Annotated in this window: 84 protein-coding genes and 3 pseudogenes; 66 read left to right on the top strand and 21 right to left on the bottom strand. The window is 38.0% G+C overall.

The genetic code is table 11. The features are described 5' to 3' along the window. Positions 1–401: 401 nt before the first annotated feature. Positions 402–1,556 carry an MFS transporter gene (locus N0M92_RS18930; RefSeq protein WP_260287304.1) on the top strand — a complete coding sequence of 385 codons (1,155 nt, stop codon included), beginning with the start codon at positions 402–404 and terminating at the stop codon, positions 1,554–1,556. 353 nt (positions 1,557–1,909) lie between these two features. After that, the gene (locus N0M92_RS18925) at positions 1,910–2,224 is read left to right on the top strand and encodes an MTH1187 family thiamine-binding protein (protein ID WP_260287303.1); all 315 of its coding nucleotides are present in this window, start codon (positions 1,910–1,912) and stop codon (positions 2,222–2,224) included. Positions 2,225–2,590: 366 nt separating this feature from the next. Here the strand turns inward: N0M92_RS18925 and N0M92_RS18920 are convergent, their stop codons facing one another. From N0M92_RS18920 to N0M92_RS18910, 3 genes are all read right to left on the bottom strand, one after another. Further along, positions 2,591–3,043: a hypothetical protein gene (locus N0M92_RS18920; protein WP_260287301.1), complete on the bottom strand. Its 453-nt coding sequence runs from the start codon at positions 3,041–3,043 to the stop codon at positions 2,591–2,593. 180 nt (positions 3,044–3,223) lie between these two features. Then, entirely contained in the window at positions 3,224–3,694 is a 471-nt protein-coding gene (locus tag N0M92_RS18915; protein ID WP_260287300.1) for a hypothetical protein, read from the bottom strand. 172 nt (positions 3,695–3,866) lie between these two features. Further along, positions 3,867–4,262: a winged helix-turn-helix transcriptional regulator gene (locus N0M92_RS18910; protein WP_260287299.1), complete on the bottom strand. Its 396-nt coding sequence runs from the start codon at positions 4,260–4,262 to the stop codon at positions 3,867–3,869. Between the two features lie 276 nt (positions 4,263–4,538). Between N0M92_RS18910 and N0M92_RS18905 the strand changes: the two genes are divergently transcribed. The 3 genes from N0M92_RS18905 to nhaC (N0M92_RS18895) all read left to right on the top strand — a co-directional run bounded on the left by N0M92_RS18905 (position 4,539) and on the right by nhaC (N0M92_RS18895) (position 7,968). After that, positions 4,539–5,414 (top strand): SDR family oxidoreductase, encoded by an 876-nt coding sequence (locus N0M92_RS18905; RefSeq protein ID WP_260287298.1) that lies wholly within the window; start codon positions 4,539–4,541, stop codon positions 5,412–5,414. A gap of 149 nt (positions 5,415–5,563) precedes the next feature. Then, positions 5,564–5,788, top strand: a complete 225-nt coding sequence (locus tag N0M92_RS18900) for a hypothetical protein (protein ID WP_260287296.1) — start codon at positions 5,564–5,566, stop codon at positions 5,786–5,788. 758 nt (positions 5,789–6,546) lie between these two features. After that, complete coding sequence (nhaC, locus tag N0M92_RS18895) at positions 6,547–7,968, top strand: Na+/H+ antiporter NhaC (RefSeq protein WP_260287295.1); 1,422 nt, start codon at positions 6,547–6,549, stop codon at positions 7,966–7,968. A 93-nt stretch (positions 7,969–8,061) separates the two neighbouring features. Here nhaC (N0M92_RS18895) and N0M92_RS18890 read toward each other — a convergent pair whose 3' ends face one another. Further along, positions 8,062–9,321, bottom strand: coding sequence for a TroA family protein (locus N0M92_RS18890; protein WP_260287294.1), 1,260 nt, complete (start codon positions 9,319–9,321; stop codon positions 8,062–8,064). A gap of 102 nt (positions 9,322–9,423) precedes the next feature. On the opposite strand from N0M92_RS18890, the gene N0M92_RS18885 reads away from it, so the two are divergent. Together N0M92_RS18885 and N0M92_RS18880 are read left to right on the top strand one after the other, a co-directional pair. Further along, positions 9,424–10,533, top strand: coding sequence for a mandelate racemase/muconate lactonizing enzyme family protein (locus N0M92_RS18885; RefSeq protein WP_260287293.1), 1,110 nt, complete (start codon positions 9,424–9,426; stop codon positions 10,531–10,533). Between the two features lie 14 nt (positions 10,534–10,547). Continuing rightward, the gene (locus tag N0M92_RS18880; RefSeq protein WP_260287292.1) at positions 10,548–11,276 is read left to right on the top strand and encodes a GNAT family N-acetyltransferase; all 729 of its coding nucleotides are present in this window, start codon (positions 10,548–10,550) and stop codon (positions 11,274–11,276) included. Between the two features lie 528 nt (positions 11,277–11,804). On the opposite strand, the gene N0M92_RS18875 is transcribed toward N0M92_RS18880, so the two are convergent. Beyond that, positions 11,805–13,139 (bottom strand): helix-turn-helix domain-containing protein, encoded by a 1,335-nt coding sequence (locus tag N0M92_RS18875; RefSeq protein WP_260287291.1) that lies wholly within the window; start codon positions 13,137–13,139, stop codon positions 11,805–11,807. A gap of 369 nt (positions 13,140–13,508) precedes the next feature. Between N0M92_RS18875 and N0M92_RS18870 the strand changes: the two genes are divergently transcribed. From N0M92_RS18870 to N0M92_RS18800, 15 genes are all read left to right on the top strand, one after another. Beyond that, positions 13,509–14,021, top strand: a complete 513-nt coding sequence (locus N0M92_RS18870) for a flavin reductase family protein (protein WP_260287290.1) — start codon at positions 13,509–13,511, stop codon at positions 14,019–14,021. Between the two features lie 81 nt (positions 14,022–14,102). Continuing rightward, positions 14,103–15,566, top strand: a complete 1,464-nt coding sequence (locus N0M92_RS18865; RefSeq protein WP_260287288.1) for a 4-hydroxyphenylacetate 3-hydroxylase family protein — start codon at positions 14,103–14,105, stop codon at positions 15,564–15,566. 28 nt (positions 15,567–15,594) lie between these two features. After that, positions 15,595–16,185, top strand: coding sequence for an FAD synthetase family protein (locus N0M92_RS18860; RefSeq protein WP_260287286.1), 591 nt, complete (start codon positions 15,595–15,597; stop codon positions 16,183–16,185). A gap of 30 nt (positions 16,186–16,215) precedes the next feature. Beyond that, positions 16,216–16,647 carry a RidA family protein gene (locus N0M92_RS18855; protein WP_260287285.1) on the top strand — a complete coding sequence of 144 codons (432 nt, stop codon included), beginning with the start codon at positions 16,216–16,218 and terminating at the stop codon, positions 16,645–16,647. 94 nt (positions 16,648–16,741) lie between these two features. Beyond that, a complete protein-coding gene (locus N0M92_RS18850) occupies positions 16,742–17,431 on the top strand; it encodes a DUF1028 domain-containing protein (RefSeq protein ID WP_260287284.1) in 690 nt (229 codons plus the stop codon). Between the two features lie 54 nt (positions 17,432–17,485). Then, entirely contained in the window at positions 17,486–18,727 is a 1,242-nt protein-coding gene (locus tag N0M92_RS18845; RefSeq protein WP_260287282.1) for a M20 family metallo-hydrolase, read from the top strand. Positions 18,728–19,135: 408 nt separating this feature from the next. Continuing rightward, positions 19,136–20,596 carry a Na+/H+ antiporter NhaC gene (gene nhaC, locus N0M92_RS18840; protein WP_260287280.1) on the top strand — a complete coding sequence of 487 codons (1,461 nt, stop codon included), beginning with the start codon at positions 19,136–19,138 and terminating at the stop codon, positions 20,594–20,596. A 171-nt stretch (positions 20,597–20,767) separates the two neighbouring features. Further along, on the top strand, positions 20,768–22,147 hold the full coding sequence (locus N0M92_RS18835) for an aminotransferase family protein (RefSeq protein WP_260287278.1): 1,380 nt from the start codon (positions 20,768–20,770) through the stop codon (positions 22,145–22,147). 88 nt (positions 22,148–22,235) lie between these two features. After that, positions 22,236–23,717 (top strand): aldehyde dehydrogenase family protein, encoded by a 1,482-nt coding sequence (locus N0M92_RS18830; RefSeq protein WP_260287277.1) that lies wholly within the window; start codon positions 22,236–22,238, stop codon positions 23,715–23,717. Positions 23,718–23,862: 145 nt separating this feature from the next. Next, entirely contained in the window at positions 23,863–25,542 is a 1,680-nt protein-coding gene (locus N0M92_RS18825; RefSeq protein ID WP_260287275.1) for an amidohydrolase, read from the top strand. Then, positions 25,535–26,908 (top strand): purine-cytosine permease family protein, encoded by a 1,374-nt coding sequence (locus tag N0M92_RS18820; protein WP_260287274.1) that lies wholly within the window; start codon positions 25,535–25,537, stop codon positions 26,906–26,908. The genes N0M92_RS18825 and N0M92_RS18820 overlap by 8 nt, the downstream gene beginning before the upstream one ends. A gap of 554 nt (positions 26,909–27,462) precedes the next feature. After that, on the top strand, positions 27,463–28,917 hold the full coding sequence (locus N0M92_RS18815) for an amino acid permease (protein WP_260287273.1): 1,455 nt from the start codon (positions 27,463–27,465) through the stop codon (positions 28,915–28,917). A 151-nt stretch (positions 28,918–29,068) separates the two neighbouring features. Next, positions 29,069–29,536, top strand: coding sequence for a Rid family hydrolase (locus N0M92_RS18810; RefSeq protein WP_260287272.1), 468 nt, complete (start codon positions 29,069–29,071; stop codon positions 29,534–29,536). Between the two features lie 533 nt (positions 29,537–30,069). Then, positions 30,070–31,476, top strand: coding sequence for a processed acidic surface protein (locus N0M92_RS18805; protein ID WP_260287271.1), 1,407 nt, complete (start codon positions 30,070–30,072; stop codon positions 31,474–31,476). A 1-nt stretch (position 31,477) separates the two neighbouring features. Continuing rightward, entirely contained in the window at positions 31,478–32,113 is a 636-nt protein-coding gene (locus N0M92_RS18800; RefSeq protein WP_260287270.1) for a class D sortase, read from the top strand. A gap of 109 nt (positions 32,114–32,222) precedes the next feature. Here N0M92_RS18800 and N0M92_RS18795 read toward each other — a convergent pair whose 3' ends face one another. The 5 genes and pseudogenes from N0M92_RS18795 to N0M92_RS18775 form a co-directional block, all read right to left on the bottom strand. Next, on the bottom strand, positions 32,223–32,630 hold the full coding sequence (locus tag N0M92_RS18795) for a DoxX family protein (RefSeq protein WP_260287269.1): 408 nt from the start codon (positions 32,628–32,630) through the stop codon (positions 32,223–32,225). A gap of 227 nt (positions 32,631–32,857) precedes the next feature. Further along, the gene (locus N0M92_RS18790; RefSeq protein ID WP_260287268.1) at positions 32,858–33,004 is read right to left on the bottom strand and encodes a hypothetical protein; all 147 of its coding nucleotides are present in this window, start codon (positions 33,002–33,004) and stop codon (positions 32,858–32,860) included. A 92-nt stretch (positions 33,005–33,096) separates the two neighbouring features. Then, complete coding sequence (locus N0M92_RS18785; protein ID WP_260287267.1) at positions 33,097–33,315, bottom strand: hypothetical protein; 219 nt, start codon at positions 33,313–33,315, stop codon at positions 33,097–33,099. Positions 33,316–33,557: 242 nt separating this feature from the next. Further along, positions 33,558–34,139: a YitT family protein gene (locus tag N0M92_RS18780; RefSeq protein ID WP_260287266.1), complete on the bottom strand. Its 582-nt coding sequence runs from the start codon at positions 34,137–34,139 to the stop codon at positions 33,558–33,560. 283 nt (positions 34,140–34,422) lie between these two features. Continuing rightward, positions 34,423–35,912: pseudogene (locus N0M92_RS18775) on the bottom strand (DHA2 family efflux MFS transporter permease subunit). 433 nt (positions 35,913–36,345) lie between these two features. Here N0M92_RS18775 and N0M92_RS29340 point away from each other — a divergent pair. Together N0M92_RS29340 and N0M92_RS18770 are read left to right on the top strand one after the other, a co-directional pair. Further along, on the top strand, positions 36,346–36,423 hold the full coding sequence (locus N0M92_RS29340) for a hypothetical protein (RefSeq protein ID WP_311202575.1): 78 nt from the start codon (positions 36,346–36,348) through the stop codon (positions 36,421–36,423). After that, positions 36,413–36,610, top strand: coding sequence for a hypothetical protein (locus tag N0M92_RS18770; RefSeq protein WP_260287265.1), 198 nt, complete (start codon positions 36,413–36,415; stop codon positions 36,608–36,610). Before N0M92_RS29340 ends, N0M92_RS18770 begins: the two co-directional genes overlap by 11 nt. A 313-nt stretch (positions 36,611–36,923) precedes the next feature. On the opposite strand, the gene N0M92_RS18765 is transcribed toward N0M92_RS18770, so the two are convergent. Further along, positions 36,924–37,088: a hypothetical protein gene (locus tag N0M92_RS18765; protein ID WP_260287264.1), complete on the bottom strand. Its 165-nt coding sequence runs from the start codon at positions 37,086–37,088 to the stop codon at positions 36,924–36,926. 42 nt (positions 37,089–37,130) lie between these two features. Beyond that, positions 37,131–37,637 (bottom strand): DinB family protein, encoded by a 507-nt coding sequence (locus N0M92_RS18760; protein WP_260287263.1) that lies wholly within the window; start codon positions 37,635–37,637, stop codon positions 37,131–37,133. A 241-nt stretch (positions 37,638–37,878) separates the two neighbouring features. On the opposite strand from N0M92_RS18760, the gene N0M92_RS18755 reads away from it, so the two are divergent. The 3 genes from N0M92_RS18755 to N0M92_RS18745 all read left to right on the top strand — a co-directional run bounded on the left by N0M92_RS18755 (position 37,879) and on the right by N0M92_RS18745 (position 41,219). Then, positions 37,879–38,085 carry a hypothetical protein gene (locus N0M92_RS18755; RefSeq protein WP_076368693.1) on the top strand — a complete coding sequence of 69 codons (207 nt, stop codon included), beginning with the start codon at positions 37,879–37,881 and terminating at the stop codon, positions 38,083–38,085. Between the two features lie 692 nt (positions 38,086–38,777). Then, positions 38,778–40,151, top strand: a complete 1,374-nt coding sequence (locus N0M92_RS18750; protein ID WP_260287262.1) for an aspartate aminotransferase family protein — start codon at positions 38,778–38,780, stop codon at positions 40,149–40,151. A 207-nt stretch (positions 40,152–40,358) separates the two neighbouring features. Further along, positions 40,359–41,219 (top strand): MurR/RpiR family transcriptional regulator, encoded by an 861-nt coding sequence (locus N0M92_RS18745; RefSeq protein ID WP_260287261.1) that lies wholly within the window; start codon positions 40,359–40,361, stop codon positions 41,217–41,219. A gap of 73 nt (positions 41,220–41,292) precedes the next feature. Here the strand turns inward: N0M92_RS18745 and N0M92_RS18740 are convergent, their stop codons facing one another. Continuing rightward, positions 41,293–42,696 (bottom strand): amino acid permease, encoded by a 1,404-nt coding sequence (locus tag N0M92_RS18740; RefSeq protein WP_260287260.1) that lies wholly within the window; start codon positions 42,694–42,696, stop codon positions 41,293–41,295. Positions 42,697–42,922: 226 nt separating this feature from the next. Between N0M92_RS18740 and N0M92_RS18735 the strand changes: the two genes are divergently transcribed. The 6 genes from N0M92_RS18735 (at position 42,923) to N0M92_RS18710 (ending at position 49,649) form a co-directional block, all read left to right on the top strand. After that, complete coding sequence (locus N0M92_RS18735) at positions 42,923–43,723, top strand: nitrilase-related carbon-nitrogen hydrolase (protein ID WP_397443878.1); 801 nt, start codon at positions 42,923–42,925, stop codon at positions 43,721–43,723. A 325-nt stretch (positions 43,724–44,048) separates the two neighbouring features. Next, entirely contained in the window at positions 44,049–44,645 is a 597-nt protein-coding gene (locus tag N0M92_RS18730) for a TetR/AcrR family transcriptional regulator (protein ID WP_260287258.1), read from the top strand. A 122-nt stretch (positions 44,646–44,767) separates the two neighbouring features. After that, positions 44,768–45,493 (top strand): aspartate/glutamate racemase family protein, encoded by a 726-nt coding sequence (locus N0M92_RS18725; protein ID WP_260287257.1) that lies wholly within the window; start codon positions 44,768–44,770, stop codon positions 45,491–45,493. A 136-nt stretch (positions 45,494–45,629) separates the two neighbouring features. Then, positions 45,630–46,949: a purine-cytosine permease family protein gene (locus N0M92_RS18720; protein WP_260287256.1), complete on the top strand. Its 1,320-nt coding sequence runs from the start codon at positions 45,630–45,632 to the stop codon at positions 46,947–46,949. A 25-nt stretch (positions 46,950–46,974) separates the two neighbouring features. Further along, positions 46,975–48,069: a DUF917 domain-containing protein gene (locus N0M92_RS18715; RefSeq protein ID WP_076368701.1), complete on the top strand. Its 1,095-nt coding sequence runs from the start codon at positions 46,975–46,977 to the stop codon at positions 48,067–48,069. After that, complete coding sequence (locus N0M92_RS18710; RefSeq protein WP_260287255.1) at positions 48,069–49,649, top strand: hydantoinase/oxoprolinase family protein; 1,581 nt, start codon at positions 48,069–48,071, stop codon at positions 49,647–49,649. Before N0M92_RS18715 ends, N0M92_RS18710 begins: the two co-directional genes overlap by 1 nt. A 382-nt stretch (positions 49,650–50,031) precedes the next feature. Here N0M92_RS18710 and N0M92_RS18705 read toward each other — a convergent pair whose 3' ends face one another. After that, the gene (locus N0M92_RS18705) at positions 50,032–50,499 is read right to left on the bottom strand and encodes a DUF2306 domain-containing protein (RefSeq protein ID WP_260287254.1); all 468 of its coding nucleotides are present in this window, start codon (positions 50,497–50,499) and stop codon (positions 50,032–50,034) included. A 326-nt stretch (positions 50,500–50,825) separates the two neighbouring features. On the opposite strand from N0M92_RS18705, the gene N0M92_RS18700 reads away from it, so the two are divergent. Further along, positions 50,826–51,176: a hypothetical protein gene (locus N0M92_RS18700; RefSeq protein ID WP_260287253.1), complete on the top strand. Its 351-nt coding sequence runs from the start codon at positions 50,826–50,828 to the stop codon at positions 51,174–51,176. 117 nt (positions 51,177–51,293) lie between these two features. On the opposite strand, the gene N0M92_RS18695 is transcribed toward N0M92_RS18700, so the two are convergent. Together N0M92_RS18695 and abc-f are read right to left on the bottom strand one after the other, a co-directional pair. Continuing rightward, positions 51,294–52,127 carry a DUF2935 domain-containing protein gene (locus N0M92_RS18695; RefSeq protein WP_260287252.1) on the bottom strand — a complete coding sequence of 278 codons (834 nt, stop codon included), beginning with the start codon at positions 52,125–52,127 and terminating at the stop codon, positions 51,294–51,296. Between the two features lie 416 nt (positions 52,128–52,543). Next, entirely contained in the window at positions 52,544–54,181 is a 1,638-nt protein-coding gene (abc-f, locus tag N0M92_RS18690) for a ribosomal protection-like ABC-F family protein (RefSeq protein WP_260287251.1), read from the bottom strand. A 453-nt stretch (positions 54,182–54,634) separates the two neighbouring features. On the opposite strand from abc-f, the gene N0M92_RS18685 reads away from it, so the two are divergent. Continuing rightward, positions 54,635–55,405, top strand: coding sequence for a GH25 family lysozyme (locus tag N0M92_RS18685; protein ID WP_260287250.1), 771 nt, complete (start codon positions 54,635–54,637; stop codon positions 55,403–55,405). Positions 55,406–55,453: 48 nt separating this feature from the next. On the opposite strand, the gene N0M92_RS18680 is transcribed toward N0M92_RS18685, so the two are convergent. Beyond that, entirely contained in the window at positions 55,454–55,633 is a 180-nt protein-coding gene (locus tag N0M92_RS18680) for an H-type small acid-soluble spore protein (protein WP_260287249.1), read from the bottom strand. A gap of 447 nt (positions 55,634–56,080) precedes the next feature. On the opposite strand from N0M92_RS18680, the gene N0M92_RS18675 reads away from it, so the two are divergent. Continuing rightward, positions 56,081–56,830, top strand: coding sequence for a TerC family protein (locus tag N0M92_RS18675; protein WP_260287248.1), 750 nt, complete (start codon positions 56,081–56,083; stop codon positions 56,828–56,830). 569 nt (positions 56,831–57,399) lie between these two features. Here N0M92_RS18675 and N0M92_RS18670 read toward each other — a convergent pair. Continuing rightward, positions 57,400–58,830 carry a sigma-54 interaction domain-containing protein gene (locus tag N0M92_RS18670; RefSeq protein ID WP_260287247.1) on the bottom strand — a complete coding sequence of 477 codons (1,431 nt, stop codon included), beginning with the start codon at positions 58,828–58,830 and terminating at the stop codon, positions 57,400–57,402. A gap of 299 nt (positions 58,831–59,129) precedes the next feature. On the opposite strand from N0M92_RS18670, the gene N0M92_RS18665 reads away from it, so the two are divergent. From N0M92_RS18665 to N0M92_RS18645, 5 genes are all read left to right on the top strand, one after another. After that, positions 59,130–60,164: an aromatic ring-hydroxylating oxygenase subunit alpha gene (locus N0M92_RS18665; protein ID WP_260287246.1), complete on the top strand. Its 1,035-nt coding sequence runs from the start codon at positions 59,130–59,132 to the stop codon at positions 60,162–60,164. Positions 60,165–60,309: 145 nt separating this feature from the next. Continuing rightward, positions 60,310–61,866 (top strand): BCCT family transporter, encoded by a 1,557-nt coding sequence (locus N0M92_RS18660; protein ID WP_260287245.1) that lies wholly within the window; start codon positions 60,310–60,312, stop codon positions 61,864–61,866. Between the two features lie 544 nt (positions 61,867–62,410). Beyond that, on the top strand, positions 62,411–63,514 hold the full coding sequence (locus N0M92_RS18655; protein WP_260287244.1) for a GerAB/ArcD/ProY family transporter: 1,104 nt from the start codon (positions 62,411–62,413) through the stop codon (positions 63,512–63,514). Next, complete coding sequence (locus N0M92_RS18650) at positions 63,486–64,991, top strand: spore germination protein (protein ID WP_260287243.1); 1,506 nt, start codon at positions 63,486–63,488, stop codon at positions 64,989–64,991. The genes N0M92_RS18655 and N0M92_RS18650 overlap by 29 nt, the downstream gene beginning before the upstream one ends. Then, the gene (locus tag N0M92_RS18645; RefSeq protein ID WP_260287242.1) at positions 64,991–66,130 is read left to right on the top strand and encodes a Ger(x)C family spore germination protein; all 1,140 of its coding nucleotides are present in this window, start codon (positions 64,991–64,993) and stop codon (positions 66,128–66,130) included. Before N0M92_RS18650 ends, N0M92_RS18645 begins: the two co-directional genes overlap by 1 nt. Positions 66,131–66,285: 155 nt before the next feature. On the opposite strand, the gene N0M92_RS18640 is transcribed toward N0M92_RS18645, so the two are convergent. Next, positions 66,286–67,425: a LuxR C-terminal-related transcriptional regulator gene (locus N0M92_RS18640; protein WP_260287241.1), complete on the bottom strand. Its 1,140-nt coding sequence runs from the start codon at positions 67,423–67,425 to the stop codon at positions 66,286–66,288. A 275-nt stretch (positions 67,426–67,700) separates the two neighbouring features. Here N0M92_RS18640 and N0M92_RS18635 point away from each other — a divergent pair, with 275 nt between their 5' ends. The 5 genes from N0M92_RS18635 (at position 67,701) to N0M92_RS18615 (ending at position 73,878) form a co-directional block, all read left to right on the top strand. Then, on the top strand, positions 67,701–68,453 hold the full coding sequence (locus N0M92_RS18635) for an SDR family NAD(P)-dependent oxidoreductase (RefSeq protein WP_260287240.1): 753 nt from the start codon (positions 67,701–67,703) through the stop codon (positions 68,451–68,453). A 49-nt stretch (positions 68,454–68,502) separates the two neighbouring features. Then, a complete protein-coding gene (locus N0M92_RS18630) occupies positions 68,503–69,246 on the top strand; it encodes an SDR family NAD(P)-dependent oxidoreductase (RefSeq protein WP_260287239.1) in 744 nt (247 codons plus the stop codon). A gap of 496 nt (positions 69,247–69,742) precedes the next feature. After that, positions 69,743–70,942 (top strand): C40 family peptidase, encoded by a 1,200-nt coding sequence (locus N0M92_RS18625; RefSeq protein WP_260287238.1) that lies wholly within the window; start codon positions 69,743–69,745, stop codon positions 70,940–70,942. A 755-nt stretch (positions 70,943–71,697) separates the two neighbouring features. After that, positions 71,698–71,820 carry a hypothetical protein gene (locus N0M92_RS18620; RefSeq protein ID WP_260287237.1) on the top strand — a complete coding sequence of 41 codons (123 nt, stop codon included), beginning with the start codon at positions 71,698–71,700 and terminating at the stop codon, positions 71,818–71,820. 1,173 nt (positions 71,821–72,993) lie between these two features. Next, complete coding sequence (locus tag N0M92_RS18615) at positions 72,994–73,878, top strand: DMT family transporter (RefSeq protein ID WP_260287236.1); 885 nt, start codon at positions 72,994–72,996, stop codon at positions 73,876–73,878. 91 nt (positions 73,879–73,969) lie between these two features. Here N0M92_RS18615 and N0M92_RS18610 read toward each other — a convergent pair whose 3' ends face one another. Continuing rightward, complete coding sequence (locus N0M92_RS18610; protein WP_260287235.1) at positions 73,970–74,656, bottom strand: ArsR/SmtB family transcription factor; 687 nt, start codon at positions 74,654–74,656, stop codon at positions 73,970–73,972. 572 nt (positions 74,657–75,228) lie between these two features. Here N0M92_RS18610 and N0M92_RS18605 point away from each other — a divergent pair. Beyond that, positions 75,229–75,993, top strand: coding sequence for a hypothetical protein (locus N0M92_RS18605; RefSeq protein ID WP_260287234.1), 765 nt, complete (start codon positions 75,229–75,231; stop codon positions 75,991–75,993). A gap of 580 nt (positions 75,994–76,573) precedes the next feature. Then, positions 76,574–77,986, top strand: a complete 1,413-nt coding sequence (locus N0M92_RS18600) for a DHA2 family efflux MFS transporter permease subunit (protein WP_260287233.1) — start codon at positions 76,574–76,576, stop codon at positions 77,984–77,986. A gap of 433 nt (positions 77,987–78,419) precedes the next feature. On the opposite strand, the gene N0M92_RS29480 is transcribed toward N0M92_RS18600, so the two are convergent. After that, positions 78,420–78,581, bottom strand: a complete 162-nt coding sequence (locus N0M92_RS29480) for a DUF3870 domain-containing protein (protein ID WP_397443879.1) — start codon at positions 78,579–78,581, stop codon at positions 78,420–78,422. A 259-nt stretch (positions 78,582–78,840) separates the two neighbouring features. Here N0M92_RS29480 and N0M92_RS18595 point away from each other — a divergent pair. The 18 genes and pseudogenes from N0M92_RS18595 to N0M92_RS18510 form a co-directional block, all read left to right on the top strand. Further along, a pseudogene (locus N0M92_RS18595) lies at positions 78,841–79,228 on the top strand (DDE-type integrase/transposase/recombinase); the annotation flags it as partial. A gap of 328 nt (positions 79,229–79,556) precedes the next feature. Further along, a complete protein-coding gene (locus tag N0M92_RS18590; RefSeq protein ID WP_260287232.1) occupies positions 79,557–80,384 on the top strand; it encodes a MerR family transcriptional regulator in 828 nt (275 codons plus the stop codon). Positions 80,385–80,512: 128 nt separating this feature from the next. Then, positions 80,513–82,000 (top strand): UbiD family decarboxylase, encoded by a 1,488-nt coding sequence (locus N0M92_RS18585; protein ID WP_260287231.1) that lies wholly within the window; start codon positions 80,513–80,515, stop codon positions 81,998–82,000. 55 nt (positions 82,001–82,055) lie between these two features. Further along, the gene (locus N0M92_RS18580) at positions 82,056–82,631 is read left to right on the top strand and encodes a non-oxidative hydroxyarylic acid decarboxylases subunit B (protein ID WP_260287230.1); all 576 of its coding nucleotides are present in this window, start codon (positions 82,056–82,058) and stop codon (positions 82,629–82,631) included. Between the two features lie 56 nt (positions 82,632–82,687). Then, positions 82,688–83,149, top strand: coding sequence for a pyridoxamine 5'-phosphate oxidase family protein (locus N0M92_RS18575; RefSeq protein ID WP_260287229.1), 462 nt, complete (start codon positions 82,688–82,690; stop codon positions 83,147–83,149). A gap of 278 nt (positions 83,150–83,427) precedes the next feature. Further along, positions 83,428–84,261 carry an alpha/beta fold hydrolase gene (locus N0M92_RS18570; protein ID WP_260287228.1) on the top strand — a complete coding sequence of 278 codons (834 nt, stop codon included), beginning with the start codon at positions 83,428–83,430 and terminating at the stop codon, positions 84,259–84,261. A gap of 240 nt (positions 84,262–84,501) precedes the next feature. Then, positions 84,502–85,188 (top strand): cyclase family protein, encoded by a 687-nt coding sequence (locus N0M92_RS18565; protein WP_260287227.1) that lies wholly within the window; start codon positions 84,502–84,504, stop codon positions 85,186–85,188. 14 nt (positions 85,189–85,202) lie between these two features. Continuing rightward, a complete protein-coding gene (locus N0M92_RS18560; protein WP_260287226.1) occupies positions 85,203–85,922 on the top strand; it encodes a carboxymuconolactone decarboxylase family protein in 720 nt (239 codons plus the stop codon). A gap of 21 nt (positions 85,923–85,943) precedes the next feature. After that, positions 85,944–86,633: a CoA transferase subunit A gene (locus N0M92_RS18555; RefSeq protein WP_260287225.1), complete on the top strand. Its 690-nt coding sequence runs from the start codon at positions 85,944–85,946 to the stop codon at positions 86,631–86,633. Further along, positions 86,626–87,258, top strand: a complete 633-nt coding sequence (locus N0M92_RS18550) for a 3-oxoacid CoA-transferase subunit B (protein WP_260287224.1) — start codon at positions 86,626–86,628, stop codon at positions 87,256–87,258. The genes N0M92_RS18555 and N0M92_RS18550 overlap by 8 nt, the downstream gene beginning before the upstream one ends. Positions 87,259–87,278: 20 nt before the next feature. Continuing rightward, positions 87,279–88,394, top strand: coding sequence for a muconate cycloisomerase family protein (locus N0M92_RS18545; RefSeq protein ID WP_260287223.1), 1,116 nt, complete (start codon positions 87,279–87,281; stop codon positions 88,392–88,394). A 78-nt stretch (positions 88,395–88,472) separates the two neighbouring features. Then, positions 88,473–88,811 carry a DUF3870 domain-containing protein gene (locus tag N0M92_RS18540; protein ID WP_260287222.1) on the top strand — a complete coding sequence of 113 codons (339 nt, stop codon included), beginning with the start codon at positions 88,473–88,475 and terminating at the stop codon, positions 88,809–88,811. 4 nt (positions 88,812–88,815) lie between these two features. Continuing rightward, positions 88,816–90,009 (top strand): thiolase family protein, encoded by a 1,194-nt coding sequence (locus N0M92_RS18535; RefSeq protein WP_260287221.1) that lies wholly within the window; start codon positions 88,816–88,818, stop codon positions 90,007–90,009. Between the two features lie 43 nt (positions 90,010–90,052). Further along, on the top strand, positions 90,053–90,865 hold the full coding sequence (locus N0M92_RS18530; RefSeq protein ID WP_260287220.1) for a dioxygenase family protein: 813 nt from the start codon (positions 90,053–90,055) through the stop codon (positions 90,863–90,865). 771 nt (positions 90,866–91,636) lie between these two features. After that, complete coding sequence (locus N0M92_RS18525) at positions 91,637–91,768, top strand: hypothetical protein (protein WP_260287219.1); 132 nt, start codon at positions 91,637–91,639, stop codon at positions 91,766–91,768. Between the two features lie 21 nt (positions 91,769–91,789). Further along, the gene (locus tag N0M92_RS18520; RefSeq protein ID WP_260287218.1) at positions 91,790–92,596 is read left to right on the top strand and encodes a sugar phosphate isomerase/epimerase family protein; all 807 of its coding nucleotides are present in this window, start codon (positions 91,790–91,792) and stop codon (positions 92,594–92,596) included. A gap of 335 nt (positions 92,597–92,931) precedes the next feature. Further along, positions 92,932–93,877: pseudogene (locus N0M92_RS18515) on the top strand (IS1595 family transposase). Positions 93,878–94,536: 659 nt separating this feature from the next. Beyond that, positions 94,537–95,754, top strand: coding sequence for an MFS transporter (locus N0M92_RS18510; protein ID WP_260287217.1), 1,218 nt, complete (start codon positions 94,537–94,539; stop codon positions 95,752–95,754). The last annotated feature ends 738 nt before the right edge of the window (positions 95,755–96,492 follow it).

Raw genomic sequence — 96,492 nt, 5'->3', positions numbered from 1 at the left:
TTTTATGTCCCTCTGTTCCTTCAAGATATCTCTGTACCGCTTGTATTTTTTGTTGTGCTGTAAATTTGGCCATAAAGAAACTGCACCTCCAATTGATAGATGTGTCTAACAATTGGGGTGCAGTTCAGTCGAGGATGTTTTTTTATTGGAATAAATACATATGACAAAAACTGTGATGTTTATTCCTGTAGAATGACAATAAAGTCATTTAATTTTAAATAAAGCTGTTAAAAAATTAGCTTGTTTATAAGGAGAGGTTCTGATATGATAGTTTGATAAATTTTTTAAGGGGTTTAGAGAGGGTGAGTCAATTGACTAAAAACCTTAGACAATTGAAAAATGTTTCGGTGTTCCAAACGCTTCTAACTTAGAAAAATAATTTAGAAGCGAGGAATAATTATATGAAAAATCAAAGAATCTTTAATAAATCATTTCTTTTTTTATTTATAAGCAACTTTTTAGTTTTTATTGGGTTTGAAATGTTACTGCCTATTTTGCCTGCCTATTTGTTAAGCATGAATGCATCTTCCATTCAGGTAGGTCTAGTCACATCATTATTTACGATAGGTGCTGTTTTAATCAGGCCTTTTGTAGGTTACTATTTAATTGATAACCAGAGGAAAAGTCTGGCCATTTGTGCAAGTGCAGCTTTAATGATCATTACAATGCTATATCCGTATCTTAATATTATATGGCTTCTTCTATTGTTACGGCTTTTCCATGGTGCTGCTTGGGGGGTATCAACCACAGCTAATAGTACAATAGTAGTGGATTTGATTCCTAAGACACGCTTAGGAGAAGGGATAGGGTATTTTTCTATATCCACAACGGTAGGGGCTATCATTGCACCAAGTATAGGTATCCTTATCTATGACTCTTTTTCCTTCGATATTTTAATTTGGTCATCAGTAGTACTGAGCTTATTGGCGGTAATTGCGCTTCAATTTGTAAATTCACCTGCTAATGTAAAGCGTAAGAAGAAACCATTTCGCTTTTTGGATATGATTTATGAAAAAGACGTATGGTTCCCAGCATTACTTACCGTTATTACAACACTAGGTTTTGGGGCTATCATTACATTCTTGGTTCTTTTTGGTAAACAAAAGGGAGTAGATCATATTTTTCTATTCTTCCTTATCAATGCAACTGTATCAACTTTACTACGTCCGTTTACAGGAAAATGGTATGACAAAAAAGGACCTTGGTCTATTATCATTATCTCAGCTTATTTAGGATTTTTGTCACTTTTTATCCTGTCTTATACGACAAATGATATTCAACTTATCATTGCGGCGATTTTATTTGGGGCAGGGTATGGAACTGTCATGCCATGTTTACAAACGTGGACAGTTCAAAAAGTAAGAGAAGAAAAAAGAGGTGCAGCCAACGCAACCTTTTTTTCCAGCTTTGACGTTGGTGTTGGAATTAGCGCATTTTTATTAGGCATTTTAGCTGAATGGATTAGTTTAGAGATGATCTTCAGGTTTGTTAGTCTAAGTTTTATTGTTGTTGCAGTTTTAGTCTATAAGGATTATATAAATAAAAGTAAGGCATAAATAAATCGATCTAAAACAAATCCACCTCTATTTTTATAGAGGTGGATTTGTTTGCTGGAATTATAATACCAATACGGCTAACTGGAATGCATCTAGTTCCACTCATAAGCATATAAGGATGTATTAAAAAGGCAGCTAATGACCTAGTCAGCAGGACAAGTGTTAAGAATCAACGATTCTACAGTAATTTTCTTACCAGCAGAAGTGCTTTGATTTACGAATCTAAAGCTTAAAAGCTCTTATCAAATTTCACAGGTGCGAAGTTTAAGTTATAATAGTTAAAAACATCCGTCTATATAAGATGGATGATGTAAGCTTATTGATTAATACATAAAAAGGATTGGTGAATAAGAATGGCAATAGTTGATGTAACGGTTATTCCTGTAGGTACACAAACTCCAAGTGTCAGCAGTTATGTGGCAGATATTCAAAGAGTATTAAAGCAATATGAAGAAAAGGGAGAAATCCGTTTTCAACTGACTCCCATGAATACAATCATTGAAGGCGACCTTCCTAAGTTGTTTGAAGTGATCCAAGCGATGCACGAAGTACCTTTTGAAAAAGGTCTTGCTAGAGTTTGTACGAATATCCGAATCGATGATCGTCGTGATAAAGAACGCAAGATGGAAGACAAAGTAAAGCGAGTGAAGGGTATACTTGAGGAATAGTGAAATGTATAAAATGGCATTAGGTCAAGAAAATAGTTCAATTATACAAACACCTCGATTTTCGTAGATATAGTGCCGTTTTCGGAGATATATCCTGAATTTCGCAGATATATTGTGTTTTTCGGAGATATATCTTGAATTTCGGAGATATAGTTCTGTTCTTCTAGATATTTCCCTAGTTTTGTGTGATTTTCAATTAATGTAAATTTATTAATGACTTTGAAGCCTTGGTATTACTGATTTCTCAGTTCCCAAGGCTTTTTTATTTGAAAGGGAGATTTCATACATTTGTATATTATATTTTGCATAGGTGATTAGGTAGTGATAAAAGGTTCCAAAAAAGATATAAACAGTTGTTTAGATAATTTATAAGCGTTCGCCATAAAGTTCCTTTTCTTCATTCGGATGAAAAAGAGTGAATCCTTTTGAACAAAAAACAAACCTTCTATCTATCTCGAATCCAGCCTTGTTCAAAATTTCAACAGTTCCATTCGCACCATTGCCAGCATATCCGCAACTGCAACCGGATAGGTGTAGCTCATTTCCTTTTTTGTCTATAAGGATGAGATCACTATCGAGCAAAAGATTGTCTTTATTAATTTCTTTAACAATTTTTGCAATTTTAAAACGGTCAAAATGATCTTTAACTGCTTCGTATAATGCAATACTTTTATAGGTAATACCGCGGTCTTCACCGTAATCTTTTATGACGAATACTTCCCGATTGTATGGTTTCTTATATAGATTGTACTTTTGGTAAGTGACGTCATTAATTTTATAAATTAGTGGACTATTACTTTCCAGTTTTTGATTAAACATTATACCCCTCCTAAATAGTTAGTTTATTAATTTTATTAGGAGAAAAAGAGATTAGTACCAAGAACGTGTTAAGAGGGCAAATTTTTTCATTTTTGATTCTCGTTTAATTAATATGGATGGAGCCGGTAGGAGGAAGTGAAATGGTGAAGTCAAATTAAAAAGCACCAAAATAGGTGCTTCCTAGTTATATATCTTCTTAAAGTAATGAACAAACATAATGTTCATGATAATTTCGACTATAGCATTAATGCTTACATCGATAATATTAGTTTCCTCAAGTGAATGATATGGGGCAAATAAGACAATATAAATAGAGCCAAGGATAGTTAAAAGTATGGTCCATAAGCTGTTACGTATAAATAGTGGAATCATTAAGCCAAAAAAGGGCAAGAAGAAATCTAATTCCTTCCTACTTCTCTTCTTATAAATACCGACTAAAAGATAGATTGCAATCACATTGATAATAATAAATAAAATTAGATCAATAACATCATATCCATTCCTAGATGAAGTGTTATAAACTCCAGGCAGTGAAAACACTGTAAAAGCAACCAGTACCCAAAAAGTTATACTGTATCTTTTCTTTTGTTTTCCAGTTATTGTTCCTTCCTGTAAAGCTATTACGAGTTTGTTAATATTCCAAATATACATGGTTGTCTCCTTTTGTAGATTATCAGACTAATTATAGAGCAGGGTCTACGTAAAAACCATTTTTATTAAAATCCCCTTTCCATACTCATTACATCTTTCGAAACATAAAAAAATCCGGATAATGGACACTTTTTTATGTGTGTCCATTATCCGGAGTATAATTCAATTTATACTATAGCTCTTCTTTATTAACATGGGTAGAGTAGTTTTGTTCACTTTGTTTTTTTTTCATATATTTTTTTCCCCACTCTCCCATAATGTCCAGTACTGGGATGATGCTTTTCCCTTGTGGTGTTAGCGAGTATTCTACTTTAGGAGGAACTTCTTTATACACTTCTCTGTGAACGATACCATCCTCTTCCAATTCTCTCAGCTGTCTTGTCAATATTCCTTTTGAAATGCCCGGTAACAACCTTTGGAGTTCGTTAAATCTTCTTGTTTGTCGACTTAGATACCATAAAATGATAATTTTCCATCTTCCGGCCAATACATTTTGAGTAAGTGTCAAAGAGCATACTTCTTCTTGTTCTTCAGGAGGGGGTTCTCCTTGAAAATTAAATCGAGCCATTGATTGTATTTTCCCTCTCTCTCTTAATGGTCCTATTTTTGTGACTATGTCATTAAAAAATGCCTACTTTTATTATTGTGACCGTGGATATAGTATATACCTGTACTTAATAATTCAACAAGTATACGGATAAGTGAAGGGAGGTATATCAATAAACTTAAAAAGTTATTTTACTATGTTTATCGATACACATTATTTAGGTTTTTGATTAATGAATTATTTAGATTGCTAGTATCGACTTTTCTAATACGGAAAAAATGAATTGGAGGGAAAAAGATGAAAATATTAGTTACTGGCGCAACTGGAAAATTAGGATCAAAAGTGATGGAAACTTTATTAAAAACTGTACCAGTGAGTCAATTAGCAGTTAGTGTTCGAAATCTAGAAAAAGCAGAAGGATTACGAGCTCGGGGAGTAGAAGTTCGATATGGAGATTTTGATCAACCAGAAACATTAGATGCTGCTTTTTCAGGAATTGATCGACTTTTAATTATATCCACTGTTGGGGATGATGAAACAGTAATAAGACAGCATGCTAATGCCGTGGCTGCTGCTCAGCGTAATCAAGTTAAATTCATTGCTTATACTAGTGTAACAAATGCAAGTGAAAGTAACTTATTCCTTGCCCCAGCTCATCGTGCAAGAGAAGAAGCTATTTTGAAAACAGGTATTCCATACTCATTTTTAAGAAACAATTGGTATTTGGAAAATGAAATGGGGAGTATACAAGGTGTGATGGCAGGAGCACCTTGGATTACATCTGCAGGAACAGGAAAGGTGGGCTGGGCACTTCAACAAGATTATGCGGAGGCAGCAGCAAATGTCTTAACCGGGAGCGGACATGAGAATACTGTATACGAGCTTTCCGGCAAGCTTATGACTCAAGAGGAATTAACATCTGCTCTTGGAACTGTATTAGGAAAAGAAGTACCTGTACAACAAGTCGATGATGCGACGTATACCGATATTATGAAAGGTGCAGAGGTGCCAGAAACCTACATTTCTATGCTCGTTAACATGCAAAAAGGCATTAGGGATGGTGAATTAGAAATACCGAGTAATGATTTAGAAATATTACTTGGTCGCCCTTCTACACCAATAAACGAGGCTTTGAGCCAAATTATTAGTCAGAGCATCCAAACAGGAAAGTAAGTTTAATCAAAAAGACCTCCTCATATTTAAGAAGCTTGTTATGCCCGATACTAATAGAAAGCAGTTTTATTAAAGTAAGTAAGACATGATCCAAAGAATATGACAACCCATCATTGTCATACCCTTTAGAAAAAGATAAGGGTGTGACAATGCTGAGTAGGAAGAAAAACAACCAAATCGTTATTTATGTAGTAAAAGGCTCAACAATTAAAAGGTTTTTAATCCTAGATCTAATTATTGGATCAGGAATTTTTTATGTGGTCAAATTCATTTCTTCAAGCTTATTAATAGCGAGTGCGAGCAGTTTTATTGGAACAGAAGGAATTAAAAAGGCACCGAAAGTTCTAAAAAATGCAATTGGATTAATAACCTAAAGACTAATTCATTCCACAATATGGAGTGTTGTTTAACAGGAAGTAAAAGGAGAATGCATATTATAAACGTCCGATATGTATTCTCTTTTTTTATTCATTGGTTGTAGGATTGTAGGGCCTTTTCAAACAATTGATTATGTGTATTATCCAAATGAAGACAATGATCAAAATGCATTTCCAGACAATAAAATACATATCAATTCGACAATCCAAAAACCGCTGGATATGGATATTCTAAGCCATTAATAAAATTAAAGTTAAGGTAGAATAACTTTGAATTTAATTTAAGGAAAAGAAAACGGCTGAAAAGACTTTTGTTACCCTGGTAGATAAAATCCTTCATTGGATATCCGTGAAATAAAAATGAGAAAAGTCGTTCCGGGATTTAGCCAAATAACGGTTTTGTGATTCAGAGAAAGACCCTTCCAAAAGAGTTATGGAGGGTTATTTGGCATGGCCAAAAAAGTACTGAAAAAGGAAATGCATCTTATTTAAGTTGGGCTGGGTGGTTGCCATTTGGTTTTTTTTCTTTTAGTCAAGAGAAGTCTTGGACTACAGTTGTTACTGTAGTTCTTTTAGTAACTGTAATGGATTTCTAATGCTTTGTTAAAGAGAGCTAATCTTCAAAATATTAATTGACGGTTATTCGTAGAAATATTATGATAATTCTATTAACGGCTATTTAGCGACAAGTCTTTCGTTTTTAAATAGTCATCAAATAATAGAGTCATGAAAATTAATCACAAAGGGGATGCTTTATGAAAAAAGAAATGTCATTCGGTGTTGCAATAATACCGCTCATCGTCATGATCGTAATGATGGCAATTACGGTGGTCTGGCTGGAACAGGGTCCGCATATTCCACTTATTTTAGGCACATCAGCTGCTGCTATTGTTGCTTGGAGTTCAGGTTATAAGTGGAACGAAATAGAAGAGTCTATGTACAAGGGAATACGTCTCGCCCTGCCAGCAGTCGTCATCATTATTCTAGTAGGGATGACAATCGGGGCTTGGATGGGCGGAGGAATTGTTGCCACCATGATATATTATGGTCTTAAAATCCTCACTCCTTCATTTTTTCTTGTTAGCATCTCCGTTATTTGTGCAGTGGTATCATTGGCAATCGGCAGTTCTTGGTCAACGATGGGGACAATCGGTGTTGCTGGTATGGGGATTGGTCTAAGTATGGGAATACCAGCACCAATGATTGCGGGGGCTATTATTTCAGGCTCATATTTTGGTGACAAAATGTCACCGCTTTCAGACACGACCAATCTTGCATCCGGACTTACAGGAACAGATTTATTCGTACACATTCGCCATATGCTTTACACGACGATTCCAGGATTTATAATTGCCTTGGTTATATACGCCATTCTTGGGAAGGATTTTGGTAAAGGAGATATGAATGCTGAGAATATTGAACAAACGATGCGTGTACTGCAGGATAGCTTTGTCATTTCTCCGTTTCTATTGATCATTCCGTTAATCGTCATTATTCTAGTTGCTAAAAAAGTTCCAGCCATTCCGGCATTGATTATTGGGGTGTTGCTCGGCTTCTTATCACAAATTTTCATTCAAGGAGGCAACATGGCTGATGCAATAGCAGCATTGCAAAGCGGCTTCGTGATTGATACGGGCAATAGTATGGTCGACAAGCTGTTTAACGGCGGCGGATTGGATTCAATGATGTACACCGTGTCCATGACGATCGTTGCAATGACATTTGGTGGAATCCTTGAAAACACAGGCATGCTTCAAGCGATCGTAAAGCAAATATTAAAATTCGCAAAAACATCGAGAAGCGTCGTTGCGTCAACAGTTTTATCATGTTTTGCGACGAATGTAACATGCTCAGAACAATATATTTCCATCGTCATTCCTTCACGTATGTATGTAAAAGCTTACCGAGATAAAGGACTTCACTCGAAGAACCTATCCCGTGCACTTGAGGATGGAGGAACATTGACTTCAGTATTTGTTCCTTGGAATACTTGCGGAGTATTTATCCTTGCAACACTTGGTGTGCATGCATTCGATTATGCACCATATGCGATTCTGAATTTTATCATCCCAGTTATTTCTATCATTTATGCGATGACTGGCTTTACCATTACGAAATTGACAGAAGCCGAAATTCAGAATATCAAGAAAGAAGAGGAAGCAACTTTACCTATATGAAAAACTTGCCAAATTTAAATATGACCTGCAATAAATCAAGAGACCTCGAGCGAAGAAAGGTTCCTTCAAAAGAACCTTTCTTTACATTTAAATCTAGTATACAGGCAAATTAAGTTCATAAACAGCTCTGGGGCGTCCCTTCGAATAGGTCATTTCTTCGCCGACGATGGTGACATGCCCATGATCGGATAGCTTTTTTAAAATTCTTTCTGTAGTACGACGGGTCACCTGTAAATAATCCTCTAGTTCAGCAGCCGTGAATTGGACGGATTGGCGGGAATGACTGAACTGGATGATTTTAGATATGTTTGCAGGACTCAATTTTGTCTGTTTGGCAACCTGAAGTAGTTCGGGATGATCGTTTTTCAAGCGTTGCTGTCTGGTTTGCTGTGGAAACGGTCCAAGCAAATCTTTGTCTTCCGTGAGAATGTATCCGCATTTGTACTCACTATGTTTTTCAGCAAATCCGAGGGCAATCTTTGCATGACGATCTGCATCCATAATGGTTGAACCATATCCGAAACCAACTTTACTCTTCTTCTTGAATTTGTCAAAAAAATAATTCAGGCCGTTTTTCTTTATCAACGATTCGATTTCACCACGAGTGCTGTACAGGATGAAGTGGAAGTCTTCAAGAAGCTGGACCGAGGCTTGTATTTCATGTGCTAAACCATCTACCAGTTCATGAGCGTTCGCTTCATCCGATATGACATAGCAAACGGCAATCTGTGAAGATCTGCTTTTAATTAGTTCTGTATTAGCTCTAATATCCTGCAGCGCTTTAAAGATGGAGCTTCGGGGATCAACCATGCGCATGGCAGGTACCCCAATAAGTTGCAGTTGATCAAATACAGAATGGATGCTTGTTAATGCAAGATCAATGAAACCCTCCTTCCAAAGTTCATGATGGTAAGAAGTGATCAGTGAAATATCAAATGAGTCATTCAGCATCTCCTGATAATCCATGATATAGCTCGGGTCCATCTCGATTTCGAGGTCAGTTAATACGTTCTTTACGATCAAGGCGTTGCTAACATCGACGGAAATTCGATGTGGAGAGATTTTTTTATGATAAAGCACGGATAGTAAGGAAGAAGTGACCGACATTTCATCTTGTGCTAAATAAAAAGAAGGAATCGGAAGGTGCTCATGATATTTTTTTGAAAAGTAGTACGGCAACGCCCCGGAGAACAACACAGCATCACACGGCTTGAGTTTCTTAACAAGCATACCGGCCTCAGTAGGTTTCTCATATACATAGGCGTCGAAATCAATTCCAGTAATTTCGGATGTGATGGATTCAATTCTTTCCATAAATTCAGTGGAACCAATGACAGCAATTCTTGTATTCATTGTTAACCTCCAAGTGAAACAGCTAATGGATTTAATAACGGTTTATTAACGACAACTATATCAAACTCGTACAATCTTGTGAATTGAAAGGGAGTATTAGAAATGAAAATTACAGCGATCCACCTATATGCAATCCATCTGCCTCTTAAAGAGCCCTTTGTGATTAGTTACCATACTTACGAATTTATGCCATCAATCATTGTCAAAATTGAGACGGATGAAGGGTTTGTTGGGTACGGGGAAGGTGTCGCAGACGAACATGTGACTGGTGAGATTCTGGAAGGGACCTACCAGGTGTTGAAAAATACGTTGGGACCCATACTGTTAGGCAAGAATCCATTTGAAATCGAAAGGCTTCATGATTTGATGGACAAAGCGATTTATGGAGCTCCTACAGCTAAGGCAGCCATTGACATTGCTTGCTTTGATATCATGGGAAAGAAGCTGGGGCAGCCAGTCTACCAGCTAATCGGGGGACGTTATCATGATGAGTTTCCAATTACCCATGTCTTAAGTATAGCTCCTCCTGAAAAAATGGCCGAAGAAGCGGCAGTTATGGTCGAGCAGGGCTATCAGTCATTTAAAATGAAGGTTGGCACCAATGTCAGTGAAGATGTGGCACGCATACAAGCTGTCCGCGACCGTGTAGGTGATAGTATCGCTATACGCGCAGATGTTAATCAAGGATGGCGGAACAGTGCGGTAACTCTTGTAGCGATTGATCAATTGCTTGAGTGCCAGCTTGATTGGCTTGAACAACCGGTAGCTGCCGATGACATCGATGGGATGGTTGAAATAAAATCGAAGTCTACGATTCCGCTGATGATTGATGAGGGATTAAAGGGCACACGGGAAATGCGCGAAATTATCCAGAAACGAGCAGCTGACAAATTGAATATTAAACTGATGAAATGCGGTGGTATATATCCGGCAATAAAGCTAGCCCACCAAGCAGAGCTTGCTGGGTTAGAATGTCAGATTGGCTCAATGGTAGAATCATCCATTGGTTCTGCAGCTGGCTTCCATGTTGCATTTTCAAAAAAGGTGATTACAAGCGTGGAACTCACTGGTCCATTGAAATTCTCCAAGGATGTAGGGAATCTTTATTATGATGTCCCATATATTAGGTTGAATGAAAAACCAGGATTAGGTGTAGCGATAAATGAAGAAACGCTAGTTGAATTAACAGTTTTTCAGGATGTCATCCAATAAAAGGGGGAGCAACTTTGGAATTGATTTGCGAAGGTACCATCAGTAAGGATAAAAATCATAAACGCTATGAGGTCAGAAAATTAGTGTTGGAGGATTTAACCGATATTTTACAAGTTCAAGAACAGGTCGTTCACCATTTGACCGATAAAGGTGTACTTCAACCGCTTACTAAGGAAGAGTTTCAATATATTCTAGAAGGAAATGGGCTCATGATTGGAGCATTCGTTGGTGAGGATCTCATTGCATTCCGGGCGTTGCTGGCTCCGCCTATTGATGAGGAACATCTAGGGAGAGATTTCGGAATGATGGAATACGAGCTGTCGGAAGTGATTTATCAGGAAATTTCTAACGTACTGCCTGCATACAGGGGAAACAAACTGCAACAAACACTTGCAACGTTGATCATGAAGGAGTTGAACAAGCAGGAGTCGCCTTACCGATATGTATGCTGTACAGTTGCGCCTTTTAACATTCCCAGTTTAAAAGATAAATTTGCCCAAGGAATGGAAATTGTGGCGTTAAAAGAGAAATATGGCGGGCAATTGCGTTATATATTTGTCAAGGAATTGTCTGAAGTGGACGCATCTCCATGGCAGGAAATCCAGATCATTGAGATGAATGATATAGCATCCCAGCAAGGAATTATCGCAAATGGTTGGCGTGGATTTAAAATGGAAGAACAGGAAGGAAAACAGTTAGTCTTTTATGGTAGTAGGCATAATAGGAAAGCTGCCAATAGCTAGCGAGTTATTATAATATCTTTGAGTCGGAAAGAGCAAATACATTGCTCTTTTTCTTATTTTGGCCAAACTTTGCGAACATGACATTATTTGGCTACCCTAAACTATCAACTTTAAAAGATAATCGGAATTAGATAGGTGGGGGGACTAAGTTGTTTTTACCTACCAAACCCAGTAGGTAATTTTAAACGCCCTAAATGGCTTTTAAAACCTTAGACTAAAGTGGGTCTATATAAAAGTTAAATCAATAATATTGATTGGATCGCCCGCGGAAAGCGAGTGCCTAGAGGCAACATTCAAATTGTACAAACCGTTAAAAAGCTGTAGACAAACTCGATTATCGAGTTCGCCTACAGGCTGAAACGCTCTAAATGGCGTTTTGTTAATGGAAGGGTTTATCTACAAGATTTCTTGAATCTTTAAAAATACAACACACAAAACTTCCGAATTACTATTTGAAAGGACATTTAGCTCCTAATCTAATTTGAAATGTAAGATGGGGGAATTCCACCCTTAGGAATATGGTGCCCTCTATTTTTCACCGGTATATTCCGTTGTAGTCTCCAATTCACTATTAACTCGATATATCTTTCTAGGTCTTCCTTTAGCAGTAGGTGCTTCTTCACCAATTATTTCGGCAATCTCCTGCTCAACTAAACCATTAAGAATTCGCCGTGCGTTCCGAGGGGTCATTTTTAACCATTCAGCAAGAATTGATGCTGTTATAGAGTGGTTCCCTGTTCTTTTTTGTACAGACAAAATCTTGTTAAGTGTTGTAATCGTGACGCCACACTGTTTAAGTTTTTCACTGATTTCCTTATTCTCCGTTCGATAGCCAAAAGAAATGCTTTCTTGTTCTTTAAGAGGACCTTCAATAATCCCTCTATCATCTACAAGGAATGCACAAAAAGAATCGTAATTTTGTGCATGATTTAAAGCAAGTCGTGCATTTTCCTCCGCAGCCAATGCAGTTTCCCCATAGCCGATCCCAACATTCGATGGTAATTCCGATATTAAAGCTAATTTTTCCAAAAGATCTCCAATTTGTTGCCCTGTTTCTTTTATGGAACCTCTCGTGGAGAAAATTACAAATGTTCCAACCCCAAGAGGTACAAAAGTGCCGAAAATCGATTCGGAAAAGTTTAATACGGCATCTTGTACTTTTAAGTTCAAGCGATGTAAATCGTAGGATATGGTGTGGTGATTCATGTTTGTATCCATATTCTCTACTTTGATAAATATAGCAGCAATTTGTGATTGTTTAAAATGAAGGGTTTCCCATTTTTGGATTGCTGTTTTTAGCGTTTCACGTATGTTGCTACGTGTAGGGGTAACTCGATAAACAGGAATTCCTTGTAACTTCAATTGTTCGTATACAAAGTATAGACAAGTAATGCAAATATCAACTTGTCCCTCTTTAAATAGTTTTTGATGAAATGCAAGAAGATCCTGGAGAGTAGTATCATGAAGATATTCATGAACATGAATATCTTCATATGAAATGCCCAGATCATGATATGTCTCATATACATCACTTTCTTTAAGCAAATCTATACTCATCCGATTGAGGCTTTTAGAATCTTTATAACCTACTTCCACCAACGTTTTTGTTAAGCTTGCTCCATCTAAGTTAAGATAAAAAAAAGGTTGTTTGGAACCGCTTTTTTCAACAAAAGGATAGAGGGCTGGACCCGCAAAAATCCAAAGGTCGACTAACTGTTGATTTTGTTTCACGATATTTGTCGCCTCTTCAGCATTTTGATATCCAAATGGAATCGGGTACAGTCTGTCGGAGTATTCTTTTGCAATATCGCATATTATCTGTACATAGTCACTTGGACCAACAATTCCGGCTTTTATTTTCATAGTCGAACACACCACCTAATAGAATAACTTGCAAATTTTTCAAAAACGTTATGTATTATATAGGGAAATATATTAATTAATCGATTAATTCCAGCATTTTGCTTACCTAATTTGTTAGGGTTTTCTTTAATTGATTATAACAATTATAGTAAACATTAGTATATATGTTGAATGAATTGCTCTATTGAATCAAGCAGCATTTCTGCCTTTAAAAGAAAAAGAAACGGACCTTTAATGGATGATCAAGAAAAATAAAATTATAAGAATTGTTAGAAAATTCAGTTGACATTTCGCTGGATTTTTTTTATGATTTATTTAAGGAACACATTGAGAATAATTCCTTAAATAAAAAAGGGGGATGCATTTCATATGAGTAATAACTCTTCTCGGGATAATCAATCGTTACAGTTAGTGAGTCCTGAATCGTTTAGAAATGTAATCAGTCATTTCACCAGCGGAGTATCGATAATTACAGTAAGGGAAAATGAAATAGATTATGGGATTACTGCCAGCGCAGTTAGTTCCGTGTCTCTTGAGCCTCCAATGCTACTTGTATGTGCCAATAAAAATACAGGTACATGCCATGCTATTTCGAAAGCGGGTTCATTTACTGTAAACATTCTTGCTGAAAACCAGGGGGAGCTTGCGATGCAGTTTGCCAGGTCGAACACTGAGAAGTTCAAAGGTGTGGAAATGTCCTATGGCGAACTGGGTAACCCCGTTTTAAATAACACACTTGCCCAGATTGAATGCCGGGTGGTGGAAGAAGTACCAGGAGGTACTCATTCCATCTTTCTGGCGGAGGTTCAAAAAGCCCATGCACTCATAGGGGACCCGCTCGTGTATTTCAAAGGAGAATTTGGTTCGTTCAAGAAAGCTTAAAACCCAAGGGAAACAAGCTGTTTGTCTAAGTCCTTTCCAAATGAAAATTGGATAACAAATCATCTAAAAGGAGGAAATAGTATGGCTTTAATGACTGGTAAGCAATATCGTGAATCATTGAATGACGGCAGGGAAGTATTCATCGATGGGGAAAGGGTCAAAAATGTAGCTGAACACCCATCATTTAAACCGATAGTTGATGTGAAAGCAAGAATGTATGACATGGCCTTTGAACCTGAAAATAAGGAGAAGTTAACAACTAGATTGGAAGATGGCGAAGTCGTTTCACGAGCGTATAAAGCTCCAAAGACTAAAGAGGATTTAACTGGAATCCGTAATCACGTGGAAACCGTGCTTGATGATCTTGGCGGAGTGGTATACCGTGTTGGGGATGAAACGATAGGTGAAATGTGGTCCTTATATGACGCGCAGGATAAATTAAATGAAATTAACCCTACTTATGCGAAAAATATTGCGAATCATATCGATCGAGTGGCAAGAGAAGATTTGTTCCATGTTTCCGCTAATACGGATCCAAAAGGTGACCGAAGCAAACTTTTTAGCGGAAAAGATGGCGGAACCCTGCTGCATGTTGTTGAAGAAAACGATAAAGGAATTGTTGTAAAAGGTGCGAAGTTTGAAACGGCTGCCGCCTATGCTCACCAGGCATTCGTTAAACCGACTATCTTGAATTGGGAAGCCGGAGAAGAAACTATGGCGCCATTCGCATGTGGATTCATCGCTGATATGGGAGCTCCCGGATTAAAGCACATTTGCCGTACGTCCCTCGGGACAGGAAAAAATGATACAGATTATCCGATCTCTACAAAATTTGAAGAAATTGATACATTGCTAATATTCGATAACGTACTAATTCCATGGGAAAATGTCTTGTTCCATCGTTCATTAGCCTCTGCTGCGTACATTCGTGCCACACTGCATAGGTATTCTGCCTTTAACTACGTCCTAAGAGTATTGCGCAGAGCAGATTTTTTGCTAGGAACAGCTTTATTGAACGTTGAACAAACAGGTTTGACAAAACTGCAGGCAGTAAGGGAGAAAATATCTCAGCTTATTAATTATCGTGAAGGAATTAATGCTCATTTAACAGCAGCTGTTGCAAATGCGGAAGTCAGCCCCGGCGGATTAATGATGCCAAACCAATCTCTTCTGTACACTGGCCGTGTATTTGCACTATCTAATTTCCCGGCGATGGCGCATTTAACAAGGGAACTCGTAGGAGGGCAACTAGCCGTTACACCAGATTCCGAAACGTTTGCTGATCCAGCGATTCAAGAATATGTTGATAAGTATTATTCCGTTGGTGAGTGGAGTGCGAAAGAAAGAGGAAAATTACTATACTTTGCGAGAGACCTCTTGAATTCCTCTTACGCCGGGCATAGAACTACCTTTGAATTGTTTGCTCAAAGTCCTCCATTTGCTCAACAGATGTCAGTTTTCAATAGCTTCGATATGGAAGCACAGCGCGAAATGGTTCGTAAAGCAGCGGATTTAAAAGCGGCTATTACTGTTACTAATCAGTAATCTTGAATATAGAAAGGGGAAGTTTTCATTGGAAATACATACACAAGGTTCCTTACAGCTTTCTGCATCAGTTCTATCGATTGGTGCACTCGACGGCATCCACAGGGGGCATCAAGCATTGCTATTAAAGGCAAAAGAACGGGCCATGAAGCTTGGAGTTCCTTTTGTTGTATATACTTTTGATCCTCCTCCAAAAGTCTATTTTAAAGGATGCCAACTGTTAATGTCAGTGGAAGAGAAGCTTCAGCGCCTCAAAATGCTAGGAGTTGACCATGTTATAGTCGGTCCATTTGATGAAGCGTTTACTCAAAAGGAAGTTCCGGTATTCATTGAAGAATTAAAAGAAATAAATCCCATTGAAATCTGGGAAGGCCCTAACTTCTTATTCGGGAAAAATAGAAAGGGCACCATCGAAGTATTACGCCGCTATTTTAAAGTAGAAGTGTTACAGCCCCTGACATGTGAACGAGGTGAAATGATCTCTTCTTCACGCATTCGCAAGCTTTTGCAACAAGGAAACTATCCTCAGGCAAAAAAACTGCTAGGGGCCGAGTGTTTTACGATGATTTCAATGTGTGAGAACCTATATGCCAGAAAAAATAGGTTGGAAATTCATTAATAAAATAAGATGCAAGGGAGAATTAAGAAAATGGAAATTAAAAGATACCGTAAATTTGAAACGAATAAATTTTATCCAGCTTATATGGGGGAGGAATCTCATCACGTAGCAAATGAGTTCTCTATGGTTGTTCGTGCTGGAAACCGTATTTTCATGAGAGGGCAAACTGCATTTGATCTGGAAGGTAATTTTCACGGGGAGAATGATGTTACTGAACAGACAGAGAATGCTTGTCGCTGCATCAAGCAGTTGCTTGAAGAAGCAGGGGGGAAAATGGAAGACGTTTGCAAACTCACAACTTATGTCACTGATCGTTCCTATCGAAAAGAAGCCTACGCTGTTATTGCTAAGCATTTTAAAGGCGTATATCCAGTTAGTACAGGACTTGTCGTCAATGGGCTGGCTCTTCCAGAAATGCTGGTGGAAATAGACGTCGAAGCAATTATTAGCGGTAAGGAATAAAGGGATATATCGAATATAAATTAAATGAATGGAGCAGCAACTATTGAAAAGAATCATGCTTGTTGCTCCTTATTTTCTCAAGGGAGGATTAAAAATGAACATAACAAGTACGTTTTCCGTGGCAGGACGTTGCTCTTCAACTGGGGCTTTAGGAGCTATTGTCACTTCCAGCAGCCCCGCTGTTGGGGCAAGATGTCCCTGGGTCAAATCAAATATAGGTGTCATCCTGACGCAAAATGTCACAGATCCCAGACTAGCAGACATAGGACTTTCAGCTTTGGAAAAAGGTTACGGAGCCCAGGCGTCAATACGGACAATGGTGGCTGCTTCGGACTTTCCTGATTTTAGACAGCTGGCTGTTGTCGATGCCAACGGGGAATCAAGCGTGTTTACAGGTGAAAAAGCGCTTGGAGTGCACGGGGACTATTATGCTGATAATGTTGCCAGCATAGGTAACCTGTTAAGCAATCCAGAAATCCCAAAAGCGATGGGCCAACATTTTCTTGAACGGAAGGACCTTTCTTTACCTGAGCGGTTAATTTCAGCTCTTGAACTCGGTTTTAACATGGGAGGGGAGCTTGATCAAGAACATTCTATTGCACTCTTGGTCTATCATCCGGATACTCCGTTTGCTTATGTAGATCTGCGTGTTGATTATAGTGATGATCCACTAAATGATTTGAAAAAACTATGGGAGATTTATAGTCCGCAAGCGGAAAATTATAAATCTAGGGCAATTGAGCCGGATCTCGCACCTTCATATGGGGTAAAAGGTGACGAATAAAAGATAACGTTAACCAGATTGGAGTTCCTAGGAGAAGGGTGGCAGTGAGCAGCTATGAAAATCGATATTGACCGATTATTGTCGGACATCAAGGAGTATGCTGAATACGGAAAAAATGATCAAGGAGGGGTGACAAGGCCCAGTTTTTCACAAGCCGATCATGAAGTGCGTGCACGGTTTATTAAGGAATTAGAGGATATGGATTTAAAGGTCACTATTGACGGGGCCGCCAATATTTGGGGAAGGCACAAGGGGAATGGAAAAAAACAAGGCAGTATTGTCATTGGATCACACCTTGATTCCGTTCCGAATGGAGGTAAGTATGATGGCCCGTTAGGTGTTCTTATGGCGAAAGAAATTATTAAAACATTAATTGAAAATAACGTGATTCTTGACCATGACTTGGAAATCGTTTCATTTACGGCAGAAGAATCGAATGATTTTAACTTATCAACGTTCGGAAGCCGTTCTTTCGTCGGCCGATTGAAAATCGAGATGCTGAAAGATGTCTTTGATTCAACAGGTGCCCGGCTTAGTGATGAACTGATTAAAGCTGGGGGAGGCCTTGATAAATTCCCAATGATGAAGGAAATGGGAAAGAACAAAAAGGGTTTTATTGAACTGCACATTGAGCAGGGACAGCGGTTGGAAAGTGAAAATATATCCATGGCGGTCATCAACAGGGTTGTCGGAACTTATCGAAGTAAAGTAAGGGTTATCGGGCAGTCTAACCACTCCGGTACGACAATGATGGAACATCGGAAGGATGCATTGACTGCTGTAGCTGAAATGATACTTGAAGTGGAACGTCATTGCCAAGAAAGCGGCAGCAGTATAGTTGGAACAGTCGGCAAATTGACTGTTTTTCCGAATGCGGCAAATATTATTCCAGGACAAGTTGATTTTATCTACGAAGTCAGAGGAGAAACAGAAGAGGGAATTCAACATAAAGTTAACGTAATACAGAGCGCTTGGGAAGAAATCGCCAGGAAAAGAAAGGTGGACATTCAGCACAGAGTTTTTCTTGATCAAAAACCAGTTGTTTTGGATGAGGACATTGTTCATATATTACAAAGCACAGCTCAGGAGATGGAAGAACCTTTTATGACGTTCTCCAGTATGGCGATACATGATGCAGCTCATATGGCAATGATTACAAAATCAGCCATGGTCTTCGTGAAAAGCATTGATGGGAAGAGTCATTGTCCAGAAGAATACAGTCTGCCTAAGGATATTGAAAAAGCCGGTAACTTAATTTTGCAGGGAATTATGAACATTGATCGGGAATTGACGTAAAATTCCTCAGTTTATGAGTTCAAGTTTTTAAATAATATAGTCAGCTTTACACGATGGCTCCGATTTTTCATGAAGGATATTTGCATTTTCAAACAAATAAGCTTCTTGCTGTTTTTTTCTATTAGAAATATTGCCCCGTTCGTTACTTTTTACAAAAAATGATAGAGTAATGCCCTCTATTATTAAATAAGTATGGCTTTAGAGATTAAATAGAGTTAAATTCTATTATGGTGGCTTTTTAACTACATGATGCCAATTTAAAAAAGTCAGGGGGATTGATTAATGGCATTTTTAACTGACAAACGCTCATTTTAACCGTTTAAGATTGTAAGCGCTATCAAATTTTTAAAAAAATATTAGATAGTAATCGAGACTTGGAGTTAAAAAGTAAACGGGGAGTGAAAATGAGTGAAACAGGAAAACAATGTGAATGTGGTGAAAACCCCTTCTAAATGGCTTGCTTTATTACCAATCGTGTTTATGGCATGTGCACTGGCAATTGGAATTGGTGTTTATGGTGCTGATCCACATGTACCCCTTTTAATAAGTACGGTAGTTGCCGTGATCGTCGCTTTAAAGCTCGGTCATAATTGGCATTCCATTGAAGAACACTTAGTAAAAACAATTAGTGTATCAATTAAAGCCTTACTGATACTAGTGATAATCGGAGCCTTCATTGGAGCTTGGATGGCATCTGGAATTGTGCCATCGATGGTTTATTATGGATTAGGGGTCGTATCTCCAACGTATTTTCTTGTTACAGCCTGCATCATTTCTGTTCTTGTCAGCATCGCTGGAAATGCCTGGTTTGCTGCTGGTACGATCGGGGTAGCGTTAATGGGAATTGGGCATGGCTTGGGTGTTCCATTACCGATGGTTGCTGGTGCAGTCGTATCGGGTGTTTATTTCGGTGATAAGATGAGCCCTTTATCGGATGTGACGAACTTCACCTCGGCGGTTGTGGGTGTAGACCTATTTGAACACATTAGGAACCTAATGAACACTACATTCCCAACACTCATTATTTCGCTAATGTTGTATGCATTTCTCGGATTTAAATTTCGTGGAGAAGGTGCAGATTTGTCACAGGCTGAAAAGATTCAAGGAATTCTTTCAGATCAATTCGTTATCTCACCGTTTTTATTAATTCCGTTACTCTTTATTGCGCTAATTTTCATTTTGAAGATACCGGCCATTCCTGGCTTGACTGTCGGGGTCCTTATTGGTGGGGCTTGTTCCCTATTTGTCCAAAAAACTTCGTTAGGTAATATGATTAACATCATGAATAATGGTTATACTGCCGAAACTGGTTACAAAGTTACGGATGAATTGTTAAACCAAGGTGGGATTCAAGATATGATGTATACGGTTTCTTTAATCCTTATCGCTCTATCATTTGGCGCTATTCTCGAAAAAGCGAAAATATTGGAAACTCTTCTTGGGTCGCTGCTTCGGAAAGTAAAACGGACAGGTAGCTTAATAACAGCGACTGCTGGTACGTGTATCGCTTCAAACATTGTAGGGTGTGACCAATTCATGTCCGTTATTATCCCTGGCCGCATGTATTTGAATGAATATAAAAAACGGGGACTGCATCCGAAATTGCTCGGACGTACATTGGAAGATTGCGGGACAGTGACCGCAAGTCTTATTCCATGGACCACCTGTGGTATTTTTATGTTTTCTGTTCTAGGTGTTTCTCCGATTGAATATGCGCCGTATGCATTCTTTTGCTATATCAGTACTTTTGTAGCTATCGCTTTTGGATATTTAAATATAAAAATCAACCGTTTAGAAGTAGAAGAACTAGCTGGAAAAAGAAGTGAGAATAAAGGTAAAGATCTAGAATCTTCTTTTCCAATGGAATAAAAATCATAAAAAAAACAACTGGATTGATTATTCAGATTATTGACAATAGTCTAATTATAATATATATTTTTATTTAAGGAAAAATTCCTTATTTGTTCTCAATATAAAGTTATAGCAAAAGTGTTTCATTTTAGGGATATTAAATAGTTATTACATTGGGAGGTATGGAACATGGTTGTTTCTAAAACCGAGTCGAAAATCGAAAAATTAATTGAATCAGACAAAAAACATTATCTTCATCCAACGACTGTACCTAAATTGTTTATTGAAAATGGCCCGAAAATAATTTTTCATGAAGGAAATGGGATCCGTGTAACAGACATTAAAGGTGATACATATATTGATGGCGCTTCCATGCTTTGGAATGTAAATTTAGGACATGGAAACAAGGAACTTGCGCAGGCTTCATATGATCAGATGTCTACTCTTGCTTACAGTTCTTCATTCTATGGCTACTCAAATGAAAAAGCTGTTCGCTTGGCCGAAAAAGTAGTTTCCGTTGCACCTGGTGATTTAAGTGCTATCTTTTTCACATCCGGTGGGTCGGAATCAAACGATACGGCTTTTAAACTAGCGCGTTTTTATTGGAATTTAAAAGGTCGTCCAACAAAGAAAAAAATCTTATCGATAAGCCGTAGCTACCATGGTGCAACGGTTTCTGCTGGAACAGCAACTGGCATAGATGCTTTCCATAGTTTTGCAGGTTCAAGAGATGCCGATATGGTGAGGGCAAAATCACATTTGACTAATTGTGAGCTTGGCGATAAAAATGATCCGAACTATGAAGGATGCATTCGTGATGTCATCGAAAAAGAAGGAGCGGAAACCATCGCTGCCCTAATCCTTGAACCAATTCAGGGTGCAGGAGGAGTTCACGTTTCTCCTGATGGTTATTTAAAAGCAGTTAAAGCCCTGTGTGAAGAAAATGATATTCTGATGATTTCTGACGAAGTCATTTGTGGATTTGGCCGTACCGGAAAAATGTTCGGTGTCGATAACTGGGACGTTGTGCCTGATATCATGAGTGTAGCAAAAGGGATTACGAGCGGTTATGCCCAGCTTGGCGGCGTTTTGGTTAATAAAGAAATCAGAGATACTATCGTTCAATATGATCAAATTTTAGGTCATGGATTTACTTATAGCGGACATCCAACAGCATGTGCCGTTGGATTGAAAACGATTGAAATTCTCGAACGCGACAACATTCTTGATAACGTTAACAAAATGGAGAAAGAGCTGAAGAAAGGGTTTGACTACTTAACGGATAAACACCGGTATTTCACGAAATCAAGAGCGGTCGGCTTGCTTGCCGGATTTGAGCTTCAGCAGGACCGTGACTTGGATGTACCATTTGCAGAATCAGTCAAACCAGCTTCGTTTGTCGTTGATCAGTGCTTCAAACGCAAATTGATTTTAAGAGCTGCAGACTTTGAAAAGGGCAAGGATATTGTTGCCATTGCTCCGCCGCTTATCATTAATAGACAAGAAATTTCGGAAATGATCAATATCATCGATACAGCAGTGACTGAATTTAATAAAACCATTAAATAAATGATTGGATTTATACAACATGCTAGAGAGCTAGTAGTCTTAGCGGCTCGATCTCTGGCATGTTTATTTTTAGACTGGAGGAACAAGAATGGCGAACCAAACACTTGAAATAAGCAATAAGGTGAGGGAGTTTTTAAAAGGTACGAAAAAGTTGTACATCGATGGAAAATTTGTGGAATCATGTTCTTCAAAAACATTTGAAACAATTAATCCAGTTACTGAAGAAATATTGGCAACAGTCTATGAGGCGGAAGAAAAAGATATAGATTTGGCAGTTAAGGCAGCAAGGAAAGCATTTGATGAGGGGCCATGGTCAAAGTTGAGTGCCGCTGAAAGAGCAAAGTTCATCTTGAAATTAGCTGACCTTATTGAAAAACATCAAGAAGAGCTGGCACAATTAGATACTTTGGACAATGGAAAGCCAATAAATGAAACACGGTCCGTCGATGTACCAGGTACGATTGAAACGTTCCGGTATTTTGCTGGTTGGGCGACAAAGAATATGGGGCAAACAATTCCTGTTTCCGGTCCATTCTTAAACTATACTCGTCACGAACCAGTCGGAGTAGTTGGACAAATTATCCCTTGGAACTACCCTATTAATATGGTTTCATGGAAAGTGGCCCCGGCTTTAGCTGCAGGCTGTACGGTTGTTTTGAAGCCCGCTGAACAGACTCCGTTATCGGCACTTTATTTTGCTGAACTTGTTGAAAAAGCAGGATTTCCTGCAGGCGTTGTTAACATTGTTCCTGGATTCGGTGCGAAAGCCGGTCATGCAATAGTGAATCACCCAGATGTAAATAAAGTTTCGTTTACCGGCTCGACGCCTATCGGGAAGCAAATAATGAAACAAGCCGCAGATTCAATGAAAAGGTTGACGCTGGAGCTTGGGGGAAAGTCGCCAAATATCATACTCCCTGATGCGGATCTTTCAAAAGCGATTCCCGGAGTGTTCAACGGCATTATGTTCAACCAGGGGGAAGTTTGCAGTGCGGGGTCGAGAGTATACGTTCATAAGGATCAATTCGATGAAGTCGTTTCCGGTATGGTTTCCCTAGCTGAAAACGTTACCCCTGGAAATGGATTGGATACAAATACGACGATGGGGCCTCTTGTTTCTAAAAAACAGCAAGACCGCGTGTTTGAATTTATTAACACTGGTAAAGAAGAAGGAGCAAAGGCAGTAACAGGCGGAAGAAAATCGGATAAAGGTTTCTTTGTCGAGCCGACTATTTTTATTGATGTAGAAGAATATATGACGATTGCAAAAGAGGAAATATTCGGACCAGTCGTCGTTGTCATGCCTTACAATACGGTGGAAGAAGTCATTGAACGCGCAAACAACTCTCCTTACGGTTTAGGTGCGGGTATCTGGACAGAGAACGTGAAAATGGCACATAAAGTTGCTAATCAATTAAAATCAGGAAATATATGGATTAATTGTTATGATGTAATAGACCCAGCCTCTCCTTTCGGGGGATATAAACAGTCGGGATTTGGTAGAGATTTAAGTGCCTATGCTTTAGAAAGTTATACCGAGGTGAAAAGTGTTTGGGTAAATTTGGAGTGAATATAGTTAGTGGTGAAATCACTATCAAGCCGTTGCAACTCTTGTAACTGTAGTGGCTAAATTTCTATATAGGACTGAAACGCTCTCCATTAAAATGGGGAGCGTTCAACCATCCATAAAAACAGAAATTGAAAGGAAGATTAAAATGAATAGTCAAATGAACCCCGCTCAACCAGCTGATATTGTTCTTTCAGGTAATTTTGTTTTCTCTGGATTAGGGGAGAAGCCGAAGAAAGCTTCAGTTGCTATTAAAGGAAATAAAATATTTGCTGTTGGCAGTGAAAAAGAAATGGTACCGCTTATCGGAAAAAAAACAAAAACTTATAAATTTGACAATGAGTTAATAATGGCGGGCTTTAATGATTTCCATATTCATTTAACACTAGGTAGTTTATATGAGCATTATCCTGATCTAAGCAGCGCAACCTCAGAGGAAGAAGCAGTCGATTTATTAAAACAACACTATGAAAAAAGCGATAATAAGAAGAATCAATGGATATTAGGCTTCAGATGGTACCACTTATTTTGGGAAAAAACAGAATTGCCCCACAGATTATCCCTGGATAAAGTATTCCCCAATCAACCCGTTTGTCTGCTGAATGCAGATGCCCATGGAGCTTGGCTGAACAGCAAAGGACTAGAAGTACTTGGAATAAATCGTGAAACCCCAGATCCACCTTTTGGAAAAATCATAAGAGATGAAAACGGGGAGCCAACAGGAGTACTGGATGAAACCGCTCTTGGGCTGGCTAAAAGAGCATTTGAAATTCCATATGAGCAACGTGTCCGTGTTTTTCAAAGTTTTTTAAAGATGGCCGCTAAATATGGAGTGACTTCTGTGGGCGATATGTTTCCTGTGCCTGGATTTGACATGGGGGATTTGGAAATTTATGAGTTATTCGAAAAAAAAGGAGAACTTTCAGTCCGAATCGACTTTTTATCCACTTTAACCGGAGAGTTTGATTATGTAAAGAAACTTAGAGATAAATATTGTTCAGAAAAATTAAATTTTTCTGGGCTGAAACAATTTTTGGATGGCGTTCCTGCTACCTACACGGCTTATTTACTCGGACCATATAACGATAACCCAAATACAATCGGTGAAACCTTAATGCCGCCTGAAATAGTTAAAGAGTGGATAACTAATGCTGATAAAGAAGGATTTAGAATAAGGTTGCATGCTTGTGGAGATGGAGCTATCAGACTAGCTTTGGACAGCTATGAAGCTGCTCGAAAAAATAATGGGATAAGAGACTCCCGCCATACAATTGAGCATGTTGAAACAGTCTCTGCCAATGACTTAGATCGTTTTGCTGAACTGGGGGTAATTGCTTCAATGCAGCCTGAACATATTGCACTGTTTGAAACGTTTGAAGAAAACACCTACCCTTCCCGCCTGGGGCCTCTTCGTGAACCGTATTGGCCGATTAAAACATTAATGTCCCGTAAAGCAAATCTGGCTTTTGGAAGTGACTTTCCCATTGTTAACTTAAATCCTATGTACGGAATATACAGAGCCGTTACTCGAGTGCACAATGATGGAGAGCCAAACGGAGGCTGGCATTCAGCTGAAATAATTAGCATGGCTGAAGCACTGCGTTTCTATACTTTAGGCGGCGCCTATGGAAACTTTAAGGAAAGTAAACTAGGAACGATAGAGGTAGGTAAATTAGCGGATATTGTGGTCCTCGACAAAAACCTGTTTGAAGTGGATTCTTCTGAAATAATATCAACAAAAGTTAATCTTACCATAATGGATGGTAAAGTTGTTTATGAAAAAGCACCCAATAGCCAAAGTGCAATGGAGGTGTGTATTTTTGAATGAAAAAAATAATAGGAGTGTAATAGAACAAAAAAGCTTTGAATTTATATCAATAGAGGAAAGGCAGGGTGATCCTAAACAACTTTTTTTTACCTGGTTTGGTGCAAATACTCATGCATTACCTATAGTTACTGGCGCCTTAGCCATAACAATTGGGTTGGATTTTTGGTGGGCGAGCTTGGCGATTCTTCTTGGTCATGGAATTGGAGCGGTGGTAATGGCTCTCCATTCCGCACAGGGACCGAGGCTGGGCATCCCACAAGTTATTCAAAGCAGAGCACAGTTTGGTTACTTTGGGGTTATATTGCCCTTACTGATAGTCTTCACGATGTATATAGGTTATGGAGCAAGTAACACGATCATAACGGGACAGGGAATTCATGAATCATTGGGCATTAACCTTAATTTGTCAATCACATTAAGTTTACTGCCAATGGTATTGTTCGCAATTTATGGTCAAAAATTAATTCAATATGCAATGAAGTATTACACGATGATTTATATTGTTATTTTTATTATCATAAGCCTGCTTGTTATAAAAAATGTCTCATTAGAGATGCTCAATCATGGAAGTTTTTCTTTCAATCAATTTTTTTTAGTATTGTCTATTTCAGTCACTTGGCAAATTACCTATGGTCCTTATGTTTCTGACTACTCAAGATATTTCCATCCGGTACATGCAAAGAAGACATTTGTTAATACGTATACTGGCAGCTTTATTAGCTCCGCATGGTTAATGATATTAGGAGCTGCTATAGGGTGCATGGCAGTTAATGGGACTGTCATGTCTCAAATAAAGGATTTAGGCGGAAACTTAGGTTTTGTTTTAGCATTTTTGATAGCTATTGGTTTAATGCTGGTTAATTCGTTAAATATTTATGGAGCTTGTATTGTTGCCTTATCAATCGCAAGTAATTTCATTAAATTTAGGACGACGATAAAATTACGGATCTTTACCACAATTTTAGTAGGAGTCATTCTAGCAGTAGCAGCAACCATCGGAGCGGGAAATTTTATGGTGAATATTCAAAACTATTTAAGTTTTGTCCTTTTCTTTATTGTACCTTGGAGTGTAATCAATTTAACAGATTTCTATTTACTTCGTCGAAATTCGTATGATCCGGAATCATTTATGAGGAAAAATGATTCTTTCGGAAGGTTGCGTATTAGTTCCCTTGCCATTTATCTTCTCTCGGTAATTTCTCAAGTGCCATTTGTAAATAATGGTGTTTATCAGGGGACAATCTCTAAATATTTAGGTGGTCTTGATGTTGCCTGGGTAATCGGTGTTTTCATTTCATTTAGTCTTTACTATTGTTTCGAGAAATTCAAAAAAGAATCAAATATTGAATTAATAAATGATATTTAATAAGAAAAACCCCAGATGTTCTAATGGAAATGGATAGGTAAAGGTGAACGGATTATTAATATGAGAAAAAAGGGCTAACGCACGGAATAATTCGGCTTGTTTAAAAACCGAAAGAGTATGCGGATATAAAGAATAGCTGGATTATTAGATGTTTAGTAAAGTTCAATGTTCTTAAAATATAGTAGATTGAAAATTCCGAATATTCAAAATAAAATATTGAAATTCTTAGTGGTAGCTTGTAATATTTTATTAAAGGAATATATAAAGATATATTCCGAATGTTGCCAACTTCATTATGTAAGAATATAAGAGGAGGAACAGAAAAATGACCTAAAGAGAGCGTTGAAATGAAGAGAATTTGTAGATTTGTCACCGAAAACTTTCCGGATGCATTCCCCATTGTGTATAGTCCTAAGTGCTCGTAATCGAAGATAACCCTAATAATTCGGAAAGGCACACTTACAGAATATAAGTAGTTAAGCAGAGCTGAGATTGCTAGTACCGTGAAATGAAAATCGGCTTAAATCTAACCAATGTAAAAGGAAGGTGAAACTATGGCGGATAATTACACCAAACAGGATCCATCTACACAGGACAAGCTCCAAAACACGTTAAAGAACCGGCACGTAACAATGATAGCACTCGGAGGCATCATCGGAGCCGGGCTCTTCGTTGGAAGCGGTGCGGTCATCAATTCAACAGGGCCGGCGGCTGTTATCAGTTATACTTTGTCAGGAATTCTCATGCTTTTAATCATGCGCATGATAGGTGAAATGGCAGTGGCACAACCATCTGCCGGTTCAATTTCCGAATATGCACGGTCGGGATTAGGGAATTGGGCTGGATTTAGTGTTGGCTGGCTCTATTGGTATATGTGGGTGATCGTGGCTGCAATTGAGGCTGTAGCTGGTGCTGGAATACTTGTGAACTATTTTCCGGATATTCCACCTTGGATATTGTGCTTGGTATTATTAGTGGTGCTTACTTTGACCAACCTTTACTCGGTACGTTCATTCGCTGAAACGGAGTTTTGGTTCGCATCTATTAAGATATTCGCGATAACCTTCTTCATTGTCTTTGGAGCTATATATACTCTTGGACTATGGCCTGGTGAATCACCCGGTCTCTCGAACCTGTATACAGCAGGCGGATTCTTTCCAAATGGGATCGTTGCAGCTCTAGTGGGAAGCGTTACTGTACTTTTCTCGATGGGAGGGGCAGAAATTGCCACCATTGCAGCTGCAGAGTCCGATCAGCCTGCAAAATATGCGGCTAAAGCTACCAATCAAGTCATGTATCGAATCTTATTCTTTTATATCCTCTCTGTCTTCTTCATCGTTGCAATCGTGCCATGGAATTTCGAGTTTGCTGGCATTGCTATTCAAAGCCCGTTTGCGATTGCACTAGATCGATTAGGTATTCCATTCGCTTCTTCGCTAATGCAAATAGTAGTCCTTACCGCAGTACTCAGTTCGCTTAATTCTTGTCTCTACATTACCTCTAGAAGTTTGTTTACCTTAACTAGACAGGGAGACGCACCAAAATTTCTTATCAAACTTAATAAAAGGGGCGTTCCGGTTAGGGCAATACTGGCAGGGACGATTTTCGGATATGTAGGCGTTGTTTTAAACTACTTTTTTCCACAGACAGTTTTTTTATTTTTAATCAATTCCGCAGGAGCAATTAGCCTTTTCTACTATTTGGTGCTCGCCTTCGCTCAAATCCGCCTGCGACGAAGGTTAGAACAGGAAGCACCCGAGAAATTAAAGTTGAAAATGTGGTTATTTCCCTATCTGTCTTATGTAGCCATTATCTGGATGTTCGTAGTGCTTATAGCAATGGCATGGATTCCTGGCACACGTTCACAACTTCTTCTCAGTTTAGCGAGTTTCGGTGTGATTCTTGTAGCCTATTTAGTACGGTCTTGGTACAGTAAACGTAAAAATGGGCAGGTCACTGAAGAGAGTGAGGACTATGTCGATGCTACGGTAGGTGAGTGGAAAAATTAACTTCCATCATATAAGAATTAGTAGCATGAATGAATTAAAGATTAGAAAAGCGAAATGTGGTTTCGGAAATATTACCTCTAAGAATAATAAATCTTGGGAAGACATTATTTAATTAGGTAATAAAATAAATGAACTGGAGGTATTGGATGTTATGACAGGACTGGGAGAAGTTAAAAATTCAGGGATTAAGAGATTTAGAAAATTCAAAACAGATCAGTATTATCCTTCAACGTTGGGAAAGCCGGAGCATCATATTGTAAACGAGTTTAGCATGGCCGTAAGAGCAGGAAATAGAATCTTTTTAAGAGGGCAAACTGGTTTTGATTTAGACGGTAATTTTCATGGGATTGGAGATGTCGTGAAACAAGCGGATCAGGCATGCAAATGCGTTAGGCAGCTTATTGAAGAAGCGGGCGGTTCAGTCAATGATATTTGTAAGATTACCGTGTACTTGCTTAATCGGGAAGATAGAAGTAAGGTCTATCCCGTAATAGCCGAACATTTTAAAGATGTTTATCCTTGCAGTACTGGCTTAATCGTAAGTGGTTTTGCCATGCCGGAAATGCTGATGGAGATAGATGTAGAAGTTATGATTAGTGAAGGAAGCAATGAAATTTAATAAGTTAACGCTATAAATCAATAAAAACGCAAATCCTTGAAACGTAAGGATTTGCGTTTTTATTTTTCGTAATGGATGTAACCTTAAGGGGGAGTGGGATTTACTAGAGAGAAATAATATAAAAGTGTGTAAATTTCTTGTTATGAATAAGCAGGAGAACAAGAAAGAGAAAATATTTAGAATCCGCAGAAGAACTTGAGTAAGCCCTACAAAAAGCAACTCCCCTCTCAAACATTATTTTTCGGATTATTTCACTTTAGTTATGTTTAGTAGGCATACGATATTAATAATTCTATTATCTGGAGGTACAGAAGAGGGGTGATTTAATCCCCCTCTTTTTGTAATCGGTATATAAATAGGAAGAAATACGTCATTATTAGCAGAAACAGATGTATATGCGGTTAAAAAGCTTGTTACAAAGTAATTAAGGTATAAATTTTCCTATACTGGAAAAAATAACTTCATTGTTAAATTATTGTTATTGAATTATAATTTTCTAGAAACATATGAAATGTTATGAATAGGAGAAAAGTATGAAAAAACTGTGGACCATTTTAGTTTCATTTACGTTGTTAATTAGCTTATTTCCGCAATTAGCATCGGCAGCACCAAAGAAAAATTTTGAGCAAGAACTCACAAAGTATTTAAAAGAGGTAAGCCTTGTCAGGGGGTTTGAAGTGACGAAGGATGATATTGAAACGTCTCTTTCTTTTTACGATGAGAGTATTAAAAACTTTGAATCCATTGATGATCTTAAAGATGCCTTGGGCGAAGTTATTAAGGCAGATTTAAGTAATTTAGATGCCATTTATGAAGATTATAATCTAACTAATGAGAGCCTAATTAAACTGTTGCATGAAAATGGCGAAGAACTTGACGATTATATCTTTATCTGGGACCTCGATGAAGCTGTTTATTTCTATGCGGAAGAGGGCGATTTTGAACGTGATCCAAACTTTGACAAAGAATTTGTCAATTATTTAGCCAAGGTTAGCAAAGTAAGAGGCTTCGAAGTAACAAAAGAAGATATCGAAGCGACATTGGAACTCTATGATTTTAGCACGGAAGAATTCGAATCTGTTGATGAGCTTAGCGAATTCTTAGGTGACGTCATAAAGGCAGACCTAAGCAACTTAGATTATTTTAATGAGAACTATGGATTGGATAAACAAGCGTTGCTTCAATTGTTGAAAGAAAATGGTGAAGATATTAACGATTATATATACATAGATAATCTTGAAGAAACTGTTTGGAACCTTACTGGTGGGGGGATGGATGGTGAAGTTGCCGAAGGTCTCCTTCCTATTTTCGAAGAACTCGGACTAACGGAAGAAGAATTACAGAGGCTTGAAGACCACTTAATGTCTTTGGAAGAGCATCTTTCCAATCCGGAAACAATCAAGCGACTTGAAGAATTGGGCAACCGCATGATGGCTTTCGAGGAATTTGATGTAGCAACCGAGCTTACAGCTGAACAGATAGCTGAAATGGCATCAATCTATGAAGAATTACTTTCCATCTTTAAGCTTAAGGTCTCCTATTCCCTTGTGAAAAGCGGAACGGAATCACCTGTATCCCTTTTGGATTTAATGAAATTGGAAGAGCTAAAAGGTGCTAACCTGAAAATATCAATTTACTCTATTGATGGGAAGTTCTTGGCTGATCTTTTAATAACGGGTGAAATGGTCGATTCTGATACTCTTACCAATGCAGGCGGGCAAATAAAGGAATCTGCTAAAGAGGTGCAAAAGACTATTGAAAAGGCACCGGTTGCTAAACCAGTAAAACAAAAGATCAGCACTCATACTAATTCGGAACATCAAACTGTAAAAGGGGCTAAACTGCCAAATACCGCTTCCGATTATATCCCTAATGCTCTTTTAGGGCTTTGCATTGTCTTGTTCGGAAGCTTGATGTATCGAAGAATTAGGAAAGCTTAATATGAAACAATTAAAGAAAAGGCGGTTGCTTCTGCTTTCTTGTGCAATTGCCATCATTTTATTTGGGGTTTGGTTTTCCACATCCAATATGTATAAGTTTGCAAAAGGCTACTTTCTTTATAAGACTCATACTCCAACTAGCCAAGTGAATGAACCTGTACAGAAACCACCCAGTAGTGAGCCAATAAGTAAAAAAACAACAAAGAAAGAGCTATATCCTGTCCGCCCTGAAACGGGTGAAGAAATCGGGGAACTGTATATACCCAAACTAAAAGCAAAACTCCCTATTTTCCATGGCACAAACGAGGACGAATTGGAAAAAGGCGTTGGTCACTTTGCAGGAAGTGTACTACCAGGTGAAAATGATAATTCCGTTCTTTCCGGTCATAGAGATACGGTATTCCGTAAACTCGGGCAAGTTGGCGAAGGGGATTTGTTGATTGTAAGAACATCGGCAGGCGAGTTCACATACAAAGTCAACAAAGTTCGAATTGTGGATGAGGATGATCGAACCGTAATCGTACCAAAGCCACGGGCAACGCTAACCGTCAGTACCTGTTATCCCTTTGATTATATCGGGGCGGCACCTGAACGCTATATACTTGTCGCTTATTTGTCTTCAAAAAAAGTAAGTTAATAATATGCAGCTTTTATTACATGTTTTAAAAAAAAGAGTCCCGATAAGGTAAAACTTATAGGGGCTCTTTCCAATTTTTCTTATATGTGACGAGTTTGTTGCCAATTTATTATATTGTTAAGCTATCCTTATTGCTCAAAGTGCTCGATGTAGCGGAATTTAATATTTTATGGTGGTAAATATAAGAGCCGGCTATCAATATATATCCGATAATGAAAAGCAGCCATCCACTGGCAGGATCGCCCACTGATATGCTTGAATACATAGCACCCGTCAAATCAAATACAAAACCGGCATAAGCCCATTCCTTAATTCTCGGAAAACCTGGAATGAGTATTGCCACGACACCTAATAATTTGGCTATACCAATAAAGGGCAGGAGGTAGGTAGGATAACCTAAATGATTAAATAAAGCGACTGCATCGGGAACAGACATTATATCCGGAATAGAACCCAAAACCATTAGTGCCACTAAAAGTCCTGTGAAAATCCAATATATAATTTTTACTTTTTTCATTTATACTCATTCCCTCCCTTAAGTTGACAGTTAAATCATATTCCACTTTCCTTTTTTTAATGCATTCTATAAAAATTATTGAACATCAACAGTCGCAGCGCGATTCTTTAATAAGCATCGCGCCACGACTGTAGGCAAAGTCGAAGAAAAGCGAGTTTGCCTGCGTTTTTTTCTTTATAAATATTCAGATGATTTCAGAAATCGCACCGACGATTATACAGCTGAAATCATGGGTGTAACACGAATTCACGAGTAAACATGCTAAATTCACGAGTAAATGGCCCAAACTCACGAGTAAATGGGCCAAACTCACGAGTAAATGGCCAAAACTCACGAGTAAACAGCGCGAAATCATGGGTGCAACACGAATTCACGAGTAAACATGCTAAATTCACGAGTAAATGATGCGAAATCACGAGTAAACGGAGCGAAATCATAGGTGCAACACGAATTCAAGAGTAGATAGTCAAAACTCACGAGTAAACATGCTGAATTCACGAGTAAATGGCCAAAACTTACGAGTAAATGGACCAAACTCACGAGTAAATGGTACGAATTCACGAGTAAACAGCGCGAAATCATGGGTGCAGCACGAATTCACGAGTAAACATGCTAAATTCACAGGTAAATGGCCAAAACTCATTAGTAAATGATGCGAAATCACGAGTAAACGACGCGAAATCATGGGTACAGCACGAATTCACGAGTAAATGGCCAAAACTCATTAGTAAATGGTACGAAATCACGAATAAACAGCGCGAAATCATAGGTGCAACACGAATTCACGAGTAAATGATGCGAAATCACGAGTAAATGGCTAAAACTCACGAGTAAACGACGCGAAATCATGGGTGCAGCACGAGCAAAATATCGAAAGGGGGATATACTTGATCAATCTTTCCTGTTGCAGCACTTGTAGGTATGGTTTTATCTTATAAAAATGTTTATTGTCTTAAAAGAATTGATAAAGAAGACGCATATGCCGACACAGGAAATCGTGAGGAGTGAATACATTAGCTTTAAGTCATTCAATATAATAATTCCCGCAATTACAATGAGTGAATCAATAATAAAAATAATGATTCCAGGATTTGTCGCTGTGGTTTTAGAGATTAATAGTGCTAGTAAGTCCACTCCACCGGGGCTAATATGCTGTCTCAGCATAAAACCAACTCCAATCCCGATCGTCATTCCACCTATAATGGCACTCGTTATGATCGGTAGATGAACCAAACCGTTTAGTGGTGTTAGCCAATCAATAATGGTTGAAGTAAAAGCTAACCCAAGGATGGCATTGAAGAAATAAGACTTATCGTATAGAAGAGATAGAAGGTATATGGGAATGTTGATCATGATCATGGTATGTCCAACTTGGATTCCCCAAACATATTTGATTAACAGACTTATTCCGAATATTCCGCCATTTATTAGATGAATGGGGACAATGAACAGGTTAAGACCTACTCCAATGCAAAAACTTGAAAAAAGCAGAGTAACAAACTTTTTCATAAAAAACATTCCCCTTGTCCAAATCATTATCTTAAAATATATGAGAGCAATGTAAATATATACTTAGCTGTTTTTGGAATTACGATTGCTATTTGTGTATTGTTGGCTTTCCTCCCCAAATGAAATTTTAGGCAGCAGCATCAAAAGGAATGCCGTTACCTTGAGCATATGAAGCAATTTGGCCAAAAAAAGAGACACTCATAATAAGTGTCTCTTTTTTTGGCTTTGATGGGGCAAGTAAGTTTTATAGAATTTTTATTGTTTGGAAAAAAGCCTTGTTTATTCAAGCTCTTTTTTTCGATAGGCGATTTGTAATGGTATCTTCTTGCGGTGAAGTTTGCCGTATATAAAAGGCCAGTATGAATGCAATTATGGTCAAACCTGTTGCAATCATGAATGCATCATCCACTCCCATTACGCTACCTTGTTTAATGGCCATGGCCATTTGTGATGTATTATCTGGTGATATGTTCCTATGAGATAAGATTTCCTGAACATGCTTCGTTCCCTGGTTTGTCATGATGGAAACAAAGAATGCCATGCCAACAGCACCTGCTACCATTCTCAATGTATTGACCATTGCTGTTCCATATTTATTTAGGCTAAGTGCCAATTCATTTAATCCAGCTGTGAAGATAGGCATCATCAGTATCGACATTCCGAACATTCTGATAGTATATACCCATACCACATAAGAATAGGATGTATCTGTTTCTAGCCGCGTTAAAAGATAGGTTGTAATGATAGTGATGGCAAGTCCGCTCACCGCAAGCCATCTCGCACCAAATCGATCAAACAGCTTACCTGTGATAGGAGACATGATCCCCATTAAAATCCCGCCAGGCAATAGCATGAGACCGGATTCCATCGGGGTAAACCCACGGATATTCTGCATATAGATTGGCATGATGATCATTCCAGAGAACATACCCATAGTTGCGATGATGTTGATAATTGTCGTTAAAGTGAACATCCGATACCGAAAAATTCTAAATTCCAAAATAGGATGAGATACAGTAAATTGCCTCCAGACAAATAAAACTAAACTGATTCCTCCAACAAGGAACATCGTCAGTACTTCGGGATTGCCCCAGCCCTTGGTACCGCCTGTAGCAAATCCATATAGAACTCCGCCGAATCCGATAGTGGATAGAATTACACCCATTTTATCGAGTTTAGGCCGACTCGTTTTCCCTACTTTCTTGATGATGAAAATGGCAAAGATGAAGTCAAGCAGTGCAAATGGGAAAATGACAAAAAACAGAACCCGCCAAGAGTAGTTTTGTATAATCCATCCTGATAACGTCGGTCCTACAGCAGGGGCAAAATTCATCGCAATACCAAATATACCCATTGCGAAACCGCGTCTATTAGGTGGAAATAAAGTGAAAATCACATTTGTAATCAAAGGGAATAAAATCCCTGCACCAGCAGCTTGAACCACACGTCCGATCAATAAGACGGAGAAACTGGGGGAATACCACACAGGAAAGTTCCTAAAGCGAAGAGTCCCATCGAAGCAAGATAGAGTTGCCTTGTATTGAAACGTTCCATTAAGAAAGCGGTGATAGGGATGACAATCCCATTGACCAATAAGAAGATTGTAGTAAGCCAGTTAGCTGTTGCAGCTGATATTTCAAAATGATTCATTAATTGAGGCAATGCGATATTAATTAATGTCTGATTTAAGAAGGCGACTAGAGCACCAGCCAGCATCACCGCAAACATGGGACCCGTACGAATTTTAGTGATGGCTGTTTTGTCGTGATTCATTATTATGGTACGTCCTTTCCGCTAAGGTAGTACGTATTGTACTGCCTGCTATTTTTAAAATTATAGAAATTAAAGCGAATTCATTAAGAAACCAGCCTATATTTTCCAATGATATACAACATCTTAAGGAGATTAATCGCAATTCACGGATTTTGGAGGCGTTATTCTTTATTAACAACTTACTTGACAATAACCAGGATATATTCTTATTTTTAAGAAATCCCACAGTTTAACATCCATTCTACAGGTATATCATACTTCTAACAATAATCACCAATATAATACTTACTACGTATCAGAAAAGTTGTTCGACTTAAGTTTAAATACTTTAACATTCTATCATTCGTATTCACTAAAAAATAGTTAATTGATAAAAAGGTGTGATAGATAATAAAAAGAACTTTGTGAAACTTATAACGTAAGTTGCTTTACCATACGAAAAGGAATAGAGGAATTGGTGAAGGAAGGGACACTGACACGGATTCCGCGCAGGGGTACCTTTGGCATCTAATAAGTTCCATAACGAATTGTTATCCATAAGTGGATTTTCGGAGTTTAGTCATCAGCTTGGGATGATACCTAATTCCCGGATTTTAATAAGTGAGGTCATACCAGCGCCAAAAGATATTGCAGGTCATCTCCTCATTGAAGATGGTAGCCACGTTCTCGAACCTGAGAGACTCACGTATGTAAAATGATCGAATGATCGTACGCTTTGCTACGATACCGCTCATTATTCATTCATTCGTTTTCCGGATTTAGAGAAGAAGGTTGCAAGGGATGAATCAACTTATAAAATCCATACAGAATTAGTCAATAACGATAACATTATAGACGTGATTTATTGGTGCCAATTTATTTAGAATATTAAAGATCGCCTCCTATGCAAACGACTGGCCTGTGCATCTCTCAACGTTCATGTGCGAAACCAACAAAGTCAATCTGACTGTTCATCGGGCAAAATAGGTCATGCCAAATTATTGGCATGACCTATTTTGGTGTATTGCTCCTTTAACTCTCATCTTCCATTCCTTCTTCTTTGATCATTGCATATAAAATATCCTTACAATTAAAACATAAGATTTTCTTGTTATCTAACAGAATACCGTTCAGAAATCCAGCAGTACAATATACATTACGTGCACAGCGAACACAAGTGCCAACTAGTTCGTCCATCGATACATCCCCTTATTCAGGAATCGGATATAGTTTGGTTTTTTATTTTGAATAAAGGTAAAGGCCAAAATCTTGCATAACGGAAGTGTGCCCCATTTGCCGCAACATGGTAGCAATGTTGCCACGATGATATGATCCGTGTGTGACAACGTGTAATACCGATTCGGAAATGGTAGTTTTAAGTAACCCAGCATATGGGTTATCCACGACAATTATCCTTTTCATATCCTCTGTACTCAGAAGTGCTTTGTTTCTTTCGTATAAGTCCAGAAATATTTTTTTCATTTCCTCAATACTTTTCTTTTCCACCTCTTCTCTTAATTGATTGGAAAATGCCATTGCTTCATCCATACTTTTACCTGTGATAATGTCAAACCACGCATAATCCGTGAGATAAATATGAGACAACACTTTTGATACGGACGAAAAACCACTCTGAATTTCCTTATGATAAATGTGCGGTGGAAGCTCATTTAACCGGTCGATGATGACCCCATTTGCCCACGAGTGATAGTTATACATTTCTAATACTGGCTCAGGATGAATCATTAAAAAAACCCCCATATTCACTAATTTTTTCGTATTGAACAATTTATGCAGTAAAAACAAAAAAATTCAGGTGAATTCAATGAAGGCTATTTATTAATATGCTGTTCCTCCTAACGTGCATGCGCTCATCGCGAATTTCCAATGTATAAAGGTAATGCGAACTACTTATCATCCTGAGTATTTTTTCTTGCAGGAAAAAAGCTCCTTATATCGAACTGATAGTAAAGGAGATGGTATTTTTATGAATCTGAGGATCAAATATAGGCTTTATATCCATGTAGACGGAAAACTTATTCCAGAACAGTATGACCGATACGAGATACTAAACGTCAGGGAAGGTATAGATCCAAATGATACTAAGGATTACCAAGAGCTTATTAGTAAATTGAGTAAGTCGATAAATCGACCCCTAAGTGAATTTGAAATAAAAAACTATGAAACAATGTAAGTGAAGTTACGTATTCTGAAATTTTCTTCTTCGTTAGAACGTAAATCAAAATATAGAAGAGAAAAAATTTAAAGTGAACTTTTGATTTTAAAAATGTGATGAGTCTCCCCCCTTGAATCTGAGCACGCCTGATGAACCTCTGGAAATATGTAATAGATACAGCATCCCCAAAAAAACGACGGTGGTATTGGATTGCTGCGGTAGAGGCCATGGAGACACAGACATGATTGAAGTGCATGATAAATAACGCCAATTAAGCGTGCCATTTCTTGGTGCGCTTAATTGGCGTTTACTCATTAAAATCAGATATTCGTCGAATCGCTTCATCAAAATGGACTGGCATTTATATTTCTGAGATCTTAATAATAAACAAAAATCTCCTTATTAACCTTGACTTTGTAATAATTATTTCATATTATATTTTATAATGAAATGTTTATTTTAATAATTAGAAAATTCACTATGGGTACTACAGGAAGTGAGTGAGAAGCCGGAATGATGGTTGTGGAAGCAATTTCAAAGTGTATAGCTTACTATCTTTTATCTTCTTATGGTCGGGCTGGACCTGGTTGCTTAATCAAGGTCTGAAAATACCCACATTTAATAGAAGTTTTGATTAAATTAAAAAAATCGCTTCTATTAGTTATAAAATACTTCGCATGAAAAAAATCTATATTAAGGGGAAATTCATTATGATACTACAAAATAAGGAGCTATTATCAGAAAAAACGAAAAAATCAGCTGATTTATTTGAAAAAGCTTGTGACGTGATTCCGGGCGGTGTCACAGCACATATTAAATATTTTCCTCCACATCCTATAATGATGGAAAAAGGAAAAGGCAGTAAGTTATATGATGTAGATGGCAATGAATATATCGATTATTTATTATGTTATGGAGCTCTTATATTAGGGCATGGTCATCAACAAGTATTTGATGCTGTGACAAAACAAATGTTAGAGTCCGGAACGACCATATTCGGTACGCCTCACAAGATGGAAACAACAATGGCGGAAAAATTAGTAGGGCTATATCCTGGTATTGAAATGGTTCGTTATACGAATTCAGGCTTGGAAGCGACACTTCTTGCAATTCGTACCGCGGTTGCTTATACCGGAAAACCGAAATTGGCAAAGTTTGAAGGACATTATCATGGAGGATACGATCAAGTATTAGTGAGTGTTAACCCTGATATGGATCAGGCAGGTAACGCAACAGCTCCTAAAGCGGTAGGAGAATCAAGAGGAATACCAGATTACTATATTGAAAATACCGTCATTCTTCCATTCAATGATTTAGAATCTACCGAGAAGATTTTACGTGCCCATGCACATGAATTAGCAGGTGTTATTTTAGAGCCAATTCAAGGAGGGTTCATACCTGCTGAACAAGAATTCATGGAAGGACTTCGCAGAATAACAGAAGAACTCAATATAGTGCTTATTTTCGATGAAGTAAAAACAGGATTCAGGATATCGATTGGGGGGGCACAAAAAGTATATGGCATTAAACCGGATATCACTACATTAGGAAAAGTTCTGGGCGGCGGATTCCCAGTAGGGGCCATTGGAGGTAAAAAAGAAATAATGATGATTACCTCTGCTAGTGGCGGACGAGATATTTTAACAGCTGGAGCAGATAATGCAGATAAACAAAATCCGTTATATCATAGTGGAACATACAATGGCCATCCAACCATTTTGGCTGCCGGTTTAGCAACTATTGACTTATTGGAACAAGAAGGAACAATGGAAGATTTGTTTGCTAAGACGCAATCTTTACGTAAGGAACTTGAGAATGTGTATAAAAAACATGGCTTATACATGCAAACAGTCGGGATGGGCAGTATCTTTAACATTATCTTAGCCGAAGGCCCGATTAAAAATTATCGTGATATGAGCAGGGCAAATACGAAATTAAGAAAAGAGATTGACTATGAGTTATTAAAATTAGGTATTTATACAAAGCCGCTAAATCGTTATTCGATGTCTGTTGTACACACGGAGGAAGATATTCTTCGAACTGTGGAAGCGCATGACGAAGCCATTGGACGGATCCTGAAATAATTCAGCTTAACTGAGTGTCAGATGAGAAAGCAAAAGGCCCGATCAAAGCGATTTTAATTGATCAGGCCTTTTTTAATTCCACCATGGCTCTTGCAATTAACTTGACAAAAAAGGATGAAAAAACCTATTGTTAAATTATAATCCTTCACAAAAAGGAAATAGCTACTCCTACAATACATAAATATAAATAAAGGGGCGCTCTTTTTAATGTCAAACGTCTATCAAAACATCGCTGGACAAATAGGGGAAATGAGCAAGTCCCATGTGAAAATAGCTACATATATTTTAGAGAATCAAACGACCGTTCCTTTTTTTACAGTTGGAAAATTAGCGAAAATGGCAGGGGTCAGTGATGCCACCGTTGTGCGGTTTGCAACCTCGCTTGGCTATTCAGGCTATCCAGAGATGCAGCAGTATATGCAGAATTCCGTTAAGCAGCAGCTGACAACGACAGAGCGGTTAAAGATGTCCCAAAAGGTATACAATAAAGAGTCTTCGGGGGTATACGAAGTTTTCCAGGATGACATCGCAAACATAAAATCCACTATGGAGAAATTGGATGAAGATGCATTCCATGAAGCAGTGAAATGCTTATTACAAGCGAGAAGGGTTTATGTTATCGCAAACCGAAGTGCCACATCACTAGGCGTGTTTTTGGAATATTATCTTCAAATTGTTCTCAATAATGTGGAACTTCTGCAGTCATTGGAGAATTCATCGGAAAAGTTATATAATTTAAGTGAAAAAGATGTAGTGATTGGTGTCAGTTTTGCACGATATACGAAAAGCACAATTCAAATGTTTTCTTTTGCAAAGGAAAAAAATGCGACAACAATAGCCATTACTGATAATCTTCTCTCACCGCTTATTCCTCATGCGGACATTCCGTTGACAGCATCCAGTCAGATGCCTAGCTTCATTGACTCTTTCGTTGCACCATTAAGCTTGATTAATGCTTTGATCATGTTTGTCGGAAAAGAGAAGCAGGAAGATATACACGAGCGATTAGAAGTTTTGGAAGACATCTGGGGTCATTTTGATGTTTTTCAAAGAAAGAAAATGGAATAAAAAGAAGCCTTACTTTCCCAATGTGGAAGAGTAAGGCTTTTTAATTTATCACATAATGATATTCCGCCATAGCTTATTTCAATGGAGGCAAATTACTGGTTAGTTTACTTTTCTCCTCTGCGCTACTGATTTTCTTTTTTCCGAAAAAATGAGTCAACACAATGATTACCCCGGTTAGTAATAGTGTTGAATATAGTTGGCTTCTTGTAGATTCGATAAAAGCCATGGAAATTAAAATGATGGAAATCCCCAGGATCGTCGCATATGTCAAATATGGGAACAACCACATCTTCACTTTCAGGGCATCGGGATTCTCTCTTTCCAATCTATTTCTCATCCTCAACTGAGAAATGGAAATAACCAAATAAACTAGTAATATAATCGCTCCTGATGAATTAACGAGAAACAGAAAAACTAATTCAGGCGAAACATAACTCATCACTACAGCAATATAAGAAAATATGGTAGCTGCAAAAACAGCTCTGGCAGGTACGCCATTTTTATTCAACTTACTAAAATATTGTGGGGCATCCCCTTTTTTTGCTAAAGAGAAAAGCATTCGAGATGTTGTATATAATCCAGCATTTAAACATGATAAAACAGCAGTTAGTACGATGAAATTCATGAGGTGAGCTGCAAAAGGAATGCCTAGGTTTTCTAAAACGGCAACAAATGGACTTTGTAATACATTAGCAGAATTCCAAGGAAGTAATGTCACAACTACGGCTATTGAGCCTACATAAAAGATCAAGACACGCCAAATTGTACTATTAATGGCTTTAGAGACAGACTTAACAGGATCCTTTGATTCAGCTGCTGCAATGGTCGCAACTTCTGTACCGGCAAATGAGAAAAATACAGTGATGACTCCCACGAAGACGGAACTTACACCATTAGGGAAAAATCCCCCGTTTTGTACAAGGTTAGATATTCCAACCGTCGATTCTCCTGAAAATCCGAATATATAAGATACGCCTAAAATCAAAAAGGCGATGATGCTCGCTACTTTAATCATGGCAAACCAATATTCAAATTCTCCAAAGGATTTCACTGAATAGATATTTGTTAAGGTCAAAGCAATTGTCAAGGCCAAAGCAAGAAACCATAAAGGAATACCTGGGTACCACATATTGATGATGGCTGCACCTGCAATGGCTTCAATGGCAATAACGACAACCCATTGGAACCAATAAAGCCACCCAACTGTTGTACCTGCCCAAGGGCCGATTGCGTCCCGGGCATATTCTGAAAATGAACCACTTGATGGATTGGAAGTGGCCATTTCGCCAAGGCTCTTCATAATCAAAAACACTAAAACACCGGCAATTACATAAGAAACCAAGATGCCAGGCCCGACCTTATGTATGGCAGCGCCACTACCTACAAAAAGACCTGCACCAATGACACCTCCGATTGCAATCATTGACATGTGACGAGAACTGAGTGATTGTTCTAAATCATTCTGTTGTTTTTTCATGTAAGACCTCCCTGAAAAATGTTGTGTAAAAGCTTACAATTACCCTAACCGAAACTGGAGTGATTATAGTTTACACAATTTTTAGATTTTTTGAAATAAAAAATTCAAAATTATATACCAAAAGAAATAATCATTGCTTAATTAAAGAAAATAAAATATTATTAAATTTAACACAGGTTTCTAAAAAATCTGATAATTTTCATTTGCAGAAAAGGATGTGCTTTTGTTGATTAAGGTTGCTGCAGTTCAATTACAAGCTATCCCTGGTGAAAGGGATAAAAATATTAAAAATTGTATAGAAATGGTTGAAGAGTCGGCTAAACAGGGAGCTGAATTAATCGTATTACCTGAACTTTGGGTGAGTGGTTACTATTTATCGAAGGAGCAATTCGAATCGTTGCAAGAGGTTTCGACTGGAGAGACTGTTTCATTATTTCAAAAGCTCGCTAAAGAGTTAAAAGTAATACTCATCGTCCCATTTGTTGAGGGGGAAAATGGAAACCTTTACATATCCTTAGCTGTAATTGAGTCAACAGGGGAAGTCATTGCCACTTATCGAAAATCATTTTTATGGGGAAGAGAGAAGGAGATATTTACTCCTGGTGAGAAAGTCTATAATGCAATAGAAACATCGAAAGGGAAAATAGGTGTACTTATTTGTGCAGATATTGAATTTCCTGAACCAAGCCGAATTCTAGCTCTTCAAGGTGCAGAACTTATTATTGTTCCTTCAGTATGGAGCTACGGAGCTGAAACAAGATGGGATATTCAACTTCCGGCACGTGCACTCGATAATACGGTTTATATTCTTGGCGTAAATACGGTTAATGAGGGAAGTTGCGGAAAGAGTAAACTTGTTGCTCCGACCGGTGAGGTCCTATGTGAAGCTTCAAGATCAGAGCAGAGTATTCTAATTCATGATGTGGATTTTTCAATTATATCAGAGGTACGAAATGAAGTTCCTTATCTGGATGATTTAGACAAGAAATTGTGGCCAAATGTTTCGTTATTTGCTTTGGGAAAATAGATTTTTCGAAATTCATTAAACGAATTATGTGGGTCTATAACTAGAATCTTATAAAAGTTTATTAAAATCCATTTTTCATTATTAAATGATTAATGGATTTTTTGTTTTATTAGGAATTATAAGCAAAATAATTTTTGAACCATGAATTATCGTTATAGAACATACTAGATTACAATATTTCCTATCAAAAGGTCAATGTGCTGATCTCGGTGCAACTACTGTTATCACAAGAATAATTATTATCGCGGATGATTTTTCAGAAAATTATTGTTTTTCGGAAAAATACGCTATATAATTTACCTAATAAACGTTAGGTGGGGATGAATTGAAAAAGCAAGAATTGATAGATGCAGCCCTTTTGCATTATTCACTACATGGATATCAAGGAGCTACCATGAAGAAAATTGCGGATGAAGTGGGAATAAAACCAGCATCCATTTATTTTTTTTATAAAAACAAAGAGGAATTATTTATTGCCGCTTTTCAACAATTACTTGATAACCATTTAGCCGAAATGAAACGGATTTTAGCTAAAACGAGTTCACGATCAGTTGATCAGATTTTTAGTGAAATGCTTCATGGAATCGTCAAGTATCACAAAGATGATGAGCGAGGGACCATGGCGTATATATCGTTGGTTACGTCACCCATTCCGGAAATCAAACTATATTTACAAAAGTATTTGTTGCATTTTAATGACTGGATGGCGAGTTCACTTGAGGATCTTTTGAGGCAGAGGTATTCGGGCATTTCCGCAGACGAAGTGGACCAAATCATTAAGCAATATGTTTTACTCGGGAATGGATTGTTCTGGGGTATAAACTTGTATGAGGGACAAGATTTAATGGAACAAGTTCATATTGCAGATCGATTCATCAGCTCCATGTTTAGTGATATAGAGAGAAAATATGTCCAAAAGTGAATAATAAAAAGGTCTATTGCAGAAATGGATTAGTTGCTAAAAGGGGGTGATATAAATAATGAAATCATGACAAGAAATAAAAATGGTTAGCGGGTCTATTAAAAACAAAGGAGTGTATTCCAATGAAAATTAAAGTGATCATGCCGGTTATATCGGATATTTTTAATGAAGAAATTAGAAGAGAGATTAAATCTTATGTTTCTGAAAACACTGAAGTAGGAGTTTGCAACCTTGATTATGGACCTGAATCAATTGAAAGCGAATATGATGAGGCACTATGTATACCTAATTTCCTGGAAAAAGCAAAGCAGGCTGAAGAAGAGGGGTATGAGGGTGTAATTAGTGATTGTTTTGGAGATCCAGGTGTGAAGCCTGCAAGAGAAATATTGGATATTCCCGTTGTTGGGCCGTGTGAGTCTTCCATGCTTGTTGCGAGCTCATTAGCAAAATCCTTTTCGATTGTAACGGTGCTGCCTAATGTTGTGCCCATGATTGAGAACATAAGTAAAACCCTAGGTGTGGATGGGAATGTCGCTTCCATACGATATGTAAATATTCCTGTTCTGGAAGTTCAAGACAAGGAAAAGTTAAAATGTGCGTTGTTTGAAGAAATGATAAAGGCGATTGAACATGACAATGCCCATGCTTTAGTGTTAGGGTGTACAGGCTTTATGGGTGTTGCAGCGGAGCTTCAGGAACGATTATCGCAAAGAGGTTATGATGTTCCGGTTATTGATCCCGCATTTGCAGCTACAAAGATGCTTGAAATCTTAATTGCTATGGGGGTTAAACAAAGCCGCTTGACCTACATGACTCCACCTTCTAAACAGAGAGTAAAAAATTCATAAACTTTTTTAAGAAAAAGAAAACCAACGACTCTTGCAAAGTTAATTAACGGAATATTCTGGATATTAAATTTAAAAAGGCAGGGAAATCTCCAAGTTGATCGATAAAGCTAAGGAGTAATTCATAGGGGGTGAATTTATGGAAGATCATACAAAGTTGGGTGACGATTACTCTCTATCGAGAGTTCCACAAAATGCGAGATTGCCAATGTGGGATATCATGATTGTCAGAGTCGGTGCTCTAGCTACACTTTCTCAATTTATGCTAGGTGCGGCATTAGGATATGGAATGACTTTTTGGCAGGCGTTTTGGGCCATGATGTTTGGAAGTGTCATTTTACAAGTTATAAGTTTTCTAATCGGTTATGCTGGTGCACGTGAAGGCCTTTCAACTAGTCTATTGTCGCGTTGGACAGGATTTGGCAGGTATGGTTCAAGTATCATTGGCGCAGTCATCGCTTTTTGTACAATTGGCTGGTTTGGAGTACAGAACACTGTTTTTGCTAATGGATTGGTTGAAGCCACCAACGGTAAATTGACCCTCCCATTTGCAGCTGCCATTACCGGATTAGGCGTTACTGTTCTGGTTATATTTGGCTTTAAGCTATTAAGCATGACAGCCAAGATTACCGTTCCTGCTTTTCTATTGGTGGTAGGGATTGGCATCTATCAAGTTCTTAGTGATCATTCCATTTTCAGTTTAATGGGAACGCCGCCTCCGGGAGAGAGTCTTTCTCTGGGCGTGGGTGCAACAATGGTTGCTGGAGGATTCATTATAGGTGCTGTAATCACACCTGACTTCAGTCGGTTTGCCCGAAACGGTAAGGATGTTTTTTGGATGACTACCATTGGTACACTTGTGGGTGAACTTGGTGTAGGAATGATCGCTGTGTTAATGGCCCATGCAGCAAAAACGAGCGATGTTGTCAGCATCATGCTACAAACGTCTGGCTGGCTTGGCGCTGCAGTTGTCGTTTTTTCCACAGTGAAAATTAATAACGTAAATTTATATTCCTCTTCTCTTGGCTTTACTAATATTTTCGATTCGGTTTTTAAGGTCAAGATGAATCGAGGACTCGTTACACTTGTTATTGGTGCTATCGGCACTTTGCTTTCCATTATGGGCATTCTCGATAGATTTGTAGACTTCCTTGTTTTACTTGGAATCATGATACCTCCAATAGCCGGAATTATGGTGGTTGATTACTTCGTGCTTAGAACGTATCGAAAAGCCCTTGATGAAAGCAGGGAGAAAGGAACATTGCCATCTGAGCCTGAAAAATTGAATCCAGTTACATTAGTTGCCTGGGCAGCAGGGTTTGCAAGCGGCTATTTTATTACAGTTGGCATTCCATCTATCAATTCCCTTCTAATAAGCGGCATTATCTATTACGCAGGTGTGTTATTTATTAAATCCATCAAAGGAAAAAAAGAGAATAGGGATCATATCGCATCATAATTTTTGAAAATCGGGGGTTTTGAGAATGAGGAGATTAGGTAAACAGGAAATTGAAGATATTGCAGTAGGTGCGGCTTTACTCGGAACGGGCGGAGGAGGAGATCCTTACATTGGTAAACTAATGGCTTTACAGGCAATTGAAGAATACGGGGAAATCACATTGTTGGATGTGGATGAAGTTCCTGATGACGCATTAGTAGTTCCTTCCGCGATGATGGGAGCACCGACGGTAATGTTGGAAAAAGCTCCAAGTGGTGAAGAAGCAACAGCCGCTTTCAAAAACCTCGAAGCTTATTTAGGAAAAAAGATTTTTGCAACGATGCCGATTGAAGCAGGCGGAGTGAATTCGATGGTGCCACTTGCACTTGCTGCCAAGCTTGGCTTGCCTGTAGTGGATGTTGATGGAATGGGAAGAGCATTCCCGGAATTGCAGATGGTCACTTTTTATTTGGATGGAATTGCAGCCACGCCGATGGTCCTTGCGGATGAGAAAGGCAATACGTCACTGCTCTCAACCATAAACAATGTCTGGACAGAAAGGATTGCCCGTGCAGCAACGATTGAAATGGGCGGTTCCACCATGACAGCCATCTATCCAATGACAGGAAAGAATATAAAGGAAAGCGGAATTAGAAATATACTAAGTTTGGAGGAACAAATCGGTAAGACAATAAGGCTTGCAAAGCAAAACAATGTTGATCCAATAAAAGAAGTGTTGAATAAGGCGGACGGGTTTGAATTGTTCCGTGGAAAAGTGAGTGATATCAACCGCAAGACAGAGGCGGGATTTGCTAGAGGTGTGGCAACATTCGAGGGAATCAATGAGTATAAGGGAGAAAAACTCGAGGTGCGATTCCAAAATGAACATTTAATTGCGCAGACAGAGAAACGCTTGCTTTGTGTCACTCCAGATTTGATTGCCGTGCTTGATGCGGAAACAGGCTTGCCAATCACTACTGAAGGGATCCGGTATGGAGCAAGATGCGTGGTGATCGGAATGCCATGCCATCCTAAGTGGCGAACGGAAAAGGGAATTGAAGCTGTAGGCCCAAGATACTTTGGCTATGAAGTAGGTTATGTACCTGTTGAAGAACTAGTGAAAAAAGGAGGGATAGCATAATGGGTGTTTATCGAATAGGAATTGATGTCGGGGGAACCCATACAGATGCCGTGCTTTTAGATCAATATAATCAGGTCATTTCGGAAACAAAATCGCATACAACGGAGGATGTTTCCATTGGCATCTATACAGCAATGAGAAAAATAATCGATGATGCAAAGGTTCCGCGGGAGCAAATTAAGTATGCAATGCTGGGTACGACCCATTGTACAAATGCTATCGTTGAACGAAAGAGATTAAACAAAATCGCAGCAATCCGTATTGGTGCACCGGCTACTTTAGCGGTTAAACCGCTGATCGGCGTACCTGAAGACCTCTGCGCAGTACTCGGAAAATACGTATACCTAATCCGCGGCGGGCATGAATATGATGGCCGGGAGATTGTTGAATTAGATGAAGCTCGTTTGTATCAAATTGCCGAGGAAATCAACGGGAAAGTGGATTCGATCGCGATTACTTCTGTCTTCTCACCTGTATCGCAATCACATGAACTAAGAGCAAGTGAAATTTTCAAAGAAGTGCTGGGAGAAGAAATTTCAATATCTTTATCTTCAGAAATTGGTTCAGTCGGTTTACTGGAAAGGGAAAATGCGACGATTCTTAATGCTGCTGTCGTAAATGTCGCTAAAACAACTGCTGACGGATTCATCAATGCCCTGAAGAACGAAGGAATTGAGGCAAAAGTATTCTTTTGCCAAAACGATGGGACATTAATGTCAATTGAATATGCGGTTAAATACCCAATCTTCACTGTTGCTTGCGGTCCGACTAACTCATTAAGGGGAGCATCCTATTTGAGTGAGTTAACAGATGCAATCGTTGTTGATGTTGGGGGGACAACAACGGATATTGGTGTCCTGGTTCAATCGTTTCCAAGGGAATCTTCTTTGGCAGTAGAGATTGGAGGAGCCAGAACAAACTTCCGGATGCCTGATTTAATTTCGATTGGACTTGGCGGAGGGACAATAATCCGCATAGGAGATAATGGAGAGTTCACAATTGGGCCGGACAGTGTCGGTTACCGACTGCCAGAAAAAGCCTTGATTTTCGGAGGTGAGACTTTAACGACAACTGATGTTGCTGTGGCACTTGGAAAGGTGGAACTTGGTGATGCTTCAAAAGTGGCCCACCTTGATAAGGAATTATTAAATAGAGTCTATTTAAATATGGTCAACCTGGTCGAAGAAGCCATTGATAAGATGAAAACAAGTGCTGCACCAGTGCCTGTCATTCTCGTTGGAGGTGGAAGCATCCTTTTACCTGAGGAATTAACAGGTGCATCTGAAGTCATACGCCCATTACATTCAGGTGTAGCAAATGCCATTGGATCGGCTATCTCCCAAGTTAGCGGGCAGATTGAAAAAGTATATGCACTAGCTGAAATTGGAAGGGAAACAGCATTGGAACAGGCAAAGGAAATAGCGATGTCAGAAGCGATCAGCGCCGGAGCCGATCCCGAAACGCTTGTTATTGTCGACATAGAAGATGTACCTTTAGCATATATGCCTGGGAATGCAACCCGTATTCGTGTGAAAGCAGCTGGTGATTTAGCCCAGTCTGAATTGAATGAACTGGTGTAGCAGGCAGAGGGCTGTAAATTAGCTAACTATCGTGCAGAAGAAGCTTTGTTTTTTCTAGTAAGTGGAAAAAGCGGGCGCTATGAATAGTGGAGTTGACGAATTATTGTACTTGGTATTGAGATTAGATTACAAATTACCAACAACAAACCATGGTTGGCATCTCTGAAATAGTAGATATTTGCTTACACAGATAAATAAGCTTATACACTAACTTGTTTGCCGAATAACAATGAATATAAATGTATTCGTTTGGCGATAATTATATTATTGTACTACCCCCTAAGTGGTACTCCTCCATTGTTAAAAGCCCCTCTCTTGATCGAGGGGCTTTTTTTATGTTGGGGTTTGTTAAATGAATTTGTAGGAGCTTTTTGGACTGTATTTAGATAGAATTGGATTTTTTATACTTCTTCCCAACCAAAAGTATCAGTGGTGAACCTATAATGCTTGGAAGAAACCAAAAAATTAATGGGTTCCATTCATTCAAGATAGTTATATTGGGTACATTCACTACAAGAATTGCAGTACAAATAGCGATATAGGAACCGAGCATCCCGCTAATATGAGAGGCAATCCAGTTTTTCCATTTCTTCTTAGCAGCAAGATAGCCTATAAACGCGAAAGAATATGAAAATATCCCAATGAAAAATAAATATGCGCTGCTTTCCCAATTCAATATTGCCATTGTCAGGGATGTGACAAAGAGTACAACATATGCACTGTGATAAATTTCACCACAAATTGTATGCATACCTCTTTTTTTCTTTGAAGACATAGCACCTATTCCACTAATAAGACATATTGCTCCAGCGAAAATATGAATGAATAGGATGATCTTAAAGATAAGCATCTTTCCCTTCGTTAAATAATCATTATCATAACGTAACAGATTAAATACTTATTTATTATAATACAAATATTTACCAAAAACATGATTGTTAATTTGCAAAAAACAAAATCAATTTAGTTAGGGAAGATGAGTTTCCATACAATGGAACATCCTTTACAAAAATTCTTCAGGCGCTGTATACGCTGCGGAAAGCCGTCAGTCAATCTGTTTTTATGAGTTGAAAGTGCAGTGCCCCTTAAAAAGGCAGTAAGCGTAGTCCTTTTTAAGGAGAAAGGAGGATTTTACGTTTCATTTGAAGAATGTTTTGACCAATGGGGGTGGAATGATTGCGACAACATATTGAACAGGACTTATCTAAAGATGATATTTTTAGAATGATTGTTAAGCACCTTGATGTATTTCCGTTGACTAGTCTAGAGGCTATTAGAGAAGTGATCAGAAGTTCATTAAAACAAAGAGGCTTGATAGGGGGGATGAATAAACAAACAGGAACCGCTAATGTAACATATAACCGGAAAATATCAGACCAGGATATCCAGTTATTAAATGATTGTATTTGTGACCTTTTATATAGCCGCGTTATCCAACCTGGTATTGACGATGATAATCGGGATTTACCATGGATTTCTGTTTCTGATAAAGAGAAACTTAAAACATTGGTAAACTCCCTTTCTTAACTTTTTACATATAAAAGCCCTTCTCTAATCGAGAGGGGCCAATTTTTAATTGAATATATTAATCCATAAAAGGAATTTTATAAAGACCAGTTATTTTTCTATATCCTTCATACTCAATTAATTGTATGTTTCACCTGTAAGGTGGGATTCAAACATATCGATGATTTCAAGGAAATGTTCAGCTTCACGGAAAACGTGATCCGCCAATAAAGGATGGATAATGCTCTTGATTTTGCATTCTTCGATTAAATCTCTGGCGGTTTTCTTAAAGTCTCGAAGTGATACGACGGAAACACGGTTCTGATCTAGAAATTGATCCAAAAGAGGAGCAGTTTGAGATTGCGGTTTCATGGACTCTAAGTCTACAGCTTGAAAGACTAATTGATCAAAATCATTGCTAAAATTACGCGCCATATCCACCAGCTTTCTTTCCGACGGATCAAGGAGATGTCCGATGAATTTTGCATGATCCGCCATGATCCTTAAAAAGAAAACATTTTCTTTGATGATGGCATCTGCAAGTGGTTTCATTTTACCCTCATTTAATTCTTTTAATCGTTTTCTGAAATAATTGGCTTCCCTGCTTGTATGGTCGACTAAAAGTGGGAAATTGTTTGCACCAGGCAATTTACAGGTGAGTATCAGCCCCAATACCTTCCTTTTGAATAAAAATATTCCTGTAGCAGCTTGTTGCACTTCCGAGTTAAATATCCTGATCTGTTCAGGATCAGCTTGATTTGTTAATGTATGGGATTGTTGTTCTATCCGTTCAAATAAATGATAAAACTGATTAGCCTCCTCAATTAACTGCGTATCTTCACATCTAAAACCTAGTCTTAAAAATAACGAGTGTTCCTTCATAATTCTTGACCAAAAACGAATCTCATCCAAAGAGCGGGCAACAAACATTCCCGATTTATTCCTCATAACTTCCTGTATGTCCTCATTCATAACTAAAGCCTCCCTTTTAAAACAAAACCATCATTAAATCTTATTAACAAAGGGACATTAGTATACTCCTCAATTTGAATATAAATAAAATTACTAATATCCCTTTAGCACCTCAAACCAATTGGTACTTGATGGCGTTTTTTATGACGAGTTCAATCTCTTGAAGGGGAGTACCATGATCCATCCATGTTCTTGAAGAAAAACAAGCGGGTATATGTGATTTTTGCATTTTAGCGAGAAGGGAAAATGGATATTGAACATAGGATGGCACCAAAAGCATGTAACAATGGAGATTCAAAGGGGGAATCGTATACCGTGGACTACTCGGCAACCATTCTGTATAAAAAAAACCCTTAGACTTTATCTAAGGGTTCTCGATTTTAATCCAGCAGTTACATTAGGCTACAATGGATTAGTCATTTGTCACTAAGTTCATTTATTTTTTTCGTAAGCTCATTAAACTTCTGATCGAGTTCTGTGTAGGCTTTATCGTTTGGAGTCATAAAGCTAAGCTTTCCCAAAACTTCTTGTCTTTCTGTTTCAAGTGTTAATCTTAGTTCTTCCAAATCATCTCTTTTTGAGGATGATTCATACAATTGCTTTTGTATGTGATTATTTGAAATGATAAGTTTGCTGCTTGTGATTTTTTCGAGAAAATATCGATCATGCGAAACGACGATTAGCGTACCAGTATACTGTGCTAAGGTATCTTCAAGTTGTTCCCGTGAAGCTAAGTCCAGGTGATTTGTCGGTTCATCCAAAATAAGCACATCTTTTTCTTCCAGGATATATTCCATTAACTTACATTTAACGCGCTCACCCATACTCATGTTCTTAATGGGTTCTGTCCATTGAGATGCCGTGAAGCCTAAATGCTTCATTAAAGTTTGAACGTTCCCTCTCGACTCGAAAGTTTCTTTATGAAATAGCTGGGAGGGTGTTAGTTCTAATGGTAAATCAAACACCTCTTGCGTCAAATAGCCAATTTTTGCAGATGGCGAAATCCAAACATTGCCCGCAAAATTTTCCCGTCCAAGAATTATTTTTAATAATGTCGTCTTTCCGCTGCCATTGGGACCTATTATGGCAACCTTCTCCCCATGCTGTATCGTGAAATTGACGTTTTTAAATAGCGTGCGCTCGTTAAAAGACTTAGTTAAATTCTTGACTTCCAAAAACCGTTTTCCCGACTTGTTTTTTGCTTTAATTGAAAAGCGTACAGTATAGTCGGATTCAACAGGTTCAGCTTTTGCTTTTTCAAGCTCTTTTTCAAGACGCTTTTGTTTAGATTTTACCTGTGCATCCATTCGTTTTGCTTTTACGCGATAGTATTCCTTAACTCCTTCTTTTTTCGTCGATTGGGAATGGGCTTTTTTCGACCAAGAAGTGATTTCATTCATTTGTCCCTCAATCCGTTCAACCATTTTTTGCTGTTTTTCATATTCACGTTGTTGTGTAAGTCTTTTCTGTTTGCGAACTTCCATATAACTAGAATAATTCCCTCTGTGTTCAATTAGCTTTTTATCTTCAATCGACCAAATTTTCGTTGCAACAGCATCCAAAAAATAACGATCGTGCGAAACAAAAATGATGGTACCTCTATAATTTTTTATTTGTCCCTTAAGGAATTCTATACTGTCTTCATCAAGGTGGTTCGTCGGTTCATCTAATAGTAAAAGGTCTGCATCTTTAGAAAGTCCTTTTGCAAGTCGGGCTTTCAGTTTTTCTCCCCCGCTTAATTGTTGGAATTCATGGCCTGGTACATGCATTTTATCAAGTAATTTAACTTCGGAAGGGGTCTTATCTTCGGAAGGATGCGATACGACTTCTTGTTCAACCATAAAAACTTTCAAGTCTTGCTGCAGCCATTGGATTTGTCCGCGTACAGGCTCTAAAGCATTGTTAATTAATTGCAACAACGTAGACTTACCGGCACCATTTTTGCCAATGATACCGATGATTTCCCCTTGTTGTACACTTGCATGTATATTTTCGAAAATGTTTACGTCCATTACTTCATAGCTAATATTGGTTAATTTTAATAATTCTTTCATATAATTCATCCCTCTCCTTAATGGGAGGATAAAAAAAATCCTCCCAATTCATATGGAAGGATTAGCCGTACCTGTGCATTGTCAAATAAGAGCTATTTTGAATATAGCTCTGTAATTTATAGAAAATGGGCAGACTAATCCTATTTCGTTTGATTTGAAATATGCGATTTCAAATTTTAAAAAATAAGATTAGTTAATCATCGGCCACCCATCATCCCTTCTGATATTAATAAAATCAGTATAGCATAAATTCATCTTTGAAAACAAAAGGAAACGGCTTATTTTTTTCCTTTCATTCCCAAAAGATTTATTATTGTTTTAACTCCATCAAATATCTTATTATAAGGTGGGCAATAGGACGGCATTTTTCCTAAATGCTGTGTTTATAAGGGCTTAGTTAAATTCAATAAACATTTACCGCCATAGGGTTGTTTCCGTAAGGAGGACATTAATATGGAATATATAAAGGGAATCGATGTTTCACATTGGCAAGGTGCCATCCATTGGGGGGAAGTTGCAAAGGCAGACGTGAAGTTCGTGTTCATTAAAGCAACAGAGGGAACGAGTTATTCTAAGTTATCTTATTTCAAAGAAAACGCACCACAAGCATTGGCAGCGGGATTGAAAGTTGGGGCCTATCACTATGCAAAGTTTGCAACTGTTGCAGAAGCAAAGGCTGAGGCAGCTTATTTTTTAGATTCAATCAGATCTTTTGCTTTAAATTACCCTGTTGTACTGGATCTTGAGGAAAATAAAAAAAAGGCAAAGAAAAAAACGCTGACCGATGCAGCAATAGCTTTCTTAGAAGCTATTGAAGAAGCTGGATACATGGCTATGCTGTATACCGGTAAATATTTTCTTGAAAATAATTTAGATGAATCAAGGTTGACGAATTACGCTTTGTGGATTGCCAGATACAACAGCACGTTGGGACGTAGCGCAGATATTTGGCAGCATTCTGATTCGGGTAAAATAAGCGGCATCAGTACAAAGGTGGACTTGAATATAGCCTATAGGGATTTTACAAATACAATAAATGCTTTTAGGACACACAACACCCGTGCTTGGAAAGCCGAAACAACCACAACTTATACAGTAACAAAAGGCGACACACTTAGCTTCATTGCAAAAAAACATAATACTACGGTAAAATCTCTTGTTAGTCTTAACGGAATTAAAGACCCCGACAAAATTTATATCGGTCAAAAATTAAGGTTGAAATAAGTAAAGGCTCTTCTCATGACGAGAGGAGCTTATTTTTAAATATATTCCTTATATTTCATTAAGTTCGTCAATTGCTACTTCTGATCTTTCCTCTAATGGTCCTCTCAAATGTACTGTAGCCGTTCTTCCATCTTCATTTAAATTATCAATCCACACTGAGGTGCCATTATATCTCACCTCAATGTCGGATGAAGAAGAAAGTATCTGTTTTACACGCTTAACATCCACATATATCCCTCCCTGCTGATTAGTCTACCTATTATTTGGGGAGAGGCTTAATTTTATTCGTTCATTCAGGGATTAATGTTGTAACTAAATCATTTAAGCACGATGATGTTTAACGCTTTTTAATTATGTTTGTTATGAAAGGTGATAATTCTTAATCTTAACAATAAGTTTATCTGCCGGAATGGATAGGATTGTAAAAAGAATCTTAAGGTGATGAATTTGAAAAAAACCAGACTGGAATTCCAGATTATATCAAGGGGCAAAGACTAAGATTATAGAGCTAACGGCTGCCTGCTTTCAATAGGGGAGTCGCCCCCTATTCAAATGGAGTTAATGGAACGGAAGGGTTGAATAAGGAAGTAAATAAGATGGGACAATATTGGAGGAGAAAATATTGCTTGGTTTGAAGTCCATACGCATTCTTATACATGCTTTTAGGGGGGTATCATGGAATTATCGTTATTATTGGAATATGGCTGGGTGTTAATTATTCTAATTTTTTTAGAAGGCTTATTATCTGCCGATAATGCATTGGTTTTAGCCATTATGTCAAAGCATTTACCAAAAGAACAGCAAAAAAAAGCGATTAATATTGGGCTGCTTTTGGCTTTTATATTTAGGATTGGTGCAATCTTTATTATTTCGTACCTCTTCCATGTCTGGCAAGTTCAAGCAATTGGGGCTGCATATTTGATTTTCATCTCATTAAAACATTTACTAAAAAAGGACCACGGGGAGAAAGAGGGAAAAGGGAAGAGCTACCGTATGACCGTTGCGCAAATTGCTTTGGCTGATATTGCTTTTGCTATCGATTCCATTTTAGCTGCAGTCGCCCTTGTCATTGCCTTGCCAGATACACCAATGGGTGATATAGGAGGTATGGATGGGGCCAAGTTCATTGTTATTTTAGTAGGGGCGATTGCAGGTTTAATTGTCATCCGGTTTGCAGCAGGATACTTTGTTAAGATTCTGACGGAGCGACCTAGCCTCGAAACAGCAGCCATGTTAATCGTGGGTTGGGTAGGGGTTAAGTTATTAATGCATACCCTTGCGCATCCAGCCGTGCACATTATCCCACACGAATTTGTTGAAGGACCGATTTGGAATATCATCTTTTGGTCAGTCATGCTTCTTATTGCTCTAGGCGGATGGTTTTTATCTGGGAAAATAGTGAAAAATGATAAGGAAAACGACTAATGTTATCCGAATAAAAACGAGTTGAAATACCTTGTAAACCTTATGTTTGCTAAATAGGATTTTAAGACCGAATTCCAATTTCGGTCTTTTTGCCTCCAGGCACTTACTTTCCGCGGCGGTCCGGGAGCCTCCTGGGCTCCTTTGCGTCTGCGGGTCCATTCCGGACTCGCTTTTCTAAGCAGGAGTCAGGCACATCTGTTCCAATCAATTGTGAATTAACTTTTAGAACCCTTTGCCTACAAACTGAAGGAGACCACAATAAGTGATCTCTTTTATTATTGTTTTACAAATCCTGTTTGTAAATCATGTATGAAACAAATATTCTTGATTTATTTATCCACTTCTAAAAAACTGTGTACTGTGCACCGATGATGAGGATGCTAGAAGATTTATGGGCAACGTCCAAAAAGACCAGATGCAGCACTGCCGAAATGTAAGAAAGGACATAGCAGCGTTTTTATATCCAACCCGATGACCAGTTTTGATTGGCTAGTATCTACTTTCCTTAGTTTCCTTCTTTTTATGGCACCGCCGAACCCACTAATATTTATGATATATTTTTTAATGCATCAATTATAAAGGTCTAAATCTTTACAGTATTTCCTCACTAACCGTGATGCTTTTGATTGGCTAATGGATAATTGATGAGCGACCTTCCTTGTACTCCTGAATTTTGTATATGAGGTGACAATAAGGTTTTTTTCAAGTTCTTCTAACGCTTTATCCAATGAATAATCTTGTAGCATTTGACTTGTTCTGTTCTGGACGGTGCTGTTTGGACTATGTGGTGTTTCTTGACTAGGTGTTTCTTGAGCAATTTTTTGTTGAAGCATTCTCGGTAAATCAGATACTTGAATGATAGCATCACTCATTACAACCAAGCTTTCTATTAAATTTTCTAATTGTCTTATATTTCCGGACCACGGATATTCATTAAAAATATCGAGGACTTCCTTCGATATAATCCGATTAACTTGATACTTTTTATTGAATACTGAAAGAAAATAATAAGATAGCGGAATGATATCTTCTTTTCTTTCTCTTAATGGCGGTAATTGTAAATGAACTACATTAAGCCGATAATATAAATCTTCTCTAAATCTTTTTTTCTGCACCATCTCAAATAAGTCTCGATTGGTAGCAGAAATAATACGAATATCCACTTTCTTTAGTTCTCTGCCCCCGACAGGAAGAAATTCAAGGTCTTGAATAACCTGTAAAAGCTTAGCCTGAATATTAATCGGGATTTCCCCTATTTCATCCAAAAATACGGTACCGCCGTTTGCCATTTCAAGTAGACCCTTTTTTCCGCCTTTGCTTGCCCCAGTAAAAGAACCATCGGTGTATCCGAAAAGTTCTGATTCTATTAATTGCTCCGGTATGGTAGCACAGTTAATGGATAAGAAAGGCGAGTTCTTTCGTAGTCCTCTATCATGAATGTATTTAGCCAATACGCCTTTCCCTGTACCAGACTCCCCTTGAATCAAAATGGTCGCATCAACCATAGAAATCTTATCGCAGACCTCCATTACATTGTTCATCTGTTCGTTGTTCGTAATTACGCTTTCTTTTAAAGAATTCTTTTCACTTAGTTTTTCTGGTTCGTGTTCGTCCGGAATGTATAACCCTTTATAGTTTGGTTCTTGTGCTGTCGTAATAATAAGTTCAATTTCCTGTTCATCGTTGAGTAAAGGAATAGCTGTTGTGATCATTTCCTTTCCAATATATGAAACTTGCTTGATTGTAACCGATTTCTTTTCTTTCAAAACAAAGGGTAAAATACTCGGTTTCCAATATCCTTTGGAGAAAATTTCATTATTATGTTTTCCGATTATTTCGCTTAACTGTTTTCCATAATGCCTTTCATACGCTTTATTTGCATAAATAATGCAGGCATCTTTGTTGAGAACATATATCTCATTAGGTGAATGATCTAAAATTTTTTTCAATATCTCCGTACTCATTTCAATTTTACCTTCATTACTCATTAAGTTTTGCATGAGTTTGCTCCCTTCATCTCATTTAAATGAGTCTATAATAACTGGGATGAGTCAATTGTGGTTAAATTGAGTCAATTATAAATCATATTTATACATTAAAGAAGGGGGGAATAGTAAAATATCGGTAATAATAGGGGGCTGTGGAAATGGCATTATCCTTGCATAAGAGTTAAGGAAAGCATGCTGCAGAAATAAGGAAATATGAAGCCAATCGGCAGAGGAGGTTTAAAAGGAATACCTGTATCCTTATTCAGGGCAAGTCTTTATTTTTATGGATAATAAAAGGAGGAACTGCCATTATGTCGACAAAAGAAGAAATGAAAAGGCTGGACTATACACTACCTTATAAGAAGTATGTGGATCCTGAAGTCATGAAGGAGGAAAGGGAAAATATTTTCTATAAAAATTGGATCATGATTGGTCATACAAGCCAGGTAGAGAAGGTTGGAGACTTCTTTACATTTGATTTGGTCGGGGAGCCGATAATCGTAACACGGGGCAAGGACGACGAGTTGCATGCTTTTTATAATATTTGCCCTCACCGTGGTGCGATAGTCGAGCGTACAGAACAGGGCAATAAAAAAATTCTCCAGTGTATTTATCATGGATGGACATTCCATTTAGATGGTAAGGTGAACAGGACTCCAAATTTCAAAACAAATGATATCGAAAAACCTAGCTGCATGACTCCCATTCGTTTAGAAGTCCATCAGTCGATGATATTTGTAAATCTAAATCAGGATGCACCAGCCTTCGAAACAGATTATCAATCTTTTTTAAATAACATAAATGAATATACATTTCTTAGTTCCTTAAAAAAGGTCAGGGAAAACCGTCGAATTGTTCAAGCTAACTGGAAATCAATCATTGACAATTACTTGGAATGTGATCATTGTCAAATTGCCCATCCTAGCTTCTCGAAGGCCTTCGATTTAACTAAATATAATATTACTCCTTGTGATAATTTTTCCTATCAATGTACAACAGCTAGTGATGAAGAAGAAGGTCCCGGTGCACGTTTTTACTGGGTTTGGCCGAACACCATGATCAGTATATACCCAGGTACTGGAAATATGACGACGAGCCATATTATCCCTGTTGACGAAAAAAGTTCATTGGCAATTTATCGTTATTATTTTGCTGATGAAAACTTGACTGAAGACGAGGAAGATTTAATTAAATTTGTCGATCAAGTGCGGGAAGAAGACTTCGAATTAGTTGAGTTATTGCAAAGTGGATTACATTCCAGGGCTTGTGGAAGAGGAGTATATTCTCCTACCGAGCACGGTTTGAAACATTTTCATCAATTAGTCACAAAGGCGATGCAAAGCTAGTCTGTAATCTATAAATGACCTATGGTTTGATGAAATGAAAGCGTTTTATACGTTGATTAACCGTTAGGGGAATAATATAAAAGCTGGAGCTGAAAGTGAAATTTTTCATAGTATCAAAAAGCAATGAAAGAGGGGTTCTTTTATTATGAAACGATCAAATGTTGATAAAGCAATCTTTTGGCCGGCTCTAGCTATTCTTGCTGCTTTATCAATTCCTGTCCTATTAAATCCTGAAAAAGGGACTGCAATTCTCGGAGATCTTCATCATTTAATTGCCGAGAGTTTGAGTTCATTATATTTATGGGCTGTGGTGGCGGCTTTAGGTTTCTTGATTTGGCTGGCATTCAGTAAATATGGAAAGATAAAATTTGGTGCGCCTGATACCAAGCCGGAATTTTCGACATTCAGTTGGTTAGCTATGTTATTTACGGCGGGAATTGGTGCAAGTATCACATACTGGAGCGCGATTGAATGGGCGTATTATTACACTGCTCCGCCATTTGGGGCCGAACCAAAAACTGCTGCTGCGGCAGATTGGGCATCTACGTATGGATTATTTCATTGGGGCTTTAGCGCATGGGTATTATATTGTCTACCTGCTTTGCCGATTGCCTATAACTTATATGTGAGGAAAAATCCGAGTGTGAAATTGAGTTCAGCGTGTGAAGGCGTTCTCAAAAAGGGAGCAAATAGCTGGTTAGGTAAAGCGATTGACGTTTTTTTCATGGTTGGGTTGGTTGGAGGAATAGGGGCGGCTTTAGGCTTGGGACTTCCGATGATTTCTGAAGGTATTTCTGAATTATTTCATATACCTCGAAGCTTTATGTTAGATATGACGCTAATAGTAGCCTTGACATTAATATTCTGTGTTAGCACGTATTTTGGTCTGAAAAAGGGTCTGAAAAGATTAGCAAACATCAATACGTACCTTTTTTTGGCTCTTTCTGCATTCGTTCTTTTAGCTGGTCCAACTTTGTTTATAATATCCAGATTTACGGATAGCGTTGGGGTTTTATTACAGAACTTCTTTCGTATGAGTTTCTACACCGACTCTGTTGCCAATTCTGGCTTTCCGGAAGCTTGGACGATATTTTACTGGGCCTGGTGGTTTGCTTGTGCTCCTTATATGGGCATATTTGTAGCAAAGATCTCGAAAGGAAGAACGATAAGACAAGTCATTTTTGCTGAATGTATTGGAGGAACAGTAGGGTGTTGGGCGGCGTTTTCCATCATGGGTAATACAGGTCTTTACTTTGAACTTAATAAACTTGTTCCTGTCATTGACATTTTAGAGAAAAAAGGTGGGGAAGCAGCCATTGCTGCCATATATCAGGGGCTTCCCGGCGGCAGTATAGCCTTGTTAGCGATTATGATTATCACCCTTATTTTTCTTTCTGCTACACTGGACTCTTCATCATTCACATTAGCAAGCGCTGCATCAAAAAAGTTGTCATTAGATCAAGAACCAGCCGGATGGCACAAAATATTTTGGGCATTGGTCATAGAGCTCGTAGCGTTTTCCATGATGTTCGGTGGAGGACTGCATGCTCTTCAATCAGTAGTAGTCATTACTTCCGTTCCCCTCATCTTAATAATGGCGATGGCATCGATATCGCTCATTAAATGGATAAAAGAGGATCAGGCAAGAAGCAGCCGTATAGAAAAAACGATCAATGAAGAACCTGCAAAACTAACATCTTAAAAGTATCATTCAAACTGGGAGGATATTGTATAAGGGAATAAACGCCAGCAGGCACCAGCTAAAAAAAAGCTGGTGCCTGTTTGGAGTACGATTAAACCGTACAATATTTTTCGATTTGTTTAAAAGATCTTAAATAATGAATGAGAATATCATAGATGGGGCGGTGTACCAGGTACAAGGCATAATGGGCTCTGTGCGAATCCGTTCACACTCATGCCTGGTGGTATTGCAAGTGCATCACTAAGTGTACTGGATATAGCTAATACGATCTTTATTGAAAGCGGCATATGAAATTGAACAATGGTCCGAAGGTTGGGACATACTTCTGATTGGACCGGGGAAAACGTTAAAACCTAATTGATTTGTAAACAAAAAATATCACTGCATTATTTACCGCAAAGTCGATGATAAATGGCAATTGATTCAGCGGAGCTTTTTGACGGTAGAGGACGTTCAAATACCTATCTGTCCATTAAAGAAAAGATGCACCATATGAATAAAAACAAAAATGCCTCCTCATATTAAAAGAGAGGGGATGTGTCACATGATAAAAAGTATATCAACTTTTCAAGCGACAATGGTGCTGATTCTATCCACTGGATTGATGAACCATGTTATCGTTTTGCCTTCATTGCTTGGGGCATCCGGAAGAGATTCATGGATCAGTAATTTAATCGCCGGGATGCTTTTTCTAATATGGCTTCCCATGGTTTATAGGATCATAAATAAAACAAAGCAACAGCATATCATTGGCTGGCTTCATACTCACAGTCACCCGCTCGCCGCCTGGTCCATAAAAATCCTTCTTTTCTTCTATATTTTATTAAACTTGTTTGTCACTTTATATAGCACATTTTCCTGGGTAAACAGTACTTATATGATTCAAACGCCAGAATATATATTATTTATACCTTTCATCATCCTATGTTTAATTGCTGCCGAGGCTGGGATTAAAACAATAGCAATTGCCGGGGGATTGATTTTGCCCCTTGTTGTGATACTTGGATTTATGATAATGACGGCGAATATACAGTTTAAGGATTACTCCTTGCTTTTTCCTATTTTTGAAAATGGGATTACACCTGTTTGGGACGGGGTCGTAATACTAGGTGGAGGTTTTACAGAGATATTTCTACTCGTTTTGATTCAACAGTTTATAAAGACAGAAATAAAGTTCAGGAGTTTACTTTTTTTAAGTTTATTTCTTTTGTTTATCAGTATGGGACCCATAATAGGCTCCATTACAGAGTTTGGTCCGGTACAGGCTGCAAAAATCAGCAATCCTGCATACGCTCAATGGCGGTTACTAACCATGGGTAAATATTTGAACCGGCTGGATTTTTTATCAATATACCAATGGCTTTCTGGTGCATTTATCCGTGTATCGTTATCGATATTCCTAATGGGGGAACTGTTTCAATTTAAATCAAAGAAAATAAAAAATATTGTATTGCTTGCTATAGCAGTCTCCTTAATCATTGCGCTTTGTATACCAATCGACATTCCAGCATACAGGGATTTTACGGAAAGATATTATTTTAAATTGAGTGTGATTAGCATTTTGGTCATAACTTTTTTCATTAACATGGTCATTTTTCTAAAAGAAAGGGTGAAAAAGAATGAAGCCTCTATTGAACAAGGCAAATAAGGGGAGTTCTTCGGAGATCCAACTGAAGACGGAATATTTCATTGAATTACTCGGAATGAGCTCGGATGTAAAATTCAAAAAGCATACCATTACATCTGAAGGGAAAACAGATCCGCCCCTTATTTGCACTTTGATTTATTCAGAGGTGTTGGTCGATGTCAAAAAATTGTGGGAATCAGTAGCGCGGCTTGATAGTGCATTCATAAATTCTAAACTGAAGGAAGAAGAGGGTATAGAGGATCCGCAAGAAGAATATAAAGTTACTAGGGTTTTCCCTTCCTCCACTTTAAAAGAAAATGTGGAGGAAAACGTATTTTCCGGGATGGTCCTGATGCTATTTGAAGAATTGGAATTATTATTTATGTTTTCCCTACCAAGCATCCCGAATCGAAGTCCCGAGGAAACAAGTAGTGAAACTTCCATCCGAGGTCCACGTGATGGATTTATCGAAGATATCTCTGTTAATTTAGGGTTGATCAGAAAAAGATATAAAACTGCATCACTCGAAAATCAAGCATTTACGATTGGGAAAAGGAGCAAGACAAAAATCAATTTATTATATGTGAAGGATGTTGTAAATCCTGAAACCATTGAAAAAGTAAAAAGGAAAATCTCCTCAATAAACACAGATATCTTGTTGGGAACTGCAGAACTTGAAGAATTTTTATCAGGCAGTAAGTTCAAACTGATCCCGTTTTTTGATTATACAGGGAGGCCGGATTATGCTGTAGCCAGTTTAAACAATGGGCGCTTTGTCATTTTAGTGGATGGGTCACCAACTGCCTTAATTGGGCCAGGTAATATTACACTCTTGTTAAAAGCCGCGGAAGACCGTCATACTCCTTCTTACTATACAAATTTCGAATATTTCTTTCGTATTATCGGACTGGTAGTATCAATATTTCTGCCAGGTTTTTATATAGCATTAGTATCATTTCAATTAGACCAGCTCCCCTTCTCATTTTTGGCGACGATAACCGTATCTAGATTTGGATTGCCTATATCACCTCAACAAGAGGCTTTCTTGATTTTGGGTTTATTTGAGCTGTTTCGAGAGGCAGGGGTCACTCTCCCAAAAGCAATCGGTCAATCACTGGCTGTTGTGGGTGGATTAATCATTGGTGATGCGGCAATTAGAGGCGGGATTACATCCCCAACGATGTTGGTGGTTGCAGGTACTACTGCGGTAGCCACCTATACATTAATCAATCAATCATTAGGTGGAATTGTAAGCATGGCCAGGTTTTATGTATTATTTCTCTCTTCTATTTTAGGTTTATTCGGATTTTTTCTCGGTGTTTTTTCTATTGTCCTTTATTTATCAAGGCTGCAGGTTTATGGTTTACCCTACTTAGCGCCTATTTCACCAATATCCTGGAAAGATCTAGGGGGCGGTGTCTTTGTGAAACCATATCTTTTTAAAAAGAAACGAGCCGAGACGCTGAATACCAGGGACAATACAAAAGGAAATCGCTAATGAAAGTGATCCTTAGAATTATACTATTTGTATTGAGCCTCGCTCTTTTAAGTGGCTGCTGGGATACCAAGGATATTCAAGATATTCAATATATAAGTGCAATGGGAATAGATTATCAAAATGGTCAGTATGTCATTTATGTGCAGGTGACGTCTTTTGCCGGTGTTGCTAAACAAGAAGGCTTGGAACCAAAACCAACAACTGTTTGGGTCGCCAAAGGGCGAGGGGAAACAATGAACGAGGCCATGAATGACATTTATAAAAAGGCAAACCAATATATATATTGGGCCCATGTTAAATTGATCATTTTCTCTGAAAGCTTACTAAAACATGGATTGGTCAACGTAAACGATCCCATTTTAAGATTTCAGCAAATTAGGGAAACAACTTGGTTATATGGAACCGATGATTCCTTAGAAAAGATCCTTTTTGTCAATAGTCTATTCGGCTCATCGGTACAAACAAGCATTTTCAATCCGGATGATATTTATAAATTAAGATCCTTTGTCGAACCCATCCGTATCCAAAGATTTTATACGCAAAATTATGAAACAGGAATGACAATAAAACTACCGAAGGTTTCGTTGAAAAATGAGGTGTGGAAAGCAAAAGAAAAATCCCAGAACACCGTAAAACTATCAGGGTCCTACCTTATTAAAAATAATAAACTGATGGGGGAGATAGAAAATAAACATCTTGGGGGGATGAGGTGGTTGACAAAATCAACGGTAAGGTCCCCAATTAGAATAAAAATCAACAACAACAAGAATATTCAATTATCGCTAATGAGGCCCAAATTCAATATAAAGCCAATGTATGTAAATGATGAAGTCGAATTTGATATTTCAATTGAAGTAGAAGGTGCCGTAATGGATATGGAAGAAAACATCTCCTTTCCCCACCTTAAAGAAAAAGTACAACGGGCATTGGAGAAAGAAATTAGGGATACTTACAAATATGCTCTTAAAAAAAATATAGACATTTATAATTTAGAAGGAGTTATCTACAGAAAGGATTTGAAAAAATGGAAAGAAGTTTCCAAAGAGGGTTTTAGTCTTAATGAAGAATCCATCCGTAATATTCAGGTGGATGTTACGGTTAAAATAACAGGCGATTATAAATATGAGTACATGAATTGATTCCTTCAGTAGTGAATCGTTGGCTGCCATGACAGAATCTTTCTTCAAAGCCGTTTCCACTGATTATGATATGGCAGCTACTGTAAATGTATATCCAACAACTAACTATGTAAGGATTTATTTTGACTTACATAACGATTAAAGGAAACTCGATTTTACTTTAATAGACCTAAGCGAAATCCATAGACTACGACTTGTGTACGGTTCTTGGCTTTAAACTTTGTCATTAAACTGCTTATATAATCCCTTATGGTATGCTCGCTTAATTGCAATAATTCGGCCATCATTTTATTGTTATGCCCCTCCGCCAGCAAATTTAAAATCATGGATTCCCGTTCCGTTAATTGTAGATCTGTATCAATGGATACCTCATCATCCTTTCTTGATAAATATAAGCCTAACCGTTTTCCGACCTGTTCAAGTAAAGTTAGTTCATCTTTTGAATAATCGAATTCCTCTCCTAATTGATCAAAGGTCAGCCAGCCGAAGACTTGCTGGTCATGAACAATCGGCACAAATATGACAGATGAAAGATTAAACAACGTTATATGTTCCTTTTTAATATAAGGATCGGGATTCTTTAAAAAAACAGGCTTTTTTGAATTGAAAACAAAGGATTGCTTCAAGCTGAGTTGCCCTCTCATGCTTTGAACCTTGGGGAGCTCCTCTCCAATGGTGCCATAAAATTGATTGGACCATGGAATATAAGCATAAAAAACACATCTTTTATAGTGAAAGAACTCTTCACATTTTTTTAGGATATGAGCAAAGTCCTTAATTCCTGATGAGTTAATTAGAAGCTCATCTAACTGGTCTAATAGTTTCAGCCTTTTCAGTTCAGCATTTTCTTCGTGGGTTTTTGAAAGTTGCGTTGGTTCGACATCCATCCATTTGTTATAGCTATGGATGAGATGAGAGAAAATGGATAATAAGAAAAGTAGAATGGGAATGGTTTGGGCCTGTTTCAGGTTGGCCATTAAGGTGACGATGGACTTTTCAAAGATTAATCGGAACATGCTGAAATGTTTCACATTTAAAATGGGTAGATGTGATTGAAGCCAAGTTTCCAGATGCTTATCGTATGTTTCATTTATGTCTTCGATTTTTGGAGCGGATAAAAATAGTAGGAATGATTCAAGTAATGTTTGTATCACCTTACGTTCATTTTCTAATATAAGGGGCTCAAGATTCAAATAAATATTGATATTTTCTTCAATTTGTTTGTTATGGCTTTTTATGAATAATATGAATTGTTGAAACGATATTTCTTCATAAGCATGTGAGGGCTGGATCATACGGGTCTCTTCTCCTTAAACAAAATACCCCTATATAAGGGGGATACTTACCCTATTATTATACAGCATATTATAGGATAGTATTTCAAATTACGAGGAGTAAAATAAAGGCATAGACAGACAATGAAGCTTTTTTTAGCGGCATTCCATTTAAAGGGATGGACAATTGCTTAATTCTGTTTTAATTGCTTGTATAGGAATAATAGTCTAGTGAGAACCTCTAAGGATGAGGATTTCAGTTTCAGAAAAATAAGAAAAGGAGATCAGGTGCAATCATGAGACTTGAAAACAAAGTGGCAATCATTACTGGCGGGGGTACAGGAATCGGGAAAGAAACAGCTTTGCTATTTGCCAGGGAGGGAGCAAAAATCGTCATCACTGACATAAATCAGGAATCCGGTGATCAAGCTGTGAAAGACATTCAGGCAATCGGCGGAGAGGCACTATTCATTCGTCATGATGTCAGCAATGAAGAAGATTGGAAAAAGGTTGCAAAGGAAACGATCGATACTTTTGATAAGGTGGATGTTCTGTTCAACAATGCGGGTATTTATATCATTAAACCGGTTGCGGAGATTGAACTGGAGGAGTGGAATCGTCTCATGTCGATTAACGTGACCGGCGTATTCTTGGGAATGAAGCATATTATGCCACTGATGGCGCTACAAAATAAAGGTTCAGTCATAAACGCTTCTTCCATAGCAGGCTTAATTGGCGCCCCTGGTCATGTATTATACGGTGCAAGCAAGGGAGCGGTCCGGACAATGACTAAAGATGCTGCTATCGAGTATGCTTCAAAAGGGGTCCGTGTAAACTCGATTCATCCAGGATATATCGATACCGGGATGGCGGACTATGCATCTGAACAAACGGGCAGTTCAAAAGAAGAATTAGGTAAAGAATTCCCGTTGGGACATCTGGGCAGCGTCAACAATGTGGCGAATACAGTGCTTTTCATTGCCTCGGACGAATCTTCCTATACTACGGGTACTGAATTTGTAATAGATGGCGGAGCTACCGCTCGCTAAAATCCTTTCTAACGGATAGTAAAAACTAAAAAATAAGGAGTGTTTAATTATGAGATTGGAAAATAAAGTGGCGATCGTAACTGGGGGAGCAAGCGGGATTGGAGCAAGTACGGCTCAATTATTTGCAGAAGAAGGAGCAAAGGTGGTCATTGCCGATTTTGCTGATCATGGACAAGCTGTGTCAGAAGAGTTAAATGGAAAAGGGTATGATACTCTTTTTGTTAAAACTGACGTGACAAATGAAAATGACGTAAAGAATATGATCGAAGAGACGGTTAATAAATATGGAAAACTGGATATCATGTTCGCAAACGCAGGGATTGCAAGAGACGGAAACATCCATGAGTTAAGCTATGAACAATGGCAAAAAACAATTGATATTAATTTATCCGGTGTCTTCCTATCCGATAAATATGCGATAGAGCAAATGCGAAAACAATCTACAGGCGGCGCCATTGTCAATACAGGTTCCATCCATAGCCATGCAGGAAAACCGGGGGTAACAGCCTATTCTGCCGCGAAAGGCGGGGTCAAACTATTGACACAAACGTTAGGTTCGACTTATGCCAAAGATGGCATTCGTGTCAATGCAGTTTGCCCAGGGTATATTGATACACCACTTATTGCGGAAGCACAAGGTGAGATCAGACAAGGTTTGATCGACTTACATCCCATCGGCCGTTTAGGCAGAGCGGAAGAAGTGGCGAAAGCTGTTCTCTTCCTTGCAAGTGACGATGCATCATTTGTTACAGGCACAAGCCTTATTGTAGACGGCGGTTATACGGCCGTATAATAAGGGCAAGTAATGATTATTCGCTAGTTCTTTTAAACAGTCAAGTTCGTTTGATGTGTAATTGCATGATAGAGCTTCTTCCGTAAGATGAGTGGTGTTAGATTACTCAACTCTACTGGAGGGCTCTTTTTTTTGTATATAATGAAAAAATCCCCGGAATGCTAAAAACATTTCCTTGGAAGATGAAACGATACAAGGTCTATCGAGGATACTTTTAAACTCTTTTTGAGTGTGCGGCGATAAATAAGGCCAAACGGATAATTCGATTACGGTCTACATCGCTTAATGGCTCTCTATAACTTTTATATACTTCCGGGTATCTCCCAGTAGGTATATACATCATTTCCTTCCTTTTTATATAAATTATATTTAGTTCGATAATAAAAGTGGAAGTAAATCCAATTAATAGTATTTTTATGATAAAGTTATAAAGTTGATATTTTATTACATAATTTCATTAGGAAGGAACAAAATCTGTTGATAAAGGAAGGGTTAAATGGCGAAAAGAATAGTAGGTAGTATGTTGCTTTTATTACTAGGCATGGTTAGTTTCTCTTTTTTATCTGGCTTAAAAGTTGAAGCGGCAGATCGAGTGCATACTGTATCCTCTCAAGAAACGGTAGAATCGATTGCAGCGATCTATGATATATCGACAGAGCAATTAATGAATATGAATGGTTTACCGGATGAAAAATTATATATTGGCCAGAAGTTAACCATTCAGACTGCTTATACTCGTTCGAACTATCAGTGGTCAGAGAGAGGGAAACAAATTGGGAATTATGCGAAATCTTTTACAGGATTTAAAAAAACGGCTGGAGGAGAGACACCTATCAAAGGGTTTGATTCTAGCGGATTGATTCATTGGGTACTCACCCGACAAATGGTGCCTATCGACCGTTTGTCAGTTGAAGGCTATTATAAGCAAGGAATGGATACAAATACGCCTAAGGCTGGAGATATTATATTTTTTCTGGAAAAGGGAAGTTCAAAAGCCGTGACCGCTGGGATCTATCTGGGGGGAAATCAGTTCATTAATTCAGGATACGGCGCAGAGACAGTTCAGGTGAGATCTACCTCAGAAAAGTATTTTGCACAATACCAAGTCGAGTATAAAACGTATACACCAAAAGGAGAGCATGTCGTTCAAAATAATGAAACACTTAAAAGTATCTCGGATAATTACGGTGTATCGGTGGATACAATCAAAAAGCGTAACGCATTACCAACTGATAACTTGATGCAGGGACAGTATCTTCAAATATACAGCAATCCCGTGTATCCATTTTATACAAATCAAGAGGCTTCCTATGATAAAGCTTATGATGTCATAAAGTATGCCTATACTCTACGTGGATTTACCTATGTTCTTGGAGAATTTGATCCGATGATTGGAATGGATTGCAGCGGTTTTATCTATTGGGCCATGAAGGAGCAGGGCATTTCCCTTAAACGTGTTTCGGCAGCGGACTACTATTCCACGCTGCCGAAACTCAGCGATCCAAAGGCAGGGGACTTAGTATTTTTCAGAGATACAGACTTAAGTCAAGAGATAACCCACGTCGGTATTTATCTAGGGGATGGTCGCTTTATTCATACAACAAGGAATACTGGAGTTCATATATCTGATCTTACTTCAAGTTATTTTACAAAGAAGTTCGAAAGTTTTGGGCAAGTCCAAGTCAATATGGACTAAGATAGCCACGAGAGAGTTAGACTATTTGAATATTCCAGTCATATTATTCATTTAAGGTTAACCTTAAACAAAATCCCGTATACTTTATTGAATACGGGATTTGTGTTTGATCTTCACCTTTAGTTGAAGAAGGAGGCACCATTAACGAACGTTTATGGTGAGAGCGTTTTTAAAAGTTTTCACTTTATGACAGGTTAATTGAAGTAATAATTATCTAGATGAGTTTTGGTTTATGTGTTCTCTCATCATTCTGAGGGGCTCTGTTTTTTTAAATCCGATAAATAATGCTCTACAGGATTGCTAACGGGGCAGAATAGCTCAATAAAAAATAATAAATCCAATTGCACCCTTCCATTTTATTAGCATTTTTACAAAAATAAAAAGTCCCATAAGGCTTTTTGAAATTAACTGAAAATTCAATGTATTATCTATAAATACTAATTTATAATTGTTATACAATTGTAAAATTATACAGTTTTATTTCCGGTATAATGGGAATTATTAGAAGTTTATTGTGGTGTATGAATATTTACAAATATGGGGCCTCAACCATACAAGGCTATTGAATCCTTGTTCGTCCTTTGAACAAATCTACTTTTTTGGCTAGTTCTGGAGAGCTTTTGGGAACAAGTGTTGTCAATTCCTGTGAACTACCCCGTAAATAAATGTCGAATGTAGTAATGATACCCTCAAAAGAATCAACTATTAGAAGTAATGTTTGAGGGTAAAGGTATTAAAAGGGAGGCGAATTGTTTTTGACTATAATAGATATTGACCAATTGCTTTTAGCTACAGAAGAACTTGCTGAAGAGTCAATTCCATTTCATCTCGATGCATTTGATATTGATCAATTATTAGATAAAGCGGATAACTGGTAAAGAAAAGCATACCCGAATGAAGTGAACACAAAAAGATGATCCCGGCAATAGCGTCGGTGGCATTCTATATTATCGCCGGTTATGTACTGGATAAAGTGAAAAATGGTCGGGAAAAATGGATAGGAGGCTTTAGTGGATTAAGTCTTGGATTATTCGTTTATCTCATGTTCCATTATTTTTAGTCTGCCGCTGAAGTATTTACCGGAAGCAATTGGTGGTTCTGCAGTGGGGGTGGTCAATTTAGGGATGCAAGTGGCTGGCTTCATTGCTCCTTTGTCGATTGGTTTTGTCATAGACGCTTTCGATGGTTCATTTAATGGAGCAGTTTGGTGATTGGTTTCATTCGGTGTCGTTTGTTTTATCGCTATTATGACCTTGAAATCTGGAAAGGGAAAATTTCATGACTGAACATATCACAAACAATTCCTGCTGTAAAATAGATTGAAATAAATGCATGAAAAAGTGAGTGTTAGGAATAATAAAAGTTTGTTTGAAATGATATATATAGAGTGCAAAAACTCTACACTCAGATCTTGAAAGCCTGATGTTACTGAATTTCAGTTAACAGGGCTTTTTATTTTTGGATTTTTCGCATACTTTGTTGCTATTTACCAAGTAAAGCGGTGTGGTTGATTTCCCCTCCAGATGCTCGCTTTCCGCGGGGCGGGCGGTGAGCCTCCTCGGCGTAAACGCCTGTGGGGTCTCACCTGTCCCGCTACTCCCGCAGGAGTCTCGCACTTGCGCTCGAGCTTTATTTTTTTTATACGACTTTAGCAATAATGTGCTGCGATTAAACTAAATGGTGAGTGTTAAGATCTATATCCGGAAAAAGGAAAATGCATGTAGCAGTATCGTGCAGAAAGCACTGAAAAACATTCCAGTCGAACCTATCCGTATTGATGAGTTAACAGGAAAAAAGGTTTGCTCTTTTTGTGTTCCGGATGATTTGCCTCGTTTGATGGGAGGGTAAAACTTCAAGAATTGAAGTTGATTTCATAGATGAATACGAAGATTTAAAAAGGTTACATATGCCGATTAAACTATGAAGGTTCCCTATGATATGCCGTTACATTTAATTTATCTCCCTTGTATTCCATATTTCGATGATAACTGAAATGATCACCAGCTATAATATCTGTAGATTGGTATTTAAATATGTCAGGAGATAATAAAATGAATGTTTACAAATTTACACTGTTGATTCTTTTAACGACATTTTTAATGGGGTCTTCTTTTGCGGTGGTTAAAATGGGTCTACCATATTCATCCCCATTATTATTAGCAGCATTACGCTTCACACTTGCTGGATCCATTATGGCGATGATCGTAATCTTATTAAAAAGACCGCATCCAAACTCTGGAGGGGATTGGATCAAAATGCTCATTATCGGCACTTTTCAAACAGCCGGAGTCATGGGGTGCATTTTCCTGAGTTTACGCACGATTACAGCAAGTGAATCCTCCATACTTACATTCACGAACCCGTTACTTGTTGTTGTTTTCGGTACCATCTTTTCACAAACACGCTATAAACTATATCAATGGATTGGAGTTTCATTAGGAATAGTTGGAGTAATTATAACGATGGGAGCTCAGCTTGAATTTAAGGTTGGTATTCTTTTCGGCATTCTTTCTGCTGTTTTCTGGGCCATTTCCACTTTATTGGCGAAAAAATGGGGAGCGATTTCCGATACATGGGTATTATCTGCTTATCAGATGCTTTTTGGCGGTTTATTGCTTTTACTTGGCAGCTTTATTCTTGAAAAACCATTTTTCATAATGAATGGTCATTCGTTGTTCATTTTATTATGGTTAAGTATCATGTCATCGATCGTGCAATTCGCTGTTTGGTATTACCTTTTACAAAAGAGTGATCCAGGAAAAACAAGTGCCTTTTTATTTTTGGCACCTTTTTTCGGAGTATTAACAGGGTGGGCACTATTGGGTGAACCGATATACACTTCACTCCTAATTGGCGGACTGTTTATTATCATTGGCATCTATCTAGTAAATAGCAATTTCCAAAAGGAAAATAAATTCGTTAAAAGAGCTTTATAGTAATCGTATGGATCGTCCTAAGCTGCTAAGGACAGAAGTTCCCTCGTGAAAAAGGCAAGAGCCTCTTTTTTTTTCACGAGGGATGATTAAATTATACCTCTATACAAAAAACTTCCTTAAATCCTTCTTTCCCTTTAGCTGTTACTTTAACTGCGCGAATAGATGGAACACGGACTATCCAGCCTAAATCAAAAAAATGTGTAAGGAGCCCTTTTCCTAAAGCACCGCCAAGATGATGGTGACGTTCACTCCAGTCCAAACATGAGTGGGAAAAGGAACGGCGTTTTTTTCTTAAATCAAGTAAATCTATGCCGAACTCAGTAAAAAAACGATCTCCTTTGGGTGTGACTGTAAACTCTCTCTCTTCTTTTTTCAAATATCCGGCTTTCAACATCGATTCAGCTAATCGGACTCCTAGTTTTCCTGCCAAATGATCATAGCAAGTCCTGGCTTCCTTAAGCAATTTGACTTGGCTTGATTGTTTCAGCGACCGAACTTCAGGAGGTGGGGAAATGGCCAGAAATGATTCTAAAATGTGTGCAATTTCTCCATTTGCTAGCTGATAGTAACGATGTCTTCCGTGCTTTTCAACTTTAACAAGATTTCCTTCCACTAATTTAGAAAGGTGAAAGCTGGCGGTTTGTGGTGTTATTACAGCCATCAATGCTAATTCACCTGCCGTATGAAAACGCCCGTCCAGTAAACTTGCAAGAATTGTTGCGCGTGACTTTTCCCCAAGAAGGGAGGCTATCTCCACCATATTTGGATGTATACTCAAAATAGTTACCAACCTTTCTACCGATGTTTTAGTTTGAATAAGCTGAACGCAAAGTAAATAGCATTAAAAATATGTAAACTTATTTTTCTATTATACAGTACCGCTGCCCTGCTGTATGTTCACGATTCCCGCTGTAAATATTTTTGAAAACGGCCGATAAAAGGATCCATATCTCAGCGCGGGGAGAAAATATAGATTTTAAAAGAATTGACCTTGAAGCCTTAAAATCCGTGGGCCCTCCCGTTTGAATTTCACTTCAGAAAAGCTTGGATGGGTAATTATATAGGTTCAATTGTTTCCTGAATACTGGAAGGTTTTTATTGATGTTAAAGGGGCATCCGTTAAATTGGGTGCTTTTTTTATTGGGGGAGATTATGAAATCAGGAGAGGTTAATAAGAAGACTGTCTATCCTTTGGATAAGCGGTTTTTAATCAAGTATATTCTTTGTGAACTAGGCATACATTTTTACATGTTCACTAACAGGAAACGTTCCTTAATAGTCTTGGAATAAATATCGGTGAATAGTCCCTTTTGTCGAATTTTAGTAGTCAAATAGGAGGGAATGGAGAGTATGAAAATATCAGACATTGGATTTAAAGGCCAAGTATTTGGATTTATAAAGTTCACGCCTTTTGTGGAAAGTTTCTTGTCCGGAGATTTATATATGAATAATTTCAAAAAGTATATTGATATGGAAAGTGCTTCAGGAGAAAAAGGCGTAGGGGACAAATTTGAAGCAGCACATGTTTTTACAGAATTAACAATGAATTTCTTTACTCAAGATGCCCATGAATTAATCATGTCGGGGCGAACTAAAAAATTGAATTTCAGAAAAAATATAAATGAAAAAAGACCATTATACTGTATGTTTGCAATTGTCGGCGAAATGTTAAAAGTGGTTAAGGAGGATGAAAAGTATTACTATACCAAATTTGATTTACCTAAAGAACAAATCGATAAAATGATCAGGGAGTTCGGAGATAGCTTGATTTTTGTTACCCCATCGCAATTTATTGACAGAATTACTAGAACACTCAATGAAAAAGGTTATGCTTACAGAGGGGGCTTGGTAAGATATGATGATTATAACATCAATTCCTCAGCTAGGATGAGCTCTTATAAGAATCAAGGGACTGATATTTATTTTTGGAAAGATAAATATTTTGAAAATCAATATGAATATCGCATAGTCCTCACAGATCAAGAAGTTGACGAAGCTTTAATCGTGAACGTAGGTGATATTTCAGACATTAGTACAATATTTAATGCAAATGAATTTTTCAGTGATAAATTTGAAATAAGATTACGAAAGAAAGGAAATCTAAGCATCCATTAAATTGGGTGCTTTTTATTTGGCAGGAGGGATAAAGAAAATATATAACTTTTTAATTAGAAGTGTTAAATTAAACGGAAATTCCAGGATTATCGCATATACAAAGGGGTTAATACTTCATTTATATTCACTAGTATTGGTCTTGTCTGTTTGGTTTATATCAGTTTCAGAGAGGTTTTTGTTGAATGTTGGACTCTATAGAATGGCGCTCTCTTAAAAGATCCTAAATGGTTTAAAGTCAAAACGCGGAAAACATACGTTAAGCAAATTTCGACAACGTAAATGCAATGGTGATTAGTGGTTATTTGCCATTTAAGTTTTTATGCAATATAAAGTCGATCACTTTAAAAGAATGTACTGCGGCTATTTGATCTGCCCTTATAGGGGAGTGACTTTTGAAGGTGCTTCCGTGTTTGGCTCAACAGAAACCTATTCTTTAAAGGGAATTCCTTTTTTTTGTAGGGAAAGTAATGATTTAATGCCGACTTTATTTCCTTTTTTAACAGCAAATAACTGGATATCTGATGTAAATTATTGTAATCTACAAAAGTATGTTTTTCCTAATTGTAAAGGGGGACCATAATTGAGTTCAACAAATAATAAACAGACAACGATTGTTGCCCTTTTGCTTGCGGGTACGTTTATAGCGATCTTGAACCAAACATTAATGATTACCGCGATTCCTCCTGTAATGGAGGAAATGAATATAACGGCAAATAGTGCACAATGGCTAACAACCGTTTTTATGCTGGTTAATGGAATCATGATTCCTGTGAGCGCGTTTTTACTGGAGCGCTTTACCACCAGACAGCTCTTCCTTTCAGCCATGGGGATTTTTGCTACCGGTACATTGGTTGCCGGGCTAGCTCCTAATTTTGGAATGCTGCTGCTTGGAAGGATGATTCAGTCGGGCGGAGCCGGAATTATGCTCCCGTTAATGCAAACAGTCTTCCTAATGATTTTCCCTATTCATAAACGGGGTGCAGCCATGGGACTGGTCGGACTGGTCATTTCCTTCGCGCCGGCTATTGGGCCCGCTTTGTCGGGCTGGGTTACGGAGACCTACTCATGGAGGGTATTATTCTTTATCATTCTTCCAATTGCCATTATTGATATCATAGTTGCGTTCTTCGCTTTAAAAAATGTAACAGAAGTTACACGGCCAAAAGTGGATGTGCTTTCGATTGTTTTATCTTCCGTAGGTTTCGGTGGATTATTGTATGGATTTACAGCTGCAGGTAATTATGGCTGGACAGACGAGAGTACCATCATATCTCTAGGCATTGGAACAATTTCACTTGTTTGGTTTATCAAAAGGCAATTGCGATTGAAGCATCCTATGTTGGAGTTCCGTGTGTTCACGTATTCATTATTCCCGATTGCTATTATTATAGGAGCCATTACCTTTATGGGTCTGATAGGTGCCGAAACGCTCATCCCGCTATTTATGCAAAACATGCGAGGATTTACTGCGTTTGAAGCTGGATTGGCGATACTCCCGGGAGCACTTATTACCGGGTTAATGTCCCCGTTCATCGGACGTATTTTTGACCGGATTGGGGCCAGGTGGTTGGTAATTGGCGGATTACTCCTCATAACCGCTTCATCCTTTACTTTTATGGATGTTGGTCCTTCGACAAGTTTTACATTTATAATGGTCATGTACAGTATTCGGATGTTCGGATTAGCCATGGTTATGATGCCCGTTTCAACGGCCGCCTTAAACCAGCTGCCTAAACGGTTAATCGCCCATGGTGCAGCAATGGATAATACGATGAAAATGATTGCCGCTTCTGTAGGTACCGCAATACTTGTTACTGTGATGACATCAGCTACAGAAAATGCTCAGCAGCGTCCCGAGATAGTACACCCTGATATGTATGGCGCGCAAATCTCATTTATTGTCATCGCTGTACTTTCGTTAATTAGCTTCCTCATTTCTTTTAAAATAAAGGACCAAAAATCAGCAGGAAAAGAGTTCGGAGAAAAAAATTAAATATTTGAATGATTCTTTTTAAACTAAATCTCCTTTTTTTCTCCGCCAGAGTAGAAACGATAGCAAAAATATTCAGTTTTTATGATTAGCGATTAATGATCAGTGATTTGCAGCTGACAATGCATGGTGATGATGTTTTCGAGGTTTCGGTCCATCCTGCTTGATGTTCAAACGTCTGGATGTTAGTTCACCCATTAATTAGGGATGCAGCATACCCGTTGTTCAATAATCGAAAAAATCGTATCCTTATCAAAAAAGTCGGTCACGATTGTTGCTCGGAAAATAGTTCTTTACTAATATCAAAATTAACCCTCAATAGAAAACCTATTAATAGATAAAGAATAGACGAGAAAAGGTTCATTTCTCGTCTTATACTATTTTATGTAGTTTAGGTACTGTTTAACCCGCAATTTTCATTCCGAGAAACCGTTCTTCATCGTGGACATGATTTGTAAAACCTCCAAGAACTACTTGTAATGAAAGTGACTTCAACATCTTCAATGCTATGCGTTTCTTTATCAATTTCAAGAACAATCCCTACATTTTTGTGGATTTCAAACATTGATGGCCCTTGAGGAATGCTTTCCTGGATCAATATGACGGGTTCAATCAAAATCCTTTTCTACCTATTAACGGGAAAAAAGACGATCATATTCAATATAAAGGTCTCGCTCTTTTTAAGGATGATCTCTACATAGGAGAGCTTTCCAATAAGGACAGTTATGTATTTAAATTCTTTTACGAAAAGACTATGATGGTATCATCGTGAAGGCGTATCGACTATCTATCGAATGAATAATATCAAAACGAAAACAATCACCTTATGATAAGGTGATTGTTTTCGTTTTGATTGTATAAGTAAAGCAAGAAATAAACAAGCAGCCAAGTTTTTTTTTAAGAAAGCCTTGGCTTTTTCGCACGTTTCTAAGCCGCGTGTGTTAATAGTAAACAAGAACCTAGAATATCCCATCGCTATCCAAGAGTTAAAAGAAGAAAGACAGATGCCGGAAGGTATCCAACTAAGGCAAGTTAAATATCTCAACAATATCGTGGAGCAGGGATCATCCTTTATTAAAAAACGAATTCGCCTGATGCTTGGGTTAAAGTCCTTAGGGTCTGCCAAACGAATTATTGCGGGGATAGAGGCTATGCACATGATCAAAAAAGCAGACTCTTCAAAGGGAGAAGTCTGTCCAAAATCAAAAAGAATTCATCCATCAACTGTTTGGACTAGTTGCTTAAGACCAGGGGTCACTAGAAATCTTTTGCTTTTTTATATTTTCTTCAAGTATTTGCACCAGAACCCTATTAATGTAGATGTTGATATGATCCATTTTTTTCGGCCTTTAAAATCCATTCATTTTAAATGGGAAAATGGTAAAGTTAGGAGGGGATTGAAGTTTTCTTTAGAATACGGACCCTCTCTTCAATCGGTTGTACCTACCGAATGGAAGGAGGGAAATCAAAAAATTAATATATTAATAAATTAATTTTTTGATATATGGTAGTAAAAGTAAATGTAAGACTTAGGAAGAACTTAACAAAAAGGCTTTGCGGAGGAGGAACACATGTGGGCAATTACCTATCCATCAGTGAAATGGCTTCCATTCACAGTATCTCAAGGCAAACACTCATTTATTACGATAAGATCGAATTATTTAAACCTGTACATATCGATGAACATGGTTATCGGTATTATAGTGCAGTTCAGATTCCATTTCTAAGGGAAATTTGCTTTTTGAAGTCGATTGGCATCAAACTGACTGATATTAAGGACCATATAGGAAATCGGAATTTAACTACTGCCATGTCACTTTTGGAGTTCCATCAAGAATTCATAGATAAAGAAATAATTGCCTTGATGAATACACGTACATTTATTCAACAGAGATTAAGGAAATATTCAGAAGCCAAAAATATTAAAGTTGAATTGGATAAACCTATTATAGAAGAATTTCCTGAAAGGCATGTCTTATTTATACCATTTGAAAATAAATTGTGCCGAGAAGAATTACATTTAACGCTGATGAAAGCGTGGAATGTATTAAGTAAATATGAGATGCTTCCTTCCGAGGGATTTGGTACGGTTATTTTAAAGGATAAGCTTGGAACGGATGAAGTTTTCGAGGGTGCGGGAATATATACTTCATTACCTTTTATAGATCCTGATATGGATAATATAATGACGTTGCCTGCTGGGCAATATGCATGTGTGTATAAATATGGAATGCCATATAACATTGAGTTTTTGAATGACTTGGTTCAATGGATCGGTGAAAATCAGTATAGAATTGTAGGGGACATAGTAGACGCTTGTTTATTGGATACGACCTTTTACGAGAATGATAATAGTGTTGATTTTTGTCAGCTGCAAATCCCTGTAAAGAAAATTACTTGAATTTTCAAATATCCATTGACTGTATAGTAGAAATACACTTTAGAATATCATTTGTAACCGATAACATATGTTATTTGAATTTGAATGATACATAGGATATTGATCATAAAGTGATAGGGGGATTTTTTATGTCTGAAAAAATGAATAAAGTGACAGATTTACGTTCTGCGTTGGAACTACTGAAGTCTATTCCAGGACAATTGATCGAAACAGATGAACCCGTCAATCCACATGCTGAATTATCTGGGGTTTATCGTCATGTCGGTGCTGGTGGAACAGTAATGCGTCCAACAAAAATCGGACCTGCCATGGTTTTCAATCATGTATTGGGACATGAAGATTCAAGCGTGGTGATTGGACTTTTAGCCAGCCGGGAAAGAGTCGGCCTCATGCTGGATACAAAGCCGGAGCGACTGGGGTTCCTTTTAAATGAAGCTGTTAAAAATCCAATTGATCCAATCACCATTTCAAATGATAAAGCGAAAGCTCAAGAAGTGGTCCACTATGCAGAAGATCCTGATTTCGATATCAGAAAGTTAATACCTGCGCCTACGAATACAGAGGAAGATGCAGGCCCGTATATCACCATTGGCATGTGCTATGCCTCCGATTCAGAAACGGGTGAATCTGATATAACGATACATCGATTATGTTTACAAAGTAAAGATGAGATGTCCATGTATTTTGTTCCTGGCCGACATTTGGAAGTTTTTCGTGAAAAGGCTGAAAAAGCAGGAAAACCGTTACCAATTTCCATTAGTATCGGTGTTGACCCTGCTATTGAAGTCGCTGCTTGTTTTGAAGCACCTACGACTCCCCTTGGCTTTAATGAGTTGAGTGTTGCAGGGGCGATCAGGAAAGAAGCGGTAGAATTGGTCCAATGCTTAACCATTGATGAAAAAGCTATCGCGAATGCTGAATATGTAATAGAAGGTGAATTGGTTCCCGGAGTGCGCGTTCGGGAAGATCAAAACACTAATACTGGAAAAGCAATGCCAGAATTCCCTGGTTATACAGGTTCAGCTGTTGCGGAACTGCCTCTAATCAAAGTGAAAGCTGTAACGCACCGTGTCAATCCGATCATGCAAACAGTTATTGGTCCAAGTGAAGAACATGTGAATATGGCTGGCATTCCAACTGAAGCAAGCATTCTGCAAATGGTGGAAAAGGCCATGCCAGGCAAATTATTGAATGTATATGCCCATACTTCAGGAGGAGGTAAGTACATGGCTGTTCTTCAATTCAAGAAAAGTCAGCCAAGTGATGAAGGGCGCCAAAGGCAGGCTGCACTATTGGCTTTCTCTGCATTTTCTGAGCTTAAGCATGTATTCATAGTGGATGAAGATGTGGATCCCTTCGATAGTAATGATGTTTTATGGGCGTTAAATACTCGTTACCAAGGTGATGTTGATACGGTTTTCATTCCTGGAGTGCGCTGTCACCCGTTAGATCCTTCACAAGATCCCGCATACAGCCCTACCATACAGGAAAAGGGGATTTCCTGTAAGACCATTTTTGACTGTACAGTACCGTTTCATTTAAAAGATGAATTTAAACGGTCTGAATTTAAACAGGTAGATCCAAGGCGATTTGTGCCTGGATTCTCCAATGTATAAGTTCTATATACTTTAAAGTTTCGTTTCAATGAATTTTGAATAAGGAGGGGAATTAATGAAAATCATTGTTGGGATAACAGGGGCGACTGGAGCCATTTTCGGAATTAGGATTCTTCAGATGCTTAAAAGCAGTGAAGTGGAGACCCATTTAATCATGTCCCCTTGGGCACATGCCACCATTCAACATGAAACTTCATATTCTGTTAAAGACGTGGAGGGATTAGCTGATCATTCCTATTCTTACAAAGATCAAGCAGCTAGAATATCAAGTGGATCTTACCGGGTTGATGGCATGATCGTAGCACCTTGCAGTATGAAAACACTAGCTTCCATTCGCATGGGACTAGCGGATAATTTATTAACGCGATCTGCTGACGTCATGTTGAAAGAAAGAAAAAAATTATTACTAATGACAAGAGAAACCCCTCTAAATACGATTCATTTGGAGAATATGACGGAGCTTTCCAAAATGGGGACTATTATATTCCCTCCGATGCCGGCTTTCTATAATCATCCTGAGAATGTTAACGATATCATTGATCATCTTGCTTATAGGGCGTTAGATCAATTTGAAATCGATATTCACGGTGCAAAACGTTGGGACGGAATGAAAAATCGTGTCAAATTATAACAGAATAGACAGGGGACTGTGTTAATTACTTAGGGAATTAGGAAAAAGGTGAAAAAATGAATGGGATGGAAATGACAGAAGAGGTATTCGACTTGTTAAATGGTAAAGAACTTGTCGACAAGCAGCATGAAGCCATGATGCTGTTGACAGTAAGTGAAGGAGGGTGGCCACACACTGCAATGATTAGTGTGGGTGAGATTGTAGCGGTAAGCCGGAAAGAATTAAGAGTTGGCCTATGGCCGGATACTTCGACTACAGCCAATGTCATTCGTACCCAAAAAGCTACACTGGTTTTGTTTTGGAAAGGTAAAGCACAATATATTCGACTTTCATTAGAGAGATTAAAAGAGCTGCCAAATGCCCAACACCAAAGAGAAAGATTCTACGCCAAAATTGTGGAGGCACGGGAGGATATTGCTAAGTATGCCGAATTAACCTCTGGAATTAAAATAAACTTGAAAAACCCTAAAGAAGTAGTTGAACGATGGAGGGAGACCATAGAGGATCTTCTTCAATAAAATTTCCGGGTACTAAATTTAAGTTTCTGAGAAATCAAAATTATCAAATTACAGTTGAAAAAATAAGAACTTCATGTAAAATGGAATCATTACATGTATTTATATCATGCCTATTCATTAATCATTAAAAAAAGCCCTTTTTCAATGAAAATTAATGAACGGACTGGCTATCTTAATTTCTCGATCAAGTTACCTTGATGGTGGAGTTGAGATAGCTTTTTTTTATTAAATATGTAGGCTGGTTTATGTTAAAAACCGTGAAATGGAGGAGTGTTAATATGGAAATGTATGTAAAGGAATTGGGGAATCATAGAATTCAAATTGCAGATTATCCTGGAACGAAAGGGCCAATCATCGCTATACATGGCTTAACGGGTAATCATAAGCAAATGCATTATTTTGCAGAAATGCTAAAAGGAGAGTACCGAGTCATTTCCATTGACTTGAGAGGGAGGGGGAATAGTTCAGAAACAGATGAGCATACTTCTCTTTTTAAACATGCAGAAGATATTATTGCGTTAATCCAAGAATTAGACATTGAAAATCCAATTTTAATGGGGTATTCAATGGGGGCCTTCATCTCAAGCGTTGTAGCTAGCGAGTTAACCTCGGTACAGGCCCTGATATTATTGGATGGTGCGGCCACTTCCTCTCAACAACAAAGGGACATCGTACAACCATCACTAGGACGATTAAGTAAAGAATATGAATCTCAAGAAAGCTATATTGCGGAAATTAAGCAAATCTATAGCCGTTTGGGTATCAAATGGACGGATCATCTGCAAAGTGTGGCGGAGTATGAGGTTCATGAAGTGGATGGTCACTGGGAGAATAAATCATCAGAAGATGGCATTCTTGCAGACTTCAATAGTTTTTATTCTTTTGTCCCAAAAGAAGTTTGTAGACAAATTTCCTGTAAAACCTTATTGGTTTATGCCAGTGGAAAGATAGGGGACTTTCCTCCATTATTTTATGAAGAAGCCTATGAAGATACGAAGAAATATACACCTGATATTGAAACGATCGTTTCAACTTGTAACCACTATACAATGGTGTTTGAAAATAGGGCGGAGATTAACAAAGAGATAAAGTCTTTCTTAAAACGAATTTGATTTTTTTGAAGATATTTTTAAAAAAATATTGTAATTGACAGAAAATAGTGTAATATTATGAATATATAATAAACTTAATTATTGCCTATTCATTAGCTATTAAAAAATAACCTTTTTTAATAACAACTAGTGAACAACTGGCTACCTTAAACACCTGCTGTCAATTATTGATAGTGATGTTTAGGGTAGCCATTTTTGTCGTGATAATGTAAACGCTTAATGAATTTGGGGGTTTTACCGTTGAAAATCATTGATTTAACATTGGAACTTTACGATGGTCTAGTTACAAATAATGATTTACCTGCAATAAGCATTAAAGATGAACCTCTTGAACATAAGGGGAAATATGATTCACTTCCTAAAGGATACCTTTCCAAGTTGATTTCTTTTTCTGATCATAGTGGGACACATGTCGATGTGGCTTCACATTACTCTGAAAACGGGGAGTCGGTTGAAAACATCAATCTGAAGAATATGTTTGGGGATGCTCTCATACTGGATGTAAGCATGTTAAAAGCGTCAGATGAACCTGTTACGAAAGATTTACTTGAAAAGGCGGAACGCAGGCAGGGAGTATATGTTGAAAAAGACGATATCGTCCTCATCAGGACATGGGGAAAATCATGGGGGGAAGATGGCTTTTTTGAAGCGCAGGCCTTAGATGATAGTGTGGCCCAATGGTTTATTGAAAAGCAAATTCATATTGTCGGGGTGGATTTGTCCAATGCCGATTTTAATCAGGGTTCAGGAAGTGGTATTCATCAAAAATTACTAAACAATGATATATATATCATTGAAAACCTAGTGAATCTGGAAAAATTGCCTAAGCATTCTCGCTTTCTGTTTTTCGGGATTCCATTAAAACTAAAAAATGCAACAGCCTCACCTATTAGAGCACTATCGATACTTGACTCTCAATTAATTTAAAGAGGTGCAGACAAATGAGCGAAGGATTATCGTATTTTAAAGAAGTTTATGATGTGGTACCAGGCTGGGTGCAAAAAATGTATGATTATAGCCCCAATGCACTTGATCACTACACAAACTTACGCAGTAACATCATGCAAGAGGGAGCTTTGACGAAGAAGGAGAAAGATATATTACTGGTAGGCATGAATGCTGCGAGGTTGTATGAACGGAGTATGGTTTACCATACAAAAGGGGCAATGGATGGTGGAGCAACAATACCGGAACTGGTGGAATACCTAATTGTTTCATACTTATATAACGGTACTGAAGCATTAAAAACAGGAATAAAGTCTTTGGAGTATGCCCTTACCCTTAAAGGCATTCGATATCCCGAGGTAAGTGGCCATCAAGGAACAGCAGAAGAAATACTGCTTTATATGATTGAGCTATTAGGTGATGACGATACTGCATTCGTCTCTTACGTTTTGAAACTGGTTAAATCTGAAGACCAAAACTCCCTCAAAGATTATATATTGAGTGATTCAGTCGTTCCAAAAAGGTTAAAACTTATCCTGATGACAGGAATATTCATTACAGAATTAAAAGGGGAACAGGTTGGGGAATGGATGGAAGAGGCAAGGTTAAATGGGGCTTCAGAAGAACAATTAGCGGAAGTGGGACTAATTTGCTTATTGACTGCTGGAATACCTGCTTGGTTTGAGGCAAGTGATTCATTAATTGAAAATAAGTAAAGTGAGATTGGTGGGGAAAACATGACGAAAGTACATCAAGATATAGAAGCAGCTTTATCTTGTGTGAAGAACGGTCATACATTAATGGTAGGTGGATTTGGCTTGATCGGTGCCCCTCTTACATTAATAGATGGTTTGGCCAAAAAGGATGTAGCAGGCTTGACTGTAATCAGCAACAATTTAGGCGAGAAAGGGAAAGGCCTGGGAGCTCTCCTAAGTCAGAAGAAAATAAAAAAGGCAATCGGTTCTTATTTTACAAGCAATCGTGAAATTGGGGAGTTTTACCAACGTGGTGAAATTGAGTTAGAACTATTACCACAGGGGACATTAGCGGAATCCATTCGTGCTGGCGGTGCTGGCATAGGCGGTTACTATACGAAAACGGGTGTAGGGACGGATTTAGCAAAAGGAAAAGAAGAAAGGGAAATAAATGGGGCTACATATATTTTTGAACCTGCCATAAGAGCAAATGTAGCTTTGATCAGGGCATGGAAGGCAGATACACTTGGTAATCTTGTTTATTATAAAACGGCTCGAAACTTTAATCCGGTTATGGCAACAGCCGCAGATGTCGTAATTGCAGAAGTGGATGAGATAGTTGAACCTGGAGAGCTCTCGCCAGAGGAAATTGTAACACCGCATCTATTCGTCGATGGAATTATTAAGGCAAAGAAAATCCTGACGAAGGAAGGTGTGAAAGATTATGGGTGAAAAAGAATTAATGCAAAATATGATAGCAAGACGCGCAGCAAAAGAATTGACGGGTCCTTGTATAGTGAACCTTGGAATCGGGATTCCGACCTTGGTTGCAAAATACATCGATGATGAAAATGTTTTTTTTCATACGGAAAATGGATTATTAGGGGTTGCAGAAGTGGATGAAGATAAAATCGATCCCAATTTAGTTAATGCAGGCAAGTTACCAGTAGGGGAATCTATTGGTGCATCATTCTTTAATAGTGCAGAATCGTTTGCAATGATCCGTGGAGGACACATTGATGTTGCTATCTTAGGTGTTTTGCAGGTAGGTCAAACCGGGGGAATTGCAAATTGGGCGGTACCTGGCAAGAATATCATGGGTGTTGGAGGAGCGATGGACCTGTTGGTTGGCGCCAAAAAAGTGATCGTGACAATGACACATACAAGTAAGGAAGGTAAAAGTAAAGTTTTAAATGAATGTACCTACCCCATTACTTCCACTAGAAGCGTTGACTTGATCATCACCGAGTTGGCTGTCTTTGAAGTTATTGACAAACAGTTGAAACTGATTGAATTAATGCCCGGTGTAGCGATCGAAGAAGTAAGAGCAAAAACAGAAGCGGATTTTATCTATTAAATGTTAAAAAGGTGGATTAAATGAAAATACGTTCAGTTGAAGTATACATTATTGACTTACCCACAATTCGTCCTCATCAGCTTGCCATGCATACGATCGTGGAACAAACGATCATTCTTGCCCGTGTCATGGATGAAGAGGGTGCGGAAGGTTGGGCAGAGGTGGCGACAATAGGCGGGGCTTCATATGGTGAGGGGACGCCTGAGGCGATAAAAGTGAATATTGATACTTATATCGCCCCACTTATCATTGGTAAAAACCCAGTCCATTATGACAAAATCATGCATGAAGTTTCACTAAATGTTAGAGGGAATAATTTTGCCAAGGCTGTCGTTGAATCAGCCATGGTTGATTTAGTAGCAAGAAGGAGGAACATCCCTGCCTATGAATTATTCGGAGGGCAAATTCATAAATCCTTGCCGGTGGCATGGACTTTGGCAAGTGGGGATACGAATAAAGATATCGAAGAAGCGAAAGAATCCTTACACCAAAAACGTCATAATATCTTTAAATTAAAAATTGGAAAAGGTAATCCATATAAAAATGTGGATCATGTATTGAAAATTATTGAAGCCGTAGGAGATCAAGCACGCATTACGGTTGATGTTAATCAAGCATGGGATGAAACAACGGCTACGTATTGCATTGAAGCTTTACAGGAAGGTGGGGTTTCCATGGTCGAACAGCCGCTTCCAGCCTGGAATAATGAAGGGATGTCACGGTTGACCGATCGTTTTAAGGTCCCGATCATGGCCGATGAATCATTGAATACTTTACAAGATTCTTTCCAAATAGCTAAACATAGAGCAGGAAATTCTTTTGCCCTGAAAATATGTAAGCATGGTGGAATGACCCAAACGAAAAAGGTGGCCGCGATTGCTGAAGGTGTAGGTTTTGGTTTGTATGGCGGAACGATGATTGAATCATCATTAGGAACCGCAATTTGTGCACAACTTTATTCAACCATTCCGAAATTCGAATTCGGTACTGAATTATTTGGACCGTTACTTTTTAAAGAAAATATTACGCTAAACCAAATTAAATATGAGAATTATGAAATAATCATCCCGGATGGGCCAGGATTTGGTATGGAGATAGATATGGAAAAAGTAAAACATTTTTCAAGAGATCTTTAATTAATATAAACTGGAAAGGGGACTATGGAACACCACCCACTAGTTTATGCAAGTAATCTTGAGAGGATGTAGTTTTATATGGGACAGCCAACATTATTAATCACGGCCTATGCGAAGGCACCGCAAAATACGAGCATGTATGAAAATTATAAATACGCTGGGATGGTACTTGAAATTCACAAAGAAAGTCACATTATCATCAATGCAGAATTTACGTTTTTAACAACTTTGGCCCAGGATTTTTTTAAGCGAATGATCGTTGGTTTCGATTTTAGTAAAGATATTGATTCCTTAATCGAGAATATTAAAACGGACTTTTTAGCTCCATCGCAGCAGTCGGTGATTGTTGCCTTGAAAATAGCTCACCAAAGATATAAGGATAGTTTAGAAGAAAGAAATAAAAATGGCAGGGGGTAGAAAATTGAGCAATGTAGTTATTATAGACTCGGTTCGCACCGCTATAGGGAAATTAGGTGGAGCATTGGAAAATGTTCCTGCAGATTTCCTAGCAGCAGCTGTCCTTGATGAAGTTATCAAGAGAGCGGATATTTCTAAAGAGAGTATTGATGAAGTGATAATGGGACAAGCCAAACAAAGTTCAGACGCCTCAAATTTGGCAAGGGTTGCATCTCTCCGGGCAGGTTTTCCTGTGGAAGTACCAGGTTATACCGTTCACCGACAATGCGGATCCGGCATCCAGGCGATCAATTCTGCCAGTCATCAAATACAATGCGGATTTGGAGAGGTAATCATTGCAGGTGGAGCGGAATCAATGAGCACGGCGCCATACTATATGAGAAATATCCGTTTTGGGTTGAAATCAGGCAATGGACAGTTATTGGACCCGAATACGGAAAGCCAGCCAGGTTCACAGCCCATTGAAGATTACGGTATGTTAACGATGGGAATGACAGCAGAAAATCTGGCTGAAAAATATTCCATTTCAAGGACTGAACAAGATGAATTTGCTTTAAGGAGCCAAGAAAATGCAAGACGGGCAATTTCTGCTGAAATATTTTCGAAAGAAATCGTTCCCTATCAAATTAAAACGAAGAAGGGTGTAATCGAGTTCAATGTGGATGAGCATCCAAGAGAAACCAGTCTGGAAAAATTGGCTAGTTTAAAACCGGTTTTTAAGAAAAATGGAACGGTAACCGCTGGAAATAGTAGTGGAAGAAATGATGGTGCATCCGCTCTGATACTTATGTCGGAAGAAGCAGCAAAAAGGCATGGTAAAAAGCCAATAGCAAGAGTGATAGCTCAAGCAGCAGCAGGAGTTTCCCCAAACATTATGGGGATCGGACCTGTCAACTCTACCTTGAAAGCACTTCATATGTCTGGTTTGACATTGAATGATATTGATCTAATTGAACTAAACGAGGCATTTTCTGCACAAGCTTTAGCGGTAATTAAAGAATTAAAGCTTGATATAAATAAGGTAAATCCTAACGGTGGTGCAATTGCCATGGGACATCCAATTGGTGCCACAGGTGCAATTTTAGCAACAAAAACGATACACGAACTAGAAAGAACAGGGAAAAGGTATGGGCTCATCACTTTATGTATTGCAGGTGGGTTAGGAATTACAACAATTATTGAAAATACTCAGATATAAATGAACATTTATTAAAAAATTATAAAAATTGGGGGAAGTAGAAATGAAGAATCAAAAAGTAATCGATGTTTATAATGGATTGGTAGTTAAATTTAAGGAATTAGTTAGTGAATACGAAATTGATCATAATGACTATCAAGCTCTTGTTGATTGGATGGATCAACTAGGTAAAGCAGGAGAAATTCCGTTGTTTATGGATGTTTTCTTTGAAACTCATGCACTTCAAGAAATGTATAAAAGTGTAAAAGGGACTGAACCTACTATTCTAGGACCTTATTACATTGAAAATACACCAGTCGTTCAAAATCCAGGAGTGATGCCACAACGTGAAAATGAACCGGGTGACGCCCTTTACTTTTCAGGATCTGTGAAAGATGTAAATGGAAATCCGTTGGCAAATACAAAAATCGATATGTGGCAGGCAGATGCGAATGGTGAATACTCATACTTCTCTGAAGGTATTCCAGATGATAATTTACGTGGTGTATTTTACACTGATGCGAATGGTGATTTTGAAATTAAAACAGTTGTACCGGGTAATTATTCCATTCCAACAGATGGACCTTCGGGTCAGTTCTTAAAGTGGATTGATCATCATTCATATCGTCCAGCACATTTGCACCTGTTATTCCAACCGGAAAATGGCGATAGATTAGTAACACAAATTTATTTTGAAGGCGATGAATATTTAGAAGATGATGTTGCACAAGGTGTTCGCGGAAGCTTAATTACGAAGTTAGATAAACATGTTGGTGCAGAAAAAGGACTGAAAAATGACTTTTATACTGCTCATTTAGATTTTGAACTTAGATTACAAGATAAACCTGTTTTCAATAAAGCTATTGTGAATAAATAATTGTTTAAATCAGTGGCAATTTACATGACATAATGTCGAAGAAAAGGGTCAAACCCCTCAAACCGAATATATATTGCTTTGAATAATTAAAAAGATGATCTGTATTTAATACAGCGGCTGTAATTGCTTCAGCAATTACGTGAAATGGTTGTTCAACAACTAAATCGGTCTCTCAAAAGAAAACAATACAGATAAAAATCAAAATTAAAAAGTAGAGAAAACGCCAGATGAGTCTTATTCAAAAGTAATTTAAATTTCCCTTGATGATTCCTGTGTTTTCAGATTGGTATTACTAATATGATGATGATTTTTGCAAAAAAAATACTTTTCAAACAATTTGAGGGGGAATTAATGCATAGTGTTATTGCTGTCAAATTTTACCGATAAGTATGTAGGTGAAAAGAAGGTTGCTGATGTCGAAGAATTAACATGAACTTATATACAAAGCGATGTTTTTCTGCGAGTAGACTAGGATATACTAAGTAAACAGCATACATTGTATCTCTAGGATTCAAAGGAGGATAGAATTCAGCATCGGGAGAATTAGTATATCGTTCTACTAAATATTAAAACAACGCTAACTGTCATATCCATAGTTGCCCTGATAGGAGATTTGGCCTTCCCAAGCAAGTGGATTTTTTACAGGACGCTTTTCATCTGAGGACAAGTCCAACAACGTCGATATCGTTCGAGTCTACTCTAAAGTGACACTAACTGGGGAACGTTTATGACGAGCAGGAGAGTTAGCTAAACAAAAAGGAGTCGAATATAATGCCAATCATATTGCTTTGGCATCTAAATCAGTCTTTCCCTTCTTGTGCTGTAATAGGACCACAAAAGGTAGAGGAGTTAAACTCAAGCATCCAAGCTTTAGACATTCAATTGACTTCAGAGGAAAAATAAAAGGGGAAAGGTGGAATCACTATGAAACTTAGTTTATGTACGACAGGATTTAAGGAATGGGACATTGAGGATATTATAAAATGGTTACTTCCATTACAAACGGATGTGAAAGGTCTTGAGTTATGGAATAAACATATTGAACGGTTTCAAGAGAAACATGGACCACTGGACAAGTTAGCCAAATTATTAGAATCGAATGGTTTACAAATACCTTCCATTAGTGGATATACCACGTTTTCTAAACTTTGGAATGAGAATGAACATCGAAACGAATTCAATCAAGCGAAGAGATTGTTGGATATAGCACATCAGTTAAACTGTCCATTAATTCGAACGTTCGCAGGACATATAGCATCAAGAAATGCATCCCCAGAGCAATGGTCTGAAACGGCTACCGAGTTGAAAAAGATAGCTCAAATTGCAGATCTGTATGATGTGGATGTGGCAGTTGAAATTCACTATGACACGTTTGCTGATAACATCGAATCTATTCACAAGCTTTTACAGGATATTAACCATCCGCGGATAAAACTGATTTTTGATGGTGCTAACTTGTACGTAGACCAATTGGATCCAATAGAGGCGTTGGATTCTGTTTACTCTCATGTAAGCCATGTGCATTTAAAAAATTATCATTACAATCATAAAGAACGGTATAAAAACAAACCAGCTCCCATTTTTGAGGGTGATGTAGACAACGTTCGCTTGCTTGAAGAATTGAGAAAGCGAAATTATTCAGGATTTGTTTCTTTAGAATACTTCGGGGAGGAAGGTGTTCCTAACTTACATGCTTCCCTGGAACAGGTGAGACCCCAACTGACGATTTGAATATCTCACTCAACTATAAACTATTAGCCGCATGGTAAAGATAAAAATTAAATCGACACAACGATGCCTGTATCCGTTTCCCGTGTGGTTGCTGAGAATGGAGCTAAGGTTCAAAAGGGAGATCAATGAAGACAGAAACAACCATACAAGCTTCAGGTTCTCAGGAACGATTAAAGACATTTAGGTGAAAGAGTCCGATGGATATAAACTAAATGGAGTTAGAATTCCATTGTATTAAATATAATAAGTATCCCTTTTACTCAGAATGATGTTTAGGAAGAACGAACGTTTGGTAATAATGATTACTAACAATTGTTCTTTAAGGGGCGTTTAACATGACCACATACCAACAAATGAGTTTGATTTCTTTCCAAAAAAAGTTTTCAACCCAAGAGGCTTGTCATGATCACCTATTTTCTTTAAAGTGGTCGGACGGCTATTGTTGTGAGAAATGTGGTCATGATTCTTATTTTGAGACGAAAACTCGTAAGCACAGTCTTTATGAATGCAAAGAATGTCGTTACCAAGCCACTGTTACCGTTGGAACCGTAATGGAAAAAAACAATAACAGACTTAACCAAGTGGTTCTTAGCAATCTATTTAACAGCCCATGATAAACGTGGCGTTTCTGCGACAAGGCTTTCTGAAGAGATTGAGGTGACGTATAAAACCGCTTGGCTCATGCTTCATAAAATCCGCCAAGCCATTAGAAAACGTGATACAGCATACCAATTAGCTGGTATTGTTGAGCTAGATGATGCTTTCTTTGGCGCGTCATCCGAAGGTGGAAAACGCGGGCGTGGAACAGAAACCAAGGTATTAGTCGGTTGATCCTTAAACAAACAAGGACATCCGCTTTTTTTGAAAATGGAGGTTGTTCCTAACATTAAATCGCAAACCTTATTTGATTTTGCAGAGAAAAAAATCCAACCAGGCTCAACGATTAGTAGTGATACCTATCATTCCTACCGAGCCCTTGATGGAGCTGGCTTTATTCACGAATATCAAGTCTATAATGCCCCAAAAAACCCAGACCATTTACACTGGTTGCATACCGTTCTTTCGAATGCAAAGGCGTTTGTAGGTTGCACTTTTCACGGGCTTGACTCCAAACATCTTCAATCCTATTTAGATGAATTTTGTTATCGATTTAATCGAAGGAAATTCAAAGGTGAATGGTTCAGCCGTTTGGTGGCACTTTGTGCAACCACAAACGATTACTTATTAGAAAATAAAAACGGTATCCCGACTATTTCAGATTTAATCTTCTTCCCAACCTGATTCAAGATCAATGTCCAAGTATACTATTGGTTAAGGTGTATCAACAAAGAGGTATGGCAGCAAATGAAAAATAGAAGTGAATAATTAGTTTTATAATTAAAATGAAAGCGTTTTCTACATGCTTGTAATAATGAATGTTGGATTTATTAAAACAGTCAATTTGATAGGAGAGCACTTGCATTAAAGATTGGATTGATCTACTAAACAATTTTAGAAATTGAGATTATTAGTGTTTTTTTAAAAGGAGGAAAATTAATGAGAAATGAGTTAAGGAAAATGTAGGTTCATACACATATCCTTTCAGATCCAAAAAAAGCATTTATTTAACAAGCAATACTTTTTCAAGGATAATTTTTCTACCACCAAATTAGAACAAGAAGCTATATAATCAATCATCTTAGAGAAGAGTATGAATAATCTTTCAATCTCGAAAAGAATCTACGAGAGCATGTAACTCCCGCAGATTCTTTGGTGGAAATTTTGCAAATGATTACACAATTGCGTCAATGGATCAGAAGCGATGGGATTTGACAACCATTCTGCCATTACATAATTTTCGAGATGATTCGTTATGATCCTTTTAATCTATCAGACATAATCAACGTATTTTTTTGCTTTGCATGTATTGTAGTCTTATCATAATTTGAAGGAGAAATGTTATGAAAAACAACTATTTATCAACAGCTTTCGGACTATACATTAATTATTTTGTTCATGGTATGGCGTTAATTATTATCTCTCTAAACATCGACGTTTTTGCATCAAAATGGGGTACAAGCGTTGCGGGTGCTGCAGTAGTTGTTTCTTCCTTTGGAATTGGTAAATTAATAGCAGTATGGTTATCTGGAATCGTTTCTGATAAATATGGCAGAAAGACATCCATCATATTAGGAATATTGTTCTATCTAGCGTTCGCAATCGGAATTATATGGAGTCCTACTGCGTCTATTGCTTACTTCTTCGGCATTTTAGCCGGGATCGCGAACTCTTTCTTAGATACAGGTTCTTACCCAGCATTAATGGAGGCTTTTCCTAAGAAACCTGGTCCCGCTAATATTATTGTAAAATTTTTTATTCAAGGGGGGCAGTTCTTGCTTCCCATCATCATTGGCTTTCTTACAATGCAGGGATTTTGGTATGGATGGAGTTTTACGTTACTGATTGCTATCTTAACGCTCAATTTGATCTTTATGAGTACTCGTAAATTCCCACCAATGGCTACCCCATCACCAAAAATGGCCGCAGAAGAAAAAGGTCATGAAAAGAAAGGGAAATTTCATTTTAGTGTTGAAGAGATTTGTATGATTTCCTTTGGCTTTGTTGGACTAACATTGCTTACTATATTAGGACAATGGATGGCGAAGTATGGTACAGAAGTTGTCCATCTTGGTGAAAATGCTGGAAGAATGTTAGTCTCTTATGCAAGTATTGGATCACTCATTTGTGTCATTGTAACGTTCACATTAGGAAACAAGGGCGTGAAGTCCCCCTCTATTATTCTGACGTATACTTCCATGACAGCACTGGTTTCTCTTGTTTTATGGGCATTCCCTTCACCGATGGTCGCTAGTGTAGGTGCCTTTTTCTTGGGCTACTTCTCAGCTGGTGGACTTATTCAGTTAGGGTTGACTCTTTTAGTAGAACATTCAAATAGAGGAAAAGGGCTTCTTACAAGTCTTTACACGATTGCTGAAGGAATCGCCCAATTTGCGATGCCTCTTGTCCTAGCAGCCATTTATAAAGTTGATATTACCTATATCTTTTTATTAAATGCCTTTGTCGCTTTATTTGGATTCACCTTGGTTTTGATTGTTCATATTCGTGATAAACGAAGAAAGGTACATCAAGACCTCCAAATAAATGAGCCGGCAAGCTAGAGAATAATCCTATAAAAAAAGTAGAAGTGTAAGCTAAGTGGCTTACACTTCTACTTTTTTATTTTGAAGAAAGAGGATGGTTCGAGACCACTAGAAAAGTGTTCACTTTGAATCATTAACAGTTATTTTTATCAATAGACAGTAAATGAAAGAAGTTAATTATCTACATATTGCACTGGGCTAACCTAAATTAGTGAGACAATATAAAACACCTTCATAAATTTTTAACGATTTTGTTCACTGCTAAAGCCTATACAAAAATAACCCATTCGAAAAAGTACACTTTTACGAACTTTTTTTTGGTGGATGGCAATATATGTTAAGTGTTGATAAGAGAATTTCTAATAAAGTAACATCGGAAATATTGGTAGAAATCGCAAATTCCATAAAATAAATTATCGCACAGTTTGTGTCAACTCTGCGATAAGGCTTAATGAACTACCATGAAAATAGACTTCTGGAATTTAGGGGAAAAGGCAATACTTAAGAAGACGCAGCTCATTGTTTTTTTTAAAAGGGGGGGGGAGAGCGCCTAATTTACTGATTTATTGTAGGTAAGTGGACTGGATTACGATGCTTCAGGTTCTTGTAATGTAACTGTGTATCCTAAACTTTCAAGTCTTCTTAGTGAATGCCGAAAAATTGATTGTTGTCTCTGTTTATCAAAGTAGTCTTCGCCTAAGTCTACATACATTTCTTTTCGAGTTAAGAGATAATAGGAGATACGTAACATGGCAT

The sequence above is a fragment of the Peribacillus aracenensis genome, assembly GCF_025175645.1.
Classification (GTDB): Bacteria; Bacillota; Bacilli; order Bacillales; family DSM-1321; genus Peribacillus; species Peribacillus aracenensis.
This window is presented reverse-complemented; position numbering and strand designations above follow the sequence as displayed.

What these genes read in the sequence shown, in the direction of transcription:
- N0M92_RS18930 (WP_260287304.1), top strand. Translation starts at nt 402, where the DNA reads ATGAAAAATCAAAGAATCTTTAATAAATCATTTCTTTTTTTATTTATA.
- N0M92_RS18925 (WP_260287303.1), top strand. Translation starts at nt 1,910, where the DNA reads ATGGCAATAGTTGATGTAACGGTTATTCCTGTAGGTACACAAACTCCA.
- N0M92_RS18920 (WP_260287301.1), bottom strand. Translation starts at nt 3,043, where the DNA reads ATGTTTAATCAAAAACTGGAAAGTAATAGTCCACTAATTTATAAAATT.
- N0M92_RS18915 (WP_260287300.1), bottom strand. Translation starts at nt 3,694, where the DNA reads ATGTATATTTGGAATATTAACAAACTCGTAATAGCTTTACAGGAAGGA.
- N0M92_RS18910 (WP_260287299.1), bottom strand. Translation starts at nt 4,262, where the DNA reads ATGGCTCGATTTAATTTTCAAGGAGAACCCCCTCCTGAAGAACAAGAA.
- N0M92_RS18905 (WP_260287298.1), top strand. Translation starts at nt 4,539, where the DNA reads ATGAAAATATTAGTTACTGGCGCAACTGGAAAATTAGGATCAAAAGTG.
- N0M92_RS18900 (WP_260287296.1), top strand. Translation starts at nt 5,564, where the DNA reads ATGCTGAGTAGGAAGAAAAACAACCAAATCGTTATTTATGTAGTAAAA.
- nhaC (WP_260287295.1), top strand. Translation starts at nt 6,547, where the DNA reads ATGAAAAAAGAAATGTCATTCGGTGTTGCAATAATACCGCTCATCGTC.
- N0M92_RS18890 (WP_260287294.1), bottom strand. Translation starts at nt 9,321, where the DNA reads ATGAATACAAGAATTGCTGTCATTGGTTCCACTGAATTTATGGAAAGA.
- N0M92_RS18885 (WP_260287293.1), top strand. Translation starts at nt 9,424, where the DNA reads ATGAAAATTACAGCGATCCACCTATATGCAATCCATCTGCCTCTTAAA.
- N0M92_RS18875 (WP_260287291.1), bottom strand. Translation starts at nt 13,139, where the DNA reads ATGAAAATAAAAGCCGGAATTGTTGGTCCAAGTGACTATGTACAGATA.
- N0M92_RS18870 (WP_260287290.1), top strand. Translation starts at nt 13,509, where the DNA reads ATGAGTAATAACTCTTCTCGGGATAATCAATCGTTACAGTTAGTGAGT.
- N0M92_RS18865 (WP_260287288.1), top strand. Translation starts at nt 14,103, where the DNA reads ATGGCTTTAATGACTGGTAAGCAATATCGTGAATCATTGAATGACGGC.
- N0M92_RS18855 (WP_260287285.1), top strand. Translation starts at nt 16,216, where the DNA reads ATGGAAATTAAAAGATACCGTAAATTTGAAACGAATAAATTTTATCCA.
- N0M92_RS18850 (WP_260287284.1), top strand. Translation starts at nt 16,742, where the DNA reads ATGAACATAACAAGTACGTTTTCCGTGGCAGGACGTTGCTCTTCAACT.
- N0M92_RS18845 (WP_260287282.1), top strand. Translation starts at nt 17,486, where the DNA reads ATGAAAATCGATATTGACCGATTATTGTCGGACATCAAGGAGTATGCT.
- N0M92_RS18835 (WP_260287278.1), top strand. Translation starts at nt 20,768, where the DNA reads ATGGTTGTTTCTAAAACCGAGTCGAAAATCGAAAAATTAATTGAATCA.
- N0M92_RS18830 (WP_260287277.1), top strand. Translation starts at nt 22,236, where the DNA reads ATGGCGAACCAAACACTTGAAATAAGCAATAAGGTGAGGGAGTTTTTA.
- N0M92_RS18825 (WP_260287275.1), top strand. Translation starts at nt 23,863, where the DNA reads ATGAATAGTCAAATGAACCCCGCTCAACCAGCTGATATTGTTCTTTCA.
- N0M92_RS18815 (WP_260287273.1), top strand. Translation starts at nt 27,463, where the DNA reads ATGGCGGATAATTACACCAAACAGGATCCATCTACACAGGACAAGCTC.
- N0M92_RS18810 (WP_260287272.1), top strand. Translation starts at nt 29,069, where the DNA reads ATGACAGGACTGGGAGAAGTTAAAAATTCAGGGATTAAGAGATTTAGA.
- N0M92_RS18805 (WP_260287271.1), top strand. Translation starts at nt 30,070, where the DNA reads ATGAAAAAACTGTGGACCATTTTAGTTTCATTTACGTTGTTAATTAGC.
- N0M92_RS18800 (WP_260287270.1), top strand. Translation starts at nt 31,478, where the DNA reads ATGAAACAATTAAAGAAAAGGCGGTTGCTTCTGCTTTCTTGTGCAATT.
- N0M92_RS18795 (WP_260287269.1), bottom strand. Translation starts at nt 32,630, where the DNA reads ATGAAAAAAGTAAAAATTATATATTGGATTTTCACAGGACTTTTAGTG.
- N0M92_RS18785 (WP_260287267.1), bottom strand. Translation starts at nt 33,315, where the DNA reads ATGATTTCGCGTCGTTTACTCGTGATTTCGCATCATTTACTAATGAGT.
- N0M92_RS18780 (WP_260287266.1), bottom strand. Translation starts at nt 34,139, where the DNA reads ATGAAAAAGTTTGTTACTCTGCTTTTTTCAAGTTTTTGCATTGGAGTA.
- N0M92_RS18765 (WP_260287264.1), bottom strand. Translation starts at nt 37,088, where the DNA reads ATGGACGAACTAGTTGGCACTTGTGTTCGCTGTGCACGTAATGTATAT.
- N0M92_RS18760 (WP_260287263.1), bottom strand. Translation starts at nt 37,637, where the DNA reads ATGATTCATCCTGAGCCAGTATTAGAAATGTATAACTATCACTCGTGG.
- N0M92_RS18755 (WP_076368693.1), top strand. Translation starts at nt 37,879, where the DNA reads ATGAATCTGAGGATCAAATATAGGCTTTATATCCATGTAGACGGAAAA.
- N0M92_RS18750 (WP_260287262.1), top strand. Translation starts at nt 38,778, where the DNA reads ATGATACTACAAAATAAGGAGCTATTATCAGAAAAAACGAAAAAATCA.
- N0M92_RS18745 (WP_260287261.1), top strand. Translation starts at nt 40,359, where the DNA reads ATGTCAAACGTCTATCAAAACATCGCTGGACAAATAGGGGAAATGAGC.
- N0M92_RS18740 (WP_260287260.1), bottom strand. Translation starts at nt 42,696, where the DNA reads ATGAAAAAACAACAGAATGATTTAGAACAATCACTCAGTTCTCGTCAC.
- N0M92_RS18725 (WP_260287257.1), top strand. Translation starts at nt 44,768, where the DNA reads ATGAAAATTAAAGTGATCATGCCGGTTATATCGGATATTTTTAATGAA.
- N0M92_RS18720 (WP_260287256.1), top strand. Translation starts at nt 45,630, where the DNA reads ATGGAAGATCATACAAAGTTGGGTGACGATTACTCTCTATCGAGAGTT.
- N0M92_RS18715 (WP_076368701.1), top strand. Translation starts at nt 46,975, where the DNA reads ATGAGGAGATTAGGTAAACAGGAAATTGAAGATATTGCAGTAGGTGCG.
- N0M92_RS18710 (WP_260287255.1), top strand. Translation starts at nt 48,069, where the DNA reads ATGGGTGTTTATCGAATAGGAATTGATGTCGGGGGAACCCATACAGAT.
- N0M92_RS18705 (WP_260287254.1), bottom strand. Translation starts at nt 50,499, where the DNA reads ATGCTTATCTTTAAGATCATCCTATTCATTCATATTTTCGCTGGAGCA.
- N0M92_RS18695 (WP_260287252.1), bottom strand. Translation starts at nt 52,127, where the DNA reads ATGAATGAGGACATACAGGAAGTTATGAGGAATAAATCGGGAATGTTT.
- abc-f (WP_260287251.1), bottom strand. Translation starts at nt 54,181, where the DNA reads ATGAAAGAATTATTAAAATTAACCAATATTAGCTATGAAGTAATGGAC.
- N0M92_RS18685 (WP_260287250.1), top strand. Translation starts at nt 54,635, where the DNA reads ATGGAATATATAAAGGGAATCGATGTTTCACATTGGCAAGGTGCCATC.
- N0M92_RS18675 (WP_260287248.1), top strand. Translation starts at nt 56,081, where the DNA reads ATGGAATTATCGTTATTATTGGAATATGGCTGGGTGTTAATTATTCTA.
- N0M92_RS18670 (WP_260287247.1), bottom strand. Translation starts at nt 58,830, where the DNA reads ATGCAAAACTTAATGAGTAATGAAGGTAAAATTGAAATGAGTACGGAG.
- N0M92_RS18665 (WP_260287246.1), top strand. Translation starts at nt 59,130, where the DNA reads ATGTCGACAAAAGAAGAAATGAAAAGGCTGGACTATACACTACCTTAT.
- N0M92_RS18660 (WP_260287245.1), top strand. Translation starts at nt 60,310, where the DNA reads ATGAAACGATCAAATGTTGATAAAGCAATCTTTTGGCCGGCTCTAGCT.
- N0M92_RS18655 (WP_260287244.1), top strand. Translation starts at nt 62,411, where the DNA reads ATGATAAAAAGTATATCAACTTTTCAAGCGACAATGGTGCTGATTCTA.
- N0M92_RS18650 (WP_260287243.1), top strand. Translation starts at nt 63,486, where the DNA reads ATGAAGCCTCTATTGAACAAGGCAAATAAGGGGAGTTCTTCGGAGATC.
- N0M92_RS18645 (WP_260287242.1), top strand. Translation starts at nt 64,991, where the DNA reads ATGAAAGTGATCCTTAGAATTATACTATTTGTATTGAGCCTCGCTCTT.
- N0M92_RS18640 (WP_260287241.1), bottom strand. Translation starts at nt 67,425, where the DNA reads ATGATCCAGCCCTCACATGCTTATGAAGAAATATCGTTTCAACAATTC.
- N0M92_RS18635 (WP_260287240.1), top strand. Translation starts at nt 67,701, where the DNA reads ATGAGACTTGAAAACAAAGTGGCAATCATTACTGGCGGGGGTACAGGA.
- N0M92_RS18630 (WP_260287239.1), top strand. Translation starts at nt 68,503, where the DNA reads ATGAGATTGGAAAATAAAGTGGCGATCGTAACTGGGGGAGCAAGCGGG.
- N0M92_RS18625 (WP_260287238.1), top strand. Translation starts at nt 69,743, where the DNA reads ATGGCGAAAAGAATAGTAGGTAGTATGTTGCTTTTATTACTAGGCATG.
- N0M92_RS18615 (WP_260287236.1), top strand. Translation starts at nt 72,994, where the DNA reads ATGAATGTTTACAAATTTACACTGTTGATTCTTTTAACGACATTTTTA.
- N0M92_RS18605 (WP_260287234.1), top strand. Translation starts at nt 75,229, where the DNA reads ATGAAAATATCAGACATTGGATTTAAAGGCCAAGTATTTGGATTTATA.
- N0M92_RS18585 (WP_260287231.1), top strand. Translation starts at nt 80,513, where the DNA reads ATGTCTGAAAAAATGAATAAAGTGACAGATTTACGTTCTGCGTTGGAA.
- N0M92_RS18580 (WP_260287230.1), top strand. Translation starts at nt 82,056, where the DNA reads ATGAAAATCATTGTTGGGATAACAGGGGCGACTGGAGCCATTTTCGGA.
- N0M92_RS18575 (WP_260287229.1), top strand. Translation starts at nt 82,688, where the DNA reads ATGAATGGGATGGAAATGACAGAAGAGGTATTCGACTTGTTAAATGGT.
- N0M92_RS18570 (WP_260287228.1), top strand. Translation starts at nt 83,428, where the DNA reads ATGGAAATGTATGTAAAGGAATTGGGGAATCATAGAATTCAAATTGCA.
- N0M92_RS18560 (WP_260287226.1), top strand. Translation starts at nt 85,203, where the DNA reads ATGAGCGAAGGATTATCGTATTTTAAAGAAGTTTATGATGTGGTACCA.
- N0M92_RS18555 (WP_260287225.1), top strand. Translation starts at nt 85,944, where the DNA reads ATGACGAAAGTACATCAAGATATAGAAGCAGCTTTATCTTGTGTGAAG.
- N0M92_RS18550 (WP_260287224.1), top strand. Translation starts at nt 86,626, where the DNA reads ATGGGTGAAAAAGAATTAATGCAAAATATGATAGCAAGACGCGCAGCA.
- N0M92_RS18545 (WP_260287223.1), top strand. Translation starts at nt 87,279, where the DNA reads ATGAAAATACGTTCAGTTGAAGTATACATTATTGACTTACCCACAATT.
- N0M92_RS18540 (WP_260287222.1), top strand. Translation starts at nt 88,473, where the DNA reads ATGGGACAGCCAACATTATTAATCACGGCCTATGCGAAGGCACCGCAA.
- N0M92_RS18530 (WP_260287220.1), top strand. Translation starts at nt 90,053, where the DNA reads ATGAAGAATCAAAAAGTAATCGATGTTTATAATGGATTGGTAGTTAAA.
- N0M92_RS18525 (WP_260287219.1), top strand. Translation starts at nt 91,637, where the DNA reads ATGCCAATCATATTGCTTTGGCATCTAAATCAGTCTTTCCCTTCTTGT.
- N0M92_RS18520 (WP_260287218.1), top strand. Translation starts at nt 91,790, where the DNA reads ATGAAACTTAGTTTATGTACGACAGGATTTAAGGAATGGGACATTGAG.
- N0M92_RS18510 (WP_260287217.1), top strand. Translation starts at nt 94,537, where the DNA reads ATGAAAAACAACTATTTATCAACAGCTTTCGGACTATACATTAATTAT.